This is a genomic window from Dongia sp. P2_B8 (assembly GCF_056404715.1).
In genome coordinates this window covers 113,839-204,258 of the sequence record NZ_JBFUDM010000010.1, presented here as the reverse complement: position 1 = coordinate 204,258, position 90,420 = coordinate 113,839, and the positions used below count along the sequence as shown (strand labels likewise).

General features: G+C 60.3%; 85 protein-coding genes and 1 tRNA gene (1 of these 86 only partly in view). 41 read left to right on the top strand and 45 right to left on the bottom strand.

Going from position 1 to position 90,420, the window contains the following annotated elements:
* The coding region (locus tag AC1DWZ_RS23700) for a hypothetical protein (protein WP_477171428.1) at nt 1-713 on the bottom strand (713 nt) is incomplete at its 3' end.
* A 284-nt stretch (nt 714-997) separates the two neighbouring features.
* The gene (locus AC1DWZ_RS23695; RefSeq protein ID WP_477171427.1) at nt 998-1,648 is read right to left on the bottom strand and encodes a ribbon-helix-helix domain-containing protein; all 651 of its coding nucleotides are present in this window, start codon (nt 1,646-1,648) and stop codon (nt 998-1,000) included.
* A gap of 219 nt (nt 1,649-1,867) precedes the next feature.
* On the opposite strand from AC1DWZ_RS23695, the gene AC1DWZ_RS23690 reads away from it, so the two are divergent.
* On the top strand, nt 1,868-2,230 hold the full coding sequence (locus tag AC1DWZ_RS23690) for a hypothetical protein (RefSeq protein ID WP_477171426.1): 363 nt from the start codon (nt 1,868-1,870) through the stop codon (nt 2,228-2,230).
* 45 nt (nt 2,231-2,275) lie between these two features.
* Here AC1DWZ_RS23690 and AC1DWZ_RS23685 read toward each other — a convergent pair whose 3' ends face one another.
* Nucleotides 2,276-2,608 (bottom strand): hypothetical protein, encoded by a 333-nt coding sequence (locus AC1DWZ_RS23685; protein ID WP_477171425.1) that lies wholly within the window; start codon nt 2,606-2,608, stop codon nt 2,276-2,278.
* Between the two features lie 312 nt (nt 2,609-2,920).
* Here AC1DWZ_RS23685 and AC1DWZ_RS23680 point away from each other — a divergent pair, with 312 nt between their 5' ends.
* Entirely contained in the window at nt 2,921-6,037 is a 3,117-nt protein-coding gene (locus AC1DWZ_RS23680; protein WP_477171424.1) for an EAL domain-containing protein, read from the top strand.
* A gap of 56 nt (nt 6,038-6,093) precedes the next feature.
* Here AC1DWZ_RS23680 and AC1DWZ_RS23675 read toward each other — a convergent pair whose 3' ends face one another.
* Nucleotides 6,094-6,999 (bottom strand): LysR family transcriptional regulator, encoded by a 906-nt coding sequence (locus AC1DWZ_RS23675; RefSeq protein ID WP_477171423.1) that lies wholly within the window; start codon nt 6,997-6,999, stop codon nt 6,094-6,096.
* A gap of 98 nt (nt 7,000-7,097) precedes the next feature.
* Here AC1DWZ_RS23675 and AC1DWZ_RS23670 point away from each other — a divergent pair, with 98 nt between their 5' ends.
* From AC1DWZ_RS23670 to sseA, 5 genes are all read left to right on the top strand, one after another.
* Complete coding sequence (locus AC1DWZ_RS23670; protein ID WP_477171422.1) at nt 7,098-8,150, top strand: SDR family oxidoreductase; 1,053 nt, start codon at nt 7,098-7,100, stop codon at nt 8,148-8,150.
* 53 nt (nt 8,151-8,203) lie between these two features.
* Nucleotides 8,204-9,913 carry an adenine deaminase gene (gene ade, locus AC1DWZ_RS23665; RefSeq protein ID WP_477171421.1) on the top strand — a complete coding sequence of 570 codons (1,710 nt, stop codon included), beginning with the start codon at nt 8,204-8,206 and terminating at the stop codon, nt 9,911-9,913.
* A gap of 97 nt (nt 9,914-10,010) precedes the next feature.
* A complete protein-coding gene (locus AC1DWZ_RS23660; RefSeq protein WP_477171420.1) occupies nt 10,011-11,009 on the top strand; it encodes a cysteine synthase A in 999 nt (332 codons plus the stop codon).
* A 70-nt stretch (nt 11,010-11,079) separates the two neighbouring features.
* Nucleotides 11,080-11,784, top strand: a complete 705-nt coding sequence (locus AC1DWZ_RS23655; RefSeq protein ID WP_477171419.1) for an alanyl-tRNA editing protein — start codon at nt 11,080-11,082, stop codon at nt 11,782-11,784.
* 13 nt (nt 11,785-11,797) lie between these two features.
* Nucleotides 11,798-12,652, top strand: a complete 855-nt coding sequence (sseA, locus tag AC1DWZ_RS23650; RefSeq protein WP_477171418.1) for a 3-mercaptopyruvate sulfurtransferase — start codon at nt 11,798-11,800, stop codon at nt 12,650-12,652.
* Nucleotides 12,653-12,719: 67 nt separating this feature from the next.
* Here sseA and AC1DWZ_RS23645 read toward each other — a convergent pair whose 3' ends face one another.
* The 6 genes from AC1DWZ_RS23645 to AC1DWZ_RS23620 all read right to left on the bottom strand — a co-directional run bounded on the left by AC1DWZ_RS23645 (nt 12,720) and on the right by AC1DWZ_RS23620 (nt 21,186).
* Nucleotides 12,720-14,744: a CocE/NonD family hydrolase gene (locus tag AC1DWZ_RS23645; protein WP_477171417.1), complete on the bottom strand. Its 2,025-nt coding sequence runs from the start codon at nt 14,742-14,744 to the stop codon at nt 12,720-12,722.
* Nucleotides 14,745-14,754: 10 nt separating this feature from the next.
* Nucleotides 14,755-16,401, bottom strand: coding sequence for an ABC transporter ATP-binding protein (locus AC1DWZ_RS23640; protein ID WP_477171416.1), 1,647 nt, complete (start codon nt 16,399-16,401; stop codon nt 14,755-14,757).
* Nucleotides 16,391-17,275: an ABC transporter permease gene (locus AC1DWZ_RS23635; RefSeq protein ID WP_477171415.1), complete on the bottom strand. Its 885-nt coding sequence runs from the start codon at nt 17,273-17,275 to the stop codon at nt 16,391-16,393. The genes AC1DWZ_RS23640 and AC1DWZ_RS23635 overlap by 11 nt, the downstream gene beginning before the upstream one ends.
* Before the next feature lie 45 nt (nt 17,276-17,320).
* On the bottom strand, nt 17,321-18,289 hold the full coding sequence (locus tag AC1DWZ_RS23630; protein ID WP_477171414.1) for an ABC transporter permease: 969 nt from the start codon (nt 18,287-18,289) through the stop codon (nt 17,321-17,323).
* A 127-nt stretch (nt 18,290-18,416) separates the two neighbouring features.
* Nucleotides 18,417-20,003, bottom strand: a complete 1,587-nt coding sequence (locus AC1DWZ_RS23625) for an ABC transporter substrate-binding protein (RefSeq protein WP_477171413.1) — start codon at nt 20,001-20,003, stop codon at nt 18,417-18,419.
* A gap of 208 nt (nt 20,004-20,211) precedes the next feature.
* Nucleotides 20,212-21,186, bottom strand: coding sequence for an alpha/beta hydrolase (locus tag AC1DWZ_RS23620; protein WP_477171412.1), 975 nt, complete (start codon nt 21,184-21,186; stop codon nt 20,212-20,214).
* A 154-nt stretch (nt 21,187-21,340) separates the two neighbouring features.
* Between AC1DWZ_RS23620 and AC1DWZ_RS23615 the strand changes: the two genes are divergently transcribed.
* From AC1DWZ_RS23615 to AC1DWZ_RS23590, 6 genes are all read left to right on the top strand, one after another.
* Nucleotides 21,341-22,333 (top strand): GlxA family transcriptional regulator, encoded by a 993-nt coding sequence (locus AC1DWZ_RS23615; protein WP_477171411.1) that lies wholly within the window; start codon nt 21,341-21,343, stop codon nt 22,331-22,333.
* A 44-nt stretch (nt 22,334-22,377) separates the two neighbouring features.
* Nucleotides 22,378-23,346, top strand: a complete 969-nt coding sequence (cdhC, locus tag AC1DWZ_RS23610) for a 3-dehydrocarnitine:acetyl-CoA trimethylamine transferase CdhC (protein WP_477171410.1) — start codon at nt 22,378-22,380, stop codon at nt 23,344-23,346.
* A gap of 20 nt (nt 23,347-23,366) precedes the next feature.
* Nucleotides 23,367-24,326, top strand: coding sequence for an L-carnitine dehydrogenase (locus AC1DWZ_RS23605; protein WP_477171409.1), 960 nt, complete (start codon nt 23,367-23,369; stop codon nt 24,324-24,326).
* Nucleotides 24,327-24,329: 3 nt separating this feature from the next.
* The gene (locus AC1DWZ_RS23600; protein ID WP_477171408.1) at nt 24,330-24,812 is read left to right on the top strand and encodes a thioesterase family protein; all 483 of its coding nucleotides are present in this window, start codon (nt 24,330-24,332) and stop codon (nt 24,810-24,812) included.
* 5 nt (nt 24,813-24,817) lie between these two features.
* Nucleotides 24,818-25,978 carry an acyl-CoA dehydrogenase family protein gene (locus tag AC1DWZ_RS23595; RefSeq protein WP_477171407.1) on the top strand — a complete coding sequence of 387 codons (1,161 nt, stop codon included), beginning with the start codon at nt 24,818-24,820 and terminating at the stop codon, nt 25,976-25,978.
* 219 nt (nt 25,979-26,197) lie between these two features.
* Nucleotides 26,198-29,575, top strand: coding sequence for a tandem-95 repeat protein (locus tag AC1DWZ_RS23590; protein WP_477171406.1), 3,378 nt, complete (start codon nt 26,198-26,200; stop codon nt 29,573-29,575).
* A gap of 73 nt (nt 29,576-29,648) precedes the next feature.
* Here AC1DWZ_RS23590 and AC1DWZ_RS23585 read toward each other — a convergent pair whose 3' ends face one another.
* Nucleotides 29,649-30,446, bottom strand: coding sequence for a carnitinyl-CoA dehydratase (locus AC1DWZ_RS23585; protein ID WP_477171405.1), 798 nt, complete (start codon nt 30,444-30,446; stop codon nt 29,649-29,651).
* A 106-nt stretch (nt 30,447-30,552) separates the two neighbouring features.
* Complete coding sequence (locus AC1DWZ_RS23580) at nt 30,553-31,836, bottom strand: NAD(P)/FAD-dependent oxidoreductase (protein ID WP_477171404.1); 1,284 nt, start codon at nt 31,834-31,836, stop codon at nt 30,553-30,555.
* 113 nt (nt 31,837-31,949) lie between these two features.
* On the opposite strand from AC1DWZ_RS23580, the gene AC1DWZ_RS23575 reads away from it, so the two are divergent.
* Together AC1DWZ_RS23575 and AC1DWZ_RS23570 are read left to right on the top strand one after the other, a co-directional pair.
* Nucleotides 31,950-32,516, top strand: coding sequence for a sigma-70 family RNA polymerase sigma factor (locus AC1DWZ_RS23575; RefSeq protein ID WP_477171403.1), 567 nt, complete (start codon nt 31,950-31,952; stop codon nt 32,514-32,516).
* Nucleotides 32,513-33,214 carry an anti-sigma factor gene (locus AC1DWZ_RS23570; RefSeq protein WP_477171402.1) on the top strand — a complete coding sequence of 234 codons (702 nt, stop codon included), beginning with the start codon at nt 32,513-32,515 and terminating at the stop codon, nt 33,212-33,214. Before AC1DWZ_RS23575 ends, AC1DWZ_RS23570 begins: the two co-directional genes overlap by 4 nt.
* Nucleotides 33,215-33,217: 3 nt before the next feature.
* Here AC1DWZ_RS23570 and AC1DWZ_RS23565 read toward each other — a convergent pair whose 3' ends face one another.
* On the bottom strand, nt 33,218-34,240 hold the full coding sequence (locus tag AC1DWZ_RS23565) for an NADP-dependent oxidoreductase (RefSeq protein ID WP_477171401.1): 1,023 nt from the start codon (nt 34,238-34,240) through the stop codon (nt 33,218-33,220).
* Between the two features lie 347 nt (nt 34,241-34,587).
* On the opposite strand from AC1DWZ_RS23565, the gene AC1DWZ_RS23560 reads away from it, so the two are divergent.
* The 4 genes from AC1DWZ_RS23560 to AC1DWZ_RS23545 all read left to right on the top strand — a co-directional run bounded on the left by AC1DWZ_RS23560 (nt 34,588) and on the right by AC1DWZ_RS23545 (nt 40,006).
* Nucleotides 34,588-35,328 (top strand): phosphoadenylyl-sulfate reductase, encoded by a 741-nt coding sequence (locus AC1DWZ_RS23560; protein WP_477171400.1) that lies wholly within the window; start codon nt 34,588-34,590, stop codon nt 35,326-35,328.
* 14 nt (nt 35,329-35,342) lie between these two features.
* Complete coding sequence (cysD, locus tag AC1DWZ_RS23555) at nt 35,343-36,158, top strand: sulfate adenylyltransferase subunit CysD (RefSeq protein WP_477171399.1); 816 nt, start codon at nt 35,343-35,345, stop codon at nt 36,156-36,158.
* A 21-nt stretch (nt 36,159-36,179) separates the two neighbouring features.
* Nucleotides 36,180-38,111 carry an adenylyl-sulfate kinase gene (gene cysC, locus AC1DWZ_RS23550; protein ID WP_477171398.1) on the top strand — a complete coding sequence of 644 codons (1,932 nt, stop codon included), beginning with the start codon at nt 36,180-36,182 and terminating at the stop codon, nt 38,109-38,111.
* Between the two features lie 281 nt (nt 38,112-38,392).
* Nucleotides 38,393-40,006, top strand: a complete 1,614-nt coding sequence (locus tag AC1DWZ_RS23545; RefSeq protein WP_477171397.1) for a B12-binding domain-containing radical SAM protein — start codon at nt 38,393-38,395, stop codon at nt 40,004-40,006.
* Between the two features lie 49 nt (nt 40,007-40,055).
* Here AC1DWZ_RS23545 and AC1DWZ_RS23540 read toward each other — a convergent pair whose 3' ends face one another.
* Together AC1DWZ_RS23540 and AC1DWZ_RS23535 are read right to left on the bottom strand one after the other, a co-directional pair.
* Nucleotides 40,056-41,627 (bottom strand): PAS domain S-box protein, encoded by a 1,572-nt coding sequence (locus tag AC1DWZ_RS23540; protein WP_477171396.1) that lies wholly within the window; start codon nt 41,625-41,627, stop codon nt 40,056-40,058.
* 80 nt (nt 41,628-41,707) lie between these two features.
* Nucleotides 41,708-41,932: a hypothetical protein gene (locus AC1DWZ_RS23535; protein ID WP_477171395.1), complete on the bottom strand. Its 225-nt coding sequence runs from the start codon at nt 41,930-41,932 to the stop codon at nt 41,708-41,710.
* A 124-nt stretch (nt 41,933-42,056) separates the two neighbouring features.
* Between AC1DWZ_RS23535 and AC1DWZ_RS23530 the strand changes: the two genes are divergently transcribed.
* From AC1DWZ_RS23530 to AC1DWZ_RS23520, 3 genes are all read left to right on the top strand, one after another.
* Entirely contained in the window at nt 42,057-42,272 is a 216-nt protein-coding gene (locus tag AC1DWZ_RS23530) for a hypothetical protein (RefSeq protein WP_477171394.1), read from the top strand.
* 328 nt (nt 42,273-42,600) lie between these two features.
* Nucleotides 42,601-44,754 (top strand): di-heme-cytochrome C peroxidase, encoded by a 2,154-nt coding sequence (locus tag AC1DWZ_RS23525; protein ID WP_477171393.1) that lies wholly within the window; start codon nt 42,601-42,603, stop codon nt 44,752-44,754.
* A 27-nt stretch (nt 44,755-44,781) separates the two neighbouring features.
* Nucleotides 44,782-46,125, top strand: coding sequence for a cytochrome P450 (locus AC1DWZ_RS23520; RefSeq protein ID WP_477171392.1), 1,344 nt, complete (start codon nt 44,782-44,784; stop codon nt 46,123-46,125).
* A 4-nt stretch (nt 46,126-46,129) separates the two neighbouring features.
* On the opposite strand, the gene AC1DWZ_RS23515 is transcribed toward AC1DWZ_RS23520, so the two are convergent.
* The 7 genes from AC1DWZ_RS23515 to AC1DWZ_RS23485 form a co-directional block, all read right to left on the bottom strand.
* Complete coding sequence (locus AC1DWZ_RS23515) at nt 46,130-46,504, bottom strand: YcgJ family protein (RefSeq protein ID WP_477171391.1); 375 nt, start codon at nt 46,502-46,504, stop codon at nt 46,130-46,132.
* 95 nt (nt 46,505-46,599) lie between these two features.
* Nucleotides 46,600-47,037 carry a hypothetical protein gene (locus tag AC1DWZ_RS23510; RefSeq protein WP_477171390.1) on the bottom strand — a complete coding sequence of 146 codons (438 nt, stop codon included), beginning with the start codon at nt 47,035-47,037 and terminating at the stop codon, nt 46,600-46,602.
* Nucleotides 47,038-47,155: 118 nt separating this feature from the next.
* Complete coding sequence (locus AC1DWZ_RS23505) at nt 47,156-47,548, bottom strand: hypothetical protein (RefSeq protein ID WP_477171389.1); 393 nt, start codon at nt 47,546-47,548, stop codon at nt 47,156-47,158.
* Between the two features lie 386 nt (nt 47,549-47,934).
* A tRNA-Leu gene (locus tag AC1DWZ_RS23500) sits at nt 47,935-48,022 on the bottom strand.
* Nucleotides 48,023-48,093: 71 nt separating this feature from the next.
* Entirely contained in the window at nt 48,094-48,714 is a 621-nt protein-coding gene (locus AC1DWZ_RS23495; protein ID WP_477171388.1) for a tetratricopeptide repeat protein, read from the bottom strand.
* 331 nt (nt 48,715-49,045) lie between these two features.
* Nucleotides 49,046-49,822: a competence/damage-inducible protein A gene (locus AC1DWZ_RS23490; RefSeq protein WP_477171387.1), complete on the bottom strand. Its 777-nt coding sequence runs from the start codon at nt 49,820-49,822 to the stop codon at nt 49,046-49,048.
* Nucleotides 49,823-49,831: 9 nt separating this feature from the next.
* Nucleotides 49,832-50,149 carry a hypothetical protein gene (locus AC1DWZ_RS23485; RefSeq protein ID WP_477171386.1) on the bottom strand — a complete coding sequence of 106 codons (318 nt, stop codon included), beginning with the start codon at nt 50,147-50,149 and terminating at the stop codon, nt 49,832-49,834.
* Between the two features lie 104 nt (nt 50,150-50,253).
* On the opposite strand from AC1DWZ_RS23485, the gene sfsA reads away from it, so the two are divergent.
* From sfsA to AC1DWZ_RS23465, 4 genes are all read left to right on the top strand, one after another.
* The gene (gene sfsA, locus AC1DWZ_RS23480) at nt 50,254-50,958 is read left to right on the top strand and encodes a DNA/RNA nuclease SfsA (protein ID WP_477171385.1); all 705 of its coding nucleotides are present in this window, start codon (nt 50,254-50,256) and stop codon (nt 50,956-50,958) included.
* Nucleotides 50,959-51,059: 101 nt separating this feature from the next.
* Nucleotides 51,060-51,884, top strand: a complete 825-nt coding sequence (gene map / locus AC1DWZ_RS23475; protein WP_477171384.1) for a type I methionyl aminopeptidase — start codon at nt 51,060-51,062, stop codon at nt 51,882-51,884.
* Nucleotides 51,874-52,599, top strand: coding sequence for a RadC family protein (gene radC, locus AC1DWZ_RS23470; RefSeq protein ID WP_477171383.1), 726 nt, complete (start codon nt 51,874-51,876; stop codon nt 52,597-52,599). The genes map and radC overlap by 11 nt, the downstream gene beginning before the upstream one ends.
* Before the next feature lie 19 nt (nt 52,600-52,618).
* Nucleotides 52,619-53,425, top strand: a complete 807-nt coding sequence (locus tag AC1DWZ_RS23465) for a DODA-type extradiol aromatic ring-opening family dioxygenase (protein ID WP_477171382.1) — start codon at nt 52,619-52,621, stop codon at nt 53,423-53,425.
* On the opposite strand, the gene AC1DWZ_RS23460 is transcribed toward AC1DWZ_RS23465, so the two are convergent.
* Nucleotides 53,407-54,318 carry a LysR family transcriptional regulator gene (locus tag AC1DWZ_RS23460; protein WP_477171381.1) on the bottom strand — a complete coding sequence of 304 codons (912 nt, stop codon included), beginning with the start codon at nt 54,316-54,318 and terminating at the stop codon, nt 53,407-53,409. The two genes, AC1DWZ_RS23465 and AC1DWZ_RS23460, sit on opposite strands and share 19 nt — an antisense overlap.
* Before the next feature lie 144 nt (nt 54,319-54,462).
* Between AC1DWZ_RS23460 and AC1DWZ_RS23455 the strand changes: the two genes are divergently transcribed.
* Nucleotides 54,463-55,269: an arginase family protein gene (locus AC1DWZ_RS23455; RefSeq protein WP_477171380.1), complete on the top strand. Its 807-nt coding sequence runs from the start codon at nt 54,463-54,465 to the stop codon at nt 55,267-55,269.
* On the opposite strand, the gene AC1DWZ_RS23450 is transcribed toward AC1DWZ_RS23455, so the two are convergent.
* From AC1DWZ_RS23450 to AC1DWZ_RS23435, 4 genes are all read right to left on the bottom strand, one after another.
* Nucleotides 55,270-55,407, bottom strand: coding sequence for a hypothetical protein (locus AC1DWZ_RS23450; RefSeq protein ID WP_477171379.1), 138 nt, complete (start codon nt 55,405-55,407; stop codon nt 55,270-55,272).
* Between the two features lie 108 nt (nt 55,408-55,515).
* The gene (locus AC1DWZ_RS23445) at nt 55,516-56,286 is read right to left on the bottom strand and encodes a DUF899 domain-containing protein (RefSeq protein WP_477171378.1); all 771 of its coding nucleotides are present in this window, start codon (nt 56,284-56,286) and stop codon (nt 55,516-55,518) included.
* Between the two features lie 22 nt (nt 56,287-56,308).
* Nucleotides 56,309-56,785: an SRPBCC domain-containing protein gene (locus AC1DWZ_RS23440; RefSeq protein ID WP_477171377.1), complete on the bottom strand. Its 477-nt coding sequence runs from the start codon at nt 56,783-56,785 to the stop codon at nt 56,309-56,311.
* The gene (locus AC1DWZ_RS23435) at nt 56,760-57,104 is read right to left on the bottom strand and encodes an ArsR/SmtB family transcription factor (RefSeq protein WP_477171376.1); all 345 of its coding nucleotides are present in this window, start codon (nt 57,102-57,104) and stop codon (nt 56,760-56,762) included. The genes AC1DWZ_RS23440 and AC1DWZ_RS23435 overlap by 26 nt, the downstream gene beginning before the upstream one ends.
* Before the next feature lie 518 nt (nt 57,105-57,622).
* Here AC1DWZ_RS23435 and AC1DWZ_RS23430 point away from each other — a divergent pair.
* Both AC1DWZ_RS23430 and AC1DWZ_RS23425 read left to right on the top strand, forming a co-directional pair.
* The gene (locus tag AC1DWZ_RS23430; RefSeq protein WP_477171375.1) at nt 57,623-58,750 is read left to right on the top strand and encodes a DUF2336 domain-containing protein; all 1,128 of its coding nucleotides are present in this window, start codon (nt 57,623-57,625) and stop codon (nt 58,748-58,750) included.
* A gap of 5 nt (nt 58,751-58,755) precedes the next feature.
* The gene (locus tag AC1DWZ_RS23425; RefSeq protein ID WP_477171374.1) at nt 58,756-60,270 is read left to right on the top strand and encodes a PAS domain-containing sensor histidine kinase; all 1,515 of its coding nucleotides are present in this window, start codon (nt 58,756-58,758) and stop codon (nt 60,268-60,270) included.
* Between the two features lie 34 nt (nt 60,271-60,304).
* Here the strand turns inward: AC1DWZ_RS23425 and AC1DWZ_RS23420 are convergent, their stop codons facing one another.
* The 4 genes from AC1DWZ_RS23420 to AC1DWZ_RS23405 form a co-directional block, all read right to left on the bottom strand.
* A complete protein-coding gene (locus tag AC1DWZ_RS23420) occupies nt 60,305-60,652 on the bottom strand; it encodes a hypothetical protein (protein ID WP_477171373.1) in 348 nt (115 codons plus the stop codon).
* Entirely contained in the window at nt 60,652-61,671 is a 1,020-nt protein-coding gene (locus AC1DWZ_RS23415) for a histone deacetylase family protein (RefSeq protein WP_477171372.1), read from the bottom strand. The genes AC1DWZ_RS23420 and AC1DWZ_RS23415 overlap by 1 nt, the downstream gene beginning before the upstream one ends.
* Before the next feature lie 66 nt (nt 61,672-61,737).
* Nucleotides 61,738-62,922 carry a pyridoxal-phosphate-dependent aminotransferase family protein gene (locus AC1DWZ_RS23410; RefSeq protein WP_477171371.1) on the bottom strand — a complete coding sequence of 395 codons (1,185 nt, stop codon included), beginning with the start codon at nt 62,920-62,922 and terminating at the stop codon, nt 61,738-61,740.
* 134 nt (nt 62,923-63,056) lie between these two features.
* Nucleotides 63,057-65,174 (bottom strand): acetate--CoA ligase family protein, encoded by a 2,118-nt coding sequence (locus AC1DWZ_RS23405; protein ID WP_477171370.1) that lies wholly within the window; start codon nt 65,172-65,174, stop codon nt 63,057-63,059.
* Between the two features lie 53 nt (nt 65,175-65,227).
* On the opposite strand from AC1DWZ_RS23405, the gene AC1DWZ_RS23400 reads away from it, so the two are divergent.
* The 5 genes from AC1DWZ_RS23400 to AC1DWZ_RS23380 all read left to right on the top strand — a co-directional run bounded on the left by AC1DWZ_RS23400 (nt 65,228) and on the right by AC1DWZ_RS23380 (nt 70,724).
* Nucleotides 65,228-66,775, top strand: a complete 1,548-nt coding sequence (locus tag AC1DWZ_RS23400) for an N-acyl-D-amino-acid deacylase family protein (RefSeq protein ID WP_477171369.1) — start codon at nt 65,228-65,230, stop codon at nt 66,773-66,775.
* Nucleotides 66,776-66,897: 122 nt separating this feature from the next.
* Nucleotides 66,898-68,028, top strand: coding sequence for a TAXI family TRAP transporter solute-binding subunit (locus tag AC1DWZ_RS23395; RefSeq protein ID WP_477171368.1), 1,131 nt, complete (start codon nt 66,898-66,900; stop codon nt 68,026-68,028).
* A gap of 110 nt (nt 68,029-68,138) precedes the next feature.
* The gene (locus AC1DWZ_RS23390; protein WP_477171367.1) at nt 68,139-68,741 is read left to right on the top strand and encodes a DUF6655 family protein; all 603 of its coding nucleotides are present in this window, start codon (nt 68,139-68,141) and stop codon (nt 68,739-68,741) included.
* 184 nt (nt 68,742-68,925) lie between these two features.
* Nucleotides 68,926-70,008: a TonB-dependent receptor gene (locus AC1DWZ_RS23385; protein WP_477171366.1), complete on the top strand. Its 1,083-nt coding sequence runs from the start codon at nt 68,926-68,928 to the stop codon at nt 70,006-70,008.
* 236 nt (nt 70,009-70,244) lie between these two features.
* A complete protein-coding gene (locus AC1DWZ_RS23380; protein WP_477171365.1) occupies nt 70,245-70,724 on the top strand; it encodes an N-acetyltransferase family protein in 480 nt (159 codons plus the stop codon).
* Between the two features lie 57 nt (nt 70,725-70,781).
* Here the strand turns inward: AC1DWZ_RS23380 and AC1DWZ_RS23375 are convergent, their stop codons facing one another.
* Nucleotides 70,782-71,468: a helix-turn-helix transcriptional regulator gene (locus AC1DWZ_RS23375; RefSeq protein ID WP_477171364.1), complete on the bottom strand. Its 687-nt coding sequence runs from the start codon at nt 71,466-71,468 to the stop codon at nt 70,782-70,784.
* A gap of 219 nt (nt 71,469-71,687) precedes the next feature.
* Between AC1DWZ_RS23375 and AC1DWZ_RS23370 the strand changes: the two genes are divergently transcribed.
* Together AC1DWZ_RS23370 and AC1DWZ_RS23365 are read left to right on the top strand one after the other, a co-directional pair.
* A complete protein-coding gene (locus AC1DWZ_RS23370; protein WP_477171363.1) occupies nt 71,688-72,590 on the top strand; it encodes a DMT family transporter in 903 nt (300 codons plus the stop codon).
* 378 nt (nt 72,591-72,968) lie between these two features.
* Nucleotides 72,969-73,325 carry a hypothetical protein gene (locus AC1DWZ_RS23365; RefSeq protein WP_477171362.1) on the top strand — a complete coding sequence of 119 codons (357 nt, stop codon included), beginning with the start codon at nt 72,969-72,971 and terminating at the stop codon, nt 73,323-73,325.
* An 80-nt stretch (nt 73,326-73,405) separates the two neighbouring features.
* Here AC1DWZ_RS23365 and AC1DWZ_RS23360 read toward each other — a convergent pair whose 3' ends face one another.
* Genes AC1DWZ_RS23360 through AC1DWZ_RS23345 form a run of 4 tightly spaced genes read right to left on the bottom strand, consistent with a single transcriptional unit; the run spans nt 73,406 to nt 76,266 of the window.
* Nucleotides 73,406-73,633 (bottom strand): sulfurtransferase TusA family protein, encoded by a 228-nt coding sequence (locus AC1DWZ_RS23360; protein ID WP_477171361.1) that lies wholly within the window; start codon nt 73,631-73,633, stop codon nt 73,406-73,408.
* The gene (locus AC1DWZ_RS23355) at nt 73,630-74,571 is read right to left on the bottom strand and encodes a DMT family transporter (protein ID WP_477171360.1); all 942 of its coding nucleotides are present in this window, start codon (nt 74,569-74,571) and stop codon (nt 73,630-73,632) included. The genes AC1DWZ_RS23360 and AC1DWZ_RS23355 overlap by 4 nt, the downstream gene beginning before the upstream one ends.
* A gap of 5 nt (nt 74,572-74,576) precedes the next feature.
* Complete coding sequence (locus tag AC1DWZ_RS23350; RefSeq protein WP_477171359.1) at nt 74,577-75,380, bottom strand: phosphate/phosphite/phosphonate ABC transporter substrate-binding protein; 804 nt, start codon at nt 75,378-75,380, stop codon at nt 74,577-74,579.
* A gap of 31 nt (nt 75,381-75,411) precedes the next feature.
* A complete protein-coding gene (locus AC1DWZ_RS23345; RefSeq protein ID WP_477171358.1) occupies nt 75,412-76,266 on the bottom strand; it encodes a GFA family protein in 855 nt (284 codons plus the stop codon).
* A 166-nt stretch (nt 76,267-76,432) separates the two neighbouring features.
* Between AC1DWZ_RS23345 and AC1DWZ_RS23340 the strand changes: the two genes are divergently transcribed.
* Nucleotides 76,433-77,398 (top strand): fatty acid desaturase, encoded by a 966-nt coding sequence (locus AC1DWZ_RS23340; protein ID WP_477171357.1) that lies wholly within the window; start codon nt 76,433-76,435, stop codon nt 77,396-77,398.
* Nucleotides 77,399-77,436: 38 nt separating this feature from the next.
* Here the strand turns inward: AC1DWZ_RS23340 and AC1DWZ_RS23335 are convergent, their stop codons facing one another.
* The 5 genes from AC1DWZ_RS23335 to AC1DWZ_RS23315 all read right to left on the bottom strand — a co-directional run bounded on the left by AC1DWZ_RS23335 (nt 77,437) and on the right by AC1DWZ_RS23315 (nt 84,345).
* Nucleotides 77,437-79,530, bottom strand: a complete 2,094-nt coding sequence (locus AC1DWZ_RS23335) for a methyl-accepting chemotaxis protein (RefSeq protein ID WP_477171356.1) — start codon at nt 79,528-79,530, stop codon at nt 77,437-77,439.
* A 194-nt stretch (nt 79,531-79,724) separates the two neighbouring features.
* Entirely contained in the window at nt 79,725-81,908 is a 2,184-nt protein-coding gene (locus AC1DWZ_RS23330; RefSeq protein WP_477171355.1) for a xanthine dehydrogenase family protein molybdopterin-binding subunit, read from the bottom strand.
* A gap of 12 nt (nt 81,909-81,920) precedes the next feature.
* Nucleotides 81,921-82,391, bottom strand: coding sequence for a (2Fe-2S)-binding protein (locus AC1DWZ_RS23325; RefSeq protein ID WP_477171354.1), 471 nt, complete (start codon nt 82,389-82,391; stop codon nt 81,921-81,923).
* A 61-nt stretch (nt 82,392-82,452) separates the two neighbouring features.
* On the bottom strand, nt 82,453-83,052 hold the full coding sequence (locus AC1DWZ_RS23320) for a hypothetical protein (protein ID WP_477171353.1): 600 nt from the start codon (nt 83,050-83,052) through the stop codon (nt 82,453-82,455).
* Nucleotides 83,053-83,259: 207 nt separating this feature from the next.
* Entirely contained in the window at nt 83,260-84,345 is a 1,086-nt protein-coding gene (locus AC1DWZ_RS23315) for an aldo/keto reductase (RefSeq protein ID WP_477171352.1), read from the bottom strand.
* A 214-nt stretch (nt 84,346-84,559) separates the two neighbouring features.
* On the opposite strand from AC1DWZ_RS23315, the gene AC1DWZ_RS23310 reads away from it, so the two are divergent.
* Complete coding sequence (locus tag AC1DWZ_RS23310; protein ID WP_477171351.1) at nt 84,560-84,976, top strand: hypothetical protein; 417 nt, start codon at nt 84,560-84,562, stop codon at nt 84,974-84,976.
* A 116-nt stretch (nt 84,977-85,092) separates the two neighbouring features.
* On the opposite strand, the gene AC1DWZ_RS23305 is transcribed toward AC1DWZ_RS23310, so the two are convergent.
* The 3 genes from AC1DWZ_RS23305 to AC1DWZ_RS23295 all read right to left on the bottom strand — a co-directional run bounded on the left by AC1DWZ_RS23305 (nt 85,093) and on the right by AC1DWZ_RS23295 (nt 88,838).
* Nucleotides 85,093-86,631 (bottom strand): trimethylamine methyltransferase family protein, encoded by a 1,539-nt coding sequence (locus tag AC1DWZ_RS23305; protein ID WP_477171350.1) that lies wholly within the window; start codon nt 86,629-86,631, stop codon nt 85,093-85,095.
* Nucleotides 86,632-86,853: 222 nt separating this feature from the next.
* Nucleotides 86,854-87,801 (bottom strand): hypothetical protein, encoded by a 948-nt coding sequence (locus AC1DWZ_RS23300; protein WP_477171349.1) that lies wholly within the window; start codon nt 87,799-87,801, stop codon nt 86,854-86,856.
* A 368-nt stretch (nt 87,802-88,169) separates the two neighbouring features.
* Nucleotides 88,170-88,838, bottom strand: a complete 669-nt coding sequence (locus AC1DWZ_RS23295) for a ferredoxin (RefSeq protein WP_477171348.1) — start codon at nt 88,836-88,838, stop codon at nt 88,170-88,172.
* Nucleotides 88,839-88,916: 78 nt separating this feature from the next.
* Between AC1DWZ_RS23295 and AC1DWZ_RS23290 the strand changes: the two genes are divergently transcribed.
* From AC1DWZ_RS23290 to AC1DWZ_RS23280, 3 genes are all read left to right on the top strand, one after another.
* Nucleotides 88,917-89,522, top strand: coding sequence for an HD domain-containing protein (locus tag AC1DWZ_RS23290; protein WP_477171347.1), 606 nt, complete (start codon nt 88,917-88,919; stop codon nt 89,520-89,522).
* Entirely contained in the window at nt 89,519-89,788 is a 270-nt protein-coding gene (locus AC1DWZ_RS23285) for a hypothetical protein (protein WP_477171346.1), read from the top strand. Before AC1DWZ_RS23290 ends, AC1DWZ_RS23285 begins: the two co-directional genes overlap by 4 nt.
* A 190-nt stretch (nt 89,789-89,978) precedes the next feature.
* The gene (locus AC1DWZ_RS23280) at nt 89,979-90,290 is read left to right on the top strand and encodes a hypothetical protein (RefSeq protein WP_477171345.1); all 312 of its coding nucleotides are present in this window, start codon (nt 89,979-89,981) and stop codon (nt 90,288-90,290) included.
* Here AC1DWZ_RS23280 and AC1DWZ_RS23275 read toward each other — a convergent pair.
* Nucleotides 90,287-90,420, bottom strand: the 3' portion of a protein-coding gene (locus AC1DWZ_RS23275; protein WP_477171344.1) for a GlxA family transcriptional regulator. It continues 871 nt past the right edge of the window; only the last 134 of its 1,005 coding nucleotides appear in the window; its start codon lies beyond the right edge, outside the window; its stop codon occupies nt 90,287-90,289. The two genes, AC1DWZ_RS23280 and AC1DWZ_RS23275, sit on opposite strands and share 4 nt — an antisense overlap.

The window sequence follows — 90,420 nt, the reverse complement described above, 5'->3', positions numbered from 1 at the left end:
ATACCGGGCACATCGTTCAGCCCATCAAGCACATGCGACGGGAAATCCTCGATCTCCTTGGCCGCCTGGTCATTGCCACGGCCACCCGTCAGATCGTCCTCGTTAACCGCGTTCGGCTTCGTGATGCTGATGACCACCGGCGAGGTGTCTTCTTCGTCGGCTTCGATGATCGGCTCGAACGCGCGCTGGATGAGATTGTATTGCAGTGCCGTCGCCTGGAGGCCGCCGACGGCATTCAAGCCACCGATGCCGGCATTGGGATCAAACGGGCTGAACACGCCGCCGTTGTTGTCGACGCCGGTCCCCTGGTCCGCGGCGCCGCCGGCTGCCGTCTGGATGTCGAGGTTGGGGTCGGTCGCGGCGAGGACTTCGACCACGTCGACGGGCTTGTTATCGTTGCCGACGATGGTGATCGGGCTTGCCGCGGTGGCTTCGCTGTAGCCGAGGAGAATGACCGTGATATCGCCGACCTTCACCGCGAGGTTGGCATTGTCTGGGCTGAGCTTGGCGACCAGGCCATCGGTCGGGAACGGCAGTTCGACGGTTTCACCAGGGGTTACCTGGATGCGCACCACATTGGCACCCTGCGGCACCTGGACCTGCACCGGCGTACCGCTGGATTGGGTCAGATGAACCTGCTCGACGTCACTCTCATGGATAGTAGAGGTGTTGTTGGCAGTTTCAGTCTGGTTGGTGGTGTTGTCCGTGGCCATAGCTCGCTCCAATCGGTCGGTTAACTATGAGGCGGGGCGATGCAGCGATTTCTTGCAAAAGTAATGGAATAAATCGCTGACCCCTTACTGATGGTGCGACAATAAGCGCGCGGAATGTCACGCTCAACGGCCACCAACCACGGATCAATATACGATCGTGTGAGCAGATTTGTTTTTTGGGAAAATTTGGAATAATTACGTCTCGGATACGTACAGCTTTGTCACCGGGCTGCTGGTATCAGGACAAAACACCTAGCGCGGACAGAAGTCCGCACCGGAAATTATCAAGCAATTTCAATCATCAACACGTAAGCGAGATCACCCTCTGCCCGACGCAGAATCGGACAGATATTTGCCTTCGCCATGATCAACCGACCGGGCCGCAGGCATACGATACGGGCTGGATAGACCTGATTTCGGCCCTGAGCGAACTGTTCCACAATTTGGTTGAGGGGCAGCGAGGACTTGACCTGGAAGTACTGGTCGAGCGGCTTACCAACAAGTGCGGATTCACCGAGACCCAGCCATTTTTGCGCGGCGCTGTTGGCCTTTAACATGATGTTCTGGCCATTTGCGACGAACGCCGGCACAGGGCAGGCGTCTGCAATCAAAGAGGCTGAAACACCTTGGCCCGACATCGATTGCTGCCGCACCCGGTCTTCCAGATCGGAGATCTGCTGCTTGAGTTCGGCCAGGCATTGCGCCCGCACGGTCGCCGAAAAATTGCCTTCGTGATTGGTCGCGGTGGAGAGTTCGTCAACCAGCTGATTAAGGCGCATGCGCCGCCGCGCAGCAGCCTGCTCGAGGGCTGCCCAGGATGCCTGGTCCAATTTCAGGGAATAGCGCCGGCCGCGATACTGAACGACGCGATGCACCAGCTTCGGATCCGGCAGCGACTTTGCCAATGCCACCGACGATTCGCGTTGCAACTCCATTCCGCCCGACCCCCTTCAGAATGAAAACCAGCCGTGACTGATCTGTGGCCGGCATGCGCTACGCCCAAAAATGGTTGAGCGCGCGGCCGGCCCCCGCCGATCAGCACACACGACAGTGTGACACATTTGGAGGTCAAAAGGCTAGAGGCTCATTTGTGCTTTCAGCCAAGGCCTGCAAATGGCTAGAATAGCGAAACATTCTCCCCTGGGGGTTCAGTTATGCCTTTTGTGAAGCGGGACGGGACTGGCCAGGTGATGGCCCTCTACCGCGAAATCTCTGCTGGCGCTGAGGAATATCTGCCGCCAAGCCACCCTGCCGTGCAAGGCTTTCTGCAACAGAATGTTGCCCAATTGCCGATCGGCAGCCTTGAAAAGCCAGCCATGCTGCAGTCCGATCTCGACATGATTCGCGTTTATGAGGATCTGACCGACATTTTGCTGACCAAGAATCTGGTCACGCTGACCGACTTCCCGCCCGCTGCCCAGGACAAGCTGATGCGCCGCAAACGGCTACGCTCGTCCCTAAGCCCGATCACGGAGCTGCTGGATGGCACAGATGAGGAAGAGCAGGAACTGCCCTAAAAGGCCGAGCTAAACGATTAGCTAATCGTTTAGCCGGGACGATTTTCAGCCGATGGGATGGTGCTCGACCGGATGATCGACCGAGATGCTGAGGCCGGGCGAGTAATAGAGCTTGGTACCATCCTCGAAGACCCAGTACTGCAATCCCTTCACCTCGATACCGCCGTCGGTCACATGCGCCTCGGCAATCCCACTTTCCAGCAAGCGCAGATCCGTGACGATGTTGAGGCAGGGATCGTCGCCCTCATTGAGGATGACAATCTCGCCATTCGCGTCCGGCAGCAAATCGGTGAGGTTCAAGGAGAACTGATCCACCGCGGTACGTCCACCGGCGTCAGTTGCCTCGATCGGCTGGTCGTTGGTCTCGGTCTGGTTCATAGCTGCGCTCATCCCTTGCGCTGCAACATATAAAATACTGGATAAAAGCTAATCGAATCGATTCCATACCGCAATCCCCTGCCGCAATGCGGTTGGCATAGCCAAATCCTTATATATCACATTAGATATTTTCTGTATCATATTGATTATTATATATTTAAATAACCTACTGCGCCTGTAAAGTATTTCTTAACCATACCCTTAAAATGTGAGCTAATGTCGATTTTAACGAAAAAGCTCCGCGCGGACTGTTGAGTTCGTCCTGAGAACAAGCCCATTATTCTCCAATACTTGCAGCGGGAATCGGCCGGTTTGAGCAATTCGACACCAGATACAACCGCCCGGCCGGATCGCCGCCAGCGTTTTGCCCTCTCCCGCTGGGGGTTCGAGCGCGGCGCGTTGGTGACCGGATTGCTGGTCACTTTGGCCGTGGTGCTCCTTAACCTTATTGCGCCCGACCAGTTGGAGCGTATCGAGCGGCTGACCCTCAACTCCCGCTTCCTGTTGCGCGGTCCGGAGCAGCCGAGCGGCGACGTGGTGGTGGTCGGCTTCGACGAAAAATCGACCCAGACATTGGGCCGCTGGCCGATCAGCCGACGCCTGATTGCCCAGGCGATCGACCGTGTCGCGGCCGAAGGTGCCAAGACCATCGCGGTCGACTATCTGTGGCTTGAGCCCGAACTGGATCTGCCTACCGACATCCGCCAGCAATTGCAGAAACTGGCTGCCTCCATTCCTGCGGGCAACGCTGCGAGCGAGCAGGCCCTTGCTCTGGCGGAAGGGAGCTCAGCCGACGAGATTCTCGCAGCCTCGCTCCGGAAGGCAGGCAACGTCGTACTGGCTTTCGCTTATTCTCCCGATGCCGGCAGCACCGAAACGCCCGACAAGGTTGCCAACTGGGCCTATAGCCGCACCAAGCCGGCCTGCACGGGGGGCGTCGCTGCCCAGTTCGGCGCCGGGATGCAGGCTCCCCTGCCTGCGCTCGCGGACGCGGCCTGGCTCGGCGGCAATGTGAACATCAATCTCGATGTCGACGGCACGCCACGGTCAGAATATCTCGCGACCTATTTCGCCGAAGACTGCTTTGCTCCCCTCGCCGTGGCAGCGACCGCCCATTATCTCGATGTACCTTGGCAGGATGTCAGCCTGGTGCTGGGTTCCGCGGTCCTGCTTGGCAACGACCGGCCGATTGCCATCGACGCCGACAATGCTGTCATCGTCAATTATTTCGGCAAAGCCGGCACGTTCAACACGATCTCCTTTGCCGACATCATCAGTGGGCGTCTGGCCCCGGATACATTCAAGAACAAGCTGGTGATCTTCGGCACCAATTATCAGGGCGGCTCAGATTTCGTCCGCTCGCCGTTCGAGAACGAACTGCCAGGGGTCGAGCGCAACGCGACCATGGCCGAACGCCTGATCCACGGTGGCAACCTCGCCCGCCCCGGTTGGGCGCTCGATGTCAGCATTGCCGCCATTGTCGTCCTTGGCGCCATCAGTATCGCCCTCGCCCGCGGTCTGGCGACCGGCACCGGGCTGATCGCAAACGGTGGATTGGCTGCCGTCTGGTTCGGCTTCACCTATATCGCGCTGTTCCCGGGCGGCATCTGGATCAACGTACTCTACCCGGTCCTCTCGATCGTCCTCAACGCCACCACACAAATGGCGCTGCGCACGATTGCCGAAGAGCGCAACCGCCGCCGGGCCGAGCTCGGTTTACGAGACAGCGAAGAACGCTATGCCTTGGCCGCGCGCGGTGCCAATGACGGGCTGTGGGATTGGGACCTGACCGACAACACTCTCTATACCTCGCCACGTTGGCAGCAGATGCTGGGCCTGCGCGGCGACCGCATGTCCGGCCAGCCAGGCGACTGGTTCGACCGCGTGCATCGGGACGATATCGACATCATGCGCGCCGCCATCGATGCGCATCTCAAGGGTAGCTCCACGCATTTCGAGCAGGAACTGCGCATGCGGCATGCCGAAGGCAATGACCGCTGGGTCGCCATCCGCGGCATGGCCGTGCGCGATGCCAAGGGCACGGCCACCCGCTTTGCCGGATCGATGACGGATATCGCCGCGCGCAAGAAGGCTGAACAGGATCTGTTGTTCAACGCCTTCCACTCGCACCTCACGCGCCTGCCGAACCGGACACTCCTGGTGGAGCGCACGGACCAGGCGCTGCAACTTTGGGCAAAAGACCCCAATGCCGATGTCGTGGTGGCAATCCTCGATATCGACCGCTTCGGCCACTACAACGAGACGCTGGGCCAGAAGGTTGGCGACGACATCCTGATCATGCTGGCGCGCAGCCTGGAAGGAATTGTCCGCCCCGACGACACCCTCGCCCATCTCGGCGAGGACGAGTATGCCATCACCCGCTTCATCGCCGGCAATGTCGAAGAAAATGTCGAAGAACTGATTGTGGCGATAAAGACGGTGCTGGACCGGCGCATGGAGATCGAAGGCCGGCAGATCGATATCGAGGCCTCGATCGGCTTCGTGTTGGCGTCGCAGGCGGCGGGTGCTGCCGGTGACGAACTGCTGCGCGACGCCAATCTCGCCCTCTACCGCGCCAAGGCGCAAGGCCGCAGCCAAGTGGTACGCTTCGAGGAGAGCATGCATCAGTCGGCCATGAAGCGCTTTGGGCTTGAAGCCGATTTGAAACGCGCCATCATCGCCGGCGACCAGTTGGAATTGTTCTATCAGCCGATCATCGACCTCAAGGACGGCCATGTGCACGGCTTCGAGGCGCTGATCCGCTGGCGCCATCCGGATCGCGGGCTGATCTCGCCGCTCGACTTCATCCCACTCGCCGAAGACACCGACATGATCATTGATATCGGCCGCAAATGCATCATGGATGCGGCGCGCCAGATCGCGGCCTGGATGCCCGCGGAAGGCGACCCACCGCAGATCGCGGTCAATGTCTCTGGCAAGCAATTCGCGGCGGCGGGCCTTGCCGAAGATATCGAACGCGCCATCAAGGTTGCCGGCATTCCCGCTCATGCGCTCAAGATCGAGATCACCGAAAGCCTGATCATGGACAATCCGGAGCGCACGAACGAAGTGCTGCGCCGCATCATTGCGCTGGGTTGCAAAGTGTCGATCGACGATTTCGGCACCGGCTATTCATCCCTGAGCCACCTGCACCGCTTCCCGTTCCACACACTCAAAGTCGACCGTTCCTTCGTCATGCGCATCGCCGACAGCCGCGAGGGCCTGGAAATCGTACGCGTCATCGCCAGCCTCGCCCACATCCTGGAGCGCGATGTCGTCGCCGAAGGGATCGAGAATGAAGAGCAGGCCACCGAGCTGAAGCGCCTCGGCGTTCAATTCGGCCAGGGCTATCTCTATTCGAAGCCCCTGCCTGCCGGCGAGGCGTCAGTGTTCTTGGCAAAGAACCGCGAGAAGCATCGCAAGGTTTAAGGCGGAAGGTCTACACTGTCATCCTCAAGCTTAACCCGAGGACCCAAGAAAACCGCCTAGCGCAGGCGCACTTTTGCCGCCAGGAAGTCAAGCACGGCCCGCACCCGTGCCGGAAGATGTCCGCCTTGGCCGAGATGGACGGCGTGAAAGGCCTCTCGGTCGCCGGGATTGAATTTTTCCAGCACCGGCAGCAGGCGTTTTGCCTTGACGTCGCCTGCTATTTGAAAGGCGGAGAGCCGGGCAAGACCCACGCTCGAGAGGGCAAGCTGCCGCAGGGCTTCGCCATCGCTGACACGTATGGTGCCAGTGGCCGCCACGCTGACGGCCTTGCCATCGACCATGAATGGCCAATCGGTGACCGCACGCACATAAGTCGGCCCGAGCAGATTGTGCTGTGACAGGGCAGCCGGCGTTTTCGGCACGCCGTGCCGTGCGAGATAGGCCGGCGCTGCGACGATGATCTTGCGTGTCTCTCCGAGTTTCCGCGCCATGAGGCCGGAACTCTTGAGTGGACCGGCGCGAATGGCGACATCGACCCGCGCCTCCAGGAGATCGACGATCGTATCGCTGAGGTGAATGTCGAGGGCCACCGCAGGGTAAGCAGTTTGGAATGCTGGCAGCAGGGGCAACAGGAAATGTGTGCCGAAGGGCACGTTGGCCGTGATCGCGACAGTGCCATGCGGCGTTTCGCTGGCACCAGCAGCCAGTTCCGCCTCATTGAGGTCCGCCAGCAAAGTGCGGGCGCGCTCAAAGAAGATGCAGCCCTCAGGTGTCAGTTGCAGCTTGCGCGTCGAGCGGTTGAGCAGCCGGGCGCCCAGCCGCGCCTCCAGCCGCGTCATCAATTTGCTGACCGCGGAGGGTGTCAGCCGCAGCGCGCGGCCGGCCGCCGAGAAGCCGCCCTGCTCCACCGCCGCCACGAACACCTCCATCTCGCCGAAGCGGTTGACGTCGATCCGGGACATTGTGACTTCAATTCATAAGTTATGTTCTATCTCGCAACCTAGTTCACGAACCTATTTGTGTCCATCTTCCGACCATAACGAGTCGAGAAGGACAGAAGATGATCCGCAAGACAGCCCTCGTCGTTGGCGCCCAAGGCGTCATTGGCCGCAATCTCATCAACCATCTGCAGACTTTGGAAGATTGGGACATCATCGGACTCTCGCGCCGCGGCGGTAATTCCGAGGGTCCGGTGCGCCATATCAGTGTCGATCTTTTGGATGCGGCCGAGACACGGGTCAAGCTCGCGGGCCTCCGGGAGGTCACGCACATCTTCTATGCCGCATATCAGGATCGACCGAGTTGGGCGGAACTGGTGGCACCCAATCTCGCCATGCTGGTGAACGTGGTCGAGGCGACCGAGGCGGTGGCCAAGGATCTTCAGCATGTCAGCCTGATGCAGGGCTACAAGGTCTATGGCGCGCATCTGGGACCATTCAAGACGCCAGCGCGAGAGACGGACGCCAACCATATGCCGCCGGAGTTCAACATCGACCAGCAGGACTATCTTGAAGCGCGTGCTGCCCAAGCGGGCTGGACCTGGTCGGCCCTCCGCCCCTCTGTCGTATGCGGCTTTGCTCTGGGCAATCCCATGAATCTGGCCATGGTCATCGGCATCTATGCGGCGATGTCGAAGGAACTCGGCCTGCCGCTGCGCTTTCCAGGCAAGCCAGACGCTTATGACACGCTCATCGAGATGACCGACGCGGGTTTGCTGGCGCGGGCAACTGTCTGGGCCGCCACGGATCCGCGCTGCGCGAACCAGGCCTTCAACATCACCAATGGCGATCTCTTCCGCTGGAACGAGATGTGGCCGAAGATCGCCGCCAGTTTCGATCTGGAGATGGCACCGCCCTTGCCCATGTCATTGGATACCGTCATGGCCGATAAAGAGGCGCTGTGGAACAAGATGGTGGCCAGGCATAACCTTGCCTCCACGCCGTACCGGGATGTTTCGTCCTGGCGCTTCGGGGATTTCGTGTTCGGTTGGGATTACGATTTCTTCGCCGATGGCAGCAAGGCGCGCCGCTTCGGCTTCCACGAATTTGTCGACAGCGAGGTCATGTTTGCCGATATTTTCGCCGATTTCCGCCAGAGACGCATCATTCCATGATGGTGCGCGCGCACCCCAGCCGTGCTAGGCTTCTTCATCTTAGGAGAGGCTGAATGAGTGACTTGCGGCGGCGGATTGAGCGTGGCATCGACCAGGGACTGGGGCGGGAACCGGCTGACCTCGTCATCAAGAATACACGGTTTCTGAATGTCGTGACCGGTGAGATCGCGCAGGGCGACATCGCCATCAGCGGCGACCGCATCGTCGGCACCTATGAAAGCTATCGCGGCAGGCGCGAGATTGACGGAAGGCAGTTTGTCGCTGTCCCGGGTTTCGTCGATTGCCATCTGCATGTGGAATCGAGCCTGGTCGGGCCGGCGGAGTTCGACCGCTGTGCCTTGCCGCGCGGCACCACGACGGCGATCTGCGATCCTCACGAGATGTGCAATGTCCTCGGGAAGGATGGGCTCGAATTCTTCCTGAAGAGCGCCAAGGAGACCGCCATGGATCTCCGCGTGCAGCTCTCATCCTGCGTACCGGCGACGCATCTGGAGACCGCCGGTGGCCGTTTGCTGGCAGAGGATCTAGTACCCTATCGGAACCATGCCAAGGTCATCGGCCTCGCTGAATTCATGAATGCGCCGGGCATCTTCCATAAGGTGCCGGAGGTGATGGACAAGATCGAGGCCTTCTGGGGCGGACATATCGACGGCCATGCGCCGCTGATGAAAGGCTATGAGCTCAACGCCTATCTCTCCTGCGGCATCCGCAATTGCCATGAGACGACGAGTGCTGCCGAAGCCTGGGAGAAGCTGCGCAAAGGCATGCAGGTCTTCATCCGCGAAGGCAGCGCCTGCAAGGATCTGGCGGCCCTCTCCGGTATCATCAGCACGACGACGGCACCGTTTCTCGGCTTCTGCACCGATGATCGCAACCCGCTCGATATTGCCGAGGAAGGCCATATCGATCATCTCATTCGCGGCGCCATCAAAGCAGGTGCGCCTGTGGCCGACGTCTATCGCCTGGCCACCTGGTCGGCAGCGCGCGGTTTCGGCCTCACCGATCGCGGGCTCATCGCCCCGGGACAACGGGCGGACATCGTGCTGCTCAACGATCTCGACAGCTGCGATGTTGCCCAAGTGATTGCCGGTGGCCATCTGGTGGACGATTCACTGTTCGACGCGCGCCGCATGCCGGCATCTGTCGGTTACGCATCCGTGAAACTGAAAAAGGTTGATGCTGCGATCTTCCGCGTGCCGGCGAGCGGACCCACGGGTCCTGTGATCGGGTTGCGTGAGGGCCAGGTGCTGACCGATTTCCTGACCATGACCCTGCCCTATCGAAATGGCGAGCGGCTGGTCGATCTTGCCAATGACGTGATCAAGGTCTGCGTGCTGGAGCGGCACGGCAAGTCGGGCTCCGTGGGGCGCGGCTTCGTCAAAGGATTGAAGCTGTCGCAAGGCGCCATCGCTTCCTCCATTGGCCATGACAGCCACAATGTCTGCGTGGTCGGCAGCGACGACCAGGACATGGCGGTGGCCGTTAACCGGCTCATCGACCTCGGCGGCGGTTTTGTGCTGGCCCATGGCGGCAAGGTGCTGGCGGAAATGCCGCTGCCGCTCGCCGGATTGATGAGCGATCGCGATTTCCGCACGGTGGCAACCGAGATCAAGGGACTGCGCCGCGCAGTGAAGGAGCTGGGCTGCCCGCTGGCCGAGCCGTTCCTGCAAATGGCCTTCCTGCCCTTGCCGGTTATTCCACACCTCAAAATCACCGATCTCGGCCTCGTCGACGTCGACAAATTCGAGCTGATAGCCGCCTGAAAAGGCTGGCTTATCCGATCCCCACGCCCTGGCTCTTGAACGGGTTCGACAAAGCGCCTAGGTTTCACACCAACAGGTGAATTCTACGAGGATTATGATGGATTTCCGTCAGGGCTTTGTCGACACGATTGGCAACACACCGCTCATCAAACTGAAAAAAGCGTCGGAACTGACCGGGTGCAATATCCTGGGCAAGGCCGAATTTCTCAACCCCGGCGGATCGGTGAAGGACCGTGCTGCACTGGCCATCATCCAGGACGCTGAGGAAAAGGGCCTGATCCGCAAGGGCGGCCTGATCGTCGAAGGCACGGCCGGCAACACCGGCATCGGCCTTGCGTTGGTGGGCAATGCCCGCGGCTACAAGACGCTGATTATCATCCCGGAGACGCAGAGCCAGGAGAAGAAGGACATGCTGCGCTTGGCAGGTGCCGAGCTGCGCGAGGTTCCGGCCCTGCCCTATAAAGATCCCGGCAATTATGTGCGCGTCTCCGAAAGCGTCGCCGAGGAGTTGAAGGAGAGCAATCCGAACGGCGTCATCTGGGCCAACCAGTTCGACAATGTGGCCAACCGTACGGGCCACTACCGCACCACCGGGCCAGAGATCTGGAAGCAGACCGACGGCAAGGTCGATGGCTTCGTCTGCGCGGTGGGTACCGGCGGCACGCTTGCCGGCATCTCGATGTTCCTCAAGGAACAGAACCCCAAGATCAAGATCGGTCTGGCCGATCCCGAAGGTGCCGCCCTCTACAGCTATTTCAAGACGGGTGAACTCAAATCCTCCGGCTCTTCGATCACCGAGGGCATTGGCCAGGGACGCATCACCAAGAATATCGAGGGGACGCCGGTCGATTTCCCCTACCAGATCCCCGACGCCGAAGCCCTGCCGATTGTGTTCGATCTGCTGCGCGAAGAAGGCCTGTGCCTGGGCGGATCGTCAGGCATCAATGTCGCCGGCGCCATCCGTCTCGCCAAGGAATTGGGGCCGGGTCATACCATTGTCACGATCCTCTGCGACTTCGGCACGCGGTATCAATCGAAGCTGTTCAACCCGGCTTTCCTGCTGTCAAAGGGCCTGCCGACGCCGGGCTGGCTCTGACTTGGCCCGGTTGTAAGGTACTTCCACGCCCACTATGATTGGCGCCTAGCAACAAGAAGCGTCGACTGGGATGGAAGAGCTATTTCGCGAAGATTCCTATCTGAAGGACTGTCCGGCCAAAGTGGTCGCGAGCGGTCCAGAGGGCATCCGCCTAGACCGCACGATCTTTTATCCGACGGGCGGCGGTCAACCGGGCGACACCGGACGCCTGCGTTTCGGCGACCACGAGGTTGACATCATCGACACCCGCAAGGGTGCCGAGCCAGGCGAGATTCTGCACATCCCGGCCGAGGGCAGCGCCCTGCCCGATGTCGGCTCTACAGTCACTGCCGAGATCGACTGGGATCGCCGCCATCGGCTGATGCGCATGCATACCTGCCTGCATCTGCTTTGCAGTCTCATCAAGGGCGACGTCACTGGCGGGCAGATCAGCGACGGCAAGGGCCGTCTCGATTTCAACCTCGCCCCGGAGACAATCCTCGACAAGGTCGCCCTCACCGACGCGCTCAATGTACTCATAGCCGGCAACCACGACGTGGTGCCGCGCTGGATCGCCGACGAAGAGCTGGCAGCGCGGCCGGAATTGGTCCGCACCATGTCGGTGAAACCGCCGAGTGGCCAGGGCAAGGTGCGCCTGCTCGACATCGCCGGCGTGGACCTGCAACCGTGCGGCGGCACGCATGTGCGCAACACATCGGAGATCGGCCCGGTCGAGATCGTGAAGATCGAGAGCAAGGGCAAGATGAACAAGCGCATCAATCTCGCGTTCAAATAGATACAGGTTCTTCATGACCAGCAGCTACGCCAACCCGCAATATCTGGTGTCGACCGAGTGGCTTGCGGCCAATCTCCGCCAGCCGGATCTGCGCATCGTCGATGCCACCTATTACCTGCCGATGCAGAATAAAAACGCCCGCGCCGAATATGACGAACGGCATATTCCAGGCGCCGTGTTCTTCGATATCGACGACATCGCCGACAAAGATACCACCCTGCCCCACATGCTGCCGGCACCGGAAAAGTTCGCCTCGCGCGTGCGGCGCATGGGCATTGGCGATGGCAACCGGATCGTCGTCTATGACGGCACCGGCATGATGAGTGCCGCGCGTGTCTGGTGGATGTTCCGCATTTTCGGTGCGAAGGAGGTGGCTGTCCTCGATGGCGGGTTGCCGAAATGGCTCTCCGAAGGCCGGCCAGTGGACGACAATCTGCCAGCCCCGCGCGAGCGGCACTTCAGTGCGCGCCTCGACAATACCCAGGTGCGCAACAAGGCGCAGATGCTGGCCAACATCACCAGCCAGCGCGAACAGGCGCTGGATGCCCGCGCCAGCGGCCGCTTCAATGCCACCGAACCGGAACTCTGGCCCGGCCGCCGCGCCGGTCACATCCCCGGCGCCAAGAACCTGCCTTACACGCAGCTGCTCAAGCCCGACCAGACTTTCCATGACGGCGAGACCTTGAAAGCGAAATTCACTGCGGCCGGTATCGACCTCAAAAAGCCTGTGGTCGCATCCTGTGGTTCCGGCATCACAGCCTCCGTGCTGGCGCTAGGCCTCGGCCTGATCGGCCACCGCGATGTTGCTGTCTATGACGGCTCCTGGGCCGAATGGGGCTTGCCCGGTGATACGCCGGTAGAGCCTTAATTCTCATACCATATTCAAAACGTCATCCCCGGACTTGACCCGGGGATGACGAAGGGACGATGTCCAGTCAGAGCAAATCCCGCTTCACAACCTCGCGCCAGTTGCGGCTGGCGAAGCGTTCGCCGTTCTCATAGGCGTCAAGTTCAGCGGTCATGATGAAATCGTCGAGGGTCGAGGTCATGCGGCAGCTGACCTCAAGGCGAATGTCCCAACCCGGGCGTGACTGCACATAGGTCTGCTTGCATACATAGGACGCGCAAAGCGGCTCGTTGGGCGCGATATTGAGTTCGCGCCGGATATTGTGCAGCACCTCGGTGCCGATATCGTCGAAGCGCTGGCGTCCTTCGCCAAAGACACCTTCGGTATCGGTGATGTTGGTGATACCGCCTGCTACCAGATCGAACACGACCTCGCGCTTGACGCTGCCATCGCTGACCTGGGTGATAGGCGTCGGCCTGCCAGCCACCGGCTTGTCGAAGGGCTCGATGCCGTCGGTCGACTGCGGGCGGCGATGTGGCAATGTGAGGCGGCTGATGCCGGCGACGATGCCGAGTGTCGCCACTTCAGGTGTCGGCCAGATCAGCGGCCAATAGGCGCTGGAAAGCGAAATCCGCAACCGATGTCCGGCCGCAAAGCGATGCCCGCAGGCACTCAATACCAGCTTGAAGCGATAACGCTTGCCAGGTTCGAGCGGCGTCGGATCAGCGTGGCTGTCGCGATGCGTGAGATTGATCACCTGATAGCTGACACGTAGCGCCTTGCCATCCGGCGCCACATCGGAGAGCCGCGCGCAGAGTTGTGCCACCGGCCTGTCGCTGGTGAATTCCAGATCAAGTTCCGGCGCGCCCAGAACCTGCATCGCTTCCTTGAGTGGCGTCGTGTCGAACACGAGCGAGCCGACATCGTCCAGCCGCTGGTCACCCGGCAGTTCGCCAACGCAGCCGGCCCCCATCCATTCGCCGCCAGCCATCCCGACATGCTGTGGCGAGCAAAGCGCCAGAATCTCTTCAGTACCGCCGATGGCGGAAAGGCCGTCCTTGTTCAGATAGAACACTTCCGGCGCGATCCCTGCCGACGGGTAGCTGTCTTCCGCAACCCAGCGACCGGGATGTGCCAATCGCGTGGTTTCGGGAGCCGTGTAATCCTGCAGCCAGGCACGCAGCATCGGACCCTTATCGGCACCATTGTCTTTGTGCTTCAGCCAGCGGTCCCACCAGGCGACCGCATCCTGCAGGAAGCCGATGGCAGGCCCCGGCGTGCCGTCCTGCGGATAGATATGCGCCCACGGACCGATGATACCTTTGCGCGGCACCTTCAGATGCTGGAGCATGCGCGGCACAGCGTTGGTGTAGGAATCCACCCAGCCGCCGATGAGATAAACCGGCACTTGAATAGCATCCCAATCTTCGCAGATCGACCCGTGCTGCCAATAGGCATCGCGACGCTGGTGTTTCAGCCACAACGCCGGCCAGAGCGGCATATTGTCCAAACGCTCGCGCCACTGATCACGCCAGCCAGCGCCCACCAATTCGGGGTCAGCAGGCCTGCCCTGATAGGCCAGCATGATGGTACCCCACCATAGATTGTCGTTGAGCAGGCAACCGCCCATGTAGTGAATATCGTCGGCATAGCGGTCATCCGTCGAGCAGACCGACAGCACAGCCTTCAATGCCTTGGGCCGGCGGGCCGCTACCTGCAGGCAGTTGAAACCGCCCCAGGACTTCCCCATCATGCCGATATTGGCATCGCACCAGGGTTGCGCCGCCATCCAGTCGATGACCTCGAGCGCGTCATCCTGTTCTTGGCGGAGATACTCATCCCACATCAGCCCGTCGCTGTCGCCCGAGCCGCGCTGGTCGACGCGCAGGACCGCATAGCCGCTGCCAGCGAAATAGCCATGCATTGGCTCATCGCGTGAGCGCGTGCCATCGCGCTTGCGATAGGGAATGTATTCAAGGATCGCCGGCACCGGCTTCTGCGGGGCACCTTCGGGCAGCCAAAGACGCGCTGCCAACCGGCAGCCGTCCTTCAGGGTGATCCAAAGATGCTCGGTAATCTCGACTTTCAGCGGCAGATCGACGGCAACGGCCATGAGAGAGTGCTCACTTGGTTTTGGCCGCCCGCTTCTGCAGAAGATTTGTCAGCCAATCCGGGTCCATCTCCGGAACAGATGACAGCAGCAATTCGGTATAGGCCGGGTGTGGTGGCGACAAGACCTTGGTCTTGAGGCCCTGTTGTACCACTTTGCCCTGGTTCATGACCACAATCTCATCGGCGATGGCGCGAACGGTGGCGATATCGTGGGTGATGAAGAGGTAGGAAATGTCGAATTCCGCCTGCAAACGCAGGAGAAGCTTCAGGATTTCTTCCTGGACGATCTGATCGAGCGCCGAAGTGACCTCGTCGCAGATGATGAGGTCAGGCTCCGCAGCCAAGGCACGAGCAATGCAGATGCGCTGCTTCTGGCCGCCAGACATCTCACCCGGCAGACGGTCGATATAGCTTTCGTCGAGTTCGATCATCTTCAGGAGACTGATGATCCGCTCCTCCAGCGCCTTGCCTTTGAGATTGTGATAGAAGGTCAGCGGCCGGCCGATAATGTCATAAACCCTATGGCGCGGATTGAGCGCCGTGTCGGGGCTTTGATAGATCATCTGGATCCGGCGCAAGCTTTCCTTGTCGCGCTGCGCCAGCGCCGGCGGCAGGTCGCGACCATTGAACTTGACCGAGCCTTTGCTGGGTGGCAGCAGGCCGGTAACGACGCGCGCCAGCGTCGATTTGCCCGAACCGGATTCGCCGACCACTGCCACCGTACGGCCACGTGGCACGGAGATCGAGACATCGTCGAGGATCTTCACGGCATTGCCATAGGCGGCATCGACGTGATCGACACGCAGGATCAGATCTTCGGTGGTGGATTCTTCCTTGGCCAGCTTGCGCACGGCCCAGAGAGATTTGGTATAAGCTTCCCTGGGCGCCGCCAGCATCTCGCGGGTCGGCGCTTCCTCGACCAGCTTGCCATGGCGCAACACCATGATGCGATGCGCCATCTGCGCAACGACTGCGAGGTCGTGAGTGATGTAGATCGCCGCTGTGTTGAACTCTTCAACGATGGCACGGATCGAAGCCAGCACCTCGACCTGGGTGGTGACGTCGAGCGCCGTGGTCGGCTCGTCGAAGATGATGAGGTCGGGGCGACAGGTCATCGCCATGGCTGTCATCACGCGCTGCAACTGACCGCCGGAAACCTGATGCGGATAGCGCGACCCGATCGTGGTCGGGTTGGGCAGCCGCAGGCGTCCGTAAAGATCCTTGGCGTCGGCGACGGCGGACGACGTGTCGCGGATGTCGTGTTGTGTTGCCGTCTCGATCGTCTGGTCGATCAGGCGGTGTGCCGGATTGAAAGAGGCAGCAGCGCTCTGCGCTACGTATGAGATGCGCGAACCGCGGAGTTTGCGCCGCTCCTCGTCGGTGGCAGCCAGCAAATCCATGCCGTCGAAGGTAACACTACCGCCATTGAAGCGGCAGCCAGGTCGGGCAAAGCCCATGGCAGCGATGCCAAGCGTGGATTTACCGGCACCTGATTCACCGATCAGGCCCAGCACCTCGCCACGGCGCAGCGTGATATCGACGCCTTTGACGATCTGATGCCAGACATCGTCGCTTTCGCCTTCAATCATCACGCCACGCATTTCCAGGAGGACTTCCCCCTTGGCACGGGTCGCTTGCTTCAGATTGTCATTGCCCATCGCGCAACCCGCTTGTTTTGTGCAGGAACCAGTCGACCACGAAATTGATCGCCACCGTCAGCAAGGCAATTGCGCCTGCCGGCAGCAACGGGGTGATATCGCCATAGATGATCAGCGTGGCGTTCTCTTTCACCATCAGGCCCCAATCCGCGGTCGGCGGTTGCAGACCCAGCCCCAGGAAGGAGAGTGAACTGATGGTCAGGAACACAAAACAATAGCGCAGGCCGAACTCGGTGATGAGCGGTGGCAGAATGTTGGGTACGATTTCGCGGAACACGATCCAGGGCAGTTTTTCACCGCGCAGGCGCGCCGCCTCGACAAAATCGAGAGACACCACATTCATGGAAACGGCTCGGGTCAGGCGGAATACGCGGGTCGCATCCACGACGCCGATGACGATGATGAGGTTGGTCGCGGTCGGCCCCAGGATCGAGAGCATCATCAGCGCGAAAATCAGGCTGGGAATCGCCATCAAGGCATCGACGAAGCGGCTGACGATTTGGTCGAACCAGCCACGCAGGATCGAGGCCATGATGCCGAGAACGCCGCCAGTCAGGAACGAAAACAAAGTTGCGGCGAAAGCGATGCCCATTGAGTTGCGGGCCGCGTAGATCATGCGCGTCAGCATGTCGCGACCGAGCTGGTCGGTGCCGAGCGGGTACATGGCGCTCCATTCCATATAGGAATCGCCCACCACTTCGGCTTCCTTGTATGGGGCTATCGCCGACGCAAAGACTGCGACCAGGATATAGGCCGACAGCACGATCAACCCGAACCAGGCACTCCAGGGCGCCTTCTTCAACTCACGCAGCGCCACAGTCACTTTCGACCGGCGCGCCCGCGGGACCCTTGTTTCTGTCAAAGCTTCAGCCATTCCCCGGTCCCTTCACTACCCCAAATCCAGACTTGCATCCGCCCGTCATCGTGGATGCAGCAGGCGCGGGTTCGTCGCGATCGAAATGATGTCGGCAGTCAGATTGAGTGTAATGTAGGTCGCGGCAAAAATGAGCGCGCAAGCTTGCACCACCGGAATATCGCGCGAGGTTACCGCATCCACCATCAGCTGGCCGATGCCCGGATAGGTGAACACCGCTTCGACCACCACCACGCCGACCACCAGATAGGCAAGGTTGAAGGCGATGACGTTGACGATTGGCGCCCAGGCATTGGGCAAGGCATGGCGCAGGATGACACGCCCCTTGCTCAGGCCCTTGAGGCGCGCCATTTCGATATAGGGACTGGCCAGCAGATTGATGATCGCGGCGCGCGTCATGCGCATCATATGAGCGACGATCACCAAGGTCAGGGTTAGCGCCGGCAAAGCACAGCGCGCAAGGCGCTCCAGCATCGGCGTATCGGCATCGACCGAAGCGAGGCCCGGCAGAAGATGCAGTTTCACCGACAGGAACAGCATCAGCAGGTAGGCCATGAAGAATTCGGGCATTGAGATCGTGGTCAGCGTCACAGCGTTCACCACCTTGTCGAACATGGAGTTTCGATAAAGTGCCGCCATGATCCCCAACGTCAACGCCAGCGGCACGGCTACGAGCGCTGTCAGGCTGGCGAGGAACAGGGTGTTGGCCAGGCGTGGTTCGATCAGCTCTGCCACGGTGCGGCGATAATCGACACGGCTGGCGAAGGATTCACCAAAATCGCCATGGGCGACATCGGAAACCCAATTGATGTAGCGCGTCACCGGCGGCTTATCGAGACCGATTTCCTTCTCGAAAGCCGCACCCGTTTCAGGCGTCCATGCCTGACCCAGGATGGCCTTGGTAAAGTCGCCGGGCAGCATTTCGACCAGCGAAAAGATCACAATCGACACGATGAACAGGGTCAACAGACCCAGTCCCAGCCGTTGCAGAATTGTTCGTGCGATTGGATGCATCACGTCCCCCATCGCCGCAGCGATGTCCCTTGAGCCAAGCTATCCACTATGCATGAGCATTTCCCCAATGGGAATAGATCGGGCTGCAACCTTGCGGTTACAGCCCGATCCAAACCTTAAGTGGGGTTTAGGCCATCCACCAACGTGAGCAGATCTTCATCCCGTCGACATCCCAGTTCGACAGCAGGTCGCCATGAGCAACCGCCTTGGAATGGGCCGAGACGTAGTTGTTGAAGACGATGTTGATGAGACCGCCATCGTCATGCACCAGCTGCTGCATTTCGGCATACTGCTTGGCACGCGTGTCGGAGTTCGTTTCCGAACGGGCGGCAACCAGCAGCTCGTTGAAACGCGGGTTCTTCCAGAACGTGTCGTTCCAGGCCGCATCGGCAGCGTAGGCCGTGGTGAACATCCAGTCGCAGGTCGGACGACCGTTCCAATATGAGGCGCAGAACGGCTTCTTCAGCCAGACGGCATCCCAGTAGCTGTCGGCCGCTTCACGGATGACATTGATGTTGATGCCGGCCTTGGCAGCGCTTTCCTTGAACAGCGTGCCGGCGTCAACCGCGCCAGCGAACGCTGCATCGGACACCGACAGGTCGACCGTGAGGCCCTCCTTGCCAGCTTTCTTCAGCAGTTCCTTGACCATATCCGGGTTGAACGTGTGGATCGGTTCGGGGTTGGTCGCATACTGAACGCTCGGCGCGATCGGGTTGTCGTTGCCGGCGCTCGCATAGCCATGGAACACCTTCTTGGCGATTTCTTCGCGGTCGATGGCGTTCTTCAGCGCGTTGCGGACATCCGGATTGTTGAACGGTTCCATCTGCGTGTTCATCACGAAGATGTAGTGGCCATAGCCGGTCACTTCGGTGACGTTGAGGTCGGGATTCTTCTTCAGGAGATTGACGGTCTTGAGATCGCAACGGTCCATGAAGTGGATTTCGCCCGAGGTCAGCGCGTTGGTACGCGCGGCCACGTCGGCGATGACCTTGAACTCGACGGCATCGAAATAGGACTTGCCGTAGAAGCCGTCAAAGCGCGACAGCTTGGCGCCAACGCCCGGCTCAAACTTGTCGATCTTGTAGGGGCCAGTGCCGACGCCCGATTCCCAATCAACGCCACCGCCATCCTTGGCCGGCATCGTCTTCAAATGATAGTCGCTGACATAGAACGGGAAGTCGGCGTTGCCGCCCTTCAGCGTGAAGACGATGTTATCGCCATCCGCCTTCACTTCCTCGACCGAATCCAGGATCGACTTCGCAGCGGACTTCGAATCCTTGCCCATGTGATGGAGGTAGGACTGCACGACGTCGTTGGCCGTCACGCTCTTGCCGTTGTGGAAGGTGGTGCCGCTGCGCAGCTTGAAGACCCACTTCTTCGCGTCGTCCGACGGCTCGAAGCTTTCGGCGAGATCGCCGACGATGTTGCCGGCCGCATCCATTTCAGTGAGGCTGTTGCCCGAGGCGCCCCAGCCCACGGTGCCCGTCATCTGGTCAGGATAGGTGGCCGGATCCAGCGAATCCGTCGTGGCACCATGGCCCAGACCGATCTTGAACGTGCCGCCCTTCTTGGGCTCCTGCGCGTAACCGGCGCGGCTCAGAACACCCGTCGCCAATGCCGTCGAAATACCCAACGCCGTGGCACGACGCATAAAATCACGCCGCGAGACGCGCTTGTTGAAAGCGGCCTGCTGCAACTCTTCCCATTGATTCATATTTTGACTCTCCCTAACGGCCGAACCGACCGACCCCATGCCGACCGGCGGCAAACCCTGTTACGCGGGCCAGTGCCTACAGGGGCACCAGCTCCATAGTTTTGTTATTAGTTAACCCATCATTAGGGGGCCGCCACAAGTATTCTTGATGATTTACGACATCCCATCATTGCTAAGCGACACAATCGCCGGATCGTGAAGGATTTTTTCAGGCCACACGCACATGCTGGATGGCCAGCGCATCCCTTATTGCGGCGCAGCATGCCGACAGTTCCGCAGCAGCGGCTCGCGAGAAGTGAACTGTGCGCAAGTAGGTGTGCGGAAGCCCTGCGCCACAAGTATAACTGCATGGTATGCCAGCATGACGAAGTCGCTCAGCATAGGCGATGCCGTGCGGCAAAATGGGATCCAGTTCCGCCGTCGCGATGAAGGCTGGCGGCAATCCGGCCAGCGATTTGGCAGAAAGCGGCATCGCATAAGCGTTGTCAGTTAATTGCTGGCCGCCGAAGTATGCCGACAGATAATGACCCAAGGCCTCCGCCGACACGCCACCCGAACTGCCCGGTCCGGCGCCGGCGCGAAGGCCTGGGTAAATAAGTGCCTGAAAGCGGATCACCGGTCCGCCATGATCCCGGATCCACAGGCAAAGCCCCGCCGCGAGATTGCCGCCGGCACTGTCACCGGCAACGGCCAGCCGGTCCGGATCCAGGCCGGCCGCCCTGCCCGCCTTGGCCACCCAATTGACGGCTGCAAGACAATCCATCAGCGCATCGGGAAACACGCTCTCCGGCGACAGGCGGTAGTCTAGGCTGAGCACGGCGACGTTGGCCTCTGCACACAGACGCGCCACCGGCAGATCGTGGCTTTCCGGCGATCCCAGCATCCAGCCGCCGCCATGAAAATAGACAACGATTGGGAGGGCTTGCCCGGACACACCTTGCTGCGGCGGCCGATAGAGCAATGCCCGCCGCGTACCGCCATCTGCCGGGATCATGATGGTTTCGACCGTGACGCCGGCTGGTCGCGGGGCATGATATCGCTGCCAGTAGGAATCATAGATGGCCCGCTGTTCCGCCATCGGCAAAGCATCGTAGGCCGCGGTGAACGTCGCGTCGGAATCGGCGATGAAAGCTGCCACCTCAGGGTCCGCTTGCGGCATCTGGCTTGTGGTACCGGCAGTCATGCTCGCTCCATCTCGCACTTGCCCCATCCCTTGCGCAGGGCGTATTCGACACGGCACTATCCCGGGCGCCGGTCCGGCCGACAACCGAATTCTATCGCCGCCACCAAAATCAGACCGCCAGATTGAGATTGGCAGAAACGTGAACAGCTGAGCCATGACGCCGACGCCTGCCAGCGACCAGACCATGACGATCGGCTTTCTGTTGATGCCGCTCTTCTCCATGATGGCCTTCGTATCCGCCGTGGAACCTTTGCGCGTTGCCAACCGCATGGCCGAGCGCCAGCTTTATCGCTGGGAGGTGTTATCGCGCGATGGCAATCCGGTGACGGCTTCCAACAACATGTCGCTGGCGGCGGATCATTCGATCACCAGCCACCCCAGCTATCCGATGGTAGTGATCTGCGCCAGCTTCAATCCCTTGCGCCATTTCGATGCAACGATGCGGCAATGGCTGCAGCGCCAGAACAGCGCCGGGATCGAACTGGGCGCCATCGATACTGGTGCCTTCCTGCTGGCGCGTGCTGGCCTGCTGGACGGCTACCGCGCCACGACACATTGGGAGAGCCTCGACAGTTTCAGCGAAGCCTTTCCCAAGGTCGAGGTCGAGAATTCGCTTTATGCCATCGACCGCAACCGCTGGAGCTGCGCCGGTGGCACGGCAGCACTCGATTTGATGCTGCACATGATCCGGCGCCAGCACGGACACCGGCTGGCGGCGGCCGTGTCAGAACAGTTCATCCATCCCGAAATTCGTGGTCCCGGCGACCGGCAGCGCATGGAACCCAAGGAGCGCCAGGGCATCAGCCATGCCGGCCTCTCGCGCGTCATCAAGCTGATGGAATCGCGCCTCGAGGAGCCTGTGATGAGTGCCGCCCTCGCCAAGACGGCCGGCATGTCGCTGCGGCAGTTGGAACGGCTGTTCGACCGCTATTTCGGCATGTCGCCGCGCCGCTACTATCTCGACCTGCGCCTGCAACGGGCGCGTTCGATGCTGCAATATACCGACATGTCGATTGTCGAAGTGGCGGTCGCCTGCGGATTCGGCTCGGCCGCGCATTTTTCGCGCAGCTATCACGGCTGGGCCGGCAAGGCGCCAAGTGCTGAGCGCCGCCGGCCGGCGCTGGGGATCATGCCTGTTCTTCGCTAGTGCGAGAAATCGCTGCCGACGAAATTAGTCAAGTGCTTGTCGAAATGCGTCAACCCGGAAAAGGCGCCCCGCGCCAGCATCCGGCCAGCCAGAATCTCGTGCCGCAACTGAAAGAGCCAGCCATGAACTACGAAGTGATCGTCACCTGCGCCGTCACCGGCGCCGGCGATACCGTCGGCAAGCACCCGGCCATTCCCGTGACCCCGAAGCAGATCGCCGACGCCGCCATCGAGGCCGCCAAGGCCGGTGCCACCGTGGCGCATTGCCATGTGCGCGATCCGGAAACTGGCAAGGGCAGCCGCGACGTGAACCTCTATCGCGAGGTCGTCGACCGCATCCGTTCATCGGGCACCGACGTCATCATCAACCTCACCGCCGGCATGGGTGGCGATCTTGAAATCGGTGCGGGCGAAGAGCCCTTCAAGTTCGGCAAGGCCACCGACCTTGTTGGCCCGATGGAACGCCTGGCGCATGTCGAAGCGCTGCTCCCGGAAATCTGCACGCTCGATTGCGGCACGCTCAATTTCGGCGATGGCAACTATACCTATATCTCGACGCCCAACATGCTGCGTGCCGGCGCCAAGAAGGTGCAGGAACTCGGCGTGAAGGCTGAGCTCGAAATCTTCGATACCGGTCATCTGTGGTTTGCCAAGCAGATGCAGAAGGAAGGCCTCTTGGGCGATAATCCGATGTTCCAGCTGTGCCTGGGCATTCCATGGGGCGCGCCTGCCGACACCACGACGATGAAAGCCATGGTCGACAATCTGCCCCAGGGCGCCATCTGGGCCGGGTTCGGCATCGGCCGCATGCAGATGCCGATGCTGGCACAGGCTTTGCTGCTCGGCGGCCATGTGCGTGTCGGCCTCGAGGATAATATTTGGCTCGACAAGGGCGTGCCGGCCTCGAACGCGTCGCTTACCGACCGTGCCTGCGAAATCATTTCGCGCCTCGGCGCCCGCCCCCTCACCCCGGCCGAAGGCCGCAAGAAGCTCGGTCTCAAGACTCGCGGCTAATCCAGTAAGGACGAACGAACATGATCTCCAACATCAAGAAGTGCGCCATCGTCGGCACCGGCGTCATCGGCAGCGGCTGGGCAGCACGTTTCCTCGCCGCAGGTCTCGACGTCGTGGCCTGGGACCCTGGCAAGGGTGCTGAAGCACAGCTGCGCGCCAACGTCGCCAATGCTTGGCCCGCCCTGGAGAAGGTCGGCCTGAAGCCAGGCGCCTCGCAGAGCCGCCTCACTTTCGTCGCCACCGTCGAAGAAGCCGTTCGTGACGCAGACTTCATCCAGGAGAGTGCGCCGGAACGCGAAGATCTGAAGGTCAAGCTGCACGCCCAGGTAACGGCGGCGGCAAAACCCGACGCCATCATCGGCTCCTCGACCTCCGGCCTGCTGCCGACCGATTTCTACAAGGAAGCCAAGAACCCGGAACGCTGCCTGGTCGGCCATCCGTTCAACCCGGTCTATCTATTGCCGCTGGTGGAAGTCTGCCCCAGCAAGTGGACCTCGCCCGAGGCGGTGCAAGTTGCCATCGCTTTCTACAAGAGCCTGGGCATGCGCCCGCTCCATGTGCGCAAGGAAGTCCCCGGCTTCCTCGCCGATCGTTTGCTGGAAGCGGTGTGGCGCGAAGGCTTGCACATGGTGAAGGATGGCTATTGCACCACCGGCGAACTCGACGACGCGATCCGCTTCGGCTTTGGCATCCGCTGGTCGTTCTTCGGCATGTACATGATCTATCACATGGCGGGTGGCGAAGCCGGCATGCGCCATTTCATGGAGCAGTTCGGCCCAGCGCTGGACCTGCCCTGGACGCATCTCAAGGCACCGCCGCTCACGGAAGACCTCATCGATAAGATTGTCGAGGGCACGGAGACGCAGGCCGGCAAGCACTCGATCAAGGAACTCGAGCGCCTGCGCGACGATTGCATCATCAGCGTCATCAGCGCGGTCACTGAAGCCAAGGCCAAGCATGGCTGGAAGTACGAGGATTGAGGGATGAGCGCCCCGCTCCGCCTGCATCGCGAGGTGGTCCAGCCCGGCTGGGTCGATTACAACAACCACCTCAATGACGCCTATTATCTGGTGATCCTCAGCCACGCCACGGACGCGCTGATGGATCACATCGGGCTCGATGCGGCGGGGCGGGAGCGCACCAAATGTTCGCTGTTCACGGCCGAGCTGCACCTCAACTACCTGAAGGAAGTGAAAGGTGGCGCCACGGTTCGTGTCGATACGCAGATTCTGGGCCTCGACGCCAAGCGCCTGCACATCTTCCACACGCTGCATGTCGGTGACGACGTTGAAGCCGCGGCTACCAACGAGCAAATGCTGCTGCATATGGATATGACCGGTCCGCGCGTTGCACCGTTCCAGCCGGACGTGCTGGCGAAGCTCGAAGCAATCGCCAAAGAACACGCGGCCTTGCCTAAGCCGGCGAATGCCGGCCGGTCGATCGGACTACCGCCTAAGAAGGGGTGAAGACCATGAATTTCGGACTGACCAGCGAGCAGCAGATGCTCGTCGAGGCAACCCGTGCCTTCGTGGAGGCCGAACTCGTCCCCTACGAGAATGAGGTCGAGAAGACGGACCAGGTGCGCCCCGAACTGATCCACCAGATCCATGAACGCGCCATCAAGTCCGGCTTCTACGCACCCAACATGCCGGAAGAGCTGGGCGGTGGCGGTCTCGATCACGTGGCACTCACCTTGCTCGAGCGGGAATTGGGCCGCACCAACTATGCCCTGCAATACGCAGTGCATCGTCCCAGCAACATCCTGCGTGCCTGCAATGACGAACAGAAGGAACGCTATCTGCTGCCGACCATCCGCGGCGAGCGCATCGAATGCCTCGGCATCACTGAGCCGGATGCCGGATCAGATGTCCGGTCAATGAAGACCCGCGCGGCGGCCGAGGGCGACGATTTCGTCATCAACGGAACCAAGCACTTCATTTCTTACGCCGACGTCGCCGACTACATCATTCTGTTTGCCGCATCCGGCATTGAGGACACCAAGCGAGGCCCGAAGAAGCTGATCACCAGCTTCCTTGTCGACAAGGATACGCCAGGCCTTGAGGTTCGCATGGGGTCCCGTTCGGTCAGCCACCGCGGCTTCCATCATTGCGAACTCAATTTCACCGATTGCCGTATCCACAAGCGCCAGGTGCTGGGCGAAGTTCACCATGGCTTCGATGTCGCCAACACCTGGCTGGGTGCCACGCGCCTCACGGTGGCCGCGCAATGCGTCGGCCGGGCGCAACGGGCGATGGAAATGGCGATTCAATGGGCCGCCACCCGCAAACAGTTCGGGCAAGCCATCGGCAAGTTCCAGGGCGTCTCATTCAAGCTTGCCGACATGGCGACCGAAATCGAGGCCGCCAATCTGCTGGTGATGCAGGCGGCTTGGAAGACTGTCGAAGGCACCGTTCAGGACCAGGACTACGCCATCGCCAAGCTGTTCTCGACCGAGATGCTGTCCCGTGTCGCCGACCAGGCCGTGCAGATTTTCGGCGGCATGGGGTTGATGGAGGAAACGGGGGTCGAACGCTTCTGGCGCGATGCACGGGTGGAACGCATCTGGGACGGTACCTCCGAGATTCAACGGCACATCATCTCGCGTGCATTGCTGCGGCCGTTCGAAGCCTAAATACACTCATAAGTATTGGGCATAAATATTGGACGAAACACCCGCGAATTCGTCGTAAAATCCTTATCGAGACGTTAAGGCGCGATAGGACCGGGGGGTTTTCAACGAATCCCGGCTAATCTTCACACATCGATATGCAGATTCGGACCTTTCGCCCCTGCTGTTCCTTCATCGCTGGCGTACATGTTTCGTCAGACATTGATAAGGAAAACCGCCGCCATGGCGCAGCTTGTGAAGATCGGCAACTATCTGGTTGAAATCGACGGCACCCATTTGGCGTTCTTCGACGCCAATGGCAACCAGCAAGGCCATCCGCAGGACCTGAGCCAGGACGCCCAGATCACCCTGCCCGACGGCACGCCCCTGCCGCAGGATCAGCTGGCCGACCTTCTCGCTGGCAATGAAGATGCCTTGGCGAGTTTCAAGACCGCTGCCGGCGCACCTGGCAGCACAGATTTGCCGGCGACAGAGACTGACAGCGGCGGCGGCCGGTTTGCCGCCTTTGAGGATCAGCAGGGCATTGGTGGCCTCAAATCCGTTGGCGGCCTGAAGCAGACCGAGCTTCCCGACGATCCCGATCAGCCGGCGGCCGGCGAGAAGCCTGGCCCCGAGGCCCAACTGACCCTGGCCGACATCGCAGCGACGATAGCGCCGACGGTCGAAGGCGAAGCACTACGCACGCCAGAAGATTCGATCTTGGAAGGCTCAGTCGTTGGGCACGATGTCGATGGCGGCACGCTCACCTATGTCCTCGTTGATGCGCCCCAGCATGGCACGGTCGAGTTCCGCAGCGACGGTACTTTCACCTATACGCCGGCTCAGGATTACAACGGCCCGGATCAGTTTACGTATAAGGCCAATGACGGCACGGCGGACAGCAACGTCGCCAGCGTCGACATCACCGTACAGCCGGTCAATGATTTGCCGGTCGCCGATGACAATTCACTCATCATTGCCGAAGACAGCATCGTCAACAGCGCGGTCACCGGTAGCGATGTCGATGGCGATGCCCTGAGCTTCAACCTGGTCGGTGCCCCGCAGCATGGCACACTCGTGTTCAGTGACGATGGCACCTTCACCTATACACCGGACGCCGATTTCAACGGCACTGACAGCTTCACCTACCGTGCCAACGATGGTACGGCAGGCGGCAATGTCGCGACCGTCACGATCGACGTTCGCCCGGAAAATGACCTGCCGGTATCGCAGAGTGGAATCCTCACCCTCGCCGAAGACAGCATCACCAACAGCAGCGTGCATGCCAGCGATGTCGATGGCGACAGCTTGACCTATAGTCTGGTTGACCAGCCGCAGCATGGCACGCTCGCCTTCCATGATGATGGCACATTCACCTATACCCCGAACGCCGATTACAACGGCCCGGACAGCTTCACCTTCAAAGCCAATGACGGCACCGGCGACAGCAATGTCTCCAAGATCGATATCAATGTTGCGCCGATCAACGATCTCCCAGTGGCGCAGGACGGCAAGTTCACCATCGCCGAAGATTCGATCATCAAAAGTGCTGTTGCGGCTACCGATATCGACGGCGACGCAATGAGCTATGCGCTCGTCGGCCAGGCCGCCCATGGCACGGTCAGCTTCAAGAGTGATGGCACTTTCACTTATACCCCGAACGCCGACTATCATGGCACCGACAGCTTCACCTATCGCGCCAATGACGGGACCGGCAACAGCAATCTGGCCACGGTTGAAATCCAGGTGAAGCCGGTCAATGATCTGCCTGTCGCCGAGAACGGCACACTGACGATAGCAGAAGACAGCTTCGTCAAAAGTGCGGTCCATGCGAGCGACGTTGACGGTGACACTGTGACCTATGCGATGGTCGGCCAGCCGGCCCATGGCACGATCACCTTCAATACCGACGGCACCTTCACCTATAAGCCGGACGCTAATTTCAACGGTACCGATACCTTCACCTATAAAGCCAATGACGGCCAGGGTGATGGCAATGTCGCGACTGTGACACTCAAGGTGACACCGGTCGACGATGCGCCGGTCGTGACCTCGCAAGGCGGCGAAACCGACATTCATGTTACGCGTGTCAGCGTCGAGCAGAATCCGTTCGGCGACAACAAGGTCGGCGACTATCTGGCCGCCGGCGGGGCTGACAGCAAGGCCGTCAACCCCGGCATGATCAACGGCGTCAATCCAGCCAACCTGACCTTGAGCCAGGCGGCGGATGTCAAAGTGAGCTTCGTCTCCGAAGGTGCTGGCTACAAATCCATGGTTGGCACCTACACTTTCGATGCCAAGGGCAATATCGATCCCGCCAGCGTCAAGTTCCTGTGGCTGGATGCGACGCAGCTGACGCAGAACAAGGCCGGCGGTGTCCTGGAGAAAGATTTCCTAGGCAACACGCAACCGCAGGACATTTCGCTGGGCAATCTTGCTGCCGACACCAAGATGGGCTTCTTCATCATCGCCGACGGCGCCAGCCAGTCCGACAACGTCAAAGCCCTGGCGGCGGTATCCGGCGTCGACAGCAAGACCGACAATGCGGCAAACGATCTGGCTGCCATCAATCAGCATGTGACCTTCGCAAAGGATGCCAACGGCAATGGCCAGATCCTGCTCGACGGCAAGGCGCTGACCGGCAACGTCTATTTCACCCACGACACGACGTTGAACACCGACAACAACAAGAACGATATCGAGCACACCTTGTCGGGCGTCACCACCAAGGCTGACGGCAAACTTTATATCGGCTTCGAGGATCTGGCCGGCGGTGGCGACAAGGATTATGACGACGTCATCATCAAGGTTGATATCGGTGACTACAACGTCAACAAGCTGTCGCAGGTCTCAACGCAGCCTTCCGTACATCTCAGCGACATCGACAGCACGCATCTCTTCAACGCCGTCGTCACCACCAGCGGCTTTCTGGCCGGCGACACACTCAACATTCCCTCAAGCAGCCTGTTCATAGTGACCAGCGTGGCTCACGGCAATGACGTGACCTATACGATCACGCCCAAGGCTGGCTTTGAAACTGTGGCGGCGTTCGAGGACTTCCTCAACCACGCCTTCTTCTCGACATCGAACGCAGAAGATGGGCATCGCACGATCACTTATCAGGTCACCGATGCCGAAGGTCTGACGTCAAATATCAGCGCAGCTGACGTGCATGTGACCAGCAGCTACGAAATCTCCTCGACCGAACTCAACAGCCTTCATCATCTGGGCTCGGGCGATGATACGCTCTATCTCAAGAAGGATTTCAACACGGCTCTCGACATGGGCGAGGGAACGGATACCGTTCACCTCCAGCATGGCAACATGACTTTTGGGTCACCTGAAGCGAAGCTGCTCGACAATGTTGAAGTGGTCGACGCAACTGGCGCCGGTAACAACAAGGTCGCCATCTCGGCGGCCGACGTTCTCGACATGACCGATGGTGATCATCATCTGACAATCCTCGGCCAGAAAGGCGACTCACTGACGCTGACCGGCGACGGCGTTCATACCTGGACAGCCACGGATCACGGCGCCGACTTCACGACCTACACCTACAATGACGGCGTCCATCAGGCGATTGTCGAGGTCAGCAATCAGATGCAGCAGACCGTCGCGTAAGGCACGCATAATATAAAAAAAGGGGCGCTCAGCGATGGCCGAGCGCCCCTTTTTTTTATCGTCCAGATATTGCTCAGCCGCCTTTGAAGTCGGCCTTGCGCTTTTCGGCGAAGGCTTTGACACCCTCCTTGGCATCTGACGAGGAATCGGCGGCTTCGTAGGTTTTCATGGTACCGGAACGGATCAGCTTGAAACTGTCTTCGACCGAGACGGCTTCCATCGACCGCACGCATTCTTTCAGCGCCTGAACGGTCAAGGGCGCACCAGTGGCCATGAGATCGGCCCATTCGCGCGCCGTTTCCATCAACTTGTCCTTGGGCACCACTTTGTTGACCAGGCCGTAATGCATCGCTTCCTGCACAGGCATGCGCCGGCCGATGAGCAGGATTTCCATGGCGATGTTGTAGGGCAAGCGCTTCGGAAGTCGCTGCACGCCGCCGGAATCCGGCACGATGCCGAGCGGCAGTTCCGGCAGCGAGAATTCCACATGCTCAGACGCGATGATGAGATCGGCAGCCAGCGCCAACTCCCAGCCACCGCCGATGCACAGGCCATTCACCGCGGCGATCACCGGCTTGTTGAGATCCCATAGCTCGGTGAGGCCGGCAAAGCTGCCAGGGCCGTAATCATGCTTCCACCATTTGCCGACCAGGTTCTGGGCGGCAGCGGCCTTCAGATCCCAGCCGGCAGAGAAGATCTTCTCGCCGGCCGCCGTGACGATGCCGACGCGCAGATCCGGATCGTCGCGCAGCAAACAGAACGCATGGCCCAGTTTGCGTGACGTCTCGATGTCGATCGCGTTCACTTTCGGCCGATCGAGCGTGATTTCCAATACATGGCCACGGCGCTCAACTCTGACGGCTTCGGTCATTTCAGATATCCTCTTTCACTCGCCGAACTACACCATCCTGCATAGGCGGCGCACTATGGATCGAATGACGAATTCCGACAAGACCCGCAGGAAATACGACATGGCGCTACTTGCCGAGGCTGCGTCGATCTCCCTCCGTCATCAGCCGCGCGGCCCGGCCATTGGTAAGGTAGGACCACAGCCAATCGATTGCGACTGAGAGGCGATTGCGGAAGTCGATCAGGAAGAAAACATGGATCAGCCCCCAGAACCACCAGGCCAGGAAACCTGAAAAACGCACCCAGCCGAGGTCGACCACCGCCTCCCCGCGGCCGATGGTGGCGAGGTTGCCCTGGTCGCGATAGCGGAAGGGGGTTGCACCGGCCCGCCCCATGACCCGCTCGGCGATGAGGGTAGCGACATAGTGGCCCTGCTGTTTGGCCGCGGGGGCCACCCCGGGCACTGGCCGGCCATTGGCGCCATCAAGCACCGACGCATCGCCGATCACGAAGACGGAGGGTGCGTTTGGGACTGAGAGATCCGGCAACACCTTGACGCGCCCTGCCCGGTCGAGCGGCACGTCGCCGCCGAGCCAGGCACCGACCGGCGATGCTTTGACGCCGGCCGCCCAGACGATCGTGCGGCAGGGGATCGTCTCGCTGCCGAGCGTGACATGGGTCGCCGCGCAGTCGGTGACGGCATCGCCCGTGCGAACCACCACACCCAGCCGCGCCAGGCCTTCGCGGGCCTTCTGGGAGAGCTTTTCCGGCATCGCTGCCAGCACCCGCGGTCCCGCCTCGATCAGGATCACCTTGGCAGTCGAGGTGTCGATATGGCGAAACTCTCCGGCCAGGGTCCAGCGCGCCAACTCGGCGATGGCGCCGGCCATTTCGACACCGGTAGGCCCACCGCCGACAACACAGAAGGTCAGCAAGGCATCGCGTTCAGCGGCCGACGTGGTGATCTCGGCGCGCTCGAAGGCGTCCAGGATACGCCGCCGGATCGCCGTGGCGTCATCCAGCGATTTCAGCCCAGGTGCTGCGTCCTGCCATTCATCGCGGCCAAAATAGGCGTGGGATGCTCCGGTCGCGATGACGAGATAGTCGAAAGCGATCGGCCCTGCTTCCGGTGTCATGACCTGGCGCGCGGCGAGATCGATGCCGGTTACCTCATCCAGGATGATCTCCACATTGCGCTGGTGCCGGAGGATGGTGCGGATCGGTTGCGCGATCTGGGCCGGGGACAGGGCAGCGGTCGCAACCTGATAGAGCAGCGGCTGAAACAGATGGTGGTTGCGCCGGTCGATCAGGATCACGTCGACCTCGGCCTTGCGGAGGCCAACGGCCGCCGACAAGCCGCCAAAGCCACCACCCAGGATGACGACCCGGGGTCGCTTTGCTGTATCGCCCATCCAGCCACACTCCCTATCCGCTACAATTTTGCCGCCATTCTGGCCGGATTGGAGGCTGCCGACAACTGCGTGACGTGAACCAAGCCCGTTGGCCATCCGTAGAATGATCAATCATGGACACGCCATCACAGGAAACCGGCACAATCGGCCTGGATCACATTCTGGAACGCGTCGCCGCCAGCGATAGCGCTGCCTTTGCCGAGCTTTATGACCGGACCTCGGCGCATCTTTTCGGCCTTGCCCTGCGTATCCTTAAAAGACGCGATTGGGCCGAAGATGCTCTGCAGGAGACTTATTTGTCGATCTGGCGCAAGGCTTCCCACTATCACCGCGACCAAGGCAGCGCCAAGGGCTGGCTGGTCGTTCTGCTGCGCAACCGCGCTCTCGACCGGCTGCGGCGGGAGACGGTGCGCGGCGGCAAGATCACCGGCGAGATCAATGACGAGATCCGCGACGACGCCCCCTCGCCGCTCGACCTCGCCTGTGCTGGTGCCACCGGACGCCGCCTGCAGGATTGCCTCAACGCCCTCGAGGACAGCCCGCGCCATGTCCTCCAATTGGCGTATTGGGACGGGCTCACCCACGAAGAACTCAGCCAGTGCCTCAGCGTGCCTTTGGGCACCGTCAAAAGCTGGATCCGCCGCAGCCTTGCTAAACTCAAGACCTGCCTTGACCTATGACATCCTCAACCACCACCAATCCGGACGATGCCGACCTCACAGCAGCGGAATTCGTTCTTGGGACGCTGTCGGATGCGGAGCGGCGGACGTTGGAGACCCGCTTTGCCTATTACCCACAGTGGCGCATGCTGGTCGGGCACTGGGCTGACCGACTGCTGCCGTTGGCCGAGGCGATAGCTCCCGTGACACCATCGCCAGCGCTGCGCGCCCGCATTATGGCCGCTACCAAGGCAGTGCCGTTTACCAGCACGCGCAACTGGCCACGAGCCGCCTCATGGTGGAAACTGATCTGGGCATCCGCCGCTGTTGCCGTGTTGACCGTGGCACTCATGCTATGGCAACAGGTACCGCGCCCGACCGAGATCGCGGCCTTGGGTGATGCCGACAATCCAAAGGTGGTGAGCATCGCGGCTACACCCGAAGCGCATGAGATTGTCGTCTCCGCCGGCCTGCCTTTGCCACCAGAGAGAAAATCCTTCGAGCTTTGGGTCATTCCCGCAGATGGGACGCCGCGCTCGCTGGGTATCATTGCCGGCGCCACCGACAGCACCTTAAGGCTGCCAGCCATGTTACGCCCCTTCATTGCCCGCGACAGCGTTTTGGCGATCAGTATCGAACCGATCGGCGGATCACCGACGGGATTGCCCACGGGGCCGGTGGTTCTCTCCGGCAAGATCGTCTCGGCGTCCCGCAACTGACCGTCAGTCAGCCACCTTCACCACCAGCTTGCCAAAATTCTTGCCCTTGAGGAGGCCGATGAAGGCCGTGGGCGCGTTCTCCAATCCGACGACAACATCCTCTTTGTATTTGATCCGGCCAGCTTTCAGCCAACCAGCAACGTCGCGCTGGAAATCGGCTGCCTGTGCCGCAAAATCGCTGACGATGAAGCCGCGCAAGCTAAGCCGCTTCGAGAGGACAGCGCGCATCAATTGCGGCAAGCGGTCCGGCCCGGGACGCGGGCCATCCTCATTGTAATGGGCGATCAAGCCGCAGACCGGTATGCGCGCAAAATCATTGAGCCGAGGGAACACAGCTTCCCACACATGGCCGCCGACATTCTCGAAATAGATATCGATGCCGCGCGGTGTCGCCGCCGCCAACTGCTCGGCAAAATCCGGTGCGCGGTGATCGAGCGCCGTGTCGAAGCCGAGTTCGTCCCGCAGGTAGCGCACCTTGTCGGCACCGCCGGCGATGCCTACCACATGACAACCCTTGAGCTTGCCGATCTGGCCCACCAGCGATCCCACCGGTCCGGTTGCGGCAGCCACCGCCAAGGTCTCGCCCGGTTTCGGCTGGCCGATATTGAGGAGGCCGGTATAGGCGGTCATGCCCGGCATGCCCAGCACGCCGACCGCCGTGGAGATCGGCGCCAGACTAGGGTCGACTTTCTGCAATCCGCTGCCGTCGGAGACGGCATGGGTCTGCCAGCCCGTGCGCCCTTGGACGATCTCACCCGGCTGATAATCCGGATGCTGCGATTGGACCACGCGACTGACCGCCCCACCCACCATCACCGCGCCGATCTCGACCGGCGCCGCATAGGATTTGGCAGCACTCATGCGTCCGCGCATATAGGGGTCGAGCGACAGATAGAGCGTCTCCAACAGGACCTGACCGGCCCCGGTATCAGGTACCGGCGCCTCGGTCAGGAGGAAGTTATCCACAGTGGGCTCGCCCGTCGGCCGGGATGCCAACACGATCTGGCGATTGGTCTTTTCGTTCATTTTACACTCATCAAGTGGTTATTTGAGACGCTGGCCGGCGGGATGTATGAGTCAGTCTAAGACAAATGCAAGGCTTCGTCATTCTTGCGGAAAGCGCACTTGCTGTACAGCTGTTCATCACACTCATTTCGCGATCATTGATTTTACTGGATAACTGCCAATATTGAGGATCGCAGGGTAATCATTGTCTATTTCACACTCAAATATCTATCTGTTAGATTAAGTATTACACTGAGTGCGATTAATTCAATTGACCTCTAGCCTAAGCGTGCTAAATCTTTTCACATCAGAGAGACTATTTAACGCTTCTGACTGTGTAATTACCTTTTGGAAGCCTGGATCACATCATGCAACTCGACCAAATCTCCTCGGATGCCATCGCAACGCCACTGGAATCCGTGACGGACCAGGCGGCGTTGGTGCGCGCCTTGAATGTGCGCTTCGCCGAGGCATCGCCGTTGGAGATTCTCGACGCGGCGATCAATGAGCTGTTCCCCAAGCGCATCAGCCTGGTCTCATCCTTCGGCGCCGAATCTGCGCTGCTGCTCCAGTTCTTGAGCCTGGTCGATCCGACCACGCCGGTTCTCTTCCTCGACACCGGCAAGCATTTCGACGAAACGCTGATGTACCGCGATATCCTCGCCGGCCGTTTCGAATTCACCGATCTCCGCTCGCTGGAACCGGATACCGCGGCGATTGCCCAGCATGATCCCGACGGCACGCTGTGGTCGACAAATCCCGATCTCTGCTGCCAGCTGCGCAAGGTTGACCCATTGGATCGCGCCCTTGCCCCCTTTGATGCCTGGATCACCGGCCGCAAACGCTATCAGAGCAGTACTCGTGCTGCCTTGCCGGTGTTCGAGAGCCTGGCGGGCCGCGTGAAGGTCAATCCGCTGGCGCGGATGACCGCTGCTGACATCGAAGCTGCCTTCAAGCAATACAAGCTGCCGCAGCATCCGCTCGTTTATGACGGGTTCAAATCGATTGGCTGCAAGCCCTGTACCATCCGTGTCGCCGAGGGCGAAGACGCAAGATCCGGCCGCTGGGCCGGCCAAGACAAGACCGAATGCGGTATCCACCGCAATTGAAAGATCAGAAGAGCATGAGCCAGATTCAGAACACCCAGTCCGATCTCGACCAATTGGAAGCGCAGAGCATCTTCATCCTGCGCGAAGCCTATAGCCGCCTGAAGCCGATCACCATGCTGTGGTCCCTCGGCAAGGATTCCAACGTCATGCTGTGGCTGGCCAAGAAGGCTTTCCTGGGGCATGTGCCGCTCCCGGTGACACATGTCGATACCGGCAAGAAGTTCCCGGAAATGTATGATTTCCGCGATCGCTATGCCAAGGAATGGAACCTCAACCTCATCGTGCGCGATTGCCCGCCGGTCGAGGAGATCGATCCGACCTTGCCGCCGGCCGCACGGTCGGCTGCCCGCAAAACCATCGGCCTGAAGCGCGTTATTGAGGAATTCGGCTTCAAGGGCGTCATCGCCGGCATCCGCCGCGACGAGCAGGCGACCCGCGCCAAGGAACGCGTGTTCAGCCCGCGTGCCGATGGCGGCGCTTGGGATTTCCGCGACCAGCCGGCCGAGTTCTGGGATCATTTCAACGCCGGCTTGCCGGATGGCGCCCATATGCGCATTCACCCGCTGCTGGCGTGGACCGAGCTCGACATCTGGCGCTATGTGCAGCGCGAGGAGATTCCGCTGGTACCGCTCTATTTCTCCCGCAACGGCAAGCGCTATCGTTCGCTGGGCGACAGCGACATCACCTCGCCTGTCGTCAGCAATGCCAACAGCCTCGATGAGATCATCGCCGAGTTGCGCTCGACCAAGACTTCGGAACGCGCTGGCCGCGCCATGGACCATGAACGCGAGGATGCTTTCGAGCGCCTGCGCGCCTCAGGTTACATGTAAGCGCGCACAGGAACCCAGATCATGACCGTTCTCCCTCTCAAGACCTCGCAGGGCATTGTGACCACAGCCAATGATGATACCGCGCCGCAAGCTGCGCGCTTTCCCTTCGCCATCGTCGGCCATGTCGATCACGGCAAGTCGACCCTGATCGGCCGCCTGCTCCATGACACCGGCAGCCTGCCCGAAGGCAAGCTTGCCGAACTGCAGGCCGCCAGCGACAAGCGCGGTGGCACGCTGGAATGGTCCTTCCTGCTCGACTCCTTCCAGGCCGAGCGCGACCAGGGTATCACCATCGACACGACGCAGATCTTCTTCCAGACCGCCAAGCGCCCCTATGTCATTATCGACGCGCCCGGCCATAAGGAGTTCCTGAAGAACGCCGTCTCCGGTGTCGCCCAAGCCCAGGCCGCCTTGCTGGTGATCGATGCCGCCGAGGGTGTTCGCGAACAGTCGCGCCGTCATGCGCTCATCCTGCAGTTGCTGGGATTGCGGCAGGTCGCGGTCATCGTCAACAAGATCGACCTCATCGCGTTCGATCCGGTGCGCTTCCAGAACGTGGCTGACGAGATCACGGCCTTCCTCGCCGAACTCGGCCTCACCCCCCAGGCGATTGTGCCTATCTCGGCGCGCCATGGTGACAATATCGTTACCCGTTCGACCCAGACTCCCTGGTATCAGGGCAAGACGGTGATCGACCTCCTCGACGGATTTGAAGCCGCGCGCCCAGCCACCGAATTGCCGCTACGCCTGCCGGTACAGGATGTGTTCAAGTTCGACCATCGCCGCCTGGTCGTGGGCCGCATCGAAAGCGGCCGCGTCAAGGTCGGCGATACGCTGACTTTCGCACCCACCGGCAAATCGGCCAAGGTCGCCAGCATCGAGACCTGGAACGCGGCACCGCAGATTGCCGCCGCCGCCGGCCAGTCGGTCGCTCTCACCCTCGATGATGAACTCTTCATCGAGCGTGGCATGGTGGCGACGCATCCAGAGCGTACGCCTCATCTTACCCACGATGCGGTGCTGCGCCTGTTCTGGCTCGACAGCGAAGCGCTGGAGCCAGGTGACCGCATCACGCTCAAAGTCGCGACGTCGGAATACCCCGTCTCGATCGAAGGGATCCGCGCCGTCATCGACGTCGATTCCCTTGACCGCCAGGTCGCCGACCGTGTCACACAGAACGGCATCGCCGAAGTACTCGTGCGCAGCCGGCACCTGATCGCCCTCGACCAGGTCGATGAATTCACCAAGACCGGCCGTGCCGTGCTCGTGCGCAATGGCGATATCGTGGGTGGCGCCGTGATCCTCGGCCGCGCCAGCGAGGCCAATCTGGCTGACGAGCCGCGCCTGCTGTTCAGCCCGGATCATCTCGTCACCAATGCCGCCCGTGCAGCCGCCAACGGCCATCAGGGTGCCGTCATCTGGCTGACCGGCCTCTCCGGGTCCGGCAAATCAACACTGGCTATGGCCCTGGAGCGTGAGCTCTTCGCCAAGGGGCGCCAGGTTTATGTGCTGGATGGTGATGCCTTGCGCTCCGGCCTCAACAACGATCTCGGCTTCGGGCCGGAACAGCGTGTTGAGAACATCCGCCGCACTGCGCAGGTGGCACGGCTCTTTGCCGATGCCGGCCTCATCGTTATCACCTCGCTCATTTCGCCTTATGCAGCGGAACGCGAGAATGCGCGCAACATCGTTGGTTCGCATTTCCACGAGGTCTATGTGAAGGCCGACCTCGCCACCTGCGAGGCTCGTGATCCCAAGGGCCTCTATGCCCGCGCCCGCGCCGGCGAAATCCGCAACTTCACCGGCATCGACGCACCTTATGAAGCACCGACCCAGGCCAACCTCGTGCTTGATACGGCGGGCACGTCGCCGGAAGCAGCGCTGAAGGATCTCGTCACCTATGTCGAGAATGCCGTGAAAGTGGCCCCGGCCTCGCAATCGGCAAGCGCCTGACCCAACGCGCCGTCTTCGATCGGGACTCGAAACCTCATGGCTGGTGAGCACCAGTCATGAGGTTGTCATATGCGGCCCTCGCTACAAAATGTCACATCGCCTCCCTGGAATTGGCAGGAACCAAGCGTTCTTGACCGCGTTGCTGTGCATTGCTGGGGATCAGGCTGCAACGTGCCATAATGTTGTAAGCTTCCAGTAAGGTCACAAGCCGACGGTTCTCTCTCCGTCTTAATGCCCTTGGTCCCTTGGCAACGCCCGGCCAGGCCCAAGAGGAGCAGCGCTTGCGAAAACTCCGCATAACCATCCTTGATCTCGTTACCAAGGGACCCACGAAGCGACTTTTCAACCGTGTGATGAATGCCAATCTGGCCAGCATCATGCCGCAGGTGATCGGCGTATGGTGCGAAGAACTTGGCCATGAGGTTCGGTTCGTCTGCTATACGGGTGTCGAAGATCTCGCTGCCGACGTGCTGCACGATACCGACGTCCTGTTCATCGGCGCTTTCACGCGTTCGGCGCAAACTRCCTACGCCATCAGCAATCTCAGCCGACGCAGCGGTGCGGTCACAGTGCTGGGCGGCCCGCATGCGCGCTGCTATCCGCAGGATGCGGCCAAATATTTCGATTATGTTCTGGGTTTCACCGACAAGACCCTCATCGCCGATTTGTTGAGCGATGCGACGCCGCAGCGCCCGCTTGGTGTCCAGCTCAGCGCCCGGCGGCAGCCGACCGAACTGCCCAGCCTTGAGCAACGCTGGAAGTTCGTTGTGCCGACACTGGCCAAGGCATCCTTCCTGCAGATCGTGCCGATGGTGGGCAGCATGGGTTGCCCCTATACCTGCAGCTTCTGTATTGATTCCGTGGTCCCATACCAACCCCTGCCTTTCGATCAGATCCGCAATGATCTCGTCTTTCTGCAGACCAAGGTGAAACGGCCGCGCGTCGGCTGGCACGATCCGAATTTCGGCGTCCGCTTCGACGATTATATGAATACGATCGAGGATGTCGTGCCACCGGGACGCATGCGCTTCGTCGCCGAGAGCAGCCTGTCGATCCTCACCGAGCCACATGTGAAGCGCCTGCAGCGCAATGGCTTTGATGCGCTGCTGCCCGGGATCGAATCCTGGTATGACCTCGGCAACAAATCGAAGACCGGCAGGAATGTCGGCCTTGAGAAAGTGCGCCAGGTTGCCGATCACGTGAACATGATCCTGCGCCATGTGCCTTATGTGCAGACAAATTTCGTTCTCGGCCTTGATTCAGACGAAGGCAGCGCGCCATTCGAATTGACCAAGAAATTCGTCGATCTCGCCCCAGGCGCCTATCCCGCCTTTTCACTCCTGACGTCCTATGGCCAGGCGGCACCGCTCAATCTCGACCTACAACGCGCCGGCCGCGTGCTGCCCTTCCCGTTTCATTTCCTGGACAGCAATCACGCGATGAACGTCCGGCCGCTCAATTATGACTGGCGTGAGTTCTACGACCACGCCGTCGATCTAACGCGTTATGCGCTCTCCGGCGCCCGGGTGGGCAAACGGCTCTGGGCCAATCGCGGCATCGGCACGAAGGCGCTCAATGCGCTTCGTGCGACCACCTCGAACCGCGCCACCTATCAGGCGAAGATCCGCCGCCTGCTCGACGAGGACAGCCAAGTGCGCAGCTTCGTCGAAGGCGAAAGCACCGTGCTGCCGGCATTCTATAGCAATCGTATAAGGAAGAGCCTCGGGTCGCTGTGGGACGCCTTGCCTGAGGGAGCCCTCATGCACGACCAGAACGCCTATCTGAACAGCCAGGGGGCACCGGCAACCGTGGTGCCCTTGACGCGTCGGGCGTCCGCCATGAAGCCACAGCTGCCTGCTCAAAATGCACCAAGCCAAATACGGGCGGGCGAATAGCGGCCACACCAGCTCTGCCGAGAGTTCCGCAAGAGTTCCGTGTGTGAGATTAGCGGGAACCTGCCAGCGCCCTCTCGATGCCGCGCACGAGTTCTCGTTGACCGAAAGGCTTGCCTAGCTGCGGCAACTGCAGTTCCGTCTGTTCTGGCAATTCGGCATAGCCGGTCGCCAGGAGAATCGGCAGATCCGGCCAGCCCACCAGCACCAGCCGAGCCAATTCGAGGCCGGTCATCTGCGGCATCGCCATATCGGTGATGACGAGATCGAAGGGCGGTTCCTGGCGCAGGATTTCCAGTGCTTCTTGCGCCGACCCCGCTTCGCGCACATGATGTCCCATATCTTCCAGCATGGCCGCCGTGTTCATGAGCACCAGGGCATCGTCATCGACCGCCAATACACGGAGGTGCGGCAGAGGCTCCTCCTCCGTCACGTCGATAGACTGCGTCGCGGTAGCCTGCATCGGCATGGCAATCAGGGCCGGAATCCAGAACTCCGTGATAGTCCCTACACCAAGCGTGCTTTTGAGAATGAATTTCCCGCCCAATTGCTCCATGAGCCCATGTACCTGCGAGAGGCCCAACCCGCTTCCCTTGCCGATCCCCTTGGTCGTGAAAAACGGCTCTTTCGCTCTCGCCAATGTCTCTGCATCCATGCCGATGCCCGTGTCGCTGATGGAAAGACAAACATAGCGACCCCTGCTCAGTCCCAGATCGTTGCCCATGGCAATTTCGGCACCTCTTGCGGTGATGAACAAGGCGCCGCCCTGCGGCATCGCATCCCGCGCATTGACGACCACATTGAGCATCGCAGCTTCCAATTGGTTCGCATCGACCAGGATGTCGTCGATCCCCGGCGGTATATCGATACTCACTTCGATCGTGGGGCCTAGAGACCGGCGGATAAGGTCCTTGATCCCGCCCACCAGCTTGGCCATGCCGATGGGTTCCGTCTTCAGGGCCTGACGCCGGCCGAACGCCAGCATCCGCTGTGTCAGCGCCGCGCCGCGCTGGGCACCCTGCACCGCATTGTCGATGAAACGCGCCAATTTCGGGTCATCCGGCAATCTCTTGCGCGCAAGTTCCAGGCTCGACAGAACCGCCATCAGCAAATTGTTGAAGTCGTGGGCGATGCCGCCGGTGAGCTGGCCGATCGCCTCCATTTTCTGAGCTTGGAAGAGCGCCTCGCGCGCGACAGCTAATTCGTGCTCGGCCTCTCTTCTTTCAGTGATGTCGCGGGTGATCTTCGCAAAGCCGATCAGCTCGCCTTTCGCATCTCGGATGGCATCGATGATCACACTGGCAAGGAAGCGGGACCCGTCCTTGCGCACGCGCCAGCCCTCATCCTCGAAGCGTCCCTCCCGCGCCGCGGTGGCGAGCACCTGGGCGGGCCGGTCCACCGCGCGATCTTCTTCAGTATAAAACTGCGAAAAATGACGGCCGAGGATTTCGCTGGCCTTATATCCTTTGGAACGTTCGGCGCCGGGATTCCAGCTGGCGACGCGACCTTCCCGGTCCAGCATGAAAATCGCGTAATCGGTCACGGCCTGCACCAGCAATCGGTAATGGTCGTCGATACTCCCCAAGACCGGTGGCGAGGACTGTATGCTACTGAAAATGGCCATAATTTTCCGCGATAAGTGTGACGCCCAGCAACTAGCAACCCGTGAATTGGAGATTGGTTCCAGGGGGTTACCGGCCCAACCTAAGGCTGCCCGCCCAGCAGCCGATCGATCTCCTTCCGGCTCGCACCCAAGGCGAGATCCGACATCTTGGCTCCGGTGATCATGTCCACACCTTGTCGGCGGAAGGCCGTCTTGGCTTCCTCGGATTCGGGCGTGATCTCATAGCGCATGAATGCTTCGCCACCCGCAGCCACGCCGGTTGCGATGACAATCCTGCAGCCGCGGTGATGATAGGTCTCAGCCATCTATTGCCCTCCAACAGGAGACTTGGATATTGCTGCTGTCGGCATATTGCAAACAAGACCTTTGCGCGCGAGGCCAAGCCGCTGCATGTTCCATGGTTAGCCAACCAGATTGAGGAGTTTCAGCGTGGCGTTCGTCATCCCCTATCGCGGTTGCAAAATTCACCTCAAGACAGGCGAGTGGGTCGGCCCCAAGGAATTTGCCACCTATCAGGTGGAAGGTTCCAATCCCGACACCAAACGCGCCCTCGGCCTCAAACCAATCAAAGGCCGCGCGGCGGCCGACAAGGCGCTGGATGCGGCAAAGCATCAGGTCGATCAATTACTCGGTAAGGCCAGATAGATTGCCTGACGACCGCCGCCGGCCCAACAGACAGGTCCTCGAAGCCGTAACGGATGCGGGTCGCACAGACTCGCCCTCAGCAACCAAGAATTTTACCCTTCTCATAAGAGCTAAGTGTCAGAAACATCTCTTTCTGGCACGTCTTACGGTTGGAACTGCAAGAACCATATCCAGGGTATGTATGCATTTCCCTCGTATTCATTAACGTCTAAATGGCTAAATTATCTCAAGATTGACATCTTCATCGCCTTTCAGGTACATCTCCTTTTGCGTGTATATCGTTGGTTGCGCCCATGATCGCCTTGCCAGATAGCTGGAGGGATCCGACATGCTGTGGAAGATTTCCTATCGGGTGTTCCTGCTTTTCAAGAACTACCCACGGTTGATTCCCGGAATCGTCGCCGTTTTCGTGGTCGGAATCCTTGTGACACTCGCGATCGGCAAGACCTATCAGCGATGGGACGACGATCCCGATCGCGGCGCCATTGCCGTTAAGGATGGCGAGTTTGGTGAAAGTTACGCCACACCCGTCTATCTCGAGCAAGGATGGGACGAAGCCGACAGCCTGTGGTTCTACAACACGACGCAAGGGTCCGACCTGATCCCCTATGACTTCTTCCTGGCTCTTGAAGAGTCGAAATCGGAAGAGCGCCTGCGCTCCGACAAAGTGATCGACCATTTTCGCTATCTGCCGCAAAAGGCGACGTTTTTCAATCCGGACGCTTTGCCAGTCGGCTTCGTCAAAGACACGTATCAGGGCAAGGATTATGTCGGCTACACCTGCGCCGCCTGCCATACGGGTCAGGTCAATTATCAAGGCAAGGCTATCCGCATCGACGGCGGCCCGGCCATGGCCGACATGGTGGGGTTCCTGACGGAACTGCAGGCCTCGCTGGAAGCGGCCAAGGCTGGCGAAAAAGGCAATCGCTTTGTCGAAGCGGTGCTGGCACTCGACAATGACTATGACACGGCCGAAGAAGTCAAAGCCGACCTCGACAAATGGTCTGGCGTCGTCGAGCTTTATAACACGGTGAATCACAGCCATATCGACTATGGCTATGGCCGACTGGACGCGTTCGGGCGGATCTACAACCGCGTGTTGGAGCATGTCCTCAACAAGAAGCAACTCGAGTCACTGTTGGCGCAGATAACCATGGCCGACAAAACCACGCGGCTGATGACAAAAGAGCAAATCGACAAGGTCACCGAGGGTGTCAACGCCGTCATTGTCGGGACCAAGGGCTTTACGGACCTCATCGACCGTTTGCAGCGCAAGGGCGATGGCTATCCCGGCCTGGACAGCAGCCAGATGCTGCGCGTGCGCGACAGGATTTTCAATGAGCCCAATGCCCCTGTGAGCTATCCGTTCCTGTGGGACATTGCCCAGTCCGACTATGTGCAATGGAACGGCCTTGCCAGCAACGCCGAGATCGGCCCACTGGGTCGCAACACCGGTGAGGTTATCGGTGTCTTCGCGACACTCGACTGGCACGAAGACAAACCCTTCTTCGGCCAGGACCATCGCTTCAGCCTGTCCGCCCGCATCAGCGGCCAGGAAGCGAAACGAGAAGCCATCAACTTCAAATCCTCTGTGGATCTCGTCAATCTCCAGCGGCTGGAAGCGCATTTGCGCAAGCTGAAATCCCCTGAATGGCCGCAAGATATACTTGGCCCAATCGATCAGGACCAGAAGGACCGCGGGGAACTGGTTTATGCACAACATTGCATGTCCTGCCATGAAGTGATCGACCGCAACGATTGGGACCGCCGTGTCATTGGCAAGATGACGAGTGTTGCCGTGGTCAAAACAGATCCCGCCATGGCGACCAACAGCATCCAGTACGATGGCCTGTCGGGAAATTTCGAACATATCTATCAGGAAACCGATGGCGGCATGGTTGTCGTCGGCGAAACGGCGCCCGTGGTTCAGATGCTCACCGCGGCAACCCGCGGCGTCATCGCCACACCAGATGCCGACAAATGGTTCATTCGCCGCTGGGCCGATTGGTTCTATACGCTGGCGATCTCATTGACCGGCAACGAGATCAAGACCAGCGTCAGGAGTGGTGACTACAATCCGGCCACCAGTGCCGTGCCCTATGCGGCACTGCTTTGCTACAAGGCACGTTCGCTGAACGGCATCTGGGCGACAGCGCCCTATCTCCACAATGGATCGGTGCCCACGCTCTATGATCTGCTGCTGCCTGCAGAACGCCGGGCCGGTGATCCGGCAGATATGGAATATCGGCCCGACTCATTCTTTGTCGGCAGCCGCGAATTCGATCCCGAGCGAGTTGGCATGCGCCACGAAGGCTATGCAGGATTCCCGTTCAGAACCCTCGTCCGGGACGGGCCTGGCGACCGCAATACTGGCCATGAATATGGAACCCGGGATTTGTTTGGGCCGGATGGCAAGCTGATCTCGCCTGCCCTCACCCGGGAGCAGCGTTGGGATCTCATTGCATATCTGAAATCGCTTTAAGCGCTCGCAGGACCAGGACGGATGGCCATGACCCAGCCTTTTGACTATCTGGCGGCCTTTGACCAGGCGCCGACTGCCGAGAAGTATCCTTTGGTGCAGACATGGATGAAGAAGGAGCCACTTCCCTTCTTCAAGCAATTGCGCACCGAACGCCCGATCCTGGTGACACCTGAGTGCACGCTCGTCGCCCTCTTCTCTGACGTGCGCGATGCCCTGCTGATGCCGACGGTTCTAACCGTCGATCTCTACAAACCGAAGATGGGCGTGACCGCCACGGAAGTCGGCTATCTGATGGCGCATGACGATGATGCGCTGCACTACCGCGAAAAATCACTGATGCAGGCTATGTTGAATCGCGACGACCTTGGCCATGTCAGAGCCCTGGTCCAGAAGACCTGCATCGACATCCTCGACCGGGCCAATGGCCAGATCGATATCGTGACACCCTATTGCCGTACCGTGCCGGCGACCCTGGTTCAGGATTATTTCGGGTTCGATGGCGTCGAGGCCAAGGATTTGATCGAATGGTCCTTCTGGAACCAGTACGACGCATTTCATAATCAGCCCTTCGACCTCAACAGCCCGGAAAAATTCGACCACATTGTTAAAATGCACGCCGAGGTCAGCGACAAGCTGATTGCCTATCTTGCCACTCTGGTTGGGCGCAAACTGTTGATGGCCAAGATCGCGGCCCTGTTCAGTATCCCGATCGGTATCCTGCACATGATCAAGGCGGCGGTGATGCGGCTTTTCGGCATCAAGCAGAAAGTCGTGCCCGACGATATCGTCAGCCGGATGCTGAAATCGAGCTTTGCCGCGAGCCTGGATTTTGCCATCCCACGTCTTGCGACCAACGCGGGCGGATTGCTGATCGGTGCCATCGAGACGACCTCGCAGGCGGTGTCGCAGACCATCCAATACTTCATCGAACACCCAGCTATCTTGGCAAATGCCCGTACCGCCGCCCGAAAAGATGATCCAGGCGATTTCGATGGATATGTCTGGGAAGCGCTCCGCTACGTGCCGATCAGCCCCTACATGTTCCGGCAGGCATCGACTGAAGTAACACTGGCCAGCGGCACACCTCATCAGACGACGATAGCCAAGGGCACAAACGTCCTTCTACTCACGCAATCGGCAATGTTCGACACCTATGCCTATGAGGCGCCCGAGCAGTTCAACCCGCAGCGGAACTGGTACCACCACTTCAATTTCGGCTTCGGGTCACATGATTGTCTTGGCAAATATGTCGGCATGGTCATGATCCCGGAAATGGTCAGGCAAGTCCTGCTGCGCTCGAATCTTCGGGCCACAAGCGCCATGAACTATAAGGACGGGCCGTTTCCCGAGGAATATCGCCTGGCGTGGTAGAGCGTCATTGCGGCGCCGGTATGTAGACCCGCGGGCTGCCATAGAGCCGTTGCCGGTTCCAGGCATCCCGTGAGCCGAGATACTTCGTGGTCTCGGCATCATTGACGCCGCTCCGATCGTAGCAGACGTGGAGGCTCCATTCGCAGATCAGGCCCTGCCGCGGCGAGAAGCGATTGGCGCCGAGATAGCCACCGGTTTCCCCGTTCGGCTGCCCCCACGAGACCGGATAGCCATAGGGCTGCGGGTTGCCATAGGCATAAGGCGAAACATCCACCCCGTACTCAGAATATACCGGGCGCGGCCGCATGACCTGCGGCGGATGATCCGCCGCACAGGCGCTCAAAGTTAGACCGGCCAAGGCAATGGACCACCAGTTCATGGCAGTACTCCTGGGAGAGGGCTTCCCTATACCACCCGGAGAAACCCGTTTACCGCCCCTTGGTTCCAATTGGACTGTATGGCGGCGACCTTCGATCAGGATTCCGGCAGATAGTGATCCAGTTTCTCGAGCACGTCCGGGCAGGTCTGCTCAAATGGGTGCCGGATTCCCTGTCCAATTTGATTGATATAGACCGCCATGCGGACATTGGCTTCTTTCGTCCAGGCATCCTCGCTTATCGGGAACTTGGCAGTGGCGTCTTTGGCGGCCTGTTTCACAAGGCATTGTCGTAGGAGAGCTCTCTCAGGCTTCGGTATCTGCATGTACCAAGAATTTGTCTTGAGCGCTTCCGAAAGCCCGTCGTCAAAATGATCTTGGCTGGCGGCATTAGACGTTTGGGGCGCTGGCGTCGCAATGCTGTTCGCTTGACAAGCGCCAAGCAGTGATCCCACGAAGAATAAACCGGCCAGAAAAATAATGCGCATTTCTTCCTCTGGGGCAAAGCCTGCTACATATCTGATGCTGCCGGTCACCGCGCCATATTCAAATAAGCGACGGCACCAGCAAACGGATTGCGAAGCGCGACGCACTTCGCTTGGGCTTGTTGGCGTCCCTAAGTCTCCGACCGGCGCGAGAATTCAAACCCGAAGATTACGAGCCGGCTTCCGTCATACATTCTTTGACCTCTTGCTCGGCCTGCGCAGCCGAATAGGGTGAGGTCTCAGTATTGTGGACCAATACGACGTCTTCCCAGTTTTTCTGCGAATGGTCAGAGACGAATTTGTCGACAGCATCAAGATAGCGATCAGTCATATGCTTCTCATATTGCCGCCCCAGACAAAGCTTGATTTCTTTGCTGGTATCTTCCATTCCCGCCATTCCCACGTAGATATGATCGATAAACCCCCGACGCGTATCGACACCGTCGAAATCCACGCGCGAATATTGCTCAAAAATCAATTGCGACTTGTCGGCGACAGGCTTTCCACCGGCGCAAGCCGACAGAAGGATCAACCCAACAATAAGATTTCGAGATTTCTTCATGTCTCTTGATGCCCCTATTAATCGCATATGAGATCAACATAGCCATATGGACGAGAGGCCGTCAACGGAGGCAGGGCGAGAAACGTCGTGGCGCCCGCTGCCGGACTCGAACCGGCACGAGACTTTCGTCTCTCAGGATTTTAAGTACGTTGGGTGCCGGCAGATTGTAGCGTCAATTCAAAGAAATACGAGACGCGCGGTCCCAAGTGCAAACAAAGTGCAAATAGATTCCGTGCGACGATACGCTCCTTGACCTCAAGTTTGAAAGGTCTGCACATTACTGTTGTCTCGTTGTCGTCTGCACGAAACGAGACAACAGGATCTAGAGTACAACCCATGGGCCATGGGTTGTGCCGCAATTCCTGAATGCACCGTGCAGAAATTGATGGTGCGGACGGCGGGACTTGAACCCGCACACCCATCTCTGGGTCAGAGGTTTTAAGCCTCTTGCGTCTACCGTTTCGCCACGTCCGCCAATCAACCTAATTTGATCTAGAATTCATATGCCATACTGCAAAACTCTATACTGCAGATGCTGCCATGCGTCATGGAAGTGTTCCGTTCGTCATCATTGTCGGCTTCCATTCTCCCGCTAACTTCTTGGCTTCATCTAACTGAGCTTTAGTCAACTTTGGTCCGACCGCATTGATCAAGGTCTTTGAAGCGGTAACGACTGGCGGTTCATTGCCTTGAGCCGCAATCAGCCACCACTTCATCGCTTGAACGAAATCTTGTTTGACACCGCGACCTCGAGCATAAGCGGTACCTAGCTGCACCTGAGCGGCACCCTCTCCTTGATAAGCTGCTTTGCGATTCCATTCTGCTGACAACGCCAAATCTTGAGCCACACCCTCGCCATCAGCGTACCTCATTCCGAGAATAGTTTGATCAAGGGCGCTACCTTGCTCTGCAGCCTTACGATGCCACCTAACCCCTTCGCTGTAATCCTGTGGAACGCCGATGCCGTTGTCATACATCGTTCCAAGACTTCCTTGCGCGCGCACATCTCCCTTATCCGCCAACTCACGCCATAACTTCAGAGCGGTTGGATAGTCTGCCCGTTGGAACGCAGCCAACCCATCGGCATACAGATCGGCAACTGCATGACTGACGACGGACAGTGCTAGTGCAAAACCGAGTACTACAACCTTGATCGATATCCTCATGGTCCCCCGCATGCCTTAACCTAGCTAACTAGCATACCAGATGGTTCGCCGTTTTAAGTCCTGTGTGTCTACCAATTCCACCAAGCGGGCTGGCTCACGGATCAGGGGTCGACCGGAGCGACATAGCGTTTTACGGGCGGTTCGGCAACTCTCAGAGTTGGAGCTGATCGGTCTCCCATCTCCCTTCACGCGTCATCCCCGGGGTTTGACCCGGGGATCTGCCGGCAACACCTCGGCGGCGGAACCTGATCCTCGGGTCAAGCCCGAGGATGACGGGTGACCGGATGACGATCAAAAAGAGCCTTGCCCAACGCGCTGCAGGCGGGGAGCCTCACGCCGCCGGTTCGCCGTCGATCGGCTCGGCGCCGAGGGTCTTGATGATGGTGTGAAGTTCGACTGCTGCGCCGTCAATCTCGGCCTTGTCGGTGCCGCGTATGACGAAGCTGGCGCCGAACCTGCCCTGGCGGAAGAAGGGATAGGAGCCGATCTCCAGGGCCGGGTACCGGTCCTGCAGCAGGCCCAGATCCTTGGCGATGACGCCTTCACCGATATAGCCGGAAACCGTGCGGGATAGCACCGGATCGCCGCCGGTGAGCGAGCCCTTGAGGCCGTCGAACATGGCCTGGCAAATGCGTGGGACACCGGCCAGCACGAAGACGTTGCCGATCCGGAAACCGGGGGCGATAGAGACCGGGTTGTCGATGAGCTCGGCCCCTTCCGGCGTATGCGCCATGCGCATACGGGCTTCGGTGATGTTCTCCGGCCCATAATGGTTGCGGAGCAGCTTCTCCGCGACCGGGTGCAGGATCAGCGGGACACCGAAAGCCTTCGAGATCGAGGCCGCGGTGATGTCGTCATGGGTGGGACCAATGCCACCTGTGGTGAACACATAATCGAACTTCGCGCGCAATTCGTTGACCGTTGCCACAATGGTGGCCTCGATATCAGGAATAAAGCGCCCTTCAATGAGGCGTATGCCGATGCCGGTCAGGCCGCCGGCGATATAGCCGAGATTGAGATCCTTGGTGCGGCCGGAGAGAATCTCGTTGCCGATGACGACAACAGCTGCGGTTACGATCTTTGGCGGGAGGATTTCAGGCTCGGTCATGAACAATCCCTATTGCGCGCGAACATAACCGAAGGCCTGCATGCAGGCGTTGACCACATCGTCGTAGCGCTTGCCGGATTCATAGCCGGACATGCCGGTATCGGCCAGCGGATCGCCGAACGCGCCGGTGCCCTGTGTCGCCGCGATATCCTGGTCGATGCCGCGATCGACCTTTGTCTGGGCGCGAGCCTCAGCCTCACAGGAATCGAGGTCGGAAAGAGCCTGGTCGGAGTCGACGCCGGGCTTGGTCCAGTTGCTGCCTTGGTTAAAAAAGGAGCAGGCGCTGAGCAGGCTAACGGCCAGCGCCATGGGGAGCAGATAACGCATGAGTGATATCCTTATCCAAAGTTGCCGTAACTTGCCGGGAACCGCGCCTTGATGCAACAAAGGCCGAAATCGGCTCCACATCCAGATTACAGAACGCCGCACCCATGCAATTCGATCCCCCCTTGCTGCCCGCCCGCCTGGTCCGCCGCTATAAGCGGTTTCTGGCCGACATGATCCTGGAGGATGGGCGCGAAATCGTGGCACATTGCCCCAATCCGGGCTCGATGATGGGCCTCGCTGAGCCCGGCTCGCCCTGCTTTCTGTCGACCAAGACCGCCAAGGGGCGCAAGCTGGATTTCGGCTGGGAACTGGTTGGGATGAAGACGGGCGCGCTGGTCGGCATCAACACCGGCTATGCCAACCGGATCGTCGCGGAGGGGCTGGCCGCCGGCCAGATTCCGGGCCTGCCGCGCGCTGGATCCTGGCGGCCGGAGGTAGCATTCGGCACGGGCACGCGCTTCGATTTTGCCCATACTGCGGCGGATGGCAGGCTTACCTATCTTGAAGTCAAAAGCGTCACCCTTTCGCGGGCGCGCGGCCAGGCAGAATTTCCCGATGCCAGGACCGATCGCGGCCTCAAGCATCTTCGGGAACTGTCAGCGGCCGTGGTGCAAGGCCACCGCGCCATCCTGCTGTTCCTGGTGCAACGGGGCGACTGCGATACCCTGACACTTGCCGCCGATATCGACCCTGCCTACGCCGCTGGATTGCAGGCGGCTCTGGCCGCTGGAATCGAGGTCATCGGGCACACCTGCCATGTCGCACCAGAGGGAATTTCCCTAGCAAATCCAATCGCTTTGACTCTTTAGGCACAGGTGGCATGCGACAGCGGGGGGTTGCGTGCGACCGGGGGCAGGCGTATCTAGGTTGTTAACCCTTATTCGAGCCAGCAGCAGATAGCGAAAAAGCGATGCAAAAGAAGGACGTAGAGAGCGACTGGATTGACGATGGCGAGAAAATCAAGCTGCACAAGCCGGCTGACTTTGCCGCCATGCGCAAGGCCGGGCGCCTCGCGGCCGAAACGCTCGATTTCATCACGCCCCATATCGTGCCCGGCATCACCACCGAGGCGGTCGACAAGCTGTGCCACGATTACATCGTCGCCCATGACGCTATCCCCGCCCCGCTCAATTATCGGGGCTTTCCGAAATCGGTCTGCACCTCGGTCAACCACGTGGTCTGCCATGGCATTCCCGGCCCCAAGAAGCTGCAGGATGGCGACACACTCAACATCGACGTCACCGTGATCCTCAACGGTTGGCATGGTGATACCAACCGCATGTACAATGTTGGCAAGGTCGGCGTGCAGGCGCAGCGCCTGACCGAAGTTACCTATGAGGCCATGATGCGCGGCATCGAGGCTGCAAAGCCCGGCGGCACCTTTGGCGACATTGGTTATGCCATCCAGAGCTTTGCAGAAAAGCAGCGCTTTTCGGTGGTGCGCGATTTCTGTGGCCACGGCATCGGCAAGGTGTTCCACGATTCACCTTCGGTGCTCCATTTCGGCCGCAAGGATACCGGGCCGGAGATCAAGCCTGGCATGTTCTTCACCATCGAGCCGATGATCAATGCCGGCACCTGGCAGGTGAAGATCCTGGATGACGGCTGGACCGCCGTCACTCGCGACAAGAAGCTCTCGGCCCAGTTCGAACACACGATCGGCATCACCGAGAACGGTCCCGAGATCTTCACGACCTCACCCACAGGTCGCGACTTGCCACCTTATGCCGCCTAAGGCCGAGCCCGCTCAGGAGTCCGAGGCGCCGCATTATCACGGCCATCGGCAACGCCTGCGTGAACGGTTTTTGACCGGCGGTGCCACAGCTCTTGCCGATTACGAACTGCTGGAACTGCTGCTCTATCTCGCCATTCCGCAGCGGGACGTGAAGCCGCTGGCCAAGGACCTCATCACGCGTTTCGGCAGCTTCGGCGCCGTCATGGCAGCGGAGCCTGCCCAATTGATGGAAGTGAGTGGCATCAAGGAAAACAGCGCCATCGCCATCAAAACGGTGCAGGCGGCAGCCCATCTGATGCAGCGCCAGCTTCTGTTGGACCAGCCGATCCTGGGATCGTGGAAATCGGTTCTCGATTACTGCCATTCGGTCATGGCCCATGAAAAGAACGAGCAGTTCCGGCTGCTGTTTCTCGACGGCAAGAACGCACTCATCGCTGATGAGGTGCAGAGCCGCGGCACCGTCAACCATGCGCCGGTCTATATCCGTGAAGTGGTGAAACGGACCCTGACGCTTGGCGCCAGCTCGATCATCATGGCCCACAATCATCCGACCGGCGACCCGACACCGTCGCGTGACGATATCGAGATGACGCGTGCGGTGAAGCTGGCGCTGGAACAGGTCGGTGTCGCCGTCCATGACCACATCATCATCGGGCGCAAAGGCCATGCGAGCTTGCGCTCCATGGGCTATCTCGACGCCCCGAAGAAACGCTAAGCCAAAGGATAATTCGATCTTGAGCCAAGCAGTCCCCAACACAATGCCGGTCCTGTTCCTCTCGCACGGCAGCCCGACGCTGGCCTTCGACGACGTGCCAGCACGCGATTTCCTGGTGCGCCTGGGGGCGAAGCTGCCGCGGCCCAAGGCCATCCTGTGCATCTCCGCGCATTGGGAAGCTGCCCTTCCCTCCGTGACCGGGAGTGCTACCCCGAGTACGATCCATGATTTCTACGGCTTCCCCCAGGCGCTTTACGATCTGCGCTATGACGCGCCGGGCGATCCGGCCCTCGCGGCCCGGGTGGTCAAGCTGCTGGAAGACGGTGGCTTCAAGGCGGAAACCAGCAGCGACCGCGGCCTCGACCATGGCGTCTGGAGCCCGCTCATCCTCGCCTATCCGCAGTCCGGCATTCCGGTGGTACAGCTCTCGCTCATGCACCACCGCACGCCGGCCGATCACGTAGCGCTTGGCCGCTTGCTGGCGCCGTTGCGGGAAGAAGGTGTCTTGATCGTCGCCTCCGGCGGTGCCGTTCACAATCTGCGCGCGCTCGATTGGAACAATCGCGGTGGCATCACCGATTGGGCCGGTGCTTTTGACAAATGGCTGGAGAACAAGATCGCAGCCGGCGATCTCGCAGCCTTGAGCGACTACCGCACACAGGCCCCCAACGCCACCGCCGCCCATCCCAGCGAAGACCATATCATGCCGCTGTTCGTGGCCTTGGGCGCTGCTGCCGGCGAAAATGCGATGGCACCCGGCAAGCAGCTTCACACCAGCTTCACCTTCGGCAGCCTCAGCATGAGTTCTTACGGCTGGGGCGCCTGAGACGTTACGCGCGTCAGCTCCGACAGCAAGGCCTGCACCATAGGCGAGGCGGCCAGTGCGTGCCGTGTGACCGCCTTGATGTGACGTTGAAGGGGTGTCCCTGCAGACCTGCGCACCACAACAGCCTTGGCGCTCGGAAACTGCAGCCCCAGTTCCGGTATGAACCCGACGCCGAGGCCTGCCGCCACCATCCGCAACAGAAGATCGTAATCGTCAACGGTATGCGTGATTCTGGGCGTAAATCCGGCGATGGCGCAGGCGCGTTCGGCAAGCTGCAGATCGTCGGATTGTCGCGACCCGACCATCCACTCAGCTTGGGCGAGACGCTTCAAGTCGATCGGGTTCCGCGCGGCCTGCCAGGATTTGGGTAAGGCCAAGAGCACGGACTCATCCATCAGCGGCTGCGATACGAGGCCAGCTATATCGGGATGCGGTGCCAGGTTATAGGCGAAACTCACGGCAAGCTGGCAGCGTCCGTCACGCACCGCCTCAATCGCATCCACAGACTCAAGTTCATGGATATGCACTTTCATGTCTGGAAAGCGCTTGCCGAGCCTGACCACAGCCGGCAACAGGCGCGCCTTTGCAAAGCTCGGGAAGCAGCCGACCTCCAGGACGCCCTTGGGCGTTTCGCCAATCGCTTTCAGATCCATTGCGGCGGCTTCCACCGCCGCGAGGATCGTTTCGGCATGAGTCACCAGCCGCTCACCCTCGGGGGTCAGGCGTACACGCCGACCGAAGCGCTCCAGCAAGGGCACCCGGGCCTCATGCTCCAAGATCGCCAGTTGCTGCGACACCGCCGAAGAAGTGAGGCCAAAGGCCTCGCCAACCGCGGTCATGGTGCCGCGATGAGCCAGTTCTCGAAGAAGCCGCAAGCGCGCCAGATCAAACATAAAGATATTCTTACATATCTTCTAAGATATACGAAGTAGATCTTATGAATTACGGCAGCTACAAGCGACCTCGACGCAAGTGAGATTTCTTCCCCAGGGTTTCGGTCGCCGGCAACGGCGGCTCACGCGAGGTGTCGGTCAAAAATGGTCAAGATATCGCTCTTAGGCATCCCCCATGACGAGAACTCTTCCTATATGAAAGGACCCGCGGGAGCGCCAACGCTGATCCGTGGCGAAATATTTTCCGGCGTCACCTCCTGCTGGAGCGAAACCGGCACCGATCTCAGCGCACCCGGCCGGATCAGCGATCATGGCGACATTGCTTTCGGCGGCAATATCGATCCATGGGATCTCATAGAAAAGCGTGTGGCAGACGCTATGGCGGATGGCAGTCCAGTGCTTTGTCTCGGCGGCGATCACGCCATCACGCATCCGATCATGCGTGCTGTCCGGCAGCGCCATGCTTCGCTCACCATTCTCCACATTGACGCTCATCCGGATATCTACCAAGCCTATCAGGGCAATCCCCGCTCGCACACCTCGCCTTTTGCCCGGATCATGGAGGAAAAGCTCACCGACCGCCTGATCCAGGTCGGGCTCCGTACGGTCAACGATCATCACCGTGAGCAGTTCAAACGTTTTGGCGTCGAGACAATCGAAATCGGTCGCTGCGGCGAGAAGCTACAGTTTGGCATAACGACGCCTGTTTACATTTCGGTGGACATCGATGCGCTCGATCCAGCTTTCGCACCAGGGGTCTCACACCGGGAGCCGGGCGGCTTGTCGACCCGTCAGGTGATCGATTTTATTCAGAGTGTCGATCAGCCAATCGTTGGCGCCGATATCGTCGAATACAATCCACGCTGCGATATCGTTGGCCAGACCGCCATCGTGGCAGCAAAGATCACCAAGGAAATTGCCGGCATGATGGTCAAGACGAACGGAAGTTGATCAAGGCACGCTGCTGCAGATCGGCTGCGCCAGGATTTCGGCGATGAGGCCGCGCTGGTTGGTTTCGGCGCGGACGGTGTAGTGGCCGATATGCTCGACCGCCAGGGCCGCTCCCGCGGTCGCCAGCACAAGCGCCAAGATCAGTGACGCCCGCGCCCAACGTTGCTGCAAAAGATGAACTGCGCGCCGCCGCCAGCCTGCCAGGGTAAGAAGCAAGAGGGCGAGCGCGCAGCACATCGTCGTTGGCTATTTGTGCACAGCGCAGCCGCAGCCATCGGCGTGATAGCGGCCGATGGGCTCGACCATGCCGCCCTTTCCATACATGTCGTGGGGCCGCACCCAATCGGTCAATGCATGATAGGGGCCCTCCTCGTTACGCCCCCTAGGCATCACGTCGAGGAATTCATAAATGGTGAGGAACGGCTCTGCGCCGCGGCCAAAGACCGAGTAGGTATGATAGATCTGCCCGTCTCTATCCTTGAAAAACACGCTATCCCCCGACAGGTCGGCGAGGAACGGGTCGGTTTCACGGAAATTGTAGTAGGCTTTCTTTGCCGTCATTTCGGCCGGCGTGAAAGAGACATTGTAGTCGTAGTTGAAATCGCTGCTAAAGGACGAGACAAAGGGAAACTTCCAATCCATCCGCTTCTTCAAAGCTTCGATCTCGTCGAGTGTTGCCCGCGCCACAGCGGTATATGTGACGTCGTGGTTTTCGAGATGCACTTGGATGCCAGCAATGTGGTCGACCTCAAGTGAACAGCCGACGCAATGATGCTGCTGGCCCGGCCCCATCATGAAATGCTTGATAAAGAGCTGGCTCCGCCCCTGAAACAGGTCGCTCAGCGTCTGCTTGCCGGTGGGTGTATCGAAGACATACTCCTTCTCGACCTTCACCCAGGGCAGAGCGCGCTGCTCGGCACTCAAAGCATCTTTCATCTTGGTGAAGGCCTTCTCCTTCGCCTGCAAGGCCACACGCGCCTGAAGCCATTCATCACGTGACACGATCTGATGCTGCATGTTCATGTCCTCCTGTCGGGTTTTAAGCGAAAAGATCATCCAGCCGGTCGAAGGCGCTGTGCCATCCGACGCGGTGGCTGTCGCAATTGTCCGTGCTGTCAAAGACGCTCTGGCGGAAGGTCATCAGGGTCTTCTTGCCCTGGTCCGCGAAGGTGATCTCGATCAGTGTTTCTGGGCCTAGCTTGCGGGGTGATGGATCCCACACAAAGGTGAACACCAGCTTCCGGTTGGGAACGATTTCGCGGTAAGTGCCGCTTTGCCACAGCTCCTCATCACCATCGACAGCACGTAGGCCAATGCGCCATTTGCCGCCGGGCCTGATATCCGCCCGCACCTCGGCGATCGGATGGCTGCGCGGTCCCATCCACTGCATCAATTGCTCCGGATCGATGAAGGCCTGGAACACGCGAGCACGCGGCGCATCGAAGATCCGCGTGATTGTCAGCACCCGGTCATCGGATGCAGCGATCCGATCAACGCTTCTTTTTGCCGTCGGCATTCTTCTTTCCTTTCGCATCCAACCTGTGCAGATGTTCTTCCAGGCGGCTGAAGCTCTCTTCCCAGAAGCGTCGATAGAAATCGAGCCAGTCGGCCGCGTCCTTAAGCGGGCCGGCGGTCAGTGCGCAAGGCCGCCATTGCGCTTCGCGACCGCGTTCGATGAGCCCAGCCCGCTCCAGCACCTTGAGGTGCTTTGATACGCCAGGTCCGGTCATCTCGAATGGCTCGGCCAGCTCATTGACCGAGGCCTTGCCCAGTGCCAATCGCGCCAGGATCGCCCGGCGCGTAGGATCTGCGAGTGCGGAAAACGTGTCGCTCAATCGATCCCGTTCCATGTCTTAACGAACCATACAGTTATATAACCATATGGTTTGTTACTCCGGACTATGCCTGTCGTCAAGCACCCGTTTGCGGCCGGGAACATAAGCGACTATCACGCGTAATTTCCTGGTCGGCCGCTCCGCCGCCACCGGGCAACGTGGCGCCTTTCCCTCGAGTAATCAGAGAACCTGGCACGGCTATTCGGGCAGCGACCCTGTCCATTTGGTCGATATTTTTTGCCCGCGGGAAAAGTGGTGACCCAACGAATGACTAGGCAGGCCGTCAGACCCATCACGTTAAGCCATTGAGCAATTTGCCGTAAATTGATTCAGTGACAAGCTTTGATGACAGTTTCGAGGCCATCTTTTAGCGGAAATGCCTCACACGTTAATGAGAGTCAGAATCCCCGAATTTAACATTCTGGTAACGATCCCGGCCCTATCGTTTTCGGATCAAAAGATACTTCGCACACATTGCTCATCCGCAACGCTTACCCAAGCCGAACGCGAGAAAAACAGTGATCGCCACCGACGTTCGAATGCTGGTCGATTTGGCCCGTGACAAGTCCAGCCAGGGGCGCTCCAGCCTCGTGACTGCCATTGGCGATCTCATGGAGGATTCCGGCCGCATCCTGACGTTGCAGGAAAAGGCCTTGATGAATGACATCCTGAAGAAACTTATTCAGGACGTCGCACGCCCCATTCGCAAGGCGCTGGCCGAGAAGCTCTCTCAATCGCCCAATGCGCCCCATGAAATCGTCAACCTGCTGGCCAATGATGAATTCGATATCGCCTCGCCGGTACTCCTCAACAGCGATCTGCTGAGCGACGAGGATCTGGTCGAGATCGTGCGCCACCGCACACTCAGCCATCGCCTTGCCGTCGCCATGCGCCGCAGCGTTACCACGCTGGTGAGCGATGCGCTGGTGGGCACGGCGTCGGTCGATGTCATTAAGGCCCTGTTGGAAAATCACGGTGCGCAGATCGGCGATGCCACCATGTCCTATCTGGTTCAGCAGTCGGAAAGCGTCGATGAGTTCCAGGAGCCGTTGTTGCGGCGGAAGGACCTGCCGGTCGACCTTTCCAAAAAGATGTATGTCTGGGTTTCGGCGGCTCTGCGCCAATACATCGTCGAGCATTATTCAGTCGACAAGGCCGAACTAGATCTCACCGTAGCTGCCGTTGCTGACGATATGTCAGCGCGCGACAGCGACAGTGCCGCCCGGGCCGAAGATGCTGCCATGGCTTTGGCTGAACAACTTGCCCGTCGCTCCGAGCTCACCGCCGACATGCTCGTGAAGACCTTGCGGCGAGGTGAAATAGCGCTCTTTGAGGCAATGCTGGCCCAGATGATCGGCCTGCGACCGCAGGTGGCACGTAAATTGATCTATGAAGACGGCGGTGAAGGCCTCGTCATCGGTTGCCGCGCCTGCAATATCAACCGCACCGATTTTACCGCCCTGTTCCTGATGCTGCAGCGGGCGCGGCCGAGCGAACTTGCCAACAACCCCTATCAATTGTCGCGCTCGATGGAGATGTTCGACCGCTTGAAGCCGGACACGGCGCGCAAGGTGGTGGAACGCTGGAAGATCAACCCGTTCTTCCTGAAATCCATCCGACGGCTCGAAACCCAACCGCGCGGATGACGGGCATGCGGGAAAAGCTCCGGCTCGTAAAGACTGAGCCGATCACCCCGCGCCAGCCGACCGCCGAACAAATCAAGCAGATATTCGCGCAACGGCTGTTCGATTTTGCCTCGCCACTCTATTTGGTCGACAAGAGCGGCCGATTGACCTGGTACAATCTCCCCTACCGCCAGTTGGGCGAGCGGCTATCCCTGCCGGATGGCCTCATCACACTGTTGCCGCTCACCGCCATCCTCAGCGAGGCTGACGACCGTGATCGCGTCGTGCGCCGCGACATCACGGTGACGCTGGATGGCCAGGAGCAGATTCTGCACGCGCATCATGTGCCTCTGACGGATCGCCATGGCAAGCATGCCGGTCTGGCCGGACTCGTCGAGCCGATCAACAATGCCATCAGCCTGACCGCCGAGCTCACCAAGGCTCACGAGCGTTTCGACGATATCGTGCGCTTGACCTCCGACTGGGTGTGGGAGACGGATCCGACATTGAACATCACCCTCGTTTCGGACCGCGTCACCAAGGTGCTGGGCTATCTGCCCCAGGAACTGATGGGCAAGCGCCTGGAAAGCCTGGCCGACAATGATGCCGGCGCACTCGCCATGAGCCAGCGCTTTGCCGCCATGGCACCTTTCCGTGACCATCGCTTCGAAGCCTTCACCAAATCAGGCGATGTGCGCCTCTTCCTGCTGAGCGGCGTGCCGACCTTCTCCCATGAGACCGGCGCTCATACCGGCTTTCGCGGGACGGCCAGTGACATTACCGATCTGGTGCGCCGTGAACATTCGCTGATTCTGGCCAAGGACAGCGCCGAACTGGCTAATCGGGCCAAGTCTGATTTCCTCGCCAATATGAGCCACGAGCTGCGCACGCCATTGAATTCGATCATCGGCTTTGCCGATCTGCTGACGCGGCAAGTGGCGGATACCCCTATCGACGGCCGCGCGCAGGAATATGCTGCCGACATCCAATCGAGCGCCAGCCACTTGCTCACCATGATCAACGATATCCTCGATCTCTCGAAGATCGAGGCTGGCCGTCTTGATCTCAATGAGGAAGAAATCTCCATCCAGATGCTGTGCGAGCCCGCGCTCCGTATGATCCAGGATCGTGCCCGCGCCGCCGAACTCACCCTGGTCAGCGACCTGCCAAACGATCTGCCGCTGGTGCTGGTCGATCACCGACTTACCCGGCAGATCCTTTTGAACCTGTTGTCCAATTCGGTGAAGTTCACGCCGGCCGGCGGCAAGATCACGATACGCGCCTATCGCGGCCCGGAGCGCGACCTCATTATCGAGGTCGAAGACAATGGGATCGGCATTCCGGAGAAGGATGTCGACCGCGTGCTCGAACCCTTCGTGCAGGTGGAATCACATCATGCCCGCCGCTATGCCGGCACGGGTCTCGGCCTTGCCTTGTCACGGCGCCTTGCCGAGTTACATGGTGGCCGCCTCACCCTGGTCAGTCAGATCGACCGCGGCACCAGGGTCGGCTTGCATATCCCGGCCAGCCGCTTGTGCTGATCGTCATCCCCCGGCAGCCTTGAAGTTCCCACCGCTAGGCGCACGCCTCTGACAGGTCAGGGCGTGCTTGATCCCTGACGGCATTCACCATGTTGGGTACGATTGACAGGCAAACCGCGAAAGACATCGCCGCAATGCCAAGATGCCAGCGATCGCCGCGCCGGTGCTGCCAGGCGGCGCAGATCCCATTCACGCCGTAGAAGATCAAAGCCGGGATCGCGAACATCATGACGGCAAACAGCCCGTCGCAATCGACGATACTTGCGTCAAAAACGCCATATTCATTTGCCGGCATCACGGCAGCCAAAATGGCAACCGGCAGACCAAGGACGAGCACAGCGAAATGGATATATCGGCGCCATAGACCGTTTACCGCTATCATCAACCGGCAAACCCCTCCAGGAACGCCACCAGATTCCGCCCTAGTTCCGGACATAGATAACCGCCTTCCTGCACCAGCACGGTCGGCAACCGCAAGGCCGCGAGCCTGGCAGCAATGCGGCGGAAGCCGTCTTCCGTGACGGCAAGGCCGGCGAAAGGGTCGCCGGCAAAGGCATCCAGCCCCAGCGCCACGACCAGAGCTTCGGCGCCGAAGCTGCGCACCTTCGCCAACCCAACATCCAGCGCTGCCAGGAACACGTCATCACCACTGCCAAGCGGCAGCGGCAGATTGAGGTTAGCACCCTCCCCGGCGCCCTCCCCCTCCTCGTCCGCATGCCCCCAGAAGAATGGATAGAAATGTGCGGGATCAGCATGGACCGAGACCGTCAGGACGTCGCCACGGGCATAGAAGATGCCCTGTGTGCCGTTGCCATGATGCAGGTCAACATCGACCACGGCGACGCGGTCATACTTGCCGCGCAGGATACCGGCCGCGATGGCGCTGTTGTTGAGGTAGCAGAATCCGCCTGCCATGTCGGCAAAGGCGTGATGCCCAGGCGGACGGCACAGCGCATAGGCCGATGCGTTGCCATCGCGCACCATTTGTGCTGCCGCGATGGCGCAATCGGCGCTGGCCAGGATTGATGGCAGACTCTCCTGATCAATCGGACAGGCGGTATCAGCCATGTGATAGCCCGCCTGGCCAACGATCGATTGCGGATAACCAAGGCCGCGGCCATTAGGATGAATGTTCGGCACGATCGTCTCAGAGGTACCCGGCAGCTCGCGCCAGCGCAGATGTGCCGTTTCCAAGAAGGTGAGATAGCGCGCATCATGGACGGCAGCGATCGCCGTGCGATCACCCGCAACAGGGACACTGACCTGGTGGCCGGCAGCCAGCAGGGCCGCCTCTAGGGCGACCGCCCGCCCCGGCGCCTCCGGACACGGCTTCCACTGTCCTCGAACCAGAAACTCGCGTGGCGCGTGGCGCAATTGAACGTCGGAAAAGAAAACCTGCATCACCCGGCCTCTGCTGCGTTGGTAGGTTCGCAGCATCGGCCGGGCCTCAGCAGAAAGGCAAGCACCTTATTCGGCAGCCATCCGCGCAGATTGCCCCGATTGGGCGGCGAGATAGTTGAGCGCCTCTTGGACCCCGCCGGCCTTGTGCGGGATCTTGCCCGCTGCCAGGCCCATCTCAACACCGAACAGTGCGCCACCCAGCATCAAATCGTTGGTATCGCCAAGGTGACCGATACGGAAGGCCTTGTCGGCCAGACGCCCGAGGCCACCGCCCAGCGGCATGTTGAACCGGTCGAGCACCAGCTTGCGGAACGCGTCCGCCGAATGACCTTCGGGCATGAAGGCCGCTGTGATCGATTGGCTGTAATCCTTGGGCTCTGCGCAGACCACGTCCAGGCCCCAACCGCGGATCGCCCGGCGCGTCGCTTCGGCATGACGGCTGTGCCGGGCGAAGATATTCTCCAGCCCCTCGGCATCGATCAGGTTCAAAGCCTCGCGTAGACCGAAGAACAGATTGCAGGCCGGCGTGTACGGGAAATTGCCGCCCTGATACGCCTCCCAATCCCAATAGCTGCGCGGCAACTTGGCTTGCTTCGAGGCAGCCAGTGCCTTTTCACTGATGCCACAGAAGGCCAGGCCCGCCGGCAGCATCAGACCTTTTTGCGATCCGCCGATGGCGACATCGACGCCCCACTCGTCCATGCGGAAATCGGCGCAACCAAGCGACGAGATAGTGTCCACCATCAACAATGCCGGATGGCCCACGCGGTCCATTGCCTGCCGGATTTCCGCCACGCGCGTCATGCAGCCGTTGGCGGTTTCGTTATGAACCAGCAGCACGGCCTTGATCTTCTTGTCACGGTCGGCGGCAAGGGCGGCTTCGATAAGGTCAGGATCCGGCGCGTGACGCCAGTCGGTGGCAAGCGACTGCACCTCAAGGCCGAGCTTGCGCGCCATGTTGGTCCATAGCAATGCGAACTGGCCGCTGTCGAAGCCCAGCACTTTGTCACCGGGTGAAAGCGTATTGACCAAGGCAGCTTCCCAGGCCCCCGTACCCGAAGCCGGGTAGATCAGCACAGGCTGGGTCGTTTTAAAGATCGGCTTGATACGCGCCAGGAGTTCGCTGGCCAGCCGCGCAAATTCGGGGCCACGATGATCAAGTACCGGGGCTGCCATAGCTCGCAGCACGCGTTCCGGAATATTGGTCGGACCAGGAATTTGCAGAAATTGCCGTCCAGGCTGATAGGTCATCGAACTCCCCTGCTGTTGAAGATGTCGTGATCGACGCGTTCAACGTGAGGCGAGCGTAACCTATCGGCTGGCCCGAAAGCGACCTCGTTCGATGACCGAACGCCGACATTCAGCCCAAAGTACAATGATACTTGTTACTTGTCCGCTTGGATAATTAATGCGTCGACGGCAACGGCCCCCTGGGGTGAGTTGCACGGGAGGACCATCAGCGGATTGACGTCGAGCTCGACAAGATCGCCGCGATGCGCTTCTGCATATTCGGCAACCGCCATGACAGCGCTGACAACGGCCTCGATGTCGCCGGCAGGCTTGCCACGATAGCCACGCAAGAGCTTTGCGATCTTCAGGCCGTGGATCGCTTTCTCCACCACCTTGCGATCCGTCGGCAACAGCAACAGCGCTGAATCCTCGACCATCTCCACCAGGATGCCACCGGCACCGACCACCAGCGCCAGCCCGAACTGCGGGTCGCGCTTCACACCGATGATGAGCTCGGCCACGACATCCCGCACCATCGCCTCGACCAGGACCTTCTCGATCTTGAGGCCTGGTTTGTAGGCTGCGACCGATGCCTGCATCTTTACCACTGCCGCCTCAACCTCGGCAGCGGATTTGAGATTGACCGCCACGGCGCCCGCTTCGGTTTTATGAGCGATGATGGGGGCTGCTACTTTGACGACGACGGGAAAGCCCAGTTCAGCGGCGGCCTTGGCCGCGTCGGCCGGCGCCACGATGCGGCTTGCCGGAGATTTGAGGCCGTACTTCGCCAAAGCCTGCTTGGCATCATGCTCTGACAGGACCTTCGTCGCACCGTCCAGCACCGGCGTCCGCGGCATGATCAGGTTGTCGGCCGATCCGGACGTCAGGTGATCGCGCTGATAGGCAAAGCGCGCCGCAGCGGCAAAGGCGCGCATCGCCTCGGGCAGGCCCTGCATCGGGGCAGCATGATGCGTCGCCATCCGGTCGCGCACGCGGCCCGGCAGCAGCTCCGGCAAGGTCGCCGTGACGATCGGCATTTTTCCGTAGGTCTCGCAGGCAGCCATGATCGCATTGACCGAGGCATCACACGCCCGTTCACTCGCCTCGCCATCGACGGCATAATCCAGGATCAGCATGCCGGCATCGTAGTCGCCACGCATCACCGTGCCGAAACACTTGGTCAGCAGATCTTCATGACTCCACAGCGACGTATTGTAGTCGAGCGGGTTGGTCACGGAGGCGAAATTGGGCAGCTGTTGCTTGAGGTCGGCCACCTGTTCCGGGCTGTGCGGGTTGAGCGGCACGTCGAGTTCTTCCGCAAGATCCGCCGTCATCAACCCATCGCCGCCGGAGCAAGTAAAGACTGCGAGGCTCTTGCCCTTGGGCAGGCCAGCGATCGAAATGAGCTTCATCGTTTCCAGCAAATCGGGGATCGAATTCACCCGGATCACTCCCAATCGCTCGAACAACGCATCATACATGCGGTCGCTGCCGGCCAGGGACGAGGTGTGGCTCATCGCGAGCTGGCTGCCCAGTTCGGACTTGCCGGCTTTCAAGGCAATGAGTGGCTTGCCGTTCTGCAGCGCCTTGGCTGCGGCACGGCTGAATGCCGGGACATCGCTGATTGCCTCGATATAGAGGCCGATCGCCGTGACCTTCGGATCCTCCGCCAGGGCATCAACGAAATCGGCCACGTTGAGCACCACCTGGTTGCCAGAGGTGATGACATAGGCAAACGGCACCGAGCGGTCGTTGCAGGTGAGGTTCAATGCGATGTTGCCGCTCTGGGCCACCAGCGCGCAGCCTGTTTCGACCTTGTGCCCATTATGCCCGGTCGGCCACAGAACGATGCCGTTGAGGTAGTTGAGGATGCCATAGCAGTTTGGTCCGACGACGGCGAGGTCACCTGCCGCCTCAATGAACTTCTTCTGCAGCTCCACACCCTCGCCGCCCACTTCGGCGAAACCCGCGGCGTAGCAGATCGCCCCGCCGGCACCGCGTGCGTTGAGTTCTTTGAGCGTCTCGATCGTGGCTTCGCGCGGGACTGCGATGAAGGTCGCATCCGGTGCCTCCGGCAGTGCGGCGATAGACGGATAGCATTTGCGCCCACCCAACTCTTCGTATTTCGGATTGACCACCCAGATCTCCCCGGCAAAACCCGCAGCGTCACAGCGCCGGATCGATTCCGCCATAGCCTGCCCGCCGATGATGCAGACATGACGCGGCTTCAAGAGCCGCCGGATATTGTTCTGGCGCGTGGTGAGGGTGCTCATGGCGGGGATTCCAATATCGAAGTGATCCACTAGGTGTGCTAATAGCAAGCCCGATGGGCTTGAGACAAGTCGCCATTCACTTGATGAAATACGACACGACCTGGGAGCGCGGCATGATCCACGACATTCTGATCCGCCACGGCATGGTTATCGACGGTACGGGCGCCCGGCGATTTGCCGCCGATGTCGCCGTCGATGGCGACCGGATCACGGCGATCGGCGACCTGCAGGGGCGTATCGCCCACCGCGAGATCGATGCCGATGGCTGCGTCGTGGCGCCGGGCTTTATCGATGCCCATGCCCATGACGACATCGCCCTGTTGGCCGAGCCCGACATGCCGTCCAAAGTCAGCCAAGGCTGCACCACAGTGGTGATCGGCAATTGCGGCTTCAGCGCCGCCCCCCTCACCCCGCGCGCCAGCTATCCGGCCGATTTCCTCCTCGGTGACGAAAGCTATTACCGCTTCCCACGCGTCGCCGACTATTTCGCGGCGCTCAACGAGACGCCCGCTGCCGTCAACAGCGCCGCCCTGGTCGGCCATTCCGTGCTGCGGGTCGAATGCATGAGCGAACTCGACCGTCCGGCCAATGCAGCGGAGATCGCCGCCATGGGTGCTCGGCTGAGCCAGGCCCTCGCGGATGGAGCACTAGGCTTCTCGACCGGCCTCGAATACCCCAGCAACAAGGCGGCCGACACTGACGAAGTCGTGGCGCTGGCCCGGGTCGCTGGCGAGGCGGGTGCCATCTACACCACCCATTCCCGGAATTACGACGCCCAGTTCCGCGAGGCCCTGGTCGAGGCGCTGGAGATCGGCGAGCGCGCCGGCGTGCCGGTCGTGCTCTCCCACCATCAGGGCGACGGGCCGGAGAATATCGGTCACACGGCCTGGTCCCTGCCCATGATCGACGAAGCCCGGGCGAGCCAGCTGGTCGGCCTCGACGTCTATCCCTACAACGCTGCTGCCACCATCATCGACCCGGCCTTCGTGCTCTCAGCCTCGAAGGTGCTGATCAGCTCGTCCCAGCCGCATCCGGAAATGGCGGGGCGTGAGCTCGACGACATCGCCCGGGAATGGGGCATCGACCGCAATGAAGCCGCGCTCAAGCTAGCCCCTGGCGGCGCCATCTATTTCTGCCAGGACGAGGCCGACGTGCAGCGTATTCTGGCATTTCCTCCGACTATGATCGGCAGCGATGGCCTGCCTGGCGGCGAGATCAACCACCCGCGCCTGTGGGGCAGCTTTCCCCGCGTCCTCGGCCATTACAGCCGCGAACTCGGCCTCTTCGACCTCGAAACCGCGATCCATAAAATGACCGGCCTCACCGCCAGCCGCTTTGGCCTCATCGATCGCGGCAAACTGGCTGAAGGCGCTTTTGCCGATGTCACAGTGTTCGATCCGGCCACTGTCATCGACCGTGCCACATTTGTGTCACCGTCCGAACCCAGCCTCGGGATTCGATTTGTGCTAGTAAATGGGGCCTTAGTGTGGCGCGAGGGGGTAGCGACAGGTGCCCGGCCTGGACGACCGTTGCCCCGTAAACAGCGCCTTGCGCCACAATCGTTAAGCTCGCTGAAACCATTGCAGCTCGCGGCTTTTTGATGAAAACGCACACAGATTATGCGGCCTTCGTATTGGCGACTCATTAACTCTCGTTCTATATCATCACTGTGCTGCAGCCCGTTGGTTGGTGCAGCTTGGCCCGTGATGAAACCGGCACCCCGATGAGCCTATTGAAAGACAGCAAACGCGCAGCCCGTTCGGTATTTCAGCCGAGCCGCCGGCGCGTCCTGTTCGGGCTTGGCGGGGTAGCTTGTGCGGCCGGGGCGCTCGGCTTCGGCCTGCCCCTGCTCAGCTCGCCGGTCCGCTCCAGCGCCCAGGAACTGAGCTACTTCCGCATCGGCTCCGGCGCCCCCGGGACCCCGCTATACGAGTTGGCCGGCCTGATCGGCGGCGCCATCAGCAACCCGCCCGGTTCCCGGACCTGCGAGGAAGGCGGCTCCTGCGGCATTCCCGGCATGATCGGCCTCGCCCAGACCAGCTCCGGATCGGTCGAGAATCTCACCCAGCTGCGCGGCAAGATGGTGGAGTCCGCCGTCGTCCAGGCCGACATCGCCTATCTCGCCTATACCGGCAAGGACCTGTTCAAGAGCACCGGCAAGGACAACGACCTGCGCGCGATCGCCGGGCTGGGCCGGCTCAACGTCAAGATCATCGTGGGGCCGCAATCGACCGCGACCACGGTCGAGGGGCTGAAGGGCCTCAAGGTCAATCTCGGCGCCGAGAACAGCGACAATGCCGTGACCGCGCGCCAGATCCTCGGCTTCCACGGCCTCAGCCCCAAGCGCATCAAGCCCAGCTATCTCGATTTCCCTGCCGCCGCCGAGGCTCTCACCACCGGCAAGATCGACGCCATGATCGTGGTCGACGCCCTGGACAGCCGCGACGTGACGGCTCTCGCGGCCTCAATGCCGCTGCGCATGCTGCCCATCACCGGCGACCCGGTCGCCAAGATGATGAAGGGCTTCGGCTTCATCGCCACCGGCATCATCAAGGCCGACCAGTTCAAGAACGTGCCGGAAACCCCGACTGTCGAACTGGTGGCGGTCTGGCTGGTCCCGGCCAGCCTCTCGGACGAGACCACCTACGAACTCACCCGCGCCGTCTGGCAGGAGGCGACGCGCAAGAATCTCGACCAGGCCTCGGCCGCCGGCAAGGCGCTCGATCTGCAGCTGGCGATCGCCGGCGTCAGCGTCCCGTTTCACGCAGGCGCCCTCAAATATTATGACGAGCACGGCGTCACCCGCTTCCTGCCCGCTGCCCTGCGCAGCGACCCGGCCATCAAGACCAACTAAATCCCTGCGGTAAAACGCCCGGCGGTAAAATCTCCGACAAGCGGAACCCATGCCGCAGCGCCGGGGTTGGTGAAGGACGCCCTGTCCGTCTCACCGCCCAAGGAACCCCCATGCACCCCAGACTGCTGGCCTGCTGCTTGCTGACCTCCTCTCTTGCAGTCCTGGCCCTGAGCGGCTGCACGACCACGCGGAGCAGCGATCCCGAACGGACAGCGACCGAGCAACTGCTGATCTCAACGGCAGCCGACAAGCAGGCGCAGAGCCTCGACTTCGGCGTGCCCGTGGGCAAGCGCGTGTTCATCGAGACCGCCAATTTCGAGGGATACGATGCCAAATACGCCATCGCCGCCATCCGTGAACAGGCGCTGCTCAAGGGCCTGCGCCTCGCCGACGACAAGAAGGACGCCGAATGCATTATCGAGATTCGCGCCGGCGCGCTCTCGATCGACCAGCGCGACATGCTCGTCGGCGTGCCGAAATTCGACCTGCCGATACCGCTCGCCGGCGGCGCCTTCACATTCCCGGAAATCGCGCTCTACAAGCGCGATACCCAGCAGGGTGTCGCCAAGTTTTCGACCGCGGCCTATGACGCCAAGGATGGTCGCCTGATTGCCACCGCGTCACCCGCCGCCGACTCGTCCTACCAGAAGGAAACCGTGCTCCTCTTCTTCATCTCCTGGTCCGAGGACAATCTGAATCGTCCGGAAGATTGAAACCTGCTGTGACATCTACTGCTTTGCCGGCAAAGGTTAAGACACTCTGCTCGCTTCTTAGGCAGAGTCGGATGGATTGCCGATAAAGGCGTGTTTCCACAGCTGTGACATCTTTTTGACTTAAGAAAGTCTTCACGCGCTGCGCACACCCTGGTCCCGGGGACTTGGATCAGTGGGGCCTGTGATGATTCTATCCATCGTTGATGCCAGTGTGCCGCGCGCCGTGACGCGTTCCTTATTGGCGACACTCATCTCGACTGTTGGCTTTGTCGGGCCCTGCGGTGCTGATGAGACAGCGGCGCCGCTGCAGATCGCCTTCCATGTCGATGTCATCGGCCACCAGTTCGCCGATCAGCGGGAGCCGGATCAACTCACTGCCGATCAGATAAACGAGGCCGCAACCGGCGACGATGCAGAATTGCCATCGCCACGCACGATGGAGTTCAACCTCATCGGCCTGCCAGTCAGGCTCGGCACGAAGGACGAAGGTGAAGATGCCCGCACGGGCCTTGCTGCCGGACTTCAGGCCGATTATGAGGCCGCCCTCAGCGATCACCTCTCCTTCACAGCGTCGACAAAAGTGAGCAAGACGGGTTATCTGGACAATAGTTGGGGCACTGACCGGGCCGAGGCCCGCACCGCTTTGCGCTATCAGCATGATGGACTGCTCCTGGCTCTGGAACCGAGTTGGAGCCTCGATATGGTGGAAACGACCGCGACGCAGAGCGATTACGGCGCCACGGCGCGCTTTTCCAAGACACTGTTTCAGCGTGTCGACCTCTCCGGTGGCATCCGCTATGGCAGGCACGACGCCTGGAACCCGGTGGATGACTACACCAACGCCTCAGCCTACGCGACGCTCACCTACCGTATCGCCAACCGGATGAAACTCGATCTCTCTTATGCCACCACCTACAAGCTGCCGGATGAGCTGCAGGCCGGCAGCCTCAGCCTCGACGATCTCCAATATGCGGAAAACAGCGCCGGCCCCACCATAACGATGACCTTCCCGCTGTGGGACGCCCTCGATATCGCCGCCACCTACCGTTATTGCCGTAGCGCCGACGACATACCACGGCGGGGTGGTGACCGCCGCGTCGACGATCTGCAAAGCTTCGACATGAGCGCTGTCTGGCATGCCGATGATTCCGATTATGGTGGCATCAACTTCACCGCCGCCTATGCCTACGACCGCCTCGCCACCAACGCAAACAACGCCGACGAACAATCCCACGCGGCCACCATCGCGATGGCGATCCCGTTCTAAAGTGAATTGATAGACAGCGAAGCTAAGATATTGCCGTCGAGAGCTCATTCCCTCTCCCCTCGCGGGAGAGGGTCAGGGTGAGGGGGGCGGATGACTGGACTCGCCGAGAGATCCCCCTCACAGCTCGCTAGCGCTCGCCGCCCCTTCCGCCAAGGGAAGGCCAACTCGAAACCGTGCTGGCATCCCGTCTCGTCTTCTGGAAAGCTGCTGCGAACAATTTTCCCGGAGCGATCTTCGTGACCATCATCCGCCCTTGCGCGAACGCCGACCACCCGGCCCTTGCCACTCTCTATACTGAAATGCAGCGTCACTATCAGGTCCCGTGTCCCACCCGGGAGGAAATCCTGGCAGACCTTGCCAATCTGCCAGTAGGTGTCGAAATCCTGGTGGCTCTGGACGATGCCGACACCGTCAACCCGCTCGGCTTCGCTGCCTTCTCGGCGATCTATCCCGGTCCCAGCCTCAAATCCGGCTTCTTCCTGAAGGAAATCTTCGTGACCCAATCCGCCCGCGGCAAAGGTGTCGGCAAGGGCCTGATCCAGGCCGTGGCCACCCTCGCCCTCGAACGCGGCCACAGCCGCGTCGACTGGACGGCCGACCGAGCCAACCGCCATCTCATGAACTACTACAAGGACCTCGGCGCCGAGGTGCAAGAAGAGAAGGTCTTCTACCGCCTGGCCGGCGAGGCGTTGAAGGCGATGGCCCGGAAGGGGTGATGACGTGACCCGATAAAATTTGTCATGGTCCGCGAAGGCGGAGGATGACAAAGGGAGTCACGGCAGCCTCTGAACCGCTTGCCACGCCGCGCGCAACCTATCGCCCTCGCCGCGGAACCAGGCCTTCTTCAGCGCACAAGCCGTGATCCGGTCCAACCGGAAATGCCGGAAATCCTTTTTCCGTTCGCACCACGCCGCCAGCACCACGACCTCGACATAATAGACGATGGCGAGCGGCTGCACCGTGCGGCTACTGCTGGCGCCTTGCTCGTTGCGATAAGTGATCGACAGTTTCTGTTCATCGCGAATGGCGCGCCGCACGGCTTTGAGGTCAATGGCGACCGGCGCCTTGGCGCCCCAGGATGAGACATGGAGATTGCCGGCTTCGATCCGGCGCCCGTCATCGGCCGGCAGCACACTCGCGATTTTGCCTCGGACACTTTCGGCGGCATCCAGCAAGCCCTTATCGCCGGTGCGGCGCAGCAAAGCCATGCCGACCACGATCGCCTCGACCTCATCGGCATTGAACATGAGCGGCGGCAGGTCGAAACCGGCGCGCATGACGTAGCCGATCCCGGCTTCTCCCTCGATCGGCACGCGCATGGATTGGAGTGCGGCGATGTCGCGATAGATGGTGCGCGGCGTCACCTCCAGCCTTTCCGCAAGATACGTCGACGTCACCGGCCGCCGTGCCCGTCGCAGGGCCTGGATAATGGCAAACAGCCGATTGGATCGCTCGCTCATTCGGCCTCTCGCATTGCTGGATGCATCCACATCTGCTCCGTCATCCCCGGGCTTGACCCGGGGATCGAGTACGACCGGGCGAGATGTTCATCAGTTACCACCTGATCCCCGAGTCAAGCCCGGGGATGACGATAGACTTGCAGGCTACCAAATCACTCCTGACACCCTGTTGTCAGTAGCCTATGGCTAACCTCTCGGCGACTCAATGTGGGGAACGCCATGCAGCAGAGTGAGACGATGTCGGCCGGCCTGTTGCCGCGGTCGCCCTACCGGTTGGGCATGCTCCTTGTCACTGCCTCGGCGGTCGCCTGGAGCACGGCCGGGTTCTTCACGCGGCTCATCCCGCTCGACAATTGGACCCTGCTGTTCTGGCGCGGGCTGTTCGGGGCGCTGGGCGTCCTCCTGTTCATGCTCTACCGGGACCGCCAACAAGCCATCGCGCAGTTCCGCACGATGGGCTGGCCCGGCTGGGTCTTCGCCCTGGTCTCGGCATTCGGCATGATGTGCTTCATCACCTCGCTGACATTCACGACCGTCGCCCATGTCGCCATCATCTACGGCACAGTCCCCTTCATCGCCGCCGCGATGGCATGGATGGTCCTCCGGGAAAAACCCGGGCGGAGCGCCGTCGGCGCCAGCCTCCTCGCTCTTATCGGAGTCATCTTCATGGTGGGTTTCGGCGGCGACGGCGGCAATTTGCCCCTGAGTTTGCTGGGCGATCTCCTGGCATTTGGCATGACCCTCGCCATGGCCGGCATCATGGTCATCACGCGCCGCTATCCCGGAATCCCCACCCTCGCCGCCGCCGGCCTCTCAGCGCTGCTGAGTGCCATCGCCTGCCTGCCCTGGGCACACATCGGCAGCCTGCTCCCGATGGACCTCGTCAACCTCGCTTTGTTCGGCCTGGTGAACTCTGCCCTGGGCCTGGCTCTCTTCACTTTGGGCGCCCGAATGCTCCCCGCCATCGAAACCGCCTTGATCGGCGCCCTCGATGCACCACTGGCGCCCGTCTGGGTCTGGCTGGTTTTCGATGAGGTCCCGAGCAGGAACACACTGATCGGCGGTGGCTTGGTGTTCGCCGCTGTGGCAGCACACATCGCGCACAACAGCCGCCATAAATGACAACCGAATTCCCTCTCCCTTTAGGGGGAGGGTTAGGGKGGGGGCATGGGCGATGATTTTGCCAGAGCAGGACTGAACGCAGCCCCCACCCCGGCCCTCCCCCTAAAGGGAGAGGGAGAAGAGATCAAGATTGGCAAACATATCCGATTGCCCCCCATTGTCATGGTCCGCGAAGGCGGACCATCCACGAGTTGCGGGCGGGATCTTTTGAAAAGCGGAGATGCCGAATGGTCCTGCGCTGATTCAATCGTCTGCAGTTCTTGCATTTCGTTACGTGATGACGAATCGAAACCGACTTGTACAATTAGCCAGTAGAATTAGATTTTCGATTGGCCGATCATAAAAAGATGCGCCGATAACAAATTGTTGGGGGATGATATGAAAAGCGCTATTTGGATTGCCATGACATGCGTGGCAGGTATCTGCCGCGCCGCCAGCGCCAACACCTGGATAGATTTCAACACATACAAATGCAGCGATTTCATCGCTGATGGCAACATTGCCGCGGCTGCCGAGAACGGGTCTTCAAATCAACTTGACCATGGCCTTGCATCAATTGCCGCCTATAGCTATTCAATCGGCTACATACAGGCGCGGATAGAAGAAGACGGTGTTGCCAAACACGTTCTGACAGACAAAGAGGTACAACTTTACGCCCGCATTGTCGCGGGAACGTGTAAGGAAAATGGCGATCAGCTTTTTATCAACATGCTCCGAGAATTTCACCGTCAATGAACCAGTGATTTTTTCGTGACGCTATATCATTCGGTTCCCCGTAGATCTGATATGGGCATTCTGTAGACTTTGACAAGTCATCACCCCATCACCTCAACTCGGATCCTATACACCCCCGGCTCCGGCTCGCTACCTTCCAGCAGCTTGTTGCCCGTCACCTCGCAGAAATGTTCGAAGTCCTTCGGTGCGCCGGGATCGGTGGCATCAACTTCGAGGATGTCGCCCGGCGATAGTTCCTTGATCAGCTTGCGGGCTTTGAGGACCGGGATCGGGCATTTCAGCCCGCGGGCATCATATTGGCGGATCAATGGACGGCTCCTTCTGCGACGGCCTGGCCCTCGCGCCGCGCCTGCCAGGTCTCCAGCAGGCTGGCGCTGACGATGAGGATACCGCCGACGATCTTATGCCAGCCGAGCTCTTCGCCAGCCAGCCACACGGCGGAACCGACTCCGACCACGACTTCCGAGGTCATGAGGATACTGGCGCGGCCGGGCGACAAATACCCCGCCCCCCAGAGGCTCAGCACCATCGCCGGCACCACCCAGATGAAAGCAGCGGCGATGATCCACGGCACCGCACCGATGAAGATGGGCAGTGCCGGCCAGCCGGCAGGGCCCGCGATATCGCCCAGCAGCATATAGACCAGTAGCCCCACCGGCAGGGCGCAGCCGAACTGCGCAATGCTCTTGTCGAGCACGGTGATATGGGACCACATGCGCGCGGTCAGCAGCGCCACCGCCCAGCACAGGCCTGCCCCCAGCCCCATCCATTCCGCAAGGTTGGACGGCCAGGGCCAGCGGCCACCGACGCCCTGCAGGATGATGAGGCCGACAAGCGCCAGGCCGATCCCGATCCAGCGCACTGGCGTCAGCGGTGTCTTCATGAAGACCCGCTCCAGAATGGTTGACCAGATCGGACTCAAATAGAACAGCAGGATGATGATGCCGACCTCGCCCATCACCACGGCGACGGCGAACAGAATGTTGCAGCAGGCGAGGGCGCCGCCACAGAGCAGCATGCGCCAGCCGCCGGCCCGCAATTGCTGGCGTCGGAGAAACAGAAATGGCAGCAGCGGGATGAGCGGTACGCCGTAGCAAAGCGCGCCCGCGAGGGCCGCCGGAATCCCCGAAGCCTCCACCGCGCGCAGCGGATACCACATCGAGCCCCAGAAGATGGAGGAGCCGATCATGGCAAGGCTCGGCCACAGGATGCCCATCGTGGAGGCAGTCGTGGAATTTGCTTGCATGACCGTCAGGCGACCCGCGACCAGCCGGACAGCTTGGCCGCATTTTCCTGCTCCAGAAGAACGTCATAGACGTCTTCATCGAGCACGGTCACTGAGTCCAGCAGCAACTGCTCGCGGCATTCTTCGAGATCGGGGTCGGAGAAAGCAGCGCTCAGCCCCTCGCGCAGGCTGGAAATATCCTCGATCGGCATGTTGCGGTTGGTGATGTATGGGAGGCACGGCGCCGATGCGGTCTGGTCGAGAATACGCAGGCCTGCGACCTCCTCTGGCGCCACGGCGGTCAGCAAGGTCCAACTGACGCAATCGACTGCGCAGAAATCTGCAAGGCCCGCTTTCACCAGCGCCATCGATTTGCGGTGAGCGCCGCTTTCAATCGCCTCGCGCAGCAGGCCGTTTGGAATACCCAGATTGGCGAGATAGAATTTCAGGATATTGCAGCCGGATTGTGAATCGTTGCCGTTGAAGGCCGCGACCTTGCCGGAAAGTTCGATGCCGCGCTGGATATTGTCGGCCTCGCGCACGATGATGAAGCTGCTGTATGTCGCCCCCTCGCAGCCCGGCGCTGTGTWGCCGGGTGTCGCCAGGTAGCGCACCTGCCCTTTCAGTTCATGGGTCAACGGAAAGCCGCAGGTCTGCGTCAACAGCAAGTCGGGCCGGCGCCAATGGGCGTAGAGATCGTCCGGCCGCGTCAATTCCTGCGGAATGTTGGTGATGCCTGCGGCAGCCAAATGACTGCGCAACCCTTGCCAGAATGCGTCCGTAGCGGCGCGCAGTTCGGGAAGATCATACATCGGAAGGGCCGCAATCATGCTGCTGGACTCTTATGCGTGAGGGGAATGATCAGAATGGCAAGGCGTTGCCGCCACTGGCGGGATACTGTGGCAATTGTCCGAGGATGTCGTAGCAATCGCCCTTGTCGGCGACGAAGATATGGTGGCGCGTTCGCAAGCCGGTCGGCAGATCCAGGAGGCCAGCGCAGATCGAGACCGCGTCACTACCGTTCATTTCCCAGAACAGCGACGACCCGCACTGGCTGCAGAAACCGCGGCGCGCTTCCGGCGACGAGATATACCAACGCAGGAATTTACCCCCGGTAAGGCCGATATTGGCCCATTTCGCCTTGCTGTAGGCGGGTGCATGACCATGCCAGCGGCGGCACTGTCCGCAATGGCAAACGCTGATGTCCCGCATCGGCCCGGTGAAGGTCAGGTGGACCGCGCCACAGAGGCATTGGCCGGTCCGCGTCGCGGGCTTGGTGGTAGGCTCGGGTTCCTTTGGTGCCAGCGTGATCGGTCCGGCATTGGCCGAGGACCCGGCATATTGCGGCAGCCCGTCCTCGATATCGTAATAGTCACCTTTGAACGCCACCCAGATATGCTTGTTCACCGTAAGCCCGGTCGGCGCCTCAAGGCTGCCCATGACCATGTCCAAATCGTTGCCTGCCATCCGGCGCCAGAAGAGCTTCGATCCGCAGGTTCTGCAGAAGCCACGCTCGGTGTCCGTGCCGGACTGATACCACTGCACATGCTCCTGGCCGCTCAGCACAACTTTTTCTGTGGCTGCCGAGGTGTAGACGCCCAGTGCCCCGTGCCAGCGCCGGCACATGGCGCAATGGCAGGCGGCAGGCGGCATCAGGTCACCCGACACCTCGAACCGCACCGCGCCGCACAAACATTGACCGCGAATCTGCCCCATCGCCGACCTGCCCTCCCATCCGGGGGTGAGCATAGCCCAGGGGTCATGACCCCACCAAGGGGCGCGCCGCGCGTGCAACGCATGGGGCAATAAGTATTTCTTCATTGCTGGTCTGGTACAATTTCGTTACCAATAACCCTAGAGAAACAACGCCCTTTCGAGGCACATGTCCGCCCAGTCCACGACCGCCGAGCCCTTGCGGGTAAATAAGGGTGAGATTGGCCGCCACGCCTATCAGGCAGATATCCCGACTTTGCTATTAGCAGCCGGGGTCTACGGAGCATTTTTCGCAACAACCTGGTTCTATCGCGATCTGCCCTGGTGGGCGGTCCTGCCGCTGGGCGCCTGCATCGTCTGCCTCCATGGCTCGCTGCAGCATGAAGCTGTCCACGGCTACCCCTTCAAGTCGCGCCGCCTTAACCGCTGGATCACCGGCTGGTCGCTCTGGCTGTGGATTCCCTATGACGTCTATGTGGCGACCCATACGCGGCACCATATCGACCAGGATCTGACCGATCCATTCCTCGACCCGGAATCGAACTACCTGACGGAAGCGCAATGGGCGCGAATGTCGCCCCTCCATCGCTGGGTGCGGCAGCGCATGCGCACCCTGGCCGGCCGGATGCTGCTGGGGCCGGCCTATTTCACCGTCTCCTCCATCCGCGAATGCTGGAAGGACCTGCTGACCGGCGACCGCTATCACATCGTGCCCTGGGTCTGGCACTTCGTCACCACCGGCCTGCTGCTGGTGTGGATCGTTGGCGTCTGCAACATCCCCTTTTGGGCCTATGTGCTGATGTTTGCCTATCCGGGGACCTCAATGGCCCTCATCCGCTCCTATGCCGAACACCGGGCGGCGCCGGACGAGAAGACCCGTTCAATCATCTGCGACGCCGGGCCGTTCTGGAGCGTCATGTTCCTCTACAACAATCTCCATGCCCTCCATCATGCCGAACCGGCACTTGCCTGGTACCGGCGCAAGGCACGCTACCGGGCGACCAAGGAGCGGCTGCTGGAGGAGAATGGGCAATATTATGTCCCGGGCTATTTCACCATCGCCCGCGCCTATCTGTTCCGGCCCAAGGAACCGATTTTCCACCCCTATAAAACCCACAGCGAAACGATTAGCTAATCGATTAGCTAATCGTTTCGCTGGCGGATTTCCGCGGTTTAGGCGGCGCGAATTTTCGACAGGAAAGCGTCGACCTGGCCGCGCAGATGCTCGGCTTGCTGACCCAGGCTCTCCGCTGCCGTCCGCACACCCTGCGCTGCGGCGCCGGTAGCGTCGGCCTCATTCGTCACACCGGCAATGCCCTCCGAAACGTCCCGGGTGCGAGATGCTGCCTGCTGAGTGTTGCGGGTGATTTCCTGGGTCGCCGCCCCCTGCTCTTCCACCGCCGAGGCGATGGCCGTGGCAATGGTGCTGACTTCGGCGATCGTCCCGCCAATGCGCTTGATGGCATTCACCGCCTCACCCGTGACCCCTTGCACCGCCGAGATCTGGGCCGAGATGTCGTCGGTGGCCCGGGCTGTCTGATTGGCAAGGGACTTCACTTCCGAGGCCACCACGGCAAAGCCCTTGCCGGCATCGCCGGCGCGGGCGGCTTCGATCGTGGCATTGAGGGCCAGCAGATTGGTCTGGCCGGCAATGTCACTGATGAGACCGACTACTTCGCCGATCTTGTTGGCGATGTCCGCGAGGCTCTGCACCGTGCGGTCAGTTTCCTTGGTCTCGTTGACCGCGCGGCTGGCGATGTCCGCAGCACTGGCAACCTGCCGGCTGATTTCGGAGATCGACGCGCTCAGCTGCTCGGACGCCGCAGCCACCGTTTCCACGTTGGATGAGGCATCGTTGGACGCGTTGGCCGCCACCTTGACCTGCTGGTTGCTGCGCTCGGTCGCCTGCGACATGCTGTCTGCGGTCTTCAGCATCTCCTTTGACGATGCGCCGAGAGCTGTGAGTGCAGACCGCATCTCGCCCTCAAACGCCTTGATGCTGGCTTCGACCGATTGCTGGCGTGCCGCCGCCTGTTCATGGCGGATGCGCTGATCTTCCTCGATCCTGGTCTTGTCGACAGCGTTCTGCTTAAAGGTGCCGAGGGCACCCGCCAACGCACCGATCTCGTCCCGACGGTCTGGGAAGTTGGCTTCGGCCGTGAGATCACCCCCAGCGACCTGGAGCATGGCGTCGCGTATGACGTTGAGCGGACGGATGACCCGACGCCCGATCAGGATCATGCTGCCAAGGGCCAGGCAAAGTGCACCGGCCAATAAGACAAGTTCGATGACGAGGTCACGTACCGCAGTGCTCCTCGCACTCTCCGCATACTCCTTGGCGCCGGTGAGTGCCGCTTCTGCCACGGCCAGCAGACTGGAAAGCCGGCTCACCGTGTAACCAGTCCATTCCGTGGTATCGAGTTTGGTCGGCTGACCGCTCACCAGAGCCTCGACTATGCCGTCCCGGGTGGCATTGTATTCGGGATCAAAATAGCTCTTCTTAGCCGCAGCCATGCCATCATTGAGGGCTGCTGGCAAAGCCGGCCCAATAGCCTGAGCCTCCAACGCACCCCACGCGGCTTCCGATGCTGCGACGAAATTATGATACTTCTGCACAACCTCGGGCGTGGCGGCGCCGGCCGTCATAGCATTCGACACCGTCAGCGAGGCGTCACCGCCGATGTTGCGCACCATCCACGCGAGCTGGCGCATCGAGAGCATCTGATCGATGAAGGCGTCCTCGTGCTTTACCACCGCGGTGAGTTTCTGGGACACCCCGTCCAGTGCCGCGAGCAGGTCCGTGGCTGTCTTCATATATTCGTCGGACATGGCGGCCCGGCGTTCCGCCTTGGGCTTTTGCACCGCTTCATGGGATTCAGCCTGAAGCTTGCCGATGGTGTCGGCCAGCGCGACCAGGTTGGGCAGGACGGTCGCCTTGTCCGGGAAATCGATATTCGGCAGGATTTCCAGAGCCGATTGGAGAGCCGGTATTTCGGCCGCCCGATTCTTCTCTAACGTCGCCATCGTCTTGTCATTGATTGGGGCGTCGGCATTAAGCGCGCGCGTTGTGGTCGAACGGTCGGTACGTAAATTGTGCATCGCACGGAAGGCGAAGGCCGAGGCGTCTGCCACCTTCACGATCCGGCTCGTACTGCCGACCCGCTGCCACGACTGCCAGGCGCCGAACGCCAGCATCAGGATGACAATAGCGGCCAGCGCCGTGATGACCGATTTAATGAGTGTATTTGCCGATAGAGAATTGAGCATCTGAAGGTCTCCTCCCGTGATGCTCTTTCTCTTGCCATACACCTGTTAAGATTTGGTGGATTGCGGGCCGCTTGATGTTTTTTGATTGCCTTTTCAGCGAGTTAGCCAATGGAATTATATTAATGGTAGGCACAGACCCCAGGAAATGACTCTCTATTAGTTGAGTCATTTCCTGCCTCCGGCCTCCCCCTGGTTCAGGCGAGCGCACCCAGATCGAAAGGTAGCGAGCGCAAGCGCTTGCCAGTAGCGGCAAAAATTGCGTTGCCGATCGAGGGTGCCAAGGGTGGCAGACCGGGCTCACCGATCCCGGTCGGGGCCTCGGCGGATTTCACGATATGCACCTCGACCACCGGCATTTCCTTGATCCGGGTCGGTTCGTAATCATCGAAATTGCTCTGCTCGACCACCCCGCCCTTCAACGTGATGCGGTTGCGCAGAGTGGTCGACATGGCAAAGCCGATGGCGCCTTCGACCTGGGCTGCGATCACGTCCGGGTTGATGGCGATGCCGACATCGACCGCTGCTACGATCCGGTTGACCTTAAAACCACCTGCATGGGTCGTGATGTCGGCCACCATGCCGACATAGGAGCCGAAGGAATGGTGCATGGCGATGCCCTGCCCGCTGCCCTTGGGCATCTCCTTGCCCCATGCGCCCTTCTCGGCCGCGAGTTTCAAGACACCCGCCTCGCGCGAGCCTGCCTTGAGATTGGCCAGGCGGAAGGCGAGCGGGTCGACACCAGCCTTGTGAGCCAGTTCATCCATGGTGGTTTCCATGACATGGGCGGTGTGGCTGTGGCCCACCGAACGCCACCACAGGACCGGAATCTCGGTCTTGGCATTGTGCACATCGACCGCGAAGTTCTCGATCGTGTAGGGCGTTTCGGCCACTCCTTCTACCGAGGTCGCGTCGACCCCGTCCTTGACCATCATGGATTCGAAAGCGGTCCCGACCAGGATCGACTTTGCGACGATCGTGTGCTGCCAGCCGGTGATGCGGCCATCCTTGAGGCCGGCCTTCAACTTGTGCAGCACCATCGGGCGATAGAAGCCGCCCTTGATGTCGTCCTCGCGAGTCCAGACCAGTTGCACCGGCGCCTTGCCGCCGATGGCCTTGGCGATCTGCGCTGCCTCCACCGCCCAATCGGCCGCGGCATTGGCGCGGCGGCCGAAACTGCCGCCGCCAAGCAGGGTGTGAATCCTTATCTTATCCGGCGTGGTGCCAAGAACCTGGCTCACGGCATAATCGTCGATGCTCTGAAACTGGCTACCGCCCCATATTTCGGCACCGTCCTTGGTGAGTTCGATGACGCAGTTCATCGGCTCCATCGGCGCGTGCGCGAGGAACGGGAAGACGAACTCCGCTTCATGTACGTCGCCGCCGGTCCCGAGTGCCGCCGCGGCAGCGCCGCGGCGATCCGCCTTGAGGCCGGGCGTCGCAGCAAGGCTGCGATATTCGGCAAGAATCTCGTCACTCGACCGACCTTCCGATTTGTCGAGTTGCCAATCGATCTTCAGCGCCTCGCGCCCGCGCATCGCCGACCAGGTATCCTTGGCCAGCACCGCGACACCACTCGGGATCTGTACCACATCGACGACGCCAGCCACCTTGCGCGCGGCGGTTTCGTCAACGCTTACAACCGTGCCGCCAAAGCGCGGCGGCCGGGCCACCATGGCGACCAGCATGTTGGGCCGGCGGAAATCGAGTGCGAAGATGGCCTTGCCGGTGGTTTTCGCAGGCGTATCCAGGCGTGGCAACTTCTGCCCGATATATTTCCAGTCTTTCGGATCCTTCAGCGCGATCTCTGCCGGGACCGGTTCTTTCATCGCCGCTTCGACAAGCTCACCGAAGCGCGCCGATTTGCCGGAAGCATGCGACAGAACGCTGTTAGCGACAGTGATCTCACCGGCCGGCACGTTCCATTGCTTCGCGGCCGCCGAGACGAACATGGCGCGGGCGGCGGCGCCGACCTGGCGCATCTGCGTCCAGGAATTCGCCATCGAGGTACTGCCGCCGGTCCCGATATAGGAACCGAAGAACAGATTGTTGAATACCTTCGGATTGTTGGGTCCATGGTCGAAGCGCATCTTCGACCAATCGGCATCCAGTTCCTCCGCCACCAGTGTGGAAAGGCCGGTGCTGACCCCCTGCCCCATTTCCAGATGTTTCAACAGCACGGTGACCGTGTCGTCGCTGTCGATGCGAAGAAAGAAATTGGGGTCGATAGCGGGCTTGGGCGCCGCCGCCTCGCCTTCCGCCAGAGCAAAGCGGCCGAAGGGCACGAAGGCGCCCAGAACAAAGGTAGCCGAAGCGACGGCAGTGCCCTTCAAAAAGGCGCGGCGCGAGGCATGCATGTCGGATTGGTGCATCTTCAACATCGTCATCCTCCCTTAGGCCAGTGACTTGGCAGCTTCATGGATGGCGGCGCGGATGCGCTGATAGGTGCCACAGCGACAGATATTGCCTTCCATGCTGGCATTGATGTCGTCGTCCGTCGGCTTCTGATTTTCGGTCAGGAGATTGATCGCCGACATGATCTGGCCAGACTGGCAATAGCCACATTGCACGACGTCGAGTTTCTGCCATGCGGTCCGCACGGCCTGCGCCACTTTGCCGGCCGGACCGTCTTTCGGCAGGCCTTCGATCGTGACAATCTCGCTGCCCTGCACGTCACCGACCATGGTCGAGCAGGAGCGATGCGCCTCGCCGTCGATATGGACCGTGCATGCGCCGCATTGCGCAACACCGCAGCCGAACTTGGTCCCGGTGAGCTCCAGCCGGTCCCGCAGCACCCAGAGCAAGGGCATTTCCGGTTCGACATCGAGATCATGAGTCTTGCCGTTGATGGTCAGCGTAATCATGCGTCTCTCCTCACATCGTCTGACGGGACATCGTATGACGGGCGGCGTCCGTTTTGGGCGGTCATTTCGGGCACTCGCTGCCGCCGGCCAACCAGGTCTTCACATGCTCGACCAATTCCGCCCGCGGCATCGGAACGGCTTCACGTCCCGGGCCCGGATGCCAGCCATAGCCGACCAGTTCATCGTCGGCGAAATGCGCAATCATCCTGTCAGCGTCGAAATTGCCGTTCCGCTTGGGATCGCGCAGCTGCCGACAGACGTCGCCGGATGAAAGCCCCTGCCAATTCATCTCGAGGGGAGCCAGGGACCAGCCCGGCGCACCAGGTACACCGGATGTCGGGTTGTTGCCCGTCTGGCTATGACAGGTGGTGCAGCGCATGCCGGTAACACCCATATTGTCCTCGCCCCGCACGACCAGCGGCACATGCAAGCGGCGGCTATCGCCTTGCCGTGGGCTCTCCACCTGATGGCAGTTCAGGCAGCGCGGATTTTCGAGGACCGTCGAGATATCGGTCCAGGCGGCAAGGCTGTCCGCCGCCGAGACTTTGGTCTCAGCATTGCTGGAATTGATTCCGATGGCCCAGATGAGAAGCGCCATACCCATAGGCGCGGCAAGGAATAGAATGGCGAGGTTGCGAAGACCAAACTGCGCAGATCGCATCAGCGGCTCCTATTGGCGGATCGCCTCAATGCATGCCGCCAAATAAACCATTTGGAGCAGGCGATGGGGCGACTGGCTGGATTCAGAATACTCAAGAACGTGGATAACAGTTCATCACGTTTTGCCGGCGGTCGGAATGCACAATGCTATCGCAAGATTGCACGATACTCCTGTGCTTCCACCGCCACGCAACAAGCCGGTACCGCGTCAGTATCGATCGGCGTCACCTTCCGGCGACAACGGCCAGACCGGTGAGGTGCGACCATTGATGGTCAGGCCCCCGGAAGCTGCCTGTACGACATATTCCAGGAAATTGGCGGGAAAGTTCAGAGCCGGCTTCGTGAGGTCATTGAGTTGCACGATCATCTGCGGCGTGGGTTGAACATCCAGCGCGCCGATATTGTCATCAAGCTGCTGCAGGGTGCGGGCGCCGATGATCGTCGACGAAACGCCAGGCCGCCCCTGGACCCAGGCAAGTGCTAGGCGCGATACCGTCGTGCCGAGCTCCTGCGCCATCGCTGACATCGCATCAATGAGTACATAGGTTTTCTCGTTGAGCGCTGTCGTGACCCTCTCGCCGCGTCCGGCCGCGTGGCTGCCGTCATTCTCCCGCCGGTACTTGCCGCTGAGCGCACCGCCTTTCAAGGGTGACCAGGGGGTGATCCCGAGCCCCAATTCCTGCGCCATCGGCACAAGTTCGCCCTCGACTGTACGTTCCAGCAGTGAATATTCGACCTGCAAGGCAATGAGCGGTGCCCAGCCGCGGAATTTTGCCACCATCTGCGCTTCGGCGCATTTCCAGGCGGGCGTGTCCGAAAAACCGGCGTAGCGGATCTTGCCGCTGGTGACGAGATCGTCGAACGCCCGCATCGTTTCCTCGATCGGTGTGGTCGAGTCCCACGCGTGCATCCAATAAAGGTCGATATAATCCGTCTGCAGGCGCCGCAGCGATTGCTCGCAGGCTGCAATGATGCTCTTCCTGTTGGCGCCGCCGCCGTTGGGGTCGGTGCGATAGAGATTGCCATAGAATTTCGTGGCGATCACGGTACGATCGCGCTTGTCTGAATGGCGACCGAGATGATCGCCGATGATCTTCTCGGAATGCCCCTTGGTATAGACGTTGGCAGTGTCGATGAAATTGCCGCCACGCGCGAGATAGGCGTCAAGAATCTTGGTGGACTCGTCGACCGATGAGCCCCAGCCCCACTCTTCGCCAAACGTCATGGTGCCGAGGCAAAGCGGCGAAACACGCAGGCCGGAACGGCCGAGAGTCACATAGTTGTCAAGCGCCATGGGCAGTCCTCAAAATTGAGATGGAAAGCGCATGCATAAGATCACGGGCGCGGCCGTTGCTGAATGCCTGTTCCTATCGCAAGTTTGCACGATCCTTTGAGATAGCCCGTCATACCTCGCAGGAACGCCTCGACGTCACGCGAGTTGCCAAAAGGATGCCAGTTTCCTACAATTTACGTGTAATAAACGTGCAAATAGTAACTGAGATATAGAAATGTCCAAGAGAGGCGTCATATTCGTAGTTCTCAGTGTTCAAGCGCTGTCATCCGCGATCTTTCCGGGCTACGCCGCCGGTGAAATGATCTATGGCGCTTCGCACGCATACCCAAATTATCGAGAATTGATGATCGCCATGTTAGATGCGAGAGATCTCAATATGCCTGCAGATATTGAACATAGGCTCAACAGCTGTGGGGCAGATGTAGCCGTTGAGTATCTGACTCAAGCCGAACTAGCGCGCCTGGATAGTTGGGCGCAGAGGAAACAAAAGCTGGATACGGCGGATCTCGAGAAGATCAACGCCGACGTAGGGAAACGATACGGCGGGCGGAAAGGAATGGAAGTGTTGATGCGTCAGCATTGTCCTGATGTATTCCGAGAAGCAGAAGCTTTTAAAGCAGCGAACGACTGATCTTTTCTCGCAGGTGTGGTCGGCGAAGGAGGCATAAGGCTCTCTGATCCGAACCGGTCTCGCGCAAGCGAGTCAGTGCATCGGTATCTGCCCCAACTCTCCTCGCGCCTCGCCTATCAGGTCTGTTTCACGCCGCCTTCGGCTTTGCGCCTGGCGACGAAATCCTTCAGTGCATCGTCAATGGCCGGATCGATGGCCGGCTGTTCGTATTCGGCCAACGCCTGCTTCCACAGAGTATTGGCACGCTGGGCGGCGTCCTGCGCGCCGGCGAGGCGCCAGGTTTCGAAATTGCGCCAATCGGACACCAGCGGCGAATAGAAAGCTGTTTCGTAGCGAGCCAGCGTGTGGGCCGTGCCGAAGAAATGGCCACCTGGTCCCACATCCTTCATCGCATCGAACCCCAGAGCATCTTCGGACGTGTCGAGGGGCAGCAGGAACTCGGACATCGACTGAATCATTTCGACGTCGATGATCATTTTCTCGAACGATGCGACGAGACCGCCTTCCATCCAGCCGGCACCGTGCAGGATGAGATTGGCATGCCCCATGACGGCGCCCCAGAGGGACATTTCCGATTCATAGGCCGCTTGTGCGTCGACCGCATTGGCCGCACAGGCATTGCTGGAGCGATAGGGGAAGCCGTAACGCCTGGCAAGCTGGCCGCCGGCCATGGCGGCGCGGGTATATTCCGGCGTCCCGAAGGCAGGCGCCCCCGTCTTCATATCGACATTCGAGGTGAATCCGCCATAGGCGCAAGGCACACCCGGATTGACCATCTGGGTGAAGGCAATGCCAGCCAGCGCTTCGGCATTTGCCTGTGCAAGCGCGCCGGCGATGGTTGCCGGTGCCATCGCACCGGAGAGCGTGAAAGGCGTCAAGACGATCGGTTGGCCGGCCTTGGCCATGGCTTGCAGGCCCTGCAGCATCGGCGTGTCGAGCCGCAAGGGAGAGTTGCTGTTGATGATCGAGAAGACGCTCGGTTCCTTGGCCAGCTGCTCCTTGGAAATGCCGCGTGCCAGCGCCATCAGTTCGATTGCATCCTCAATGCGTTCATTGCCGAGCGAATATGGATGCCAGACTTTGTCTGTCAGGGTTGCCGCCATATAGAGCGCATCCAAATGGCGTGTGTTCGGCGGCAGGTCTGCGGGCTCGACCGGATAGCCACCGAGGAACTGCACGGCGTTGAGCGACTGGGCAAGGCGCACCAGATTGCAATAATCCTCGAAATTGCCGGGGCGGCGCCCCTTGTCGAGATCGGACACGTTCGGTGCCGAGGCGACCGAGCCGAAATTGATGTGGTTGGCACCAAAGGTCAGATTGTGCGCCGGGTTGCGGGCATGGAGCACAAAGGTCTTCGGCACGGTCTTGATTTTTTCCATGATCAAGGCCGGATCGAAGCGGACACGCTGCGAGCCTGGCGTGACCTCCGCACCATTCTCCTTCAGGATGCGAAGCGCGTTCTCTTCCAGGAATTCGATGCCGAGTTCGGAAAGGATGCGCAGCGACGTCCGATGAATGGCTTCCACCTGGTCTTCGCTGAGGACGCGGACGGGATCGTAATTGTTCCGGTGGTTGCGCCACGGAAGCTGCTTCAATCCCTTCGCCTGCCTGGTATTGCGGCGACCGCGCGCTTCCCGCGCTGCTTCCCGTGACATAATACGCCTCTTAAGAGTTAACTTCTGTCGCCAACCTAGCAAAGCCGGTCGCCAACCGGTGCATTGAAAGTCTCATCTGCTCATTCCGGCGGATCATCAGGTCCGGAGGGGCATTTCAGGCCGGAATAGCAAAACGGCGCCAACCCGTTGGGGTGGCGCCGTTTCTCTCGTTTTATTGTGTCATGCCCGTATTGTGTCATGCTCGGGCATAACGATTTTCTTCTAGTTCGCGGAAGCAACCTCGGGGGCGCCGACGCCTTCCTTGAGGTTGATCTTCTTGCTAGACGTCTGACCGGCCGTGATCACGATCGGCTCGCTGCCCCACAATTTGTCGCCGAGGCGCGCAACCGCAATATAGCGACCTTCCCGCAGCATGACGGTCGGTTCCGCCTTTTCACTGCTGGTGACCAGTTCATAGACACCGGGCGCATTGGGACGCAGGCGCAGGATCTGCCAGGTCAACGCTTTGGCCGTGGTCTTCTCCTTCTTGGACTTCAGCGCGGTGAGCTTCACATAGCCGGCATAGAGGTTCAGCGTATATTTCAGCGACTGGCCGGCCTGGATCGGGATGACAAGGTCGGCCTGCGTGCCCTGGAAATGGGCGCGCACGACATAGCTGCCGCCGGGCAGGCTGAAGATCCCTGTGGCCGCCGTCTTTTCAGCAACCTTCTTGGTCTCGTCGGTAGCACCCTTTTGATAGGTGAACACTTCCCACAGAACCGGTTCCTTGACAGGGTTCTTGCCCTTGCTGAGCTTCATATTGATGGAAAGCTGCGCCGGCGGGCCGGCATCGGGCTTCTTGGCAGCGGTGGTGCCGGCCTTCGCAGGATCTGCCAGCACGAGCGAGCGCGTCGTCGACGATTTGCCAATCATGATCGCCTGACTTGCCTCGGTCTTGCCGAGCTTGGCCGTTACCAGATATTGGCCCGGATCGAGCTTGGCGATCAGGCGCGGGCCGTTGCCGGTGATGGTCGGTTTGGCTTCCGGCTTGCCGGACTCCTTGTTGACCTTCACCACTGACCAGGCGATCGCCTCTTTGATTTCGGGGCCGCCAGCGCGTTCGACGGCCAACAAGGTGACGTCGGCAGCCTGCGCGGCAGTGAGAGAAAGACCGAAAACGACGGCCAGACTGGCGCAAAAAATCGCCAGCGAAGGAATCAGTGAGCGCAAAGCCCGCCCTCCAGCAGTTGGAGCAATTTAAGGAGGGTTAGTAGATACCCCATCGACTCCCACCGGGACAAGCTTCAATGGCAGGGGCTGCGCCCCTGCTGCGGCAATGTCACAAGTGGTTGCAATGGAGGGCTTTTTCGACGGAATCGGCGGCAAAGGAAGGCGCGTTAACCGCCAAAAGCGTTGTTCGCCAGCAGGCCTGCCAGCAGAGCGCCACCGACCATCACAAATCCTGCGAGAGCGAGGGTGGCAAATGCTTTAATTCCAGCAACGTATTTCATTTTTCTATTCTTGAACTGCGGTTTGTACTTGGAGCCGGTCTGTCGTTGCAGCCGGTCATTGGGTTCATGGTGCTTCAGGGATTTTGCTCAGCGGCGCCTCGATAGGAACGCCTCCATGTGAAATGCCATCTGCACCGGCGAGTAGGAATAATCTCGGCCCACCGGGCAGGCGCGCCGGGCCAGGCAACCATGGCTGCGGCACTCCGCTCCGTCCGGACCATCGACATGGCCGGCACAGCGCATATCGTCGAAGCCGTTCGCCTGAAAGGCATCGACCGGGCAGCCGGTCAGGCAAGGCTGGCCGTCGCAGGTGAGGCAGGGACTGTCCATCTGCACCATCGGCGGCAGATCCAGCGCATCGGCAAATAGCAGGGCTGCGCGATAGGCGTGCCACAGGCCAAAAGTCGGATGAATGAAGATACGCAACGGCGAGACATGCACCGGCTCCGCCCGCGCCGCCCAACGCTGGAACGGATAATAAGGCGGCCCTGAGAATGGATAGAGCGCCGCGGCGCCGAACGCAGTGGCGATGGGATCCAGCACAGCGCGTGTCCAGCGATCCAGAGGATCGGCCCCGGCAGGCGCCGCACCCGCAAAGGCTGGCCACATCGCCCCGCCGACATTGCCGATCAGCAGCAGGCCGCGCGCCGGCCGCCCTGGTGCCAGTTCCGGCACGCCGTCACCGCTTTCAGGTGCAAAGCCGCCGCGCAGCACCATTCCGGTGGAGCTTAGAGCATTGTTGAGCGCGGCGAGCATGGGTGGACCTGGACCGAACAGTTTGTTGCCCCTAAACTGCACCAGAATTTGGCAAAATGATGTCGAGGAAACGCCACCATGGAATCAGAAACCGTCAGTTTCATCCGCATGGAAGACGGCACCTATGAGGAATACCAACTCCTCGATGAGATTTACCAGAAACTCAACCATGGTCTTGCTGACAACGTGCTCGCCAACCTCAAGAAGCTTGAGGGCGACAAGATGGGCTACAAGATCGACCGCTATCAGCATTCGCTGCAGTCGGCGACGCGGGCGCTGCGCGACCATGCCGATGAGGAGATGGTGGTCTGCGCCCTCCTCCACGATATCGGCGATCTACTTGCGCCTGAGAACCATTCCGAACTCGCCGCCTCGATCCTGCGCCCCTATGTCAGCGACGACAATTACTGGCTGGTGAAGCATCACGGCATCTTCCAGGGCTATTACTTCTTCCACCATATCGGCCTCGACCGGAACGAACGCGAGCGCTATCGCGGCCATCCGATGTTCGAGAAGACCGCCCTCTTCTGCCAGAACTACGACCAGAACAGCTTCGACCCAACCTACGACACGGCACCCATCGAGGCGTTCGAGCCGATGGTCCGCCGCCTGTTCGATAAGCCGCCCTTCGGCCGCGTCAGGCCAGTGGATACGAGTGCGGTCGATACGAGTGCGGGAGCGTGAGGCGCCTTCTTCTCACACTCGCCATCCTCGCCGTTGCTTTCATCTGGGCGCCACAGGTTTTGGAATCCGCCACCAGTTCCTGCGATGCGCTTGAGCAGAAGACGGTGGCCAAGGAAACCGGCGGCAGCGAACTGGGCTCCTCCCTGGTGCAGAAACTTTCCGGCGGAGCCATGGCAGAACAGGCCATGGCCAATGATCATCCGAATCTGCCGAGTCTGATCGCCTGCTCGCTGGAGTATTGGAAAACGACTCTCGGCATGAAGTAACGGAAATGCTCAGACATTAACGCTGTGCGATCCGTCACATTTCAAGATATTATTTATATATTTCAATTAGATAACTGAAATCCAGCCTGTGGGCCGGATCACAGACGCAAATTCATCTTCCGGTTACCTTTTGACCATCGAAAGGACGTAATCAAACCGTCCTCTCTGACGAAGGCATCAAGAGGTCACCATGTTCCGCATTATGAGCATCGCCACGTTGGTCATGATCGCCATCTGCTTCTTCATCGGCGCGAGCCTCGCCTTTGCTGATGAAGGTCGTGGCGAACTGGTGCCGGCTGCAGGCTTGGAACAGATCAACGATGCCTCGCGCCCTGTCGAGACACAGTTCGAAGAGAATCTGGCGCAGAACGATCGCGGCGGCGACGTCTATGATTTCAGCGATTACGTCAGCCAGCCGACCACGACCAGCAGCGTGCCGCCGGTCGACGCGGAAAAGATCGAGGAGCCGACCCTCGACCGTTTCGAAGAGATGGACGCTTAAGCGGCGACGCTGCTGAGCGCCAGGCGCGGGCTGGCATTGGGCGTCGCCCGTTCGCGGCGCGGCGTCTTGCCAAAGAAGTCACGATAGCATTTCGAGAAATGCGACGCTGAGACGAAGCCGCAGGCAAGCG

What these genes read in the sequence shown, in the direction of transcription:
- AC1DWZ_RS23695 (WP_477171427.1), bottom strand. Translation starts at nt 1,648, where the DNA reads ATGGAGTTGCAACGCGAATCGTCGGTGGCATTGGCAAAGTCGCTGCCG.
- AC1DWZ_RS23690 (WP_477171426.1), top strand. Translation starts at nt 1,868, where the DNA reads ATGCCTTTTGTGAAGCGGGACGGGACTGGCCAGGTGATGGCCCTCTAC.
- AC1DWZ_RS23685 (WP_477171425.1), bottom strand. Translation starts at nt 2,608, where the DNA reads ATGAACCAGACCGAGACCAACGACCAGCCGATCGAGGCAACTGACGCC.
- AC1DWZ_RS23675 (WP_477171423.1), bottom strand. Translation starts at nt 6,999, where the DNA reads ATGTCCCGGATCGACGTCAACCGCTTCGGCGAGATGGAGGTGTTCGTG.
- AC1DWZ_RS23670 (WP_477171422.1), top strand. Translation starts at nt 7,098, where the DNA reads ATGATCCGCAAGACAGCCCTCGTCGTTGGCGCCCAAGGCGTCATTGGC.
- ade (WP_477171421.1), top strand. Translation starts at nt 8,204, where the DNA reads ATGAGTGACTTGCGGCGGCGGATTGAGCGTGGCATCGACCAGGGACTG.
- AC1DWZ_RS23660 (WP_477171420.1), top strand. Translation starts at nt 10,011, where the DNA reads ATGGATTTCCGTCAGGGCTTTGTCGACACGATTGGCAACACACCGCTC.
- AC1DWZ_RS23655 (WP_477171419.1), top strand. Translation starts at nt 11,080, where the DNA reads ATGGAAGAGCTATTTCGCGAAGATTCCTATCTGAAGGACTGTCCGGCC.
- sseA (WP_477171418.1), top strand. Translation starts at nt 11,798, where the DNA reads ATGACCAGCAGCTACGCCAACCCGCAATATCTGGTGTCGACCGAGTGG.
- AC1DWZ_RS23645 (WP_477171417.1), bottom strand. Translation starts at nt 14,744, where the DNA reads ATGGCCGTTGCCGTCGATCTGCCGCTGAAAGTCGAGATTACCGAGCAT.
- AC1DWZ_RS23640 (WP_477171416.1), bottom strand. Translation starts at nt 16,401, where the DNA reads ATGGGCAATGACAATCTGAAGCAAGCGACCCGTGCCAAGGGGGAAGTC.
- AC1DWZ_RS23635 (WP_477171415.1), bottom strand. Translation starts at nt 17,275, where the DNA reads ATGGCTGAAGCTTTGACAGAAACAAGGGTCCCGCGGGCGCGCCGGTCG.
- AC1DWZ_RS23630 (WP_477171414.1), bottom strand. Translation starts at nt 18,289, where the DNA reads ATGCATCCAATCGCACGAACAATTCTGCAACGGCTGGGACTGGGTCTG.
- AC1DWZ_RS23625 (WP_477171413.1), bottom strand. Translation starts at nt 20,003, where the DNA reads ATGAATCAATGGGAAGAGTTGCAGCAGGCCGCTTTCAACAAGCGCGTC.
- AC1DWZ_RS23620 (WP_477171412.1), bottom strand. Translation starts at nt 21,186, where the DNA reads ATGACTGCCGGTACCACAAGCCAGATGCCGCAAGCGGACCCTGAGGTG.
- AC1DWZ_RS23615 (WP_477171411.1), top strand. Translation starts at nt 21,341, where the DNA reads ATGACGCCGACGCCTGCCAGCGACCAGACCATGACGATCGGCTTTCTG.
- cdhC (WP_477171410.1), top strand. Translation starts at nt 22,378, where the DNA reads ATGCGTCAACCCGGAAAAGGCGCCCCGCGCCAGCATCCGGCCAGCCAG.
- AC1DWZ_RS23605 (WP_477171409.1), top strand. Translation starts at nt 23,367, where the DNA reads ATGATCTCCAACATCAAGAAGTGCGCCATCGTCGGCACCGGCGTCATC.
- AC1DWZ_RS23600 (WP_477171408.1), top strand. Translation starts at nt 24,330, where the DNA reads ATGAGCGCCCCGCTCCGCCTGCATCGCGAGGTGGTCCAGCCCGGCTGG.
- AC1DWZ_RS23595 (WP_477171407.1), top strand. Translation starts at nt 24,818, where the DNA reads ATGAATTTCGGACTGACCAGCGAGCAGCAGATGCTCGTCGAGGCAACC.
- AC1DWZ_RS23590 (WP_477171406.1), top strand. Translation starts at nt 26,198, where the DNA reads ATGGCGCAGCTTGTGAAGATCGGCAACTATCTGGTTGAAATCGACGGC.
- AC1DWZ_RS23585 (WP_477171405.1), bottom strand. Translation starts at nt 30,446, where the DNA reads ATGACCGAAGCCGTCAGAGTTGAGCGCCGTGGCCATGTATTGGAAATC.
- AC1DWZ_RS23580 (WP_477171404.1), bottom strand. Translation starts at nt 31,836, where the DNA reads ATGGGCGATACAGCAAAGCGACCCCGGGTCGTCATCCTGGGTGGTGGC.
- AC1DWZ_RS23575 (WP_477171403.1), top strand. Translation starts at nt 31,950, where the DNA reads ATGGACACGCCATCACAGGAAACCGGCACAATCGGCCTGGATCACATT.
- AC1DWZ_RS23570 (WP_477171402.1), top strand. Translation starts at nt 32,513, where the DNA reads ATGACATCCTCAACCACCACCAATCCGGACGATGCCGACCTCACAGCA.
- AC1DWZ_RS23565 (WP_477171401.1), bottom strand. Translation starts at nt 34,240, where the DNA reads ATGAACGAAAAGACCAATCGCCAGATCGTGTTGGCATCCCGGCCGACG.
- AC1DWZ_RS23560 (WP_477171400.1), top strand. Translation starts at nt 34,588, where the DNA reads ATGCAACTCGACCAAATCTCCTCGGATGCCATCGCAACGCCACTGGAA.
- cysD (WP_477171399.1), top strand. Translation starts at nt 35,343, where the DNA reads ATGAGCCAGATTCAGAACACCCAGTCCGATCTCGACCAATTGGAAGCG.
- cysC (WP_477171398.1), top strand. Translation starts at nt 36,180, where the DNA reads ATGACCGTTCTCCCTCTCAAGACCTCGCAGGGCATTGTGACCACAGCC.
- AC1DWZ_RS23540 (WP_477171396.1), bottom strand. Translation starts at nt 41,627, where the DNA reads ATGGCCATTTTCAGTAGCATACAGTCCTCGCCACCGGTCTTGGGGAGT.
- AC1DWZ_RS23535 (WP_477171395.1), bottom strand. Translation starts at nt 41,932, where the DNA reads ATGGCTGAGACCTATCATCACCGCGGCTGCAGGATTGTCATCGCAACC.
- AC1DWZ_RS23525 (WP_477171393.1), top strand. Translation starts at nt 42,601, where the DNA reads ATGCTGTGGAAGATTTCCTATCGGGTGTTCCTGCTTTTCAAGAACTAC.
- AC1DWZ_RS23520 (WP_477171392.1), top strand. Translation starts at nt 44,782, where the DNA reads ATGACCCAGCCTTTTGACTATCTGGCGGCCTTTGACCAGGCGCCGACT.
- AC1DWZ_RS23515 (WP_477171391.1), bottom strand. Translation starts at nt 46,504, where the DNA reads ATGAACTGGTGGTCCATTGCCTTGGCCGGTCTAACTTTGAGCGCCTGT.
- AC1DWZ_RS23505 (WP_477171389.1), bottom strand. Translation starts at nt 47,548, where the DNA reads ATGAAGAAATCTCGAAATCTTATTGTTGGGTTGATCCTTCTGTCGGCT.
- AC1DWZ_RS23495 (WP_477171388.1), bottom strand. Translation starts at nt 48,714, where the DNA reads ATGAGGATATCGATCAAGGTTGTAGTACTCGGTTTTGCACTAGCACTG.
- AC1DWZ_RS23490 (WP_477171387.1), bottom strand. Translation starts at nt 49,822, where the DNA reads ATGACCGAGCCTGAAATCCTCCCGCCAAAGATCGTAACCGCAGCTGTT.
- AC1DWZ_RS23485 (WP_477171386.1), bottom strand. Translation starts at nt 50,149, where the DNA reads ATGCGTTATCTGCTCCCCATGGCGCTGGCCGTTAGCCTGCTCAGCGCC.
- sfsA (WP_477171385.1), top strand. Translation starts at nt 50,254, where the DNA reads ATGCAATTCGATCCCCCCTTGCTGCCCGCCCGCCTGGTCCGCCGCTAT.
- map (WP_477171384.1), top strand. Translation starts at nt 51,060, where the DNA reads ATGCAAAAGAAGGACGTAGAGAGCGACTGGATTGACGATGGCGAGAAA.
- radC (WP_477171383.1), top strand. Translation starts at nt 51,874, where the DNA reads ATGCCGCCTAAGGCCGAGCCCGCTCAGGAGTCCGAGGCGCCGCATTAT.
- AC1DWZ_RS23460 (WP_477171381.1), bottom strand. Translation starts at nt 54,318, where the DNA reads ATGTTTGATCTGGCGCGCTTGCGGCTTCTTCGAGAACTGGCTCATCGC.
- AC1DWZ_RS23455 (WP_477171380.1), top strand. Translation starts at nt 54,463, where the DNA reads ATGGTCAAGATATCGCTCTTAGGCATCCCCCATGACGAGAACTCTTCC.
- AC1DWZ_RS23445 (WP_477171378.1), bottom strand. Translation starts at nt 56,286, where the DNA reads ATGCAGCATCAGATCGTGTCACGTGATGAATGGCTTCAGGCGCGTGTG.
- AC1DWZ_RS23440 (WP_477171377.1), bottom strand. Translation starts at nt 56,785, where the DNA reads ATGCCGACGGCAAAAAGAAGCGTTGATCGGATCGCTGCATCCGATGAC.
- AC1DWZ_RS23425 (WP_477171374.1), top strand. Translation starts at nt 58,756, where the DNA reads ATGCGGGAAAAGCTCCGGCTCGTAAAGACTGAGCCGATCACCCCGCGC.
- AC1DWZ_RS23420 (WP_477171373.1), bottom strand. Translation starts at nt 60,652, where the DNA reads ATGATAGCGGTAAACGGTCTATGGCGCCGATATATCCATTTCGCTGTG.
- AC1DWZ_RS23415 (WP_477171372.1), bottom strand. Translation starts at nt 61,671, where the DNA reads ATGCAGGTTTTCTTTTCCGACGTTCAATTGCGCCACGCGCCACGCGAG.
- AC1DWZ_RS23410 (WP_477171371.1), bottom strand. Translation starts at nt 62,922, where the DNA reads ATGACCTATCAGCCTGGACGGCAATTTCTGCAAATTCCTGGTCCGACC.
- AC1DWZ_RS23405 (WP_477171370.1), bottom strand. Translation starts at nt 65,174, where the DNA reads ATGAGCACCCTCACCACGCGCCAGAACAATATCCGGCGGCTCTTGAAG.
- AC1DWZ_RS23400 (WP_477171369.1), top strand. Translation starts at nt 65,228, where the DNA reads ATGGGCTTGAGACAAGTCGCCATTCACTTGATGAAATACGACACGACC.
- AC1DWZ_RS23395 (WP_477171368.1), top strand. Translation starts at nt 66,898, where the DNA reads ATGAGCCTATTGAAAGACAGCAAACGCGCAGCCCGTTCGGTATTTCAG.
- AC1DWZ_RS23390 (WP_477171367.1), top strand. Translation starts at nt 68,139, where the DNA reads ATGCACCCCAGACTGCTGGCCTGCTGCTTGCTGACCTCCTCTCTTGCA.
- AC1DWZ_RS23385 (WP_477171366.1), top strand. Translation starts at nt 68,926, where the DNA reads ATGATTCTATCCATCGTTGATGCCAGTGTGCCGCGCGCCGTGACGCGT.
- AC1DWZ_RS23375 (WP_477171364.1), bottom strand. Translation starts at nt 71,468, where the DNA reads ATGAGCGAGCGATCCAATCGGCTGTTTGCCATTATCCAGGCCCTGCGA.
- AC1DWZ_RS23370 (WP_477171363.1), top strand. Translation starts at nt 71,688, where the DNA reads ATGCAGCAGAGTGAGACGATGTCGGCCGGCCTGTTGCCGCGGTCGCCC.
- AC1DWZ_RS23365 (WP_477171362.1), top strand. Translation starts at nt 72,969, where the DNA reads ATGAAAAGCGCTATTTGGATTGCCATGACATGCGTGGCAGGTATCTGC.
- AC1DWZ_RS23355 (WP_477171360.1), bottom strand. Translation starts at nt 74,571, where the DNA reads ATGCAAGCAAATTCCACGACTGCCTCCACGATGGGCATCCTGTGGCCG.
- AC1DWZ_RS23345 (WP_477171358.1), bottom strand. Translation starts at nt 76,266, where the DNA reads ATGGGGCAGATTCGCGGTCAATGTTTGTGCGGCGCGGTGCGGTTCGAG.
- AC1DWZ_RS23340 (WP_477171357.1), top strand. Translation starts at nt 76,433, where the DNA reads ATGTCCGCCCAGTCCACGACCGCCGAGCCCTTGCGGGTAAATAAGGGT.
- AC1DWZ_RS23335 (WP_477171356.1), bottom strand. Translation starts at nt 79,530, where the DNA reads ATGCTCAATTCTCTATCGGCAAATACACTCATTAAATCGGTCATCACG.
- AC1DWZ_RS23330 (WP_477171355.1), bottom strand. Translation starts at nt 81,908, where the DNA reads ATGTTGAAGATGCACCAATCCGACATGCATGCCTCGCGCCGCGCCTTT.
- AC1DWZ_RS23325 (WP_477171354.1), bottom strand. Translation starts at nt 82,391, where the DNA reads ATGATTACGCTGACCATCAACGGCAAGACTCATGATCTCGATGTCGAA.
- AC1DWZ_RS23320 (WP_477171353.1), bottom strand. Translation starts at nt 83,052, where the DNA reads ATGCGATCTGCGCAGTTTGGTCTTCGCAACCTCGCCATTCTATTCCTT.
- AC1DWZ_RS23315 (WP_477171352.1), bottom strand. Translation starts at nt 84,345, where the DNA reads ATGGCGCTTGACAACTATGTGACTCTCGGCCGTTCCGGCCTGCGTGTT.
- AC1DWZ_RS23310 (WP_477171351.1), top strand. Translation starts at nt 84,560, where the DNA reads ATGTCCAAGAGAGGCGTCATATTCGTAGTTCTCAGTGTTCAAGCGCTG.
- AC1DWZ_RS23305 (WP_477171350.1), bottom strand. Translation starts at nt 86,631, where the DNA reads ATGTCACGGGAAGCAGCGCGGGAAGCGCGCGGTCGCCGCAATACCAGG.
- AC1DWZ_RS23295 (WP_477171348.1), bottom strand. Translation starts at nt 88,838, where the DNA reads ATGCTCGCCGCGCTCAACAATGCTCTAAGCTCCACCGGAATGGTGCTG.
- AC1DWZ_RS23290 (WP_477171347.1), top strand. Translation starts at nt 88,917, where the DNA reads ATGGAATCAGAAACCGTCAGTTTCATCCGCATGGAAGACGGCACCTAT.
- AC1DWZ_RS23280 (WP_477171345.1), top strand. Translation starts at nt 89,979, where the DNA reads ATGTTCCGCATTATGAGCATCGCCACGTTGGTCATGATCGCCATCTGC.